This window comes from Nocardioides baekrokdamisoli, assembly GCF_003945325.1.
Classification (GTDB): Bacteria; Actinomycetota; Actinomycetes; order Propionibacteriales; family Nocardioidaceae; genus Nocardioides; species Nocardioides baekrokdamisoli.
Window position 1 is genome coordinate 57,672 of the sequence record NZ_AP019307.1, and the last position, 115,343, is coordinate 173,014.

At 66.2% G+C, this 115,343-nt stretch carries 87 protein-coding genes and 1 pseudogene (1 of these 88 only partly in view); 49 read left to right on the forward strand and 39 right to left on the reverse strand.

Features of this window, described 5'->3' with window-relative positions; all coding sequences use genetic code 11:
• The first annotated feature begins 170 nt into the window (after positions 1–170).
• Both KCTC_RS00265 and KCTC_RS00270 read left to right on the forward strand, forming a co-directional pair.
• On the forward strand, positions 171–491 hold the full coding sequence (locus tag KCTC_RS00265; protein ID WP_125565660.1) for a hypothetical protein: 321 nt from the start codon (positions 171–173) through the stop codon (positions 489–491).
• Between the two features lie 280 nt (positions 492–771).
• Entirely contained in the window at positions 772–1,290 is a 519-nt protein-coding gene (locus tag KCTC_RS00270; protein ID WP_125565662.1) for a hypothetical protein, read from the forward strand.
• A gap of 616 nt (positions 1,291–1,906) precedes the next feature.
• Here the strand turns inward: KCTC_RS00270 and KCTC_RS00275 are convergent.
• A complete protein-coding gene (locus KCTC_RS00275) occupies positions 1,907–8,047 on the reverse strand; it encodes a DNRLRE domain-containing protein (protein WP_164512415.1) in 6,141 nt (2,046 codons plus the stop codon).
• 732 nt (positions 8,048–8,779) lie between these two features.
• Between KCTC_RS00275 and KCTC_RS00280 the strand changes: the two are divergent.
• From KCTC_RS00280 to KCTC_RS00305, 6 genes and pseudogenes are all read left to right on the forward strand, one after another.
• Positions 8,780–9,013: pseudogene (locus tag KCTC_RS00280) on the forward strand (IS3 family transposase); the annotation flags it as partial.
• A 452-nt stretch (positions 9,014–9,465) separates the two neighbouring features.
• On the forward strand, positions 9,466–10,248 hold the full coding sequence (gene thyX / locus KCTC_RS00285) for an FAD-dependent thymidylate synthase (RefSeq protein WP_125565666.1): 783 nt from the start codon (positions 9,466–9,468) through the stop codon (positions 10,246–10,248).
• A 147-nt stretch (positions 10,249–10,395) separates the two neighbouring features.
• A complete protein-coding gene (locus KCTC_RS00290; RefSeq protein WP_164512416.1) occupies positions 10,396–11,607 on the forward strand; it encodes a site-specific DNA-methyltransferase in 1,212 nt (403 codons plus the stop codon).
• An 8-nt stretch (positions 11,608–11,615) separates the two neighbouring features.
• Positions 11,616–12,557: a phosphoribosyltransferase-like protein gene (locus KCTC_RS00295; protein WP_125565670.1), complete on the forward strand. Its 942-nt coding sequence runs from the start codon at positions 11,616–11,618 to the stop codon at positions 12,555–12,557.
• Positions 12,558–12,559: 2 nt separating this feature from the next.
• Complete coding sequence (locus KCTC_RS00300) at positions 12,560–14,587, forward strand: ORC-CDC6 family AAA ATPase (RefSeq protein WP_125565672.1); 2,028 nt, start codon at positions 12,560–12,562, stop codon at positions 14,585–14,587.
• Positions 14,580–15,566, forward strand: a complete 987-nt coding sequence (locus tag KCTC_RS00305; protein WP_125565674.1) for a hypothetical protein — start codon at positions 14,580–14,582, stop codon at positions 15,564–15,566. Before KCTC_RS00300 ends, KCTC_RS00305 begins: the two co-directional genes overlap by 8 nt.
• Here KCTC_RS00305 and KCTC_RS00310 read toward each other — a convergent pair.
• Together KCTC_RS00310 and KCTC_RS00315 are read right to left on the reverse strand one after the other, a co-directional pair.
• The gene (locus KCTC_RS00310; protein ID WP_125565676.1) at positions 15,556–15,954 is read right to left on the reverse strand and encodes a hypothetical protein; all 399 of its coding nucleotides are present in this window, start codon (positions 15,952–15,954) and stop codon (positions 15,556–15,558) included. The genes KCTC_RS00305 and KCTC_RS00310 overlap by 11 nt on opposite strands.
• 740 nt (positions 15,955–16,694) lie before the next feature.
• Complete coding sequence (locus tag KCTC_RS00315; protein WP_125565678.1) at positions 16,695–18,371, reverse strand: hypothetical protein; 1,677 nt, start codon at positions 18,369–18,371, stop codon at positions 16,695–16,697.
• 605 nt (positions 18,372–18,976) lie between these two features.
• Between KCTC_RS00315 and KCTC_RS00320 the strand changes: the two genes are divergently transcribed.
• Positions 18,977–19,648 carry a hypothetical protein gene (locus tag KCTC_RS00320; protein WP_125565680.1) on the forward strand — a complete coding sequence of 224 codons (672 nt, stop codon included), beginning with the start codon at positions 18,977–18,979 and terminating at the stop codon, positions 19,646–19,648.
• 3,008 nt (positions 19,649–22,656) lie between these two features.
• Here KCTC_RS00320 and glnA read toward each other — a convergent pair.
• Positions 22,657–24,078 carry a type I glutamate--ammonia ligase gene (glnA, locus tag KCTC_RS00330; protein ID WP_125565682.1) on the reverse strand — a complete coding sequence of 474 codons (1,422 nt, stop codon included), beginning with the start codon at positions 24,076–24,078 and terminating at the stop codon, positions 22,657–22,659.
• Positions 24,079–24,232: 154 nt separating this feature from the next.
• On the opposite strand from glnA, the gene KCTC_RS00335 reads away from it, so the two are divergent.
• A complete protein-coding gene (locus KCTC_RS00335; protein WP_164512417.1) occupies positions 24,233–26,269 on the forward strand; it encodes a hypothetical protein in 2,037 nt (678 codons plus the stop codon).
• Positions 26,270–26,305: 36 nt separating this feature from the next.
• On the opposite strand, the gene fdhD is transcribed toward KCTC_RS00335, so the two are convergent.
• The 13 genes from fdhD to KCTC_RS00400 form a co-directional block, all read right to left on the reverse strand.
• Positions 26,306–27,142 (reverse strand): formate dehydrogenase accessory sulfurtransferase FdhD, encoded by an 837-nt coding sequence (fdhD, locus tag KCTC_RS00340; protein ID WP_125565686.1) that lies wholly within the window; start codon positions 27,140–27,142, stop codon positions 26,306–26,308.
• 1 nt (position 27,143) lies between these two features.
• Complete coding sequence (locus KCTC_RS00345; protein WP_125565688.1) at positions 27,144–29,435, reverse strand: FdhF/YdeP family oxidoreductase; 2,292 nt, start codon at positions 29,433–29,435, stop codon at positions 27,144–27,146.
• Between the two features lie 79 nt (positions 29,436–29,514).
• Entirely contained in the window at positions 29,515–30,345 is an 831-nt protein-coding gene (locus KCTC_RS00350) for a 5'-nucleotidase, lipoprotein e(P4) family (protein ID WP_125565690.1), read from the reverse strand.
• 85 nt (positions 30,346–30,430) lie between these two features.
• Positions 30,431–31,402, reverse strand: a complete 972-nt coding sequence (locus tag KCTC_RS00355; RefSeq protein WP_125565692.1) for an ABC transporter substrate-binding protein — start codon at positions 31,400–31,402, stop codon at positions 30,431–30,433.
• 77 nt (positions 31,403–31,479) lie between these two features.
• A complete protein-coding gene (locus KCTC_RS00360) occupies positions 31,480–33,519 on the reverse strand; it encodes an ABC transporter permease (RefSeq protein ID WP_125565694.1) in 2,040 nt (679 codons plus the stop codon).
• On the reverse strand, positions 33,519–34,592 hold the full coding sequence (locus KCTC_RS00365; protein WP_125565696.1) for a quaternary amine ABC transporter ATP-binding protein: 1,074 nt from the start codon (positions 34,590–34,592) through the stop codon (positions 33,519–33,521). The genes KCTC_RS00360 and KCTC_RS00365 overlap by 1 nt, the downstream gene beginning before the upstream one ends.
• Positions 34,589–36,352, reverse strand: a complete 1,764-nt coding sequence (betA, locus tag KCTC_RS00370) for a choline dehydrogenase (protein ID WP_125565698.1) — start codon at positions 36,350–36,352, stop codon at positions 34,589–34,591. The genes KCTC_RS00365 and betA overlap by 4 nt, the downstream gene beginning before the upstream one ends.
• An 8-nt stretch (positions 36,353–36,360) precedes the next feature.
• A complete protein-coding gene (locus KCTC_RS00375) occupies positions 36,361–37,836 on the reverse strand; it encodes an aldehyde dehydrogenase family protein (protein WP_125565700.1) in 1,476 nt (491 codons plus the stop codon).
• A 154-nt stretch (positions 37,837–37,990) separates the two neighbouring features.
• Positions 37,991–38,776: an IclR family transcriptional regulator gene (locus KCTC_RS00380; RefSeq protein WP_197715218.1), complete on the reverse strand. Its 786-nt coding sequence runs from the start codon at positions 38,774–38,776 to the stop codon at positions 37,991–37,993.
• An 83-nt stretch (positions 38,777–38,859) separates the two neighbouring features.
• Positions 38,860–39,732 (reverse strand): formyltetrahydrofolate deformylase, encoded by an 873-nt coding sequence (purU, locus tag KCTC_RS00385; protein WP_125565702.1) that lies wholly within the window; start codon positions 39,730–39,732, stop codon positions 38,860–38,862.
• On the reverse strand, positions 39,729–40,718 hold the full coding sequence (locus KCTC_RS00390; RefSeq protein WP_125565704.1) for an electron transfer flavoprotein subunit alpha/FixB family protein: 990 nt from the start codon (positions 40,716–40,718) through the stop codon (positions 39,729–39,731). Before KCTC_RS00390 ends, purU begins: the two co-directional genes overlap by 4 nt.
• Complete coding sequence (locus tag KCTC_RS00395) at positions 40,715–41,485, reverse strand: electron transfer flavoprotein subunit beta/FixA family protein (protein WP_125565706.1); 771 nt, start codon at positions 41,483–41,485, stop codon at positions 40,715–40,717. The genes KCTC_RS00390 and KCTC_RS00395 overlap by 4 nt, the downstream gene beginning before the upstream one ends.
• On the reverse strand, positions 41,482–43,992 hold the full coding sequence (locus tag KCTC_RS00400) for a GcvT family protein (RefSeq protein WP_125565708.1): 2,511 nt from the start codon (positions 43,990–43,992) through the stop codon (positions 41,482–41,484). The genes KCTC_RS00395 and KCTC_RS00400 overlap by 4 nt, the downstream gene beginning before the upstream one ends.
• Positions 43,993–44,197: 205 nt before the next feature.
• Between KCTC_RS00400 and KCTC_RS00405 the strand changes: the two genes are divergently transcribed.
• Complete coding sequence (locus KCTC_RS00405) at positions 44,198–45,421, forward strand: HNH endonuclease signature motif containing protein (RefSeq protein WP_125565710.1); 1,224 nt, start codon at positions 44,198–44,200, stop codon at positions 45,419–45,421.
• Positions 45,422–45,533: 112 nt separating this feature from the next.
• On the opposite strand, the gene KCTC_RS00410 is transcribed toward KCTC_RS00405, so the two are convergent.
• From KCTC_RS00410 to KCTC_RS00430, 5 genes are all read right to left on the reverse strand, one after another.
• The gene (locus tag KCTC_RS00410; RefSeq protein WP_164512418.1) at positions 45,534–48,791 is read right to left on the reverse strand and encodes a fibronectin type III domain-containing protein; all 3,258 of its coding nucleotides are present in this window, start codon (positions 48,789–48,791) and stop codon (positions 45,534–45,536) included.
• 456 nt (positions 48,792–49,247) lie between these two features.
• Positions 49,248–49,601 (reverse strand): hypothetical protein, encoded by a 354-nt coding sequence (locus KCTC_RS00415; RefSeq protein WP_125565714.1) that lies wholly within the window; start codon positions 49,599–49,601, stop codon positions 49,248–49,250.
• Positions 49,602–49,827: 226 nt separating this feature from the next.
• A complete protein-coding gene (locus KCTC_RS00420; protein ID WP_125565716.1) occupies positions 49,828–50,337 on the reverse strand; it encodes an META domain-containing protein in 510 nt (169 codons plus the stop codon).
• A 134-nt stretch (positions 50,338–50,471) separates the two neighbouring features.
• Entirely contained in the window at positions 50,472–51,803 is a 1,332-nt protein-coding gene (locus tag KCTC_RS00425) for a flavin reductase family protein (protein ID WP_125565718.1), read from the reverse strand.
• Positions 51,800–53,098: an aromatic ring-hydroxylating oxygenase subunit alpha gene (locus KCTC_RS00430; protein ID WP_125565720.1), complete on the reverse strand. Its 1,299-nt coding sequence runs from the start codon at positions 53,096–53,098 to the stop codon at positions 51,800–51,802. The genes KCTC_RS00425 and KCTC_RS00430 overlap by 4 nt, the downstream gene beginning before the upstream one ends.
• 67 nt (positions 53,099–53,165) lie before the next feature.
• Between KCTC_RS00430 and KCTC_RS00435 the strand changes: the two genes are divergently transcribed.
• The 4 genes from KCTC_RS00435 to KCTC_RS00450 all read left to right on the forward strand — a co-directional run bounded on the left by KCTC_RS00435 (position 53,166) and on the right by KCTC_RS00450 (position 57,185).
• Positions 53,166–54,098 (forward strand): LysR family transcriptional regulator, encoded by a 933-nt coding sequence (locus tag KCTC_RS00435; RefSeq protein ID WP_125565722.1) that lies wholly within the window; start codon positions 53,166–53,168, stop codon positions 54,096–54,098.
• A gap of 105 nt (positions 54,099–54,203) precedes the next feature.
• On the forward strand, positions 54,204–55,427 hold the full coding sequence (gene fdhA / locus KCTC_RS00440; protein ID WP_125565724.1) for a formaldehyde dehydrogenase, glutathione-independent: 1,224 nt from the start codon (positions 54,204–54,206) through the stop codon (positions 55,425–55,427).
• A 71-nt stretch (positions 55,428–55,498) separates the two neighbouring features.
• Positions 55,499–56,377, forward strand: coding sequence for a bifunctional methylenetetrahydrofolate dehydrogenase/methenyltetrahydrofolate cyclohydrolase (locus tag KCTC_RS00445; protein ID WP_125565726.1), 879 nt, complete (start codon positions 55,499–55,501; stop codon positions 56,375–56,377).
• A gap of 76 nt (positions 56,378–56,453) precedes the next feature.
• A complete protein-coding gene (locus KCTC_RS00450; protein WP_125565728.1) occupies positions 56,454–57,185 on the forward strand; it encodes a trimeric intracellular cation channel family protein in 732 nt (243 codons plus the stop codon).
• On the opposite strand, the gene KCTC_RS00455 is transcribed toward KCTC_RS00450, so the two are convergent.
• A complete protein-coding gene (locus KCTC_RS00455; RefSeq protein WP_125565730.1) occupies positions 57,182–57,871 on the reverse strand; it encodes a GntR family transcriptional regulator in 690 nt (229 codons plus the stop codon). The two genes, KCTC_RS00450 and KCTC_RS00455, sit on opposite strands and share 4 nt — an antisense overlap.
• 82 nt (positions 57,872–57,953) lie before the next feature.
• On the opposite strand from KCTC_RS00455, the gene glyA reads away from it, so the two are divergent.
• The 7 genes from glyA to KCTC_RS00490 are packed head-to-tail and all read left to right on the forward strand — an operon-like array spanning position 57,954 to position 68,999.
• A complete protein-coding gene (glyA, locus tag KCTC_RS00460) occupies positions 57,954–59,231 on the forward strand; it encodes a serine hydroxymethyltransferase (protein WP_125565733.1) in 1,278 nt (425 codons plus the stop codon).
• The gene (locus KCTC_RS00465; RefSeq protein WP_125565735.1) at positions 59,231–60,451 is read left to right on the forward strand and encodes a sarcosine oxidase subunit beta family protein; all 1,221 of its coding nucleotides are present in this window, start codon (positions 59,231–59,233) and stop codon (positions 60,449–60,451) included. The genes glyA and KCTC_RS00465 overlap by 1 nt, the downstream gene beginning before the upstream one ends.
• Positions 60,452–60,485: 34 nt before the next feature.
• Positions 60,486–60,773 carry a sarcosine oxidase subunit delta gene (locus KCTC_RS00470; RefSeq protein ID WP_125565737.1) on the forward strand — a complete coding sequence of 96 codons (288 nt, stop codon included), beginning with the start codon at positions 60,486–60,488 and terminating at the stop codon, positions 60,771–60,773.
• Positions 60,770–63,658 carry a 2Fe-2S iron-sulfur cluster-binding protein gene (locus KCTC_RS00475; RefSeq protein ID WP_125565738.1) on the forward strand — a complete coding sequence of 963 codons (2,889 nt, stop codon included), beginning with the start codon at positions 60,770–60,772 and terminating at the stop codon, positions 63,656–63,658. The genes KCTC_RS00470 and KCTC_RS00475 overlap by 4 nt, the downstream gene beginning before the upstream one ends.
• Complete coding sequence (locus tag KCTC_RS00480; RefSeq protein WP_125565740.1) at positions 63,651–64,217, forward strand: sarcosine oxidase subunit gamma; 567 nt, start codon at positions 63,651–63,653, stop codon at positions 64,215–64,217. Before KCTC_RS00475 ends, KCTC_RS00480 begins: the two co-directional genes overlap by 8 nt.
• Positions 64,217–65,587: an L-serine ammonia-lyase gene (locus KCTC_RS00485; protein WP_125565742.1), complete on the forward strand. Its 1,371-nt coding sequence runs from the start codon at positions 64,217–64,219 to the stop codon at positions 65,585–65,587. Before KCTC_RS00480 ends, KCTC_RS00485 begins: the two co-directional genes overlap by 1 nt.
• 31 nt (positions 65,588–65,618) lie before the next feature.
• A complete protein-coding gene (locus tag KCTC_RS00490; RefSeq protein ID WP_125565744.1) occupies positions 65,619–68,999 on the forward strand; it encodes a pyruvate carboxylase in 3,381 nt (1,126 codons plus the stop codon).
• A 94-nt stretch (positions 69,000–69,093) separates the two neighbouring features.
• Here KCTC_RS00490 and KCTC_RS00495 read toward each other — a convergent pair whose 3' ends face one another.
• Entirely contained in the window at positions 69,094–71,271 is a 2,178-nt protein-coding gene (locus tag KCTC_RS00495) for a glutamine synthetase III family protein (RefSeq protein WP_125565746.1), read from the reverse strand.
• 176 nt (positions 71,272–71,447) lie between these two features.
• Here KCTC_RS00495 and KCTC_RS00500 point away from each other — a divergent pair, with 176 nt between their 5' ends.
• Genes KCTC_RS00500 through KCTC_RS00510 form a run of 3 tightly spaced genes read left to right on the forward strand, consistent with a single transcriptional unit; the run spans position 71,448 to position 73,403 of the window.
• The gene (locus tag KCTC_RS00500) at positions 71,448–71,864 is read left to right on the forward strand and encodes an RDD family protein (RefSeq protein WP_231998768.1); all 417 of its coding nucleotides are present in this window, start codon (positions 71,448–71,450) and stop codon (positions 71,862–71,864) included.
• Positions 71,864–72,655: a LolA-like protein gene (locus KCTC_RS00505; RefSeq protein WP_125565748.1), complete on the forward strand. Its 792-nt coding sequence runs from the start codon at positions 71,864–71,866 to the stop codon at positions 72,653–72,655. The genes KCTC_RS00500 and KCTC_RS00505 overlap by 1 nt, the downstream gene beginning before the upstream one ends.
• A gap of 7 nt (positions 72,656–72,662) precedes the next feature.
• A complete protein-coding gene (locus KCTC_RS00510; RefSeq protein WP_125565751.1) occupies positions 72,663–73,403 on the forward strand; it encodes an LppX_LprAFG lipoprotein in 741 nt (246 codons plus the stop codon).
• 84 nt (positions 73,404–73,487) lie between these two features.
• Here the strand turns inward: KCTC_RS00510 and KCTC_RS00515 are convergent, their stop codons facing one another.
• The 5 genes from KCTC_RS00515 to KCTC_RS00535 form a co-directional block, all read right to left on the reverse strand.
• Positions 73,488–74,192, reverse strand: coding sequence for a DUF4191 domain-containing protein (locus KCTC_RS00515; RefSeq protein WP_125565753.1), 705 nt, complete (start codon positions 74,190–74,192; stop codon positions 73,488–73,490).
• A gap of 53 nt (positions 74,193–74,245) precedes the next feature.
• Positions 74,246–75,172 carry a lipoyl synthase gene (lipA, locus tag KCTC_RS00520; protein ID WP_125565755.1) on the reverse strand — a complete coding sequence of 309 codons (927 nt, stop codon included), beginning with the start codon at positions 75,170–75,172 and terminating at the stop codon, positions 74,246–74,248.
• Between the two features lie 66 nt (positions 75,173–75,238).
• Positions 75,239–75,949 carry a lipoyl(octanoyl) transferase LipB gene (gene lipB, locus KCTC_RS00525; RefSeq protein WP_231998769.1) on the reverse strand — a complete coding sequence of 237 codons (711 nt, stop codon included), beginning with the start codon at positions 75,947–75,949 and terminating at the stop codon, positions 75,239–75,241.
• Positions 75,950–75,969: 20 nt separating this feature from the next.
• Entirely contained in the window at positions 75,970–77,730 is a 1,761-nt protein-coding gene (gene sucB / locus KCTC_RS00530; protein WP_125565759.1) for a 2-oxoglutarate dehydrogenase, E2 component, dihydrolipoamide succinyltransferase, read from the reverse strand.
• Positions 77,731–77,846: 116 nt separating this feature from the next.
• Positions 77,847–79,328 (reverse strand): leucyl aminopeptidase, encoded by a 1,482-nt coding sequence (locus tag KCTC_RS00535; protein ID WP_125565761.1) that lies wholly within the window; start codon positions 79,326–79,328, stop codon positions 77,847–77,849.
• 49 nt (positions 79,329–79,377) lie between these two features.
• On the opposite strand from KCTC_RS00535, the gene gcvT reads away from it, so the two are divergent.
• Genes gcvT through KCTC_RS00550 form a run of 3 tightly spaced genes read left to right on the forward strand, consistent with a single transcriptional unit; the run spans position 79,378 to position 81,544 of the window.
• Positions 79,378–80,469 (forward strand): glycine cleavage system aminomethyltransferase GcvT, encoded by a 1,092-nt coding sequence (gcvT, locus tag KCTC_RS00540; RefSeq protein WP_125565763.1) that lies wholly within the window; start codon positions 79,378–79,380, stop codon positions 80,467–80,469.
• A complete protein-coding gene (locus KCTC_RS00545; RefSeq protein WP_125565765.1) occupies positions 80,466–80,687 on the forward strand; it encodes a hypothetical protein in 222 nt (73 codons plus the stop codon). The genes gcvT and KCTC_RS00545 overlap by 4 nt, the downstream gene beginning before the upstream one ends.
• A 17-nt stretch (positions 80,688–80,704) precedes the next feature.
• Entirely contained in the window at positions 80,705–81,544 is an 840-nt protein-coding gene (locus KCTC_RS00550; protein WP_125565767.1) for a PhzF family phenazine biosynthesis protein, read from the forward strand.
• Between the two features lie 17 nt (positions 81,545–81,561).
• Here KCTC_RS00550 and KCTC_RS00555 read toward each other — a convergent pair whose 3' ends face one another.
• Entirely contained in the window at positions 81,562–82,176 is a 615-nt protein-coding gene (locus tag KCTC_RS00555; protein ID WP_125565769.1) for a hypothetical protein, read from the reverse strand.
• A 172-nt stretch (positions 82,177–82,348) separates the two neighbouring features.
• Here KCTC_RS00555 and KCTC_RS00560 point away from each other — a divergent pair, with 172 nt between their 5' ends.
• The 5 genes from KCTC_RS00560 to KCTC_RS00580 all read left to right on the forward strand — a co-directional run bounded on the left by KCTC_RS00560 (position 82,349) and on the right by KCTC_RS00580 (position 86,999).
• A complete protein-coding gene (locus KCTC_RS00560) occupies positions 82,349–83,143 on the forward strand; it encodes a thymidylate synthase (protein ID WP_125565771.1) in 795 nt (264 codons plus the stop codon).
• Complete coding sequence (locus KCTC_RS00565) at positions 83,140–83,646, forward strand: dihydrofolate reductase (RefSeq protein WP_125565773.1); 507 nt, start codon at positions 83,140–83,142, stop codon at positions 83,644–83,646. The genes KCTC_RS00560 and KCTC_RS00565 overlap by 4 nt, the downstream gene beginning before the upstream one ends.
• Before the next feature lie 111 nt (positions 83,647–83,757).
• Entirely contained in the window at positions 83,758–84,357 is a 600-nt protein-coding gene (locus KCTC_RS00570) for a hypothetical protein (protein WP_125565775.1), read from the forward strand.
• Positions 84,358–84,424: 67 nt separating this feature from the next.
• Positions 84,425–85,318: a 4-hydroxy-tetrahydrodipicolinate synthase gene (gene dapA / locus KCTC_RS00575; RefSeq protein ID WP_231998770.1), complete on the forward strand. Its 894-nt coding sequence runs from the start codon at positions 84,425–84,427 to the stop codon at positions 85,316–85,318.
• Position 85,319: 1 nt separating this feature from the next.
• Complete coding sequence (locus KCTC_RS00580; RefSeq protein WP_125565777.1) at positions 85,320–86,999, forward strand: ribonuclease J; 1,680 nt, start codon at positions 85,320–85,322, stop codon at positions 86,997–86,999.
• A 140-nt stretch (positions 87,000–87,139) separates the two neighbouring features.
• Here the strand turns inward: KCTC_RS00580 and KCTC_RS00585 are convergent, their stop codons facing one another.
• Entirely contained in the window at positions 87,140–87,793 is a 654-nt protein-coding gene (locus tag KCTC_RS00585) for a lysoplasmalogenase (RefSeq protein ID WP_164512419.1), read from the reverse strand.
• 95 nt (positions 87,794–87,888) lie between these two features.
• On the opposite strand from KCTC_RS00585, the gene KCTC_RS00590 reads away from it, so the two are divergent.
• Positions 87,889–90,540 (forward strand): FtsK/SpoIIIE family DNA translocase, encoded by a 2,652-nt coding sequence (locus KCTC_RS00590; protein WP_125565781.1) that lies wholly within the window; start codon positions 87,889–87,891, stop codon positions 90,538–90,540.
• On the forward strand, positions 90,540–92,114 hold the full coding sequence (locus KCTC_RS00595) for a helix-turn-helix domain-containing protein (RefSeq protein ID WP_125565783.1): 1,575 nt from the start codon (positions 90,540–90,542) through the stop codon (positions 92,112–92,114). The genes KCTC_RS00590 and KCTC_RS00595 overlap by 1 nt, the downstream gene beginning before the upstream one ends.
• Before the next feature lie 4 nt (positions 92,115–92,118).
• On the opposite strand, the gene KCTC_RS00600 is transcribed toward KCTC_RS00595, so the two are convergent.
• Entirely contained in the window at positions 92,119–92,643 is a 525-nt protein-coding gene (locus tag KCTC_RS00600; protein ID WP_231998771.1) for a nitroreductase family deazaflavin-dependent oxidoreductase, read from the reverse strand.
• Positions 92,644–92,727: 84 nt separating this feature from the next.
• On the opposite strand from KCTC_RS00600, the gene rimO reads away from it, so the two are divergent.
• From rimO to KCTC_RS00620, 4 genes are read left to right on the forward strand one after another with little or no spacing between them, the layout of a single operon-like run.
• Positions 92,728–94,110: a 30S ribosomal protein S12 methylthiotransferase RimO gene (gene rimO, locus KCTC_RS00605; RefSeq protein ID WP_197715273.1), complete on the forward strand. Its 1,383-nt coding sequence runs from the start codon at positions 92,728–92,730 to the stop codon at positions 94,108–94,110.
• Positions 94,111–94,112: 2 nt separating this feature from the next.
• Positions 94,113–94,700, forward strand: a complete 588-nt coding sequence (gene pgsA, locus KCTC_RS00610) for a CDP-diacylglycerol--glycerol-3-phosphate 3-phosphatidyltransferase (protein ID WP_231998772.1) — start codon at positions 94,113–94,115, stop codon at positions 94,698–94,700.
• Complete coding sequence (locus tag KCTC_RS00615; RefSeq protein ID WP_125565789.1) at positions 94,697–95,185, forward strand: CinA family protein; 489 nt, start codon at positions 94,697–94,699, stop codon at positions 95,183–95,185. The genes pgsA and KCTC_RS00615 overlap by 4 nt, the downstream gene beginning before the upstream one ends.
• A gap of 51 nt (positions 95,186–95,236) precedes the next feature.
• A complete protein-coding gene (locus tag KCTC_RS00620) occupies positions 95,237–95,533 on the forward strand; it encodes a helix-turn-helix domain-containing protein (protein ID WP_125565791.1) in 297 nt (98 codons plus the stop codon).
• Between the two features lie 5 nt (positions 95,534–95,538).
• Here the strand turns inward: KCTC_RS00620 and KCTC_RS00625 are convergent, their stop codons facing one another.
• Entirely contained in the window at positions 95,539–99,912 is a 4,374-nt protein-coding gene (locus tag KCTC_RS00625) for an Lhr family ATP-dependent helicase (protein ID WP_125565793.1), read from the reverse strand.
• A gap of 21 nt (positions 99,913–99,933) precedes the next feature.
• Positions 99,934–100,323, reverse strand: coding sequence for a hypothetical protein (locus tag KCTC_RS00630; protein WP_125565795.1), 390 nt, complete (start codon positions 100,321–100,323; stop codon positions 99,934–99,936).
• Between the two features lie 18 nt (positions 100,324–100,341).
• Here KCTC_RS00630 and KCTC_RS00635 point away from each other — a divergent pair, with 18 nt between their 5' ends.
• From KCTC_RS00635 to KCTC_RS00665, 7 genes are all read left to right on the forward strand, one after another.
• Complete coding sequence (locus KCTC_RS00635; RefSeq protein WP_125565797.1) at positions 100,342–100,902, forward strand: DinB family protein; 561 nt, start codon at positions 100,342–100,344, stop codon at positions 100,900–100,902.
• On the forward strand, positions 100,889–101,083 hold the full coding sequence (locus KCTC_RS00640; RefSeq protein ID WP_125565800.1) for a DUF3046 domain-containing protein: 195 nt from the start codon (positions 100,889–100,891) through the stop codon (positions 101,081–101,083). Before KCTC_RS00635 ends, KCTC_RS00640 begins: the two co-directional genes overlap by 14 nt.
• A 168-nt stretch (positions 101,084–101,251) precedes the next feature.
• A complete protein-coding gene (gene recA / locus KCTC_RS00645; RefSeq protein WP_408636120.1) occupies positions 101,252–102,304 on the forward strand; it encodes a recombinase RecA in 1,053 nt (350 codons plus the stop codon).
• Between the two features lie 3 nt (positions 102,305–102,307).
• Positions 102,308–102,988 carry a regulatory protein RecX gene (locus KCTC_RS00650; protein ID WP_125565804.1) on the forward strand — a complete coding sequence of 227 codons (681 nt, stop codon included), beginning with the start codon at positions 102,308–102,310 and terminating at the stop codon, positions 102,986–102,988.
• A complete protein-coding gene (locus KCTC_RS00655; RefSeq protein WP_231998773.1) occupies positions 102,985–103,782 on the forward strand; it encodes a HipA family kinase in 798 nt (265 codons plus the stop codon). The genes KCTC_RS00650 and KCTC_RS00655 overlap by 4 nt, the downstream gene beginning before the upstream one ends.
• The gene (locus tag KCTC_RS00660; RefSeq protein ID WP_125565806.1) at positions 103,779–104,189 is read left to right on the forward strand and encodes a DUF3037 domain-containing protein; all 411 of its coding nucleotides are present in this window, start codon (positions 103,779–103,781) and stop codon (positions 104,187–104,189) included. Before KCTC_RS00655 ends, KCTC_RS00660 begins: the two co-directional genes overlap by 4 nt.
• A gap of 42 nt (positions 104,190–104,231) precedes the next feature.
• Positions 104,232–104,807 (forward strand): 1-acyl-sn-glycerol-3-phosphate acyltransferase, encoded by a 576-nt coding sequence (locus KCTC_RS00665; RefSeq protein ID WP_125565808.1) that lies wholly within the window; start codon positions 104,232–104,234, stop codon positions 104,805–104,807.
• A gap of 34 nt (positions 104,808–104,841) precedes the next feature.
• Here KCTC_RS00665 and KCTC_RS00670 read toward each other — a convergent pair whose 3' ends face one another.
• From KCTC_RS00670 to KCTC_RS00680, 3 genes are all read right to left on the reverse strand, one after another.
• Positions 104,842–105,585 (reverse strand): sirohydrochlorin chelatase, encoded by a 744-nt coding sequence (locus tag KCTC_RS00670; protein ID WP_125565809.1) that lies wholly within the window; start codon positions 105,583–105,585, stop codon positions 104,842–104,844.
• A gap of 61 nt (positions 105,586–105,646) precedes the next feature.
• Positions 105,647–106,396: a phosphoadenylyl-sulfate reductase gene (locus KCTC_RS00675; RefSeq protein ID WP_125565811.1), complete on the reverse strand. Its 750-nt coding sequence runs from the start codon at positions 106,394–106,396 to the stop codon at positions 105,647–105,649.
• On the reverse strand, positions 106,393–108,114 hold the full coding sequence (locus KCTC_RS00680) for a nitrite/sulfite reductase (protein WP_125565813.1): 1,722 nt from the start codon (positions 108,112–108,114) through the stop codon (positions 106,393–106,395). Before KCTC_RS00680 ends, KCTC_RS00675 begins: the two co-directional genes overlap by 4 nt.
• A gap of 348 nt (positions 108,115–108,462) precedes the next feature.
• Here KCTC_RS00680 and KCTC_RS00685 point away from each other — a divergent pair, with 348 nt between their 5' ends.
• Both KCTC_RS00685 and KCTC_RS00690 read left to right on the forward strand, forming a co-directional pair.
• Complete coding sequence (locus tag KCTC_RS00685; RefSeq protein ID WP_125565815.1) at positions 108,463–109,905, forward strand: glycine hydroxymethyltransferase; 1,443 nt, start codon at positions 108,463–108,465, stop codon at positions 109,903–109,905.
• 217 nt (positions 109,906–110,122) lie between these two features.
• Positions 110,123–110,992 (forward strand): HpcH/HpaI aldolase/citrate lyase family protein, encoded by an 870-nt coding sequence (locus tag KCTC_RS00690; RefSeq protein ID WP_125565817.1) that lies wholly within the window; start codon positions 110,123–110,125, stop codon positions 110,990–110,992.
• A 237-nt stretch (positions 110,993–111,229) separates the two neighbouring features.
• On the opposite strand, the gene map is transcribed toward KCTC_RS00690, so the two are convergent.
• On the reverse strand, positions 111,230–111,994 hold the full coding sequence (gene map, locus KCTC_RS00695) for a type I methionyl aminopeptidase (RefSeq protein WP_125565819.1): 765 nt from the start codon (positions 111,992–111,994) through the stop codon (positions 111,230–111,232).
• Positions 111,995–112,011: 17 nt separating this feature from the next.
• The gene (locus tag KCTC_RS00700; protein WP_125565821.1) at positions 112,012–112,671 is read right to left on the reverse strand and encodes an MBL fold metallo-hydrolase; all 660 of its coding nucleotides are present in this window, start codon (positions 112,669–112,671) and stop codon (positions 112,012–112,014) included.
• 90 nt (positions 112,672–112,761) lie between these two features.
• Between KCTC_RS00700 and uvrA the strand changes: the two genes are divergently transcribed.
• Positions 112,762–115,343, forward strand: the 5' portion of a protein-coding gene (uvrA, locus tag KCTC_RS00705) for an excinuclease ABC subunit UvrA (protein ID WP_125565823.1). It continues 262 nt past the right edge of the window; 2,582 of the gene's 2,844 nt are visible here — the first part of the coding sequence; it begins with the start codon at positions 112,762–112,764; its stop codon lies beyond the right edge, outside the window.

Consider the following 115,343-nt stretch of genomic DNA (forward strand, 5'->3'; position numbering starts at 1 on the left):
CATGGTCCGAGCCTCGCTCAGATATTTCGAACGGGGGATGAGCGCTCGGTTCGTCAACTGCGAGTGGGGGAGACCTGCGGCGAGTGAATTTGGAAGGGTTGACGCGGTGGCAGTAGTCAGTTCTGGGCATCGTTTGCCGGTCAACTTGAAGGCCATGAAGGGTTATCGAAATGACGAATCAAGAGATCACGAACGTGTCGACGTCCGAGTGCCCGGGATGGTGCAACGCGCACGCTCCGGGGCTGGACTCAAAGGAGCCCTACCTGCACATCCGCTCGTGGCCCAGCGGAGTCGTCGTCAGCGAGTACTGGGAGCAATGCGAGCTCGACCGGTGGGCCATGACCGAGCGCGGCATCCAGATTGAAGGCCTCCATCGGGATCGCGGCCCCCTCGATCGGAGCCGTGCTGCGGACGTTTCGCACGATCTGTTGGAAGCGATTGAGCTGCTCGACTCGATCGGCGGCTTCTATGCCCTGGGAGATGCAGGGTGAGGCCGTCTACCAGACTGCTGCAGCACTCCTACGAGGAGGTTCTGGCGGTCTTCACCAAGTACGGCGGCAGTGATCCACACGTCTAAGGATCGGTGGCTCGGCGCGCCGACACCGACGACAGTGACATCGACTTCTTCGCGACCTTCGAGACGAACGAGCCGTGGGGTGGTGGCAGATACGAGGTCGAATACGAACTCCAGCGACTCCTGGATGCCGTATCGGGGTCCAGGACTCCAACATCCAACACAACAATCGCAACGGCCATCGGGTGCGACGCGACATGGTCAGCCTCGCTACGCTCTACACGCCTGAATTCCACAACCTTCCGCCGTCGCACCCCGTCGAGTGGACCGATGGCCCTCGGGCCGAGCTCGAGCGGCAGTTCGGTTGGCGACTCGTCGACCATCTCGAGCTCATCGTCTACTGGTGCGACGAACTCGCCGACATCGTTGAGGACGCTCGTGAATACGACCTCGAGGGTCGGCAGGAGGTGGCCACCCTCAGCATGCGGACCGTCCTGGGGAACATTGGGTACTTCTGCCACGAACTGGGCCTCGTACCACTTCAGTTCGCGCGATGGGACGGACGTGAGCGAGCGGCGGGTAACCGCGTCCCGGGCGCCTTCGTTGCTGGCTGGAGGACCTGGGCGATGTGGGACTGGCGTGGTAGCGCCGACCCGCACTTCCAACCAACCGACGATCCTCGCCAAGTCCGTCTTTGGGCGACAGAGAAGGCGCCAAGGTTGCGCGCGCATTTGTTCGGCATCCTCGACGACCGGCCCTTCGGAGGGCTCGGATGAAGCAGGCTGAGCTGATCGAAGGACGCAAGTACGCCTACCGGTCGTGACTGGGTGACCCTCTGCTGCCAGTCACGTTCCTCGGGCCTTGTCGGCAGCGCCGATGCCGGGTGCGTTCGGCGCGTGCCACCCGCTCCATCGCGAGGCGCTCTGCGTCTGTAATGTCGCGGTCCCGCCAGATATTGCTCAACCCGGCGCGCAACTCACCAGTCGATCGCTATTCGGTAGTGCTGAACCATCTTGAGCGACTTAGCACAACGAGATCGAGTGCGGCGCCGACACCGAAGGAGAAGGACACCAACAGGAACCCTTGGCTGCCGTGCCCCACCAAGTAGCACAACGCGATGGATATGCCGGCGTACCCAAACACTGACGCAACGAATCGTGCGGTCGGTATTCGACGAAATCCTGCCGCGGTCAACAAAATTCCAAAAACGAGCCACAAAACTTCCACGCATAAACCAACAATTGGCACAGTCACCCAAGTCAGGACCATGAGCGCGTAGATCGACCCGCCGAAGTAGAACCACAACCCGATACCGTGCAAAGTAACTGCCCAGTTTGGGAGTCCCTCCCAATTACCTCCGCTCTTCACTAGCTGCTTTCCTTAGACGTCGGTTCACCATATGTCGCCATCCTGGTGGTAGTCCTCCACTGTGCCTACATACACCCACCATCCAGGACCTCCGCTCCAAAAGAGTAACCGGGCATATGTGTAGACGATGGTGTCGGCCATAATCCGGTATTGCTGTGGGCCGTGAACCTTATTGGCCCATCTCCATTGCCAGTAATAGGTCGTGTTAACCCAATTGCCATAGTAGGCGAAGGTCGCGAATGGATCCTTGGCCAACACTTTGGCGACTATTCCGTTCATCAGGTTTTCAGTCCAATGGGTGTAACCGAAATATCCTGCGATGCCGTTGGTCTGTTTGTAGTAGAAATAGTAACTCTTGTAGTAAGTGTGCCAGGAGCCCGCCGCTCCCGAGAGATCTCCTCGGTTTACCGGATCTGACGGATATGCGTAAGTGGTGTGATTGCCGCCGTACACCGGGTCAGTGGAGGTGAATCCTCCGGTCGAGGGGTTATAGATTCGTGCGCCCATCAGCATCAGCCCGCTGTCGACGGTCGCCCTCTGAGACGTACCCGCCCAACCGTATCCAATCCCGGCGGTGATCGCCGACGGTGTGTTCTCCAGCGGGTTGCCGTATTCGTCTTGGTCGGACCATCCGCTGATCCCTACAGCTGGCGTCGTGTTGGAGGTCACGTCGGCGGTCGCAACCACATCCCCGTTCGGATCAGCCAACGTGATCTGGGCACTAGTCGATCCGCTCGAGGTAATCGTCAAACCTAGGTCCCCGCCCAGGCTCGTGGCGTACCGAGTCCGGGTCGTAGCGCCACCGTTGGTGACGTCAACATAGGCCGGGTTATCGGAGGTGTCGTCGTAGGTCCGAGCTGTGGTCGTGACCACGGACCCAGCGGTCTCTGTCTGGATCGAGCGCCGCTGTGACTGGTCCAGCGTGAACGTCGTACTCGAACTTCCCTGGCTGATCGATGCTACGGCGTCAGTGTCGTAATAGCCGAGCGTGATATTGCCACCGCCTGACTGCGGGGCGTCGGCTGCCGGAAGCGTGGTCTGGCGCCCGAACGCATCGAACACGTAACCGCTGTTGGTCGTCCGGTCGCCGGCGTCCCATCCCCAGGTGCGGGTGCTGGTGCCGGAGCTAGTCTGACATGTGCCGTCGGATGCTGCGGGCGCTGTGGCCAGGCTGAGTCGGTTGCCATTCTTGTCGAACGCGTACGACCGCGTGACACAGCCTGCACCGTTGGGCTCACCCGTTGAGCTGTTCACCCCCGCGCCCGCGGCGGCGGTCCGGTCCTGGACCTGGGACAGGCGACCTGCGAGGTCGTAACTGTAGGACCGGTCGAACGGTGCTGCCGCCAAGGTCTTGGTGGGGTCGATCCCGCCGGTCACGTAACCACCGGCGGCTGGCGTGTTCTCCCGGGTGATTCGACCCAGGCTGTCGCGGGTCAGCGTCCAACCCAACCACGGGCCGTTCGGGTTCACGCTGGTGGAGTTGTCCGGGTTCACTGTGGTGACTTGACCTGAATACGTCATACCGACCACCTGTTCTGCGGGGTCAGTCTGAACCTTCTGGGTGACACCCGCAGGAAGCTTCTGGACCACCAACGCCCCGGATCGGTCATAGGCGCCCGCGAACGCGATGTTCCCGCCAGGACCACCAGTAATCGTTTCGCTGGTCGGCATGCCACGGTTCTCAGCGTTGCCGTTGGCGTCGGTTCCATACCCGAAACTCTTGGTGCCTGCAGTATCGGCGATGCTGCTGACCTGACCCGCGGAGTTGTAGGTCGTGGTCGTGGTCACAACCGACGACGGTGAGTACCCAATCGTCCGTCCCCAGCTGTCGTATCCGGTCGTGATTGGGTCGCCGATATGGCCACCGCTGCTGTTCAAAGCCCACACTCTGACAGCCAGCCCGGTTGACGGGTCGTAGTCGATTCCAGTGCCGTTGACTGGAGTCGAGCCGGTCAATCCGGATGCTGTTGTACGTGAGGTGATCGGGCGCCCTGCACTGTCGAAGCTGATGCTGCGGGTCCGGGTAGCACCGTTCGCAGTCTCTATCACAGTGCTCGGCACCAGATAGGTGTTGTAGGCGCTGTCCGTGGTTGTGACCTGGTCGTGACCATTCGCCTGCGCGGCAAAGTAGGTCTCGCAGACCGATCCGGCCCATTCGGGGTGGCCACCGCACTGTGGCACGCCGCTGTTCGCCGCGACGGTGTAGTAGACGGTGTCTCGTGTCCCGGCGTCTGACCCATTCGACATCGGCTGGGACTGGCTGATCACGCGGCCTTCGCTGTCGTAGCCGGTGCTCTTAGTGATGTCACCTGATCCGCCGTCGACGACCTGGGTGTTCGAGGTCGGGAGTCCGAGCTCCCAGGATGCCTCGGTGTTTCCATATCCGGTCTTAGTGATGTGCGCGGTGTCGGTCAGGTCACCGTTGGAGATCAGCGGGGAGGACACCGTCTGAGTAACGCTGGTCGGCAGTTCCCAGCCCTGGTTGGTGGTGGGGTTCACCCCGTTGTCGGGCGACCCTTGGTCGTAGGTGGTGTGGGTGTGCGGCCGGGCGGACACAGTGGTGCCGTTGGCCAACGCGACGGGTCGGCTGGGCAGCCACACGTCCGTGATCACGGATCCGGAAGGCGTCGACGCGGGCCCGTTCGTCGCGGTGTTGTACTGCGTGATGGTCCCGACGGTGTTGGGGTCGGCCCCGTAGGTAAGGACCTGGTCAATATCCGTCGGCGAGATGGTCTTGATGACCTGCTGGGTGGACGCGTCGTAGTCGATGGCGCTCCGCTGCCAGTCCCCTGCGCCGTAGGTGGCGGCGTTGACGGTGAACCCCTTGTCGTCGGTGGCTTGGATCTGGGCATAGACCCAATTCGAGGATCCAATCTGCGAAGGGTCGATGCTGCTGACAGGGTGGTTCTGACCGAACACCGCGTACGCATGCGTCGGGGCGGCCGCCTGGTCCCACTTCCCAACCGTGCCGGCCGACAGGTCAGGTAGACCGCTGCCGGAGGTCGGGACGTTGTAGACCACCGACGTCAGGGTCGCGGTCCCGCCACCAGCAGAAGCCGGGTTGGGGCGGGTGAGGTTCGCGAACTTAGTCGGCGACCCGGCGTAGTTGATGGTGTACGGTGCCTGGCCCGGCGGGGTCAGCATGGTTAGACGGTTGCCGGAGTCGTAGCCGTAGGAGGTCGACAGGTTCGTGCGAGGGTCGGTTTCGGTCACCAGACGCCCAGTGTTGTCGTACTTGTAGGCGGCCACCGGGATCGAGTCCATGCCGGCGCCACCAGACTTGGTCGGGTTGTAGATCCGTAGATTGATCGAGGACACCTGCCCGGCGAAGTCACCAGAAGCGGTTGACGTTGCGGTGGTTGTGGTCGCGTAGTTGATGTCCAACGCGCGGCACCCGGGTGCGAGGGTGCCGGTTGCGGGGCAGTTGCTTGCGGTCATGCCGGTCGGGATCGGCGCCAGGATCCGGGTCACTCGGCCCGAACCGTCGAGGGTGTAGGTGGTGGTTCCGCTTCCGGGCTGCGCCACCGATACCGGTGCGAACACACCCGCAACACCGGTTCCGGGGGCCGTCGTGGCGTGGAAAGTGGTTGCCGTGCCATCTGCCTCGGTCACAGCAACGACGGTGGAGGAGCCAGTTCCGGATACGGTCGCCGAGACGCCCGCAGCGATCGTGTCGGGATCCACTGCGGTCCACGATCCAGTGGTCAGATTGCCACCGGTGCGGCGAACAGGTCCGCCGGCTGGTGCGAACACCATCGGAGTGCCCTGCGCGTCAACCAAAGCCAGCGTTCCGTCGGTCTGGGTGTTGTCGACCAGCTGGTCACCAGCCAGGCCACTGCCCGCGGTCCCATCCAACGACGCGGTCCACCCAGGTCCGAAGACCGATTCGGCAGGGTCAACCGGACCGGCGAACGTCGAGTGGGTGCGAGACAGCGACAAAGTGCCGTTGTATCCGGGGACTGTGACGTCGGTGGCAGTCGTGGTGAACTCGCCGGTCCACAATGCCACCTCACCGGGGCCCGCGTGGGTGGTCGGGAAGCCGTTCCCGAATGCGTGCGGCAGCCGAATGGTTCGCACCTGCTGGTTGGTCCAAGTGCAGTAACTGGTTCCGGGATAGGTAACACACACCTGAAGTTCCAGCGTCGTCGGCACGCGTGGGTCGAGGTTGATGCCGGCGGCGGCGTCGCGGGTCGCGGTGGTGGTGTCCCAGGTTCCAGAGATAGAAACGCCACCGGTGCCCGGGTTGTTGGCAACCGTCAGAGATGTTGCGTCGTTCCACCCGGTGTTGGCATCGCCGCCGTTCGGCAGACGCCAACGCAGTTCAGCCGTGGCCTGGCCACCTGAGGGTGGGGCAGGGGCGCTGGCCTGAATCGCGACGGTGCTGGTGGTTTGGGTAACCGCGGAAGCTGACGGGCTGTTCATGGCAACGGTGCCATACCCGAACCCGTACGACGGAGACTGCGAGGATTTCACGCCCGACGGCGACTGCGCCTGCGCGAGGACCGAATGCGCACCAGCTGTGTTGGGAACGCTGATCGTTGCCTTCGCAACATTCGGGTCAGAAGACGGGCTGATCGTGGCCGTCTGCTGGCTGCCACCGTCAACCGTGTAGAGAACTGCATTCGGCGCCGATGTCCCCGACCCGGCGGCAGAGATCGTGCACGAGACCGCTGACCCCGGAGCCGTGGTGGCCCAGGTGCCGTTGGCGTATCCGGGGCAGCTGATCACTGGCACGGCTGGCTGGGTTGCTGCGACCTTGAAGGTGTAGGTACCCGTCCACGGTCCCCATTGCATCGAGTCCGATGCCTTGGACCGCACGTAGTAGGTGCCGTCCGGCAGTGCAGGCGAGGGCTGGCAGGAGGCCGAGGCTGCCGAGGCAACAAATCCGCTCTGGCACTCCGCGACCAAAGACCCGGAGTTGAACGCGGTGGAGTTGTGGACCTGGATGTCGACCTGGACGCTGTTGCTGTCGGGGTCGGTTGCCGAGGCCGCTAGTGCGGGCGTCGAGGTTGCGGTATACACGTCACCGTTGGGGTAGGACACCGACGGTGAGGCCAACGAGGCGACCGACGGGCCGTTGGGGTATCGGTCGTACTGCACGTTCAGGACGGGGTCGTTCGTCGTCTCCATCGAGTCGAACTGCTTGACGTACGTTGCGTCGGTCTCGTTGGCTGCACGGAGCCCGATCGTGTTGATGGACTGGGAGTCGTTCAACATGTTCTGAACCAGTGTTGTCGTGTCAATTGCCACCCAGTCGGCAGGACATGAGCCACTGGCCCCAAGGGTCTGAGTTGACGAAGCCTGCATCGATCCCCAGTAGTTCTGGTTGCCCCAACCCCACGAAGGACCTGCAGTGCCGGTCATGTAGTACGCGTCCCATTCACGGGCCGAGCACGTCCCCGAAAGGGAATTGCGGAGCTTCAGGTTCGCTCCGATGACGTACTTGCCCTTCAACGAGGACAGGTCGAAGTTGATGAAGGAGCGTGTGTTGGCATTGGCCGAGGCGGAACCGACCTTCAGTACGGTCGAGGAGGCGAAGTTCGTCGTGAATCCCTGCTGGATGTAGGTGTCCCACACCGGGTTCAGCGACGACATCAGATACGTGGGGTCGACCGTCACCGGGAACACCGTCGACGGGTCGTTCAACCACGAGGCGTCTGGCGTAATCACCAGCGTCGCCTGCCCGGGGTTTTTCACGACCACCTGCAGCGATACCTTGCTGTAGGAGGCTGGCGACTCCTGCGGCGTGCCGACGCGCGAATCCCATGCGAGCGCCGCAGGGATCCGCGACCGGACTACACCCTTGTTGTCCACGAACGACACCGACCCGTCGGACTCTTGCCGAACATCGAGGCCCTTAGTCTTCAGTGGCAGCGACCACGACAAACCGCTGGTGCTGACAGCCGAGCGATAGTTGATCACGAACGACTGCTCGAAGCCCGATCGAAGCGCCTGGATCTTCATGTCCACACCCGGAGCGATACCCGCGTATGTTGCCGTCGCGTCGCTCAGCGTCGGCTTCGGGAGCTTGCCGGGCATTCCGAGGGAGACCGTGCGGCCGCCGGGGTCTCCGAGCGAAATCGCGCCGCCAGCGCCGGCCCCCGGCAGCTTGAGCCCGTTCTGGGTAGTTGTAGGAGCAGCGCCACCGTCAGGCGTCGTGCCCAACGTCAGGTCGACATTTACCCAGTGCCCGTGAGAATCCCGGAAGCGCTGCTGCCGCGAGTGGATTTCGGTCTTCCAGGATCCGTCGGGCTGGGCCCACGTTTGCGACGTTTCAGTGCGCTGCGATAGATCCTCAACCGGGACCCCCTCAGACCGAGCCGACAGCATGGCTGAACGGCCATCGGGGCGTTCTGTCACCAGGGGCGCTGCAACCTTCGTCGCTGCGGAGGCGACCGCCGCAGGCATGACACCAAGCCCTGTCGACACTACGGCGACCGACACTGCGATCACACATGCACGCTGGAACGACCCAGAAGAGCGAACCACAACAACCCCCACAGTCACGGAGCCGACACGGCATCCGAACGGAATCACACAACTTCGGTGACGGACCTGCGGTCGGTCACTCAAACCCACGTTCTCGCCCGCGATGTCAATGTCGCCACAGGGTCAAAGATGGGTGCGCGATGCAACAGCAGGCGGCTGTCCACTCACGCAGACGCATTGCTATCGGAAGTACAGGCCACCGAGATACCCCACCGCGCCCCCTTGACCCATTGTTGATCCGAATGGCTCACCCGGCCTGCACCCAGAGCGGACCGCACGGCAAAGAAGGCCGGAAGTCCCCATCGGAACGGCCTCCACCCGACCTCGATGAAGTGCCGCGCAGGCCATCGCAACCGGCTACCGAAGAGCTCGTTCCGACGATTCGGCCTGCAACTGTGAGGCGACGGTTCATTGGGCAGTGTCGGGGACGGCTCGGACAGCGCGATGCTGGAATCGTTCTGGTCCTCGATGCAGATCGAGCTCGTGAACCGCAAGAAGTGGAAGACCCGGATTGAGCTATCGAACGCGATGTTTGAGTAATTCGAGATCTTTTACAACCGCCAACGGCGGCATTCCGTGCTCGGCTATCGCACCCCAGTTGAGTACGAAGTACCCTCCGAGAACAACCCCATTCGAGCCTGACACTCACCACCGAAAGTGGAAACCAAGGCGGGGGTCACGTCACGCTGTCACCTGATCGTGCAGCAGTCCCGAACGGTGGTGACGTGGGGCCCGTCTAGCCCACATGCGGATCCTGCTCCATCGTTCAGAACCCAAAGACGCGTATGCGACGTACCTTCGCCCCGTGACTTCGAAGGCGGCTGCACGTACTCCTCGCCCCGGGTCTATGTGGCTATATGCGCGCTTGCCACATGCTTCTGTTGCGACGGTCGGCGACTTGCAGCTGGCTGATGACGGTCGATGCGCACGCGCTCGGCCTCTCGGCGAAGGCGACTCTGTAATCGTTTCGTCCGCGCGAGCGTTGCCGTGTGCTGCGCCGATCGATCGCGATGTCTGCGTGATCGAGCTAGCTCGCTCGAAGCGACACGTAGAGGCGCACGACGAGGGAGAGCTGTTCCCCCTAGTGTTAACGCGTGCGCGAAGTCGAACCTGCCGTGTTCCTGATCTCCAGACCTTCAATCGATCTGGCGGAGATGGCGAGGTACTTGGAGACCGTCGGCGGTAGCAGCTGGATGGATCGCATTGACTCTGAGGGTGGTCCTGCGGGGGAGACCTTGGCCGAATTCATGGGCCGCCTCTGCTACCGGTCATGGGCTCCAGGTCTCAACGCGAACGTCACTTCTGTCAGGTCGAACAGCACGGAGTATCTAGAAAACATTCTGCGAAGTGCCCACGGCAGCGTTCTTGAGCACATGAATTACTCATTCGTTTTCCAGAACGTGAGCCGCGTATTCACCCACGAGCTAGTCAGGCATCGTGCCGGCACGGCGATCAGCCAGGAGTCGCTCCGGTACGTGCGGTTGACTGACCTGCGATTTTCGCATCCGGACTTCGTTCTGCAGGACTCGGAATTGTTGGCAGCGGCCGATGAGCTTCTCGCCTCGATGGAGCGGTTTCAGGCGTTGGCTGCGCAAGCGACGAGCCTCGATGATGGCGATTTTGGTACAAAGAAGATCGTGACGTCGGGAGCGCGGCGTTACGCCCCGGAAGGAGTGGCAACGACGATCGGATGGTCTGCGAACGTTCGGGCGCTGAGGCACATCGTCGCGCTTCGAACGGACCCCTCAGCTGAACAAGAGATTCGCGTCGTGTTCGCAATGGTCGGCGAGTTGATGAGGCGCGAGCTGCCAGCGCTATTCGCCGACTTTGAAGTGGCCGACAACGGGGCCTGGATCCCCGCATACCCCAAGGTCTAGCCGGTGTTAACTATTGCGGGCCCTGCTTCGCCGGGGATCGACGCCGGCCCGGTTCGGCCGATGCATGGCTTTGTGGATGGCGGGTCGCCGTTCGGGGCATCGCGGATCCGTGACCGTTCCTCTGGCGGACACGGTGAGCCGGAATGGGTGAGCTTCCGCGAGCTCGTAGGGTCACTGCCGGCTGAGGAGCTCACTCACGCGATCCATCCATACCCGGCCAGGCTCCTCCGACAGATTCCACGGTATCTCCTGGCTGACGATTCGATCATGGATGGCGTCGAGGCGGTCATTGACCCGTTCTGCGGTTCAGGCACTGTCCTTCTTGAGGCGCGTAGGGCCTCGGTTTCCTCGATTGGGATCGACCAGAACCCAGTCGCGGCACTCGTGTCGCGGGTGAAGACCCAAGACCTAAATCGAGCTTTGGCCGCCCGCGCCGCCGTGGACGTAGTCAGGTCGGCAAAGCAATCTCGTCAGATTTGGGAACCTCCGAAGTTCGCAACTCGCTGGTTCGATCCCGCGGCGCTCTCGGTTCTTGGCCGCTTGGTGATATCCATCGGCCGAAGTGGCACCACTGGCGCGGAACGCGACTATCTGGACTTGTGTCTAGCCCTACTCGCTCGCCAGATAGCAGCGACAGACAAACATATCCCCGTGCCCGTATCGCCCAAGGAGCGGGCTCCGGCCGTGATGACGCGCGACGTATGGGCCGCGTTTGAGCGGATTTCGGCGACCCTCGCCGGGCGCCTCGAAGCGCTCGACGGCTTGCCGGATCGTGAACCGGTGGTCGTTGAGGGTGATGTTCGGTCGGCTGAGGTGTGGTCTTCGATCCCGCAGCGAGATGAATTGATTCTGACGAGCCCACCGTATGGGGCTGCCCAGAAATACGTACGGAGCACTAGCCTGGAACTCGCGTGGCTCGGCAAGATTACGAACGCCGGTACTGCAGGACTTGAGCGGGGGAGCATCGGCCGGGAGCACCTTTCGCGGTCAACCCAGGCTGCGACCCTCGAACGGCTCGGACGGCTGAGCGTCATTCAGGATGAGATCGATCGGCTCCGCGACATCAACGTTCGTCGGGCCGCGATCTACGCCGCGTACTTCGACGACATGGCACTTGTTCTTAACAATGCCCACGACCGTCAGTCGGTCCGCCGACTCGTACTCATCTCGGGGCCCAATCATGTGTGCGGGTCCGAGCTCGACACCCCGAAGCTTCTGGCGGACCTCGCGGAGAGCAGCGGCTTCAAACCCACGCACGTCTACCGTGATCGCATTCGTGGAAGGTCGCTCCTGACGACTAGGCGGGGCCTGGCCCCGGCTGCTCGCTACGAGCAAGTCGAAGTATTTGAGCGAGGCTAGGGGCGAGCATGAGCAAGATCTATGACGACGCTTGCGAACGGATCCGCACACTCTCAGCGCATGTCTGGGAGAACCGTGTGAGGAAGCCCGACATCGACAGGTGGCTAGACAACTTCAACGGTGGGAGTCAGATCTCCGAGGAGGAGCACGACCACGCTATACACCTTCTATCGCATTTCAACCATTTTGGTTTGCAGGAGATTAGGGTGCTACTTGTCGCGCTATATCGAGATCTGTTCCGGTATCCGATCGTTGAAGAGATACGAACTAGCAATGGTGGCACTGTTGAATCGAGTCTCATTGAACCTGCATTCGCGGCTCAGCTGCGCGCAACGCGGTTCATAGGCATGGGCAACCCGTCTGAGAGCGGCTCTCATCTCCTCTACTACTTCCGGCAGGTAAACAAGCTTGAGAAGTCACAATTCTGCCACCACCGAGAGCTGTTTGAAGGAGCGCCCGGGCCAACCGCGACACTGGCGTCCGGAGTCCGGCGCATCGTGTTCATTGACGACGTACTCGGCTCGGGGGAGCAAGCTAGCATCTACGGAAGAAAGATGCTCCCCGAGTTGAAGAGGGCTGCTGCCAACTCCGGCGTCGACCTCGAATTGATCTATTGCGTATTGTTCGCCAAGCCCGATGGTCTCCGTGTAGCGAATGGCACCCTTTTCGACCATGTCCGTGCCGTCCATATCGTCGACGATTCTGAGCTGGCATTCACTCCGGAGTCGCGTGTCTACGCAGCGTGCGTGCCGGGTCTTTCCAGAGAAAGCGGCGAACGGATGGCGCGCTGGTACGGTAACTCACTCTTTTCGCCGGGTCCTGTCGGATACGGCGACGGGCAGATGTTGCTCGGCCTCCACCACAACGTTCCCGACAACACCCTACCAATCATTTGGAGTAACACGGACGGGTGGTTCCCAATCTTCGAGCGCTATGCTAAGGAACTTTAGGAATGTTGCTGAACCCATTTGAAGTTACCAAGGCCGTCGACTTTTCTGACGATGAGATTCTCGATAAGTTCGTTGATTTCCCGAAATTGACGTTCAACGCCATTGTCAACCCGGCGAGTCCGATGCCGCAGTTTCTTGTGAGCGGCAAGGGCGGGGGCCGCACTCATCTGATGCGGTATTACTCGTACCCGATCCAGAAGCGCCGGGCGACCAGGCAGGGAAGTAAGCTCCTGGACTCCATCAACTCGGATGGATACCTCGGCGTCTACATGCGATGCAGCGGGCTAAATGGATTGAGGTTCACCGGCAAAGGCATCGATGACGAGGCGTGGCAGACCGTATTCGCGGCGTACATGGATATCTGGATCACCGAGAATCTGTTGAATGTTCTATGCGATATGCAACATAACGGTGCGGGCTGGTCCATTGAGCAGATATCCAACTTCTGTGCAGCGATGAACGTCCTGCTTCCGCCGGCCACAGATCCAGACGAGGTGCGCAGCACCACCCTCGACTTCGTTATCGAGTCTGTTCGCGGTGCAAGACGCGATATGGATCGTGCTGTCAACGACGCGGCTTTCACGCGTGAGCTACACGTCGAGGTCTACGGATCGCCGGGAGATTTGGTCTTCGGTGCAGCAGCGTCTGCGTCCCGCCACCTACACGGCTTGGGCTCAGTCCGGTTCACATACCTTGTGGACGAGTTTGAGAATCTTTCCGAGGCTCAGCAGATGTACCTCAATACTCTTATCCGTGAGAAGCAACTCCCCTGTTCATTCATGATCGGATCGCGAACTCCGGGCGTTCGAACGCACAAGACGTTAAGTGCTGGAGAAGAAAACCGGAAGGGTTCCGAATACGAACTGATCGAACTCGACAACCGATACCGGGAGGACGCCGGAAGCTACGGCGAATTCTGCGCACGGCTTGCGCTCAACCGTCTGAACCGCCTCGACCGCAGCGGTGGGATCGATTACGTCGCGAGCGAGGCCGAGCTGAGGGCGGTGCTGGGAGGCGCGTCGGGAGATGTTGACCACGTCCAGGCGTTGGTGTCGCTCTTGGCCAAGAAGTCGGCGCCCCACGAGCGACCGCATCTGAAACGACTGTGGGACGTTGTGTATGAACAAAGCGATAACGAGTCACTAGCCTCGCAGATAGTGACTGCAGTTGCCGTCGAGGAGAACCCGGTAATTGAGCGCCTCCGGATCCACAGGTTCTATCAGTCGTTACGGTCGACCTCCGGCCAACCAACGTTGGAAGGGGCCAGAGAGGCTGCAGCGTTTCTGCCATCGGTCGGGCGACTGAGTCGAGAATCAAAGAACTACGTCGGCCTGTGGCGGGTCGACATGACTGCACATGTCTACAACTCGATTCAGGAACGGATGCCTCAGCAGGGCCTCGACAAGCTGATAGAAACCTCCGGCTTCTTGCCAAGAAACTTCCTGATCATCCTGAAGTCGATCGCTCGCTATGTAGATTTCGCGGGCGGTGAGCCGTTTGTCAAGGGCAGTACCGTCGACGCCAAGGCGCAGCTAGCCGGTGTCGCCGACGCATCGTCCTGGTTCGTTAGTGATGCTCTACCTTCCGGCCCGCTTGGCAACGCATGTGATATTGCGATTCGGCGGTTGGGCAACTTGCTTCAACGCGCCAGGTACTCGGACAAGCCCAATGAGGTCGGGTATGCGGCGTTCTCGATCGGATCTGGCGCGTTAACTGAAGACGCTCAGCGAGTCTTGGACGCATGTGTCTCTCACGAGCTTCTAGTTGAGATTCCGAATGGTCGGTCGGCTCGGAATTACGGCCCTCGGCTACGGAAGTATCAGTTGCATCCCATGGTGGCTCCATCGTATTCGCTTCCTACGAGCCGGCGCGGCGAGATGAGGTTGGTGCCTGCCGCGGCCTCCGCGGTCTTCGATGCCGAAGTTCCGGAGTCGGAATACCTTGTGGTTCTTAACGCACAGCTTGCGACTATGAAGGCGCCCTTCTCTCGCAAGCGTTCATCCAAAGAAGAGCCTCTGTTCGATGCGTGACCACACCTACTTGAACAAGCGCACCGTTCGCTTCGCCGACCTTGGTGGGCTGGACTTCGACATCTTCGTCTCCTCGGACGATCAGTCCGACCGGGTTCGTAAGGTCGCGGAGGCCGTCAATGTGCCGGAGGGGTATTGGATCCTGCATCCTGAGTACGACCTCGACGCCGCGGGGAGATCGACAGCGTTTGCCGAGATCGCCGTCGACTCAGGGGTCGCGGAAGTTGATGCCTGGCGCACGATTTGGCAGCAGGTGCTAAACGGTCGCCCACCTCAAGGGCTGCGGGTATGCATCGACATTTCTGGAATGATGCGGCCATTCATTGCCGTGTTGCCTGTGATCCTGGCCAAGCTTGGGTTCGGCACGGTTTCTGTGCTGTATACGGATCCGACCAACTACGTTTCCGGGCCGACAACCACCTTCTCCAAGGGTCGCGTTGACGAAGTACGACAAGTGCCCGGGTTGGAGGGCGTTCACACAACGTCGACCGACCCTGCCGATGTGCTGATTATCGGCGCGGGCTACGACGACTCGTTGATTCGTGCCGTGGCTGACTACAAACGTTCAGCGTCGTCCCACTACATCATGCTTGGCCTCCCAAGCCTCCAACCGCATATGTATCAGGAGAGTCAGATCCGGCTCGCCCTTGCAGAGGAGTCAATTACGGACTTCGCCTCGAAGTCGTTCTTGCACGCGCCTGCGAATGATCCGTTCGTGACGGCTAGCGTCTTGAGTGCTCATGTCGCGGAGCTACGGCAAACGCGTCCGGACTTGAACGTCTACCTGTCGCCTGTCGGACCGAAGGCACATGTCCTAGGCTTCGGGTGGTACTTCGCATGCGAGGAGCTTCAGAAGCCGACCAGCATCCTGTTCCCGTATGCACCGTCATACTCCACGGGCTCAGCCGCAGGCTTATCGAGGTCCCACCTCTACGAGCTTGATCTGACGTGGATCGATCTGCCAGCAATTACGCGCTAGCGTACGCGCTGAACTTCGACCGGTGGTTCGGGATGAAGGCTCGAAACTCCGCCTCGACGATCTTGTCTGAGTCGATGAGATCGATGAGGATCCGTCCATATTCCTTTGCGAGTCGCAGAGTGGGACTTGAACTATCGAGAATCGAAAAGCCGATCAGCACCGATTCGTCAGAAGCGATGACGATGGGGTTCCTGCCGCGAAGGCCGGTTTCGGCGATGTGCTCGATGTTTACGATCTCGTCGGCGGCCAGCGGCACGGACAAGGAGACATTGATATGCGCGCGCACCAAGGCTTCATGCGGAGCGGGCGTGCTCCCGCTGAACTCATCTTGTGTGTCTGACGGCTCGTCGGCGACGTCACGGAGCCACCACGCTTCGCCGTCAACCATGTAACCGCCGCCAAATGTTTAGAACGAACACCCGCAACACGAAAGTTGGGGAGCTCGTCAAGTCTACTGAGCCTTCGGGCGTGTCGCCACCCCTTGGTTTGGGAGCTGCGTCACCGTCGACGCGTATGCACCAGGGTCCCCACGCGATGTTCCGCGAGCTTCCATTTCACCCGCAGTAGATGCGAGCAGGCGCGCGGATTGATCAATGACGGATGTCCGCACAGCCATGTTCGATCCTCCTCGCGCACTCTAAGATTCTGTGCCACGAGCGTCTTCGCATGCCGCAACGATCGACCCGGCCTGAGCTCGGGGCCAGGGCTGGCGCCGTCGCGGTAGCTGGATGGCTCACCGTCGATGCTCCGCGCTTGGCGTGGCGAACTTCTAACAAATTTCTAACGGCGGAGAGCAAAGACCCTCAGACGGCCCAAGACAACCGGAGGTGTTTCAGGCTCCGGTGACCCACGTTTATGCAGGTCAGAAGCGCTTACCGGCACGTTTGCCCAGGGCAGAGGCAGGATCCCGAAAGAGTCGGTTCTATACGTCGGCGGGAGTCTGCGACGGCGCTTCGACGTCCTCATGAGCTGGATTCTCGGCAAGCGAGTCGCTGGGATCTCGGCTCGGAAGCGGTAGGCGTCGCCTCTGGTAGTCAGCGGCTGGGGCGGGTGCAAAGTTCGTCACGCAAGGAGGTCGCGTGTTCCGTTCCAGTTCCAGGGATGAGAACGCCGACTACATCCAGTGCGTCAGGGGCATCGGGGCGAGTTCGGGTCGACGATCAAATATCTGACCGTGTTGGCCGGCAAATAGCTGACGATCGACGATGGATTAGTGCCGCCCCGTCCCCTCTGCCGTGCTCGAGCCGCTACTGGATCTAACACGACAAGATCACCGCCGCGATCACCCAACTTCCAGAGTGGGTGGTCCCAGGCGTTGGGCCGTGTCAGCGTGGGCGACGTCGGATATAGGCAAACACCCGTCACGGCGTAGCCATCGACGTGGTCGCCCGTGCCGGTCCAGATCGTCGATGATCTGGACGCGAGGTCGGCCATGCTTGCCAGGACGACGGCAATGCAGGCCAGCGATGTTATCGCCCCCATTAGCCAGCTCATTGGCGGGGCGTAACGTCCGCGATACGTGACGAACCATACGCCCAACAGAACGGCCACACCGCCACTAGCAATCATCAAGGGCACAGCCGTCAGGGCGCCGATAGTGGTCACGTTCAAATCGATGCCGTCGACTGGCACCCCCATCTCCGCGAAGAAGAGCGTGGCCATCACTCGAGCCAAGACCCCAACCCCGGCCAAGATTGTCGTCGCGCCGATCAGTCCTGAAGCAAGGCGTGGTGGAGTCCACATCCGACGCAGCGGGACCCAAAACAGGGCCACCACCGAAATCGCTAGTCCGACGCCTGCTGTCGCGATCGTGGCCGTCAGGGACTGTGGCGGCCACATGAACCCGGCTGCCCAGCCAACGCAGGCCCCAACAAGCAGTGCCGCTGCTAAGCCCCAGCGCTTCAACCTTGGCACAGCGCCGTCGGCGAATGAATTGATCCGCAGGGCCGCCGCGACGTGAGGGAAGAATTTGCGAGGGGACGAGCCGGTAGCTGGTCTCTGGTCGTCACGGCCTGTAACGAGCGTCCACTTCAACACGTACTCCACCGCAGCCGCGGCCAGCGTGACCAGCAGAAGGGCGCTCGGTGGAAGCCAGCGCCAGATCCAGCCGTGGAACACGCGGTGTGCCAGATAGCCGTCTGCAATGGCGGCGGCGAACACGGTCAGGGCGATAGCAAGCAGCGTCCAACTCTGAAGCGTTCGCGTACTTTTGCTTTCTCGCGCGACGGGATCAATCGGCTCATTTCGACCAGTGGCCCGGCGATCTCCCAACGCGCTGCGTGCGTCTTTGGGCCGGTCGGACGTCGTGTAAATCCCGTCAGGGCCAACTGGTCCTGCGAGTTGGCTGGCGTCTTCGTGTGCAACGGCCCACAGATGGAGGCGGGCTAGGTCCGGCGCACGGGCATAGACCGACACGGAGTGCGGATTCACCCGATACATCGCCAAAATGGTCTGAACTTCCGCTGCGATGGCGTTATGGAGGCTCGTCGGCTGCTGACCGAACCGGCTGGCAACGGCGGTGATTAGCGCAAATTGGTCGTCGGCCTCGTCGACACGATCCAGCGCTTGCCAACCGCGGGATTGCAGAGCGTGGACTGTCAGATCTCGGTCAGGGATCGAGACGAGGATGTCTACCCGGCAGACCCGGCTGGGCGCGTACCGAGCGACCCATTTCGCTTGAACCGAATCCGCTGTGCCGATTCGAACAGGTGACGCTGTCACTCGATGACCGGCCCCGGCGGATCCAGCGCCAGATGATGTCTGGACCTCCTCTGCACCTACAGTCTTTGTGTCGGGCTTCTTCAAGGCTCCTCCTCCGAGAGGTGGACGTCGACTTTGGCGGGCGACGTTGACCTGGGTCAGTGGGCAGAGATCTTGGCTGCAGGGGCTGATAGAAGCCGATGCAGTTAGGTCCCGTAGCGGCTGATCTTCGCTGACCAGCGGCTGGCGTGTGGGTGCGCTCTCCAGGCGCTAGCCGAAGGTGACCCGATCGATGTAAGCGATGTACATCCACGTTAGACGCGTTGGCCATTCAAACACCCGTGGTTCCCCACGGTCGTCATGAGGATCTTTGTGTCTGCGCCCCCAAACGAGGCGGTGGCGACGGGGTCTGCCGTCCATCACTGCAGTGTGTCTGAGCGCCGATGTTCAACAAGTTGGAACGGTGGGCATGTCCTCGGAATCTGGGCTACGTGCTGCAGGGCCTGTTCGGAGGGCTGCGTCTTCCCGAACGAGGAAGTAGCGAGGTCAGAGGCCGCTAGGTGTAGCCGACGTAACCCGTTCGGTCCAACATCGGCGCATTTGTGGCGCGACGGCGCAAGAGCACCTCGCGGCAGGCTCGAACCGCAGTACTGTCCCGTCATCAGTCATGAAGTGCGTTCTGAACGAGCCCAGTGGGCACAGGGGGATCAGTGAAGAAACTCATCTACGCCTTGATTGCGGTCGTCAGCTTCAGTACCGCGTTCGGGGTCAGTGTTGCGTTTGGGGAATCGCTAGGAAATACCCAACAGGCGTACGTGAACTCAAACTTCTTTTATGACGCAGATGTGAATATCGACGCGAGGTCACTGAACCCGGGCGACCACCAATGCATCCTCTACAGCACGCTTGTAACGGACCCGGGGGCACACAAGCAGGTCGAAGCTGGCCTTGCGGGGTGCACCGCGTGGACGATCGACGGCACGTGCCATGACGGCCACATGTTTGTCGAGGTGTCGCCCGATCCGAACACCTACAACTGCACCCAGGGTGCTGCGTTCAGTACGTGGACCAACTACAACACGTGGGTGGGGCACGTCGTAAGCACTCAACAGATTCAAGCGGGTACGGCCGACGGAACCTGGCTACAAACGGGCGTAAGTTCTTCCGACTATCTACAAGATCTGACATGGGTTGAAGATGAAGGCGTTGCCGCATGCCCCGGCGCCGGCAACAACGCCAACTTCAACTCTTGGGAATACCTCGGCCAAGACAAGCAAGAACACTGGGCCACGAACCTCGGGAACCCGGTCCACGCCGGTTACGGTCCGTGCTGGCAGATCAGTGCACTTTCTGGAACAGGAGCGTTCAATGCGACGCGATAGGACTACAAGGCAGTTGGCCCCGAAGACTCGCGTCGGCGCACGTATCGCCGTCGCCGGAACCGGGACGGGCTTGATCATTGGCGGCATCGCGGTCGCTGCAGGTGCCGGCACCAATGTTGTGCCGCCGCGGATTCAAGTCCCACCGGGCGTTTACGCAGCCCAGACCGCAACAGGTCCAGGAACGCAGGCTGCCGGGGCAGCGTCGAGCGCCCTTGCGGGGCTCGCCCAGGAGCGGATCGTGCGAGGCATCAGCTTCGTGCCATCGTCAAGTGGGACTTCGTCGTTGCCGATGGTCCAAACGACGTTGAGCTCGAACGCCGGTCCGGATAGTCAGGGCGGCGAAGTCAGGGCGACGTGGCTTGGCGCGATCGCCGAGGGTGCGGTTTCGGATCGGCAACATACGAACCAGGCATCGCTGTTGCAGGTCATCGGCGGGGGACAGGTAGTCGAACCGAACGCGAATGGGACAGGAACGACGACGTACTCGCTCGGCGCCGCGAACGTAGCAGCCGGGCAAGTCCTCCCTTCCCCCTCGGATTCTGCCCTCACGACTCGTGCGTCTGACGTGGCGGCGAAGTTTGGCCTGACCGTTCAGAGTGTGACGCTCACGCACCCACTCGGGACAGCATTGGACGTGACTTTCACCGTGCCAGACGGCCTAAGCCCCACGTGGACGATGGACGATCTGCGGACTGCCCTGGCAGGCGCACCCATCCAGCTTGACGGTGTTCTGATCACGTTGGTCTCGCCGACTGGAACGCCCTTGCTTGTGTCTGGTGCCACCTACCGTGCTGGATTCGGCGGGCTGTGGTTCGCGACAGGACAAGACGTTCGCTTTGGCGCCGGCCACGGCTCTCAGTACAACCCTGGTACGGGCCCGCAGGCGAGCCCGTCCAACTAAGGATCGGATCCGGCCGTTCGCCCAACGGCCCCGACAGGTCGCGTGCCGCCGGCTCCCATAGACCCTTCCGGTATGTGGGAGCCGTCTGCATCGTCATAGTGGGGCTGGAGCCGACGGTCGATTGGGGCTCAGGCAGTCGCGACGCCTGGTACTAATGCGGTTGGGGCGTCGTTCAACACCACTAGAGTCACCTTGACTCGGAGCCGCGGGGCAGTACACCTCCCGCTGCTGCGGCAGTCCCGACCTCGCACCTTGGTGTCTCTCCGAGCGCGGACATGGCGCTGGGTTCGTCCTTGCCTGTCTCGGCGAGTCGACCGACCGCTGACTGACGTGGGTCAAGCCATTCGCACTGCCGGTTCTGGGCGGCCAACTCGCGACTCTGTGTTTGCACCCACGCCGAGGTCGAGGGTGCATCGGTCTGAGACGAAGGACGGGTTAAGTTCTGATGATTCGCATTACGGCCATCCGAATTGCGGGCGGTAGCCAGCGTCAGCACATCACGCGATTGTGGTGGATCAACCCGGAGAACTTCGAAGACCGGCGGGAGCGCACGCGCCAACGTTGTTGAGAGGATCGAAGACGACGGCGGAAGTGCTTACATCCAAGACGCGTCTGGTAACCGAGTTGGAATCAGGGTTGTCGCCCCTCAGACAGGGACGGGTATCTCCAGACGTACGCGGATGCCGTGAAGACAGACAACTTGCTTCATCTGCCTCAGAAATCGGCCGACCACCTCTGCTCGCCGGTGACCGTCCTCATGACGGGTCAACCGCGAGCTGAGGGACCTGGGCAGTACTTGGACGAGCACGTGACGAAATTTCGCCTGTTGCTGCTGGGCGCAGAGCCCCGGGGTGTAACAAGTTGAGGGCTGGCATCGGCTCTCCTGTCTGAGCGTGCGATCGGTAGAGAGCGCAGCTAGGAAATTGAGTTGGGGGACTAGTGGACTGGATGTCGGTTGATTGGTCCGTTGCGGCACCCGGGGTAAGCGCCGCGGCGACGGCTGTTTCGTCGGTAGCGGCATTGGCATCGTGGCGGCAGGCACGCAGAAGCCAGCGCTCCGCAGATGTTTCTGCGCGTAAAGCCGACATTGACTTCGGCCTCTCACTACTCGGCGTTAGGCCCGCCGTCTACCTCGAAATCGATCGCGTCGAATATCGCTGGGTAGCGCCGATGGGACGTGGCATGGCGGAGAGAAGGGTACCGACGGAGGCGATGACGCTGGACGAACTGATCGAGGCCGAAATCTTTGGCGAAGTCGAGATGCGTGGCCACCTTCGTAACGGTGATGTCCCGCTTCTCCTCACTGTTCGCGATCACCCGCACTCACTGAGAGACTCGTGGAGGCCGTCGGAGAACGAGTCGGTCTTCCGTCTCGGCGGGCCAAGGCACGAGCCCCAGCACCGAGCGTTGCTGGATGCTGGAGCGACGGTGAAGTTTGTCTGGACGGACCGCAGATCTGCCGTTGAGTGGATCGGGCTTCGCTCGCTGCACGGGCGAAATCTGTACGGCGACCCAGAGTTGGTTCTGCCGCGACTGCGTCTAGGTGACTGCCTCCGCCAACCACACAAGATGCTGGACCCGGCTTGGAGGATGCACATGCGGTGCGTGCAGATCGCCCGATCGGGATTCGAGCTGGTTGCGGAGTCTCGCGGGGCAGACCGCCTCATCACCGTTTGGAGAGCCGAAGTCGTACGGACACCGATGTCGTCTGCGGGCCGTGTCGGTGACACGCTTGCGTGGACGTGCCAGAAGCCGGATACGGGACCGGTCGATGACGACCAAGTGATCTACCGATATCGATTCGACAACACTCTTGCTCGTCTCCAGCCGGCCTCGGCGCGGTTCCTTCCAGGCCGCGCATGATCGTGTAGCAGGTAATCGCCGAACGTCAGGCAAGAGGCTCGGCCCGGCTAGTGATGGACTGTTCTTTGCCGCTGGACAGATCGTCAACTTCTAACAAATGTCTAACAACGGAAACGCGGAGACCCTCAAACGACCTAAGGAAACTAAAGGTGTTCGAGGGTCTCGCGCGTCACGTATGCACAGGTCAGAAGCCCTTTTCGTCACGTTTGTGCAGGTCAGAGGCTTGCGACACGGACATCCGGTTCTAGATGTCGTAGTAGAGCTCGAACTCGTGCGGGTGCGGGCGCAACTGCACCGGCAGGATCTCGTTGTTGCGCTTGTAGTCGATCCAGGTCTCGATCAGGTCCTCTGTGAAGACATCACCGACGGTGAGGAAGTCGTGGTCGGCCTCGAGAGCGTCCAGCACGGCCTCGAGCGACGTCGGGACCTGAGCGATCTCAGCCTTCTCGTCGGCGGGGAGCTCGTAGATGTCCTTGTCGATCGGAGCCGCCGGCTCGATCTTGTTCTTGATGCCGTCGATGCCGGCCAGCAGCAGCGCCGCGAACGCCAGGTACGGGTTCGAGGACGGGTCCGGGAACCGGGTCTCGATGCGCTTGGCCTTCGGGTTCGAACCCGTGATCGGGATGCGCACGGCCGCCGAACGGTTGCGCGAGGAGTACACCAGCGAGATCGGGGCCTCGAAGCCGGGCACCAGGCGGCGGTACGAGTTGACCGTCGGGTTGGTGAACGCGAGCACCGCCGGCGCGTGCTTCAGGATGCCGCCGATGTACCAGCGAGCCAGGTCCGAGAGGCCGCCGTAGTTCTTCTCGTCGTAGAACAGCGGCTCGCCGTTGTTCCAGATCGACTGGTGCACGTGCATTCCCGAGCCGTTGTCGCCGAAGAGCGGCTTCGGCATGAAGGTGACCGTCTTGCCGGCCTCCCAGGCCACGTTCCGGATGATGTACTTGAACTTCATGATGTCGTCGGCAGCCTTGAGCAGCGTGTCGAACCGGTAGTTGATCTCCGCCTGGGCTGCCGTGCCGACCTCGTGGTGGGCGCGCTCGACGAGCAGGCCCGCACCCTCAAGGGCCTTGACCATATCGTCACGCAGGTCCTGCGTGCCGTCGGTCGGCGTGACCGGGAAGTAGCCGCCCTTCGTACGCACCTGGTAGCCCCGGTTCGGGGTGCCGTCCGGGTTCGTCTCGGCACCCGTGTTCCAGACACCTTCGGCAGAGTCGATGTGCACGAACGAGTGGTTCATGCCGGTCGCGAAGCGCACCGAGTCGAAGATGAAGAACTCCGCCTCGGGAGCGAAGAACGCGGTGTCGCCGATGCCGGTCGTGGCCAGGTACGCCAGCGCCTTGCGGGCGATGTTGCGCGGGTCGCGCGAGTACGCCTCGCCGGTGATCGGGTCGTGGACGAAGTACATCATCGCCAACGTCTTGGACTTGCGGAACGGGTCCACGTACGCCGTGGTGACATCCGGGTAGAGCGCCATGTCCGACTCGTTGATGGTCTGGAAACCACGGATCGAGGAGCCGTCGAAGGCCATCGGGTCCAGGTTGAACGAGGACACCGGCACGGTCAGGTGCTGCTGGATGCCCGGGAGGTCGACGAAGCGTACGTCGACGAACTCGACGCCTTCGTTCTTGATGAATGCGAGGAGCTCTTCGCCAGTGGTGAACATGTGACGCACCCTACAAAGAAATGAGGGCCTGCGGGAGTGGCTCCAGCCACTGCACAGCGGACGTTCAGGGCGGCCCGTCCCATGCCGCAGAGGTCGGCGTGTCCCTATTGTTCATTGAGGGGGCGAGCGAAGGGCCGGAAGATCTGTGCCACTGGTGATGCGTCGTGCTGCCCGCCTGCTCGGGTTGGCGCTTCTGGCCGGCTGTTGGGTCGCGTTCGCCGTTGCGCCTGCGTACGCGGGGGCCCCGCCCGCGCCCGTCGTGACGACTCCGTCGGGCTCCACGGTCACTGTGCTGGTCGGCGCCCAGCCGATCCACTTCGCGGGGACGGTCACCGGACCGATCGTCGCGGGCACCGACCGGGTGTTCGTCGTGCACAACGACGGCTCCCTCGACCCGCCGCAGATCTGCAACATCGTGCTGTCGTCGACGGACTGGGCTTGCGACTCCTCCGCGACGTTCGTGGTGGGGACTTATCAGATCGACGTGTCCTGGTTCGCGAATGACCCGAGTTTCAGTGGCACACCGCAGAAGACGACGCTCACCGTCCACGTCCTACCGTACTCCACTCCGACGCCCACGCCGACCCCTACGCCGACGCACACGCACTCCGCCTCGCCGTCTCCGGCACCTACCCACGCTCCGCCGCCTCCGACGCATTCCGTACCGGCTCCGTTGCCCGTGCCGACTACCAGCGCAACACCCACGCCCACTCATACGCCCAGCCCCACTCCAACGCCGACCGTGACGCCGGCGGCGCCGACCGTCACCCCGGCTCCGCCCATCCCGGTGGGCTATCCGCGTTGGCTGCCGACTGACCACCCGAAAACGGTGCTCGGTATCGGGGTGGCCGTCTTCACCGTCCTCGCGCTGATCGGCCCTGCAGGTCTGGCCCTGAGTGCCGGGGCAAGTGCGGGATCGGCGGCCCTCACCATGACGGGTGCTGTGGTCGGTGGGGCCGCGGTGGCTGGCTCCGCCACCAGTCACAGACGCGGCAAGGGGTCAGTCGCGTCGGCGAGTACGAAGAGTGCCGCCTTCAGCGGGGCCGGCGCAGGTATTGGCGATCAGTCGAGGACGTGGCGATGGCCCGGCTGGCACGCGATCGATGCCCTGAGCCTGGTGGTTCCACGCTGGTTGGCTCCGCGCTCGCCGCTGACCGCGCGAGTGCTCGCCGACGGCTCGTACCTGCGCGCGATCTTCGGGTCCGCATGGCTCCTCGGCTGCCCGGCAGGTCTGGTCCTGGGGATCGTCGCTGGTCGACACAACGACGGACTGCCGATCCCGCCGAGTGTGACGATCACCGCAGTCCTGCTGGTGCTGGCGATCATCGACGCCGGCTGGGGCGCTGCCGGGCTTGTCGGGTTCGTGCTCGCGATGCTGGTGGCACCGTCACACCTTGTCGGATTCGCGCCGCAGGTCCGTTCCTTCCTCGGCCTTGCCGCATTGTGGTTCGCGATCCCGCTCATCGCCGCGGCCGCGCGGCCCTTCCGGCGCGTCGTGGGCGACGGACGTCGGTACACCTGGGACCGATGGGCCGACACGGTGATCGCCGCGTTGTTTGCTGGCTGGGCGGTGCAGAAGGTCGTACGCGGTCTGCCCGGCCTCTCCGGACTGGACCTTCCCATCGGGCGCCACAGCAGTGAGCTCGCGCTGCTCGCGATGGCAACGGTCGTCGTACGCGTCGCCCTGGAGGAATGGGCTGCACACGCGTACCCGCTGCGACTCGCGGTGGTCTCGATCGGAAAGCTGCCGTCTCCCGGAGCCGGTCAGAAATACTTCGCGACGCTCGTCCGGACCGTGCTGTTCGTGTTCCTGGCTGTTGCGTTCATCGGGAACTGCTGGCAGTTGTGGGTCGGGGCCGCACTGTTCCTCCTGCCCCAGGTTCTCGGCATCCACGAGAAGTCGTTCCCCAACTCGGAACGTCTCCATCGGTTGCTCCCCGTGGGGGTGCTGAAGACGCTGGTGATGCTCCTGATCGGGACCTTCTTCGTCCGCTGGGTGTTCTCCTGGCTGCACGACCCGAGTCGGATGCTCCGTGACGGGTTCGTGCTGCTGGCTCTGCCGGGACTGGCTCTCTCGCTGATCGGCCTCTTCGGCCATGACGGCCCCGATCAGCGCTGGACGTGGCGGCGGCAGCTCCTCGGTGTGCTGATCGTGGCCGTGACCGCGGGTCTGGTGCTCACCGGTTGGTGACATCCCGGCCGACGCCTCGCTGTGAATGCGGCGCACTCAGTCGCGAAGCGTCCCCAGGACGCGATGGTGTCCCGCGTACACATTCATCGAGGATCCGCGGACGAATCCCAGCAACGTCAGGCCCGCTTCCTCAGCAAGGTCGACCGCGAGGGAGGACGGAGCGGACACCGCCGCGAGGATCGGGATGCCCGCCATCACAGCCTTCTGGACGAGTTCGAAGGACGCGCGGCTGCTGACCATCAGGATCGTGCCGCGCGCGGGGAGCCCTTCGGTGCGTACGCAGGCGCCGATCACCTTGTCGACGGCGTTGTGTCGTCCCACGTCCTCCCGCGCCGCGATCAGGTCGCCGCTGATCGTGAACAGGCCCGCCGCATGGACGCCGCCGGTGCGGTCGAACACCTGCTGGGCGCTGCGGAGTCGGTCCGGGAGGGTTGCGAGCACGTCGGGTGACACCCGAGCCGGGTCGTCGCTGACCGACCAGGCCGAGGCGGTGCGTACGGCGTCCAGCGAGGCCTTGCCGCACAGGCCGCACGACGAGGTCGTGTAGAAGTTGCGTTGCACGGACGTGTCAGGCTCCGGCACCCCGGCCGCGAGGCGTACGTCCACGACGTTGTAGCTGTTCGAGCCGTCGACCTGCGCCCCGGCGCAGTAGCGGACGGTGACGACGTCGCCCGCCGAGCGGATCACGCCTTCGCTCAACAGGAACCCGAGCGCGAGGTCGAAATCATTGCCCGGGGTACGCATCGTCACCGTGAGCGGATGCCCGTTGACGCGGATCTCCATCGGCTCCTCGACGGCGAGGACGTCCGCGCGTTGGTCGACGGCACCATCGCGTACGCGGACCACCGGACGCCGCATCGTGACGCGGCCCATCTCAGCCGTTCTCCGATCCGGCGACGTGCCGCTCGAAGCGGACGATGACGCCCTTCGAAGCGGGCGTGTTGCTGATCTCCGCAACGCTGTCGAGGGGGACCAGGACGTTGGCCTCGGGGTAGTACGCGGCGGCGGACCCCCGGGCCGCCGGGTAGGCGACCAGACGGAACTCCGGTGCGCGCCGTTCGACCTGATCAGTCCACTGGCTGACGATGTCCACCAGGTCACCGTCGGCGAATCCGAGTTCGGCGATGTCGTCGGGGTTCACCAGGACCACCCGCCGTGCGTTGTGGATGCCCCGGTAACGGTCATTCATGGCGTACGGGATGGTGTTCCACTGGTCGTGGGAGCGCAGGCTCTGGAGCACCAGGTGCCCGGGCGGTGGCGTGAGCACGGTGAAGGCATTCGTGGTGAACTCGGCCTTGCCGCTGGCGGTGTTGTAGACGCGGCTGTTGACGGGATTGGGGAGGTTGAATCCGCCCGGTTGCGCCACCCGCGCGTTGAAGTCGGTGAACCCGGGCACGACGCGGGAGATCCGGTCCCGGATCAGTCCGTAGTCGCCGATGAAATCGGTCCAGGGGATCGAGCCGGCGGGGAGCGTACGCGCCGCGAGACGCGAGATGATCGCCACCTCGCTCAGCAGGTCGGGAGAAGCCGGGTGCAGCTTGCCGCGACTCGCATGCACGTCGCTCATCGAGTCCTCGACCGTCACGAACTGCTCGCCGGTGCCCTGCACGTCGCGATCGCTGCGGCCGAGCGTCGGCAGGATCAGTGCCGTCTCACCGCAGACGGTGTGGGACCGGTTGAGCTTGGTGGAGATCTGCACTGTCAGCCGGCAGCGACGCAACGCCTGTTCGGTGACATCGCTGTCGGACATCGCGCGGACGAAGTTCCCGGCGACGCCGACGAAGACCTTGGCCTCGCCGTCGCGCATCGCGCGTACGCCGGCCACCGAGTCGTACCCGTGCGTACGCGGGGAGGTGATCTGGAACTCGTCGTCGAGTGCGGCGAGGAAGCTCTCCGGCATCCGTTCCCAGATGCCCATCGTGCGGTCGCCCTGGACGTTGCTGTGTCCGCGTACGGGGCACACGCCGGCACCCGGTCGCCCGAGGTTGCCGCGCAGGAGCAGGAAGTTGACGATCTCCCGGATGGTCGGCACACCGTGCCGATGCTGGGTGATGCCCATCGCCCAACAGACGATGACCGACTTGCTGGCGAGCACCCGGCCGACGAGCTCCTCGATCTCGGAGCGGTCGAGGCCCGTGGCCTCCAGGACCGCGTCCCACTCGACGGCGCGTACGTGCTCGGCGAACGCGTCGAAGCCGACGGTGTCGGAGGCGATGAACGAGTGGTCCATGACCGTGCCGGGGGAGGCGTCCTCGGCTTCGAGCAGGAGCCGGTTGAGCAGTTGGAAGAGCGCGAGATCCCCGCCCGGACGGATCTTGAGGAACTGGTCCGCGATGACGCTGCCGCGACCGATGACACCGCGGGCCACCTGAGGATTCTTGAAGCGTTTCAGGCCGGCCTCGGGCAGCGGATTGATCGCCACCACTGACCCGCCGTTGCGCTTGGTCTGCTCCAATGCGGTGAGCATCCGTGGGTGGTTGGTGCCCGGGTTCTGCCCGACCACCAGGATCAGGTCCGAGGTGTGGATGTCGCCGAGGGAGACGCTGCCCTTGCCGATGCCCAGGGTCTGGTTCAGTGCCGACCCGGAGGATTCGTGGCACATGTTGGAGCAGTCCGGCAGGTTGTTGGTGCCGTACGCCCGGGCGAACAGTTGCAGCAGGAAGGCCGCCTCGTTGCTCACCCTGCCGGACGTGTAGAACATCGCCTCGTCCGGCGAGGCCAGGTCGTTGAGTTCGTCGGCGATCAGGCCGAACGCGTCGTCCCACCCGATCGGCTCGTAGTGGCTGCTGCCCGGCCGCTTGACCATCGGTTCGGTCAGGCGGCCTTGTTGGTTGAGCCAGTAGTCCGACTTCGAGTCGAGGTCGGCGACTGGATTTGCGGCGAAGAACTCGCGGGTGACCCGTCGAGTGGTCGCCTCATCGGCAATGTGCTTCGCGCCGTTCTCGCAGTACTCGTTCGCGTGCCGGTGGTCGCCCTCGGGCCAGGCGCAGCCCGGGCAGTCGATGCCGGACTTCTGGTTGATGGTGAGGAGGGTGAGAGCGGTACGCCGCGGAGACGTCTGGGAGAGCGCGTACTCCAACGCGTGCGCAACCGCGGGAACTCCCGCGGCCCACTCCTTCGGCGGCGTCACCGTGAGGTCGTCGGTCGGATCCACCCGCTGGTCCACGTCAACTCTTCTCGTCAGATCTTGAAGTCAGCGTATGCCGCGTCCGCTCCCCGTGTGCAGGGGAGCGGACGCGGTTGGATCACTGCGGGTAGCCGACGACCACCGGGGCGTTCCAGGCGTTCAGCGTGGCCGAACCCCACTTGCCGTACGCAGCGTTCGGGAACATGATCCAGTCCCGACCCCAGTGCGATGCGAGCTGGGTGGCGCGGACGTGCTGCTGGTCCGAGGTCAGCCCCTTGAACGAGCCGTCAAAGTCGACCAACTGGTCACCGAACTGCATCAGCAGGGTGTGGTTCTTCTCGATCGACGCCCGACGGACTGCCTTGGTGTTGGCATCCGTCGTGTAGAGCAACGTGTGGCTCGCGACGGCCTGCGGCAGTCCCAACGTGTTGAGGGTGGCGAGCGTTGCGCTGATGTTCTGCTGGTAGCGGTCGGAGACGTAGTAGATCGCGACGTGCTTGCTGTTGGCGTAGGCGAAGAACCACCGCGCGCCTGCGGTCAGCGTCGGGTTGCCGTGCAACTCCCAGTCGTTCCAGGTGTCCCAGCTGGTGTAGGTGTGGCACTGCTCGAGGTCTCGAGCCAGGAGTGCCGAGTTGTCCAGCACGGTCTCATCGAGGTCCGTCATGATGGCCAACGGCTTGTGCGACGTCCGGGCGACCTTGCTGGCCAGGATGCGGTCGAGCTGGTCCGCGGCGCGGCGCCAGGTCTGGATCTGGAGGGCGGCGTTGTTCGCCGACTGCTGGTACTGCAGGGCGCGGTAGTACTGCGTCACCGGGTCGCTGCACGGGCTGGCAGAAGCCGCACTACCGCTCGACGAAACGCCGAGCACGAAGGCTCCGGCAGCAGCTGCGGTGACGAGGGCGGAGGTCGCCGCGACGCGCGACTTCCGCTGGAACCACTTGGTGTTCATCCTGAGTTCTCCTTGTGTTCATCTGGGACGGACTGAGGCCCGCCGACCGGGTGCGCGCCGGTCGGCGGGCCTCAGGTGGTGCGTGCTACTTCAGCCAGGCTGCGACCTTGTCCGGGTTGGCAGCGATCCACTTCTGGGCCGCGGCGTCCGGGGACATGCCGTTGGAGGAGATGTACGTCGAGACCAGGTTCTGGTCGTCGTTCGTCCAGGTGAAGTTCTTGATGACATTGACCGCCGGCGAACCGGAGTTGGCGAACTTGGTCGACATCAACTTGTTGAGGTTGTACGGCGGGTAGTCGCAGGCGACCTTGGCCGCGTCGGCGTCGCAACCCGTGGTGTAGGCGGGCAGGTTCACCTTGACCAGCTTCATCTCCGAGAAGAACCACTGCGGCTCGTAGAAGTACGCGAGCAGCGGGGTCTTGTTGGCCTCAGCGGTCTTGAAGCTCTGGATGAGCGCCGCTTCGGAGCCGCCGACGACGACCTTGAAGTTCAGCTTCAAGTTGGTGACCAGAGCCTGGTCATTGGTGACGTACGACGGGTCGCCGTCGAGGAGCTGGCCCTGGCTGCCGGACTCGCTGGTCTTGAACATGGAGGCGTACTTGTTCAGGTTCTGCCAGTTGGTGATGTCCGGGTACTTGGCCGCCATCCACGGTGGTACGTACCAGCCGATGACGCCTTTGTTGCCGGTCTGGCCGGCGTCGACGACCACCTTCTGCTGGGTGATGTACTTCGCAACCAGGTCGTCGTGACCCCAGTTCTCCAGGATGGTGTCGACGGTGCCGCTGGCCATGCCGGCCCAGCTCGGCTGCTCGGAGAGCTTCACATAGTTGACCGTGCACCCGAGCTTGCTCGTGAGCACGTTGCCCACGACGTACGCGTCGGATTCGTAGCCGACCCATCCGTTGAGGGCGATGTTGACGTTGCCGCAGGCCTTGCCGCCGGTGCCGGCGTTGTTGGAGATGCCTCCACCTCCGCAGGCAGCGAGCGACAGGGCCAGGACCGCGGCGACGCCGACGGCACCGACACGGGCTGAGCCGCGTTTGATTCCACCGATCATGCGATGTTCCTTTCTAGATGGCTGTTGCCACATGGTTTGTGCAAACTCTGTGCGTGTGCGCCGGGGTGCCGAGTGCCTCACGACTTCTGTCGATCCACCGCCGACTTCGCGATCCGATCGAGCATGATTCCGAGGGCGATGATCGCGATACCCGCGGCCACCCCCTTGCCGAAGATGTCTCCTTGGACGGAGCCCGAGACGACGATGTAGCCGAGGCTGCCGGCGCCGACCATGCCGCCGATGACGACCATCGACAGGACATAGAGCAGGCCCTGGTTGGCGGCGAGTACGAGGGAGGGCCGAGCCATCGGCAGTTGCACCTTGCGGATCATCTGCCACGAGGTGACACCGTTGGACCGGGCCGCCTCGATGATCGTCTCCGGGACGCCGAGGATGCCGTCGGTGACCAACTTGATCGCGATAGGGGCCGCGTAAGCGATGCCGGCCACGATGGCGGTGAAGCGGGTAGGCCCGAACAGCGCCAGCGCCGGTACCAGATAGACGAACGGCGGAATGGTCTGGAAGGCGTCCAGGATAGGCCGGACGAGCACCTCGGCTCGTCGGTTCCGACCCATCCAGACTCCGACGATGATCGCCAGGATCATGGTGAGGGCGGTCGCGACGAGCACCGAGGTCAAGGTCACCATCGCGTCGTTCCACAGGCCGACCCCGAAGATCACGCCTTCGCAGACGGCCGAGATCACCAGCGGACGGAGTCCGCCGATCACGAATGACAGCGCCAAGATGATCGGGGCCACCAGCCACCAGGGAGAGTTCGCCAGGACGTTCTGCAGCGGGTTGAGGGCGCCGTAGCTGACCGCGTTCTTGAACTCGAGGGTCACCTTGTCGATGTGGCTGACCACGTTGTTGGTCACGTCGTTGATCCAGGTGGACAGGTGCCCGCCGACCGTCCAGGAATCCTGGAACTTCGCATAGTCCAGCTGACTGCGTGACAGGTAGATCATCATGGCCACCACGAGCACGCCGCCGCACAGTGCGATCCGACGACGCAGGACCGGGTTGATCGACAGGACGCGACCGAGCAAGCCTGGGCGGGCGACGGTTCGGCCGATCTGGACGATTCGCCGACCGGTACGTTCGCTGACGGCGGTGGTGGTGCGGTCCAGCATGATCGCCATCACGACGATGAGCAGGCCGGGGACTGCGGCCTGACCGACGTTCAAGGCGTTGAGCGCGCTGAGGACGTCGATGCCGAGACCGGGGCCGTTGACGTACGCCGCGATGACGGCCATGGAGAGCGCAGCCAGCGTGCACTGGTTGATGCCGAGCACGATCGTGCGGCGCGCCATCGGGAGTTGCACCTGGCGCAGCAACTGCGATCGGGTGACTCCGAGGGAGCGGGCGGCCTCGATGGTGGTGGGCGACACCGAGCGGATCCCGTGCTCGGTGATCCGGACCAGTGGGGGCAAGGAGTAGATGACGGTCAGTACGACGGCGCAGGTCGCGCCGGGACCGAAGAGCATGAAGATCGGGAGCAGGTAGCAGAACGACGGCATCGTCTGCATCGCGTCCAGGATCGGTGTGATGATCCCTGACACGGTCCGGCTGCGGGCCATCACGATGCCGGTGGGGATTCCGACCAGGAGACTGGCGACGACCGCGATGGCGGTGACGATCAGCAGGTCCATGCTGCTGGCCCAGAAGCCCAACCAGGCGAACAGGAAGAACGACACAGCCACCAGGACGGTCGAGCGGACGCCAGCCACCAGGTAGGTCACCCAGGTGGCGATGCCCAGCACCCCGAGCCAGCCGATCTGCGGGACCGGACGTACGCCGGCCGGGTGCGAGATCCACTGGCCGGCCTGCGTGACCAGCCAGTTCACGAAGGTGGAGACCTGGCCGAGTACGCCGTGGAAGAACCAGTTGGTGAGCGAAGCGGCCTGGATGTTGTCCCGGATGTGGTTGAGCCAGGTGTCGAACCCATTCAGCTGCGCGAAGGGTTGGCTGAGGGTGCCTGTCCCGCGGAAGATCAGCCAACCGACCAGCCAGACCGCGAGGATGACCGCGAGCTTGAGGCCGGTGCGGCGCTTCTTCTCGGGTACGACGAGCGGCTGTTCCTCCTTGCTCGCCGGATCGAGGGTCCCAAGCGCGGACATCAGTCGCCCTCTTCGGCGACGATCACGCGCAGGATGTCCTGGTCGTCGACCACACCCACCACGCGGTCGCCGTCGACGACCCGACACGGACCGCCGTGATTGAGCACGACACGGGCGGCGTCGCGGACGATGGTGTTGCACTGCAGCACCGGACCGTCCAGGCCAACCGCCTCGGTCGGCGGCCGCATGACCCACTTCAGGGTCAGCACGTGCGACTTCGGGACCTCGCTGGTGAAATCGCGTACGTAGTCGTCGGCCGGTGCGCCGACGACCTCGTCGGGCGTACCGATCTGGACGATCTCACCATCACGCATGATCAGGATCCGGTCACCCAACTTGAGTGCTTCGGAGAGGTCGTGGGTGATGAACACCATCGTCTTGCCGACCTCGCGATGTAGCCGGATGACCTCGTTCTGCATGTCGCGACGAATGAGCGGGTCGAGCGCCGAGAACGGCTCGTCGAACATCAGGATGTCCGGGTCGGCTGCAAGCGCCCGCGCCAGACCGACGCGCTGCTGCATGCCGCCCGACAGTTGGTCGGGGTAGTTGTTCTCGTAGCCCGTCAGGCCGACGAGGTCGACCATCTCCTGTGCACGCGTACGGCGGGCGGCCTTGCTCTCGCCGCGCACCTCCAGCCCGAAGGCGACGTTGTCGATCACCTTGCGGTGGGGGAGCAGCCCGAAGTGCTGGAAGACCATGGACACCTTGCGGCGCCGGGTGTCCAGGAGTGCCTTGTCGGCCATCGCCGTGATGTCCTCGCCGTACAACGTCACGGTGCCGGCGGTGGGCTCGATCAGTCGGGTGAGGAGGCGTACGAGCGTGGACTTGCCGGAGCCGGACAGGCCCATGATCACGAAGACCTCGCCGGGCGCGACGTCGAAGGAGACGTCGCGGATCCCGACCACGTGCCCGGTCTTGGCCTGCAGATCCTTGCGGGAGAGGTGGGCGTCCGGGGTGTTGATGATCTTGTCGGCCTTGGGTCCGAAGATCTTCCAGAGTCCGTCGACGTGCAGCGCGACCTCGCTGTCGGATGCGACGTTCTCGCGGTGTGAGGGCGATTCGGTGACGGTCATGCCTGAGCCTCCTGGCGCGGGTGCTGCTGGTTGCGGCGGTCGCCCGTGGGGTACAGCGGGCTGCCCGCCCGGTAGCTGTACCAGGGCGCCTTGTCGGCGGCGAGCGGCGTCTGACCCAGGATCAGGTCCGCGGCCTTCTCGGCGACCATCATCACCGGGGCGTAGATGTTGCCGTTCGTGACGTACGGGAAGACGCTGGCGTCGGCGACGCGCAGCCCGTCAACTCCCCACACCTTCATCGAGGACGGGTCGACGACCGCCATCTCACCTGTTCCCATGGCTGCGGTGCAGGAGGGGTGCAGGGCCGTCTCGGCGTCCTTGCGTACCCATTCAAGGATCTCCTCGTCGGTCTCCACCGATGGTCCGGGTGAGATCTCGCCGGCGTTGAACGGGGCGAAGGCCGGTTGGTTGAGGATGTCGCGCGCGACCCGGATCGCCTCGACCCATTCCTTGCGGTCCGTGGCCGTCGAGAGGTAGTTGAACAGCATGGACGGGTGGACCTTCGGGTCGGTCGACCTGATCCGCACCCAGCCGCGGGTGTCGGCGTACATCGGACCGATGTGGACCTGGTAGCCGTGCCCCTTGATCGGGCTGGTGCCGTCGTACCGGATCGCGATCGGGAGGAAGTGGAACATCAGGTTGGGGTAGTCCACGTCGTCGTTGGAGCGACAGAAGCCGCCGCCCTCGAAGTGGTTCGTGGCGCCCAGCCCCTTGCGTTGGAAGAGCCACTGCCAGGCGATCTTCGGACGCTGGTGCCACGCGAGGCCCGGGGCGATCGAGACCGGGAGCTTCGACTGGTACTGGATGTAGACCTCGAGGTGGTCCTGGAGGTTCTCGCCGACTCCGGGGAGGTGGTGCACGACCGGGACGCCCACGGACTCGAGGTGCTCACGATCGCCGATGCCGGAGAGTTGGAGCAGCTGCGGAGTGTTGATGGCGCCGCCGCACAGGATGACCTCTCCGGCGTGCACGGTGCGGTGGCGTACGGCCTTGCCCTTGCCGTAGACCCCAGGGCCCTGGTCGAACTCGACGCCGGTCGCGCGAGCCGTCTCTGACGACGTGTCGAACAGGATCTTCGTGGCGTACGCGAACGTCTCCACGTCGAGGTTCTTGCGGTCCATCACCGGGTGCAGGTACGCCCGGGCGGCCGACCACCGGCGGCCGTTCTTGACGTTGCGATCGAAGGGCGCGAAGCCCTCCTGGCGGTAGCCGTTGACGTCGTCGGTCAACGGGTAGCCGGCCTCCTGGGTGGCCTGGAAGAACGCTCCGAACAGAGGGTTGTCGGCCTTGCCGCGCTCGAGGTGCAGTGGGCCGCTGCCGCCGCGCCACTCGTCCGCACCCCGGGAACCGTCGGCCAGGAACCGGCTCTCCATCCGCTTGAAGTACGGCAGACAGTGCGCGTAGTCCCAGGACTCCATGCCCGGGTCCTTGGCCCAGCGCTCGTAGTCCATCGGGTTGCCGCGCTGGAAGATCATCCCGTTGATCGAGCTCGAGCCGCCGAGGACCTTGCCGCGCGCGTGATAGATCTTGCGCCCGCCCATCGCCGGCTCGGGATCGGTCTCGTACTTCCAGTCGTAGAGCTTGCTGCCGATCGGGAAGGGAAGCGCCGCCGGCATGTGGACGAACGGGTCGATCTTGTAGTCGCTATGACCGGCCTCGAGGACGAGCACGGTCGTGCCCGGGTCCGCGCTCAGCCGGTTGGCGATCGCGCAGCCGGCGCTGCCGCCGCCGACGATGACGTAGTCGTAACGCTCGAGCATGATGTCCTTCAGTTCTCGGGGTTGAACCAGTGCGTTGCCGCAGGTTCGAGGTTGGTCCAGATGTGTTTGGTCTCGCGGTACTCCTCGAGACCGGCGAGGCCGAGCTCGCGCCCGGTGCCGGACTGCTTGAAGCCGCCCCACTCGGCCTGCGGCACGTACGGGTGGTAGTCGTTGATCCAGACGGTGCCGAGCCGCAGGCGGCTGGCCATCCGCTGACCCTTGCCGGTGTCGCGGGTCCAGACGGCCCCGGCCAGGCCGTAGATCGTGTCGTTGGCCAGGGCTGCTGCCTCGTCCTCGGTCCGGAAGGTCTCGACGGTCAGGACGGGTCCGAAGGACTCCTCCTGGACCACCGACATCTCGCTGGTGCAGCCATCGAGGATGGTCGGCAGGTAGTAGAAGCCGTCCGCCAGGTCAGGGTCGCTCGGCGCGGCTCCGCCGCAGCGCAGCGTGGCGCCCTCGGCCAGTCCGGCCGCGACGTACGCCGTCACCTTGGCCAGGTGGGCCGCACTGGTGAGTGGCCCCGTCTCGGCCCGTGGGTCCTGGGGGCCGCCGAGCCGAATCTGTTGCGCGCGAGCGACGAGTTCGTTGACGAAGTCGTCCTTGATGCTCTCCTCGACGAGCAGCCGGGCTCCGGCCGAGCACACCTGGCCGGAGTGCAGGAAGACGGCGGTCAGCGCGTTGTCGAGGGCGGCGTCCAGGTCGGCGTCGGCAAAGACGATGTTGGGGTTCTTGCCGCCGAGTTCGAGGGCGACCTTCTTGACCGTGCCGGACGCTGCGGCCATCAGGTGTTTGCCGACGGCCAGGCTGCCGGTGAAGGAGATCAGGTCGACTCGCGGGTCCTCGGCAAGCGGCGCACCCGCAGTCGGACCGGCACCCAGGATCAGATTGCCGACACCGGCCGGAAGACCGGCCTCCTCGAGGATCCGCATCAGGTGGATGGCGGTGTGCGGCGTGATCTCACTCGGCTTGAGGACGAACGTGTTGCCGGCGGCGAGGCAAGGGGCGACCTTCCAGGAGGCCTGCAGGAGCGGGTAGTTCCAGGGAGCGATCAAGCCGCAGACACCGACCGGTTCGTGCACGACCCGGCTCAGGACGTCAGCCCGGCCGGTGTCGACGATGCGGCCGGCTTCCTCAGCCGCGATGGTGCCGTAATGACGGAAGACGCCGATCACGTCCGCGACGTCGTACGCGGCCTCGACCAGACGCTTGCCGGTGTCCATCGCCTCGGCCAGCGCAACCTTGTCGGCATCGCGCTCGAGCAGATCGGCAACGCGGTGCAGCAGGGCCGCGCGGTCCCGAGTCGGGGTGGTGGCCCAGGTGCCGTGGTGGAACGCGCGGTGAGCGGCTGCGATCGCGTCCTCGGTGTCGATGGAGGTTGCCTCGTCGACCACGGCGACCAGATGGCCGTCTGCAGGACAGTGGATCGCGCGCGTCTGCCCCTCTCGGGCTGACACCCACGCTCCGTCCACGTACAGATCAGACATCTCTCGGTCCTCCTTGTTGCGAAATATGCAACACGATGCTTATTTCGCAACGCCTTGTTAGGAGAATGGACGAGACACAGGTCACACGTCAAGGGTTCTCGAGCAACTTTGCGGTTCCGTTTGTGTTACCACCGAGGTCGCCTTGCGGCAGCGATCAGTCGTGATGCCACCAGCCGAGGCGGTGGGACACCTCGGTCGCAGCCGCGAGGAGATCCGGGATGACGCCCGCGATGCGCTCATCGGTCAGGCGGAAGGACGGGCCGGACACGCTGAGCGAGGCGATGACGTCGCCGCGTACGTTCCGGATCGGCGCTGCGACGGCGCTCAGGCCGATCTCCAGTTCGTTGTTCGCCAGGGCGTACCCGACCTGGCGTACGTGCGCCAGCTCCTCTGTGAGCCGTTCGTGCGACGTGATCGTCTTCTCGGTCAGTTGCGGGAGTTCCCGCACGGCGAGTCGTACGGCGTCCTCGCTCATCTCCGACAACAGCACCTTGCCGTTGCTGGTCGCGTGCAGCGGGATCCGTTGGCCCACCCAGTTGTGGGACTGCAGCGCCGAGGTGCCCGCCACCTGGTCGACATACAGCGCGGCGGTGTCGGCGAAGACGGCGAGGTTGACCGTCTCGCCGGTGGTGGTGGCCAATTGGCGACAGACGTCACGGGCCTCGGTCACGACATCGAGACGCGCCGTCGTTGCGCCGGCGAGCCGCAGATTGCCGGCACCGAGTCGGTACAGCCCACGTTCGCCGACCTGTTCGACCATCCGGTGAGTCTCGAGCGTGGCCAACAGTCGGAACGCCGTGGACTTGTGCACGCCCAGTTCGGCGGCGACCTCCGTCACGCCGCTGTCGCCGTTGCGCGCCAGGATCGCCAGGATGGTCATCGCCCGGTCGACCGACTGCACCGATGTGGTGGCGCCGGTCATCTCTGCTGCCTCACTCATAGTCGGCAGGCTAGACCTGCTGTTGCGCATAGTGCGACAGGCCGGCCGTGGAAGAAACGGCTGCGGCTTCGGTGTCGTGTGCCCTAGCGGAACACGACCGTACGACTGCCGTTCGGCAGCACGCGGGTCTGGGAGTGCCAGCGGACGGCGCGGGAGAGTACGAGTGCTTCGACGTCGGCTCCGGCCGCGACCAGCTGCTCGGGCATGAACGTGTGGTCCACCCGGGCAACTTCCTGCTCGATGATCGGGCCCTCATCGAGGTCGCCGGTCACGTAGTGAGCCGTCGCGCCGGTGAGCTTCACGCCGCGTTCCCACGCCTGGTGGTACGGCTTCGCGCCCTTGAAACTGGGCAGGAATGAATGGTGGATGTTGATCGCCTTGCCGCTGAGCTTGCGGCACATGTCGTCGGAGAGGATCTGCATGTAGCGCGCCAGTACCGTCAGATGGATGCCGTGTTCCTCGATCCGCCGAAGGATCGTGGCCTCCGCGGCGGCCTTGGTGTCTGGCGTCACCGGGACGTGTTCGAAGTCGATCCCATACGAGCGGACCATCTCCTCTGCGTCACGGTGGTTGGAGATCACCAGCGGCACCTCGATCTGCAGGTTGCCGGTGCTCGCCCGGAACAGCAGGTCGTTGAGGCAGTGCAGTTGCTTCGAAACCAGGATCAGGGTGCGGTACGGGGCCGCGGCCGACCAGAGTTCGTACGTCATCCCGAATCGCTCGGCGACCGGTCGGAACTGCTCGCGCAGCGCGTCGGCTGAGGTTGCTCCGGACGTCTCGAAGTCGATGCGCATGAAGAACTTGTTGTTCTCGAGGTCGCCGAACTGCTGGCTCTCGCGGATGTTCCCGCCGATGTCGACCAGGAAGCCCGTGACCGCGTGGACGATGCCGGTGCCCTCGGGGCAGGAGAGCGTGAGGACGTAGTCGCCCAGCGCCTCGTTCGTCGTGGTCGTCATGACTTCCTCTTTCGGATCTCTTCGTTGATCGCCGGCAGGATCTCGTGCATGTCGCCGATCACCGCATAGTGCGCCTTCGCCACCATCGGTGCTTCCTCGTCGGTGTTGATCGCGACGATCGTCTTCGATGACGCCATACCTGCCCAGTGCTGGATCGCTCCGGAGATGCCGCAGGCGAGGTAGAGGTCGGGGGAGACCCGACTGCCGGTCTGGCCGACCTGTTCGTGGTGGGGGCGCCAGCCGAGGCTGGTGACCACCCGGGAGACGCCGAGACTGGCGCCGTCGAGCATCCCGACCAGGTCGAGGAGCTCGCCGAACCCGTCGGCGCTGCCCGCGCCGCGGCCTGCTCCGACGACCACCCGGGCGCCCTTGAGGCTGCCCGACAGGTCAGGCTCCGGCTCGGCGGTCGAGGTGACGCGCGCGACCAGATCGGCTGCCTCCACCTCGGGCTGGAACTCGACGAGGTGACCGGCGCCGGCGCTCGGTGCCTCCTCGGCGGCCACTGCGTGACCCGCGACCGTGAAGATCGCTGGCCGCTCGTCGAGGACCATCTCCTCCCATGCCGATCCGCCGACGACCTGCCGCGTGACGGTGAAGGGTGCGAGCCCGCCGAAGGCGATCACGTTCGCGGCCATGGCGACACCGGTACGCGCAGCAACGTGCGCAAGGACCTCGCCGCCGCGGGGCGTACCGGCGGCCGTGACGACGACTGCGCCGGTCGTGTCGCGTACCGACTGCACCGCGGCAGCCCAGGCGGCGCCGCCGTACGCGCTGAAGGCGTCACCCGAGGCGTGGTGCACGTCGCGGACGCCGTACGCGGCCAGTTGCTCGGCCAAGGCAGTCGGGTCGCAGGGCAGGTCGCCGATGACGACGGCGTCGATCGGCACGCCTCCGCCGGATGCGGACAGGCCGCGGGCGAAGGTGATGGTCTCCCGGGAGACCTCGACGGCGCCGGTGACGTCCGTCTCGACGAGGACGACGATCATCGCAGGACTCCCAACTTCTCGAAGAGGTCGACGACCGCCGCGGCGGCCTCGGGGCCTGTGCCCAAGATCTGCACCTGGCTGGGCTGAGGAGGCGGCAGCGTGAGGCGTACACGCTTCGTGCCGGTCGGTGCTCCGGCGGGCTCACGGACCTCGATCTCGACCTTCTTGGCCTTCATCCGGCCCGGAACGCTCGGATAGCGCGGTTCGACACCGCCCTCGAGCACGGTGACCACGGCCGGGAGTGGCACCCGGTAGATCTCGTGACCCTCCGGCCCCTTGACCCCGGCGACGGCGTGACCGTCCTTGATCGTGACCGTCGAGGCACCGTTGACGACGGGGCGTCCCAGTTCGTACGCCAACCGGATGCCAACCTGGAAGTCGCCGCTGTCGGCGGCGTCGTTGCCCAGGAGGATCAGGTCGTGGCTGCTGCCGTTCGCTTCGTGGTCGCGTACGACGGCGGCGATCTCGCGGGCGACATCGCTCGGACCGTACGCCGAGGAGTCGGCCCGGACCTGGGTCGCCGCGGTGCAGCCCATCGCGAGGGCCCCGCGCAACTGCTCCTCCGCGGATTCGTCGCCGAGGGTGAACAGTGCGCCCGTCCCGCCGGTGGCCGCACTGATCTGGACGGCCAGCTCGACGGCTGCCTCCTCGTGCGCGCTCACCGTGAAGCCGGCGTACCGGCCGTCGACGTTCTGACCGTCATCGGTGATGACGACCTCGCCGGTGGAGTCGACGACGCGTTTGATGCAGACCAGCACGTTGTTCATCGCATGCGCTCGTTCTCTGGGTCGAAGAGGGACGTGGCGTCGATCGAGCCGACGACCACCGGGTAGAGCTCCTCCATGTAGGAGACAGCGAGCTCGGTGCCGATGACGGCCTGCTCGGGCGGCAGGTACGCGAGCAACACGTGCTTGCCCAGCGACGGGGCAGAGCCCGCACTCGTCACATACGGGTGCCGTCCGTGTCCGTCGGTGAGCGTGCCGCCGTCGCGGGTGAGGATCGGCTCGCCGCCGAGCATGTAGCGCTTCATGCCGGACTTCGAGGTGTGGTCCTCAACCGTCAGCGTGCAGAGCACGGTCCTGAGCGGCTCCTCGCGCTGGGCGAGGTACGCCTCGCGGCCGACGAAGTCCGCGGCCTTCACCTTCGGTCGCTGCATGCCCGCCTCGACGATCGATCGCTCGGCGTCGAGTTCGGCACCGTACGCGCGGTAGCCCTTCTCGATGCGGCCAGTCGTGCCGTACACGCCGATGCCGACCGGGATCGCGCCGTGCGGCTCGCCTGCCTCGAGGAGCCGGCTCCACAGCGCGGCCGCGTCGCTCATCTTCACGTAGAGCTCCCAGCCGAGCTCGCCGACATAGGAGATCCTGGAGGCCAGGACGGTGATGTCGCCGACCTGGATCTCGCGGCAGTTGAGCATCCCGAAGGCCTCGCCCGACACGTCGTCGGAGGTGACCGAGGCGAGGATGTCGCGTGCCTTCGGGCCCCAGAGGCCGATGGTGTCGATCTCGCTGGTGAGGTCGGTCAGGGTCGTCGAGCCTCCGGCCGGGATCTGGTCGCCGAAGGTCTTGCGGTCGACGGTGCCGTGGGCGCCGCCGGTGACGACGCGGAAGTGGTCGTCGCCCAGGCGCATCACGGTGAGGTCGGAGATGAAACCGCCCTTGCCGTCGAGGACCGGGGTGTAGATGACCTTGCCCGGGGTGACATCGCACTGGGCCACGCAGGTGCGCTGGACGGTCTCGAGTGCCTCGGGGCCGACGATGTCGAAGACCTGGAAAGCACTGAGGTCGATCACGCCGGCCGCCTCGCGCATCCGCAGGTGCTCGGCGTTGATGATCGGGCTCCACCAGCGGGAGTCCCACTCGTGCTCGCGCGGCATGACGGCGTCGCCGTACGTCGCCAGCAGGCCGGCGTTCGACTCGTACCAGTGCGGACGCTCCCAGCCTGCGGTCTCGAAGAACACGGCACCGAGGTCCTTCTGGGACTCGTGCATCGGCGCGAGGCGCTGGTTGCGGTCGGAGGCGTACTGCTCGGCCGGGTGGACGATGCCGTACGTCTTGATGAACGCCTCGGTGGTGCGCAGACGCGCGTGCTCGCGGCGCTGGTGATGGTCGTGGAAGCGGGCGATGTCGCTCATCGCGACGTCGATCTCGGAGTGGCCGTGGGTCATCCACTCGGCGACCGCGCGGCCGACGCCCGGTGCCTCCTTGATCCACACCGCAGCCGCGGTCCACAGACCCTTGACCTGGCTCTCGCCGAGGATCGGCATCCCGTCGGCGGTGAGCGAGAGGAGACCGTTGATGGCGTAGCGGATCTCCGCGCCGTCGGCGCCGAGCAGGTCCGGCATGAGTTCGTACGCGGTCTCCAACTGCGGGTCGAAGTCGTCGGAGGTGAACGGAAGTTCGGTGGGGGAGAGCTTGGACTGCTCGATCGTCGGGATGTCCTCGGGCTCGTGCAGGATCGCGCGGTGGGCGTACGAGCCGACCTCCATGTCGGCACCGTGCTGGCGCTCGTAGCAGAGCGCGTCCATGTCGCGGATGATCGGGAAGTTGATCTCGCCCGGGAGACCGGAGAGCTGCGGGCAGGGGCCGACGCTGATCATCTGGTGAACGGTCGGATAGAGCGGGATCGAGACGCCGGCCATGTCGCCGATCTTCGGGCTCCACACGCCGCAGGCGATCACGACGTGCTCGGCGTCGATGTCGCCGCCATCGGTGCGAACCCGGCGGATCCGGCCGTCCTCGACGTCCAGGCCGGTGACCTCGACGTTCGGGACTGTGGTGAGGGCGCCGGCCGCAATCGCGCGGTCGCGCATGATCGTGCCCGCACGGAGCGAGTCGACGACACCGACGGTCGGGGACCAGAAGGCGCCGAGGATGGCGTCAGTCTCGATGAACGGGACCTTCTCCTTCACGAACTCCGGGCCGACGAGTTCTGCGGGGATGCCCCAGGCCTTGGCGCTGGACATGCGTCGCCGCAGTTCCTCCATTCGCTCCTCGGTGCGCGCGATCTCGAAGCCGCCGGACTGGGTGAAGACACCCATCTCCTCGTACTGCTTGACCGAGTCAAGCGTGAGGTCGGTCATCTCGCGGGAATGGTCGACCGGGAAGATGAAGTTCGAGGCGTGACCGGTCGAGCCGCCCGGGTTGGGCAGCGGGCCCTGGTCGATCTGGACGATGTCACGCCAGCCGAGTTCGGCGAGGTGGTGGACCAGACTGTTGCCGACGATGCCGGCGCCGATGACGACGACCTTCGCAGAACTGGGTACCGCGGCCATGTGCTCTCCTGAGTTGCAAATAACGCAACACGATGCGTTATACGAGACAACCGTAGTTTTCTCTGTGGGGAGGCGCGTGTCAATGGTTGGTGGGCAGGAAATGTGATCCGGATCTCGCCCTGGTGCCTTCTGGTACGCCCGGTCGCATCTGCCACGGTTTCTGTCGGTGGTCGCCAGTAAAATTGTGGCAACACCAGGAGATGCCATGACCGCTTCGCACGACACCCATCCGGTGTTGGCATGCGTACGCGGCATCCAGACGGCCCTGACCGACATCGCGGACCTGGACCCGACGTTCATGCCAACGAAGGACAAGGCCTCGGCGCTGATCGTCCTGAGCAAGGCCCTGGCTGCAGCTTCGGCACTTCATGCTCGGCTGCTGGCCAGCGCTGGTGATGTGGCCATGGACCATGGCGCTCGGGATGCCGCGGGTTGGCTCGCTGCCGAGGAGTACGGGGACTATCGGACGGTGCGCCGCTCGCTGGATTTGGGCAGGTCGTTGGAGTCGGCCCCGGTGGTGCTGTCGGCGTTGGCCGAGGGCCGGATCGATGTCGACAAGGCACAGATCATCCTTCGTGCCCTTGATGGACTGCCGGCCGATGTGCCCGGCGAGCTTCGGGACCGTGCCGAGGTGGCGCTGGTGGAGCAGGCGGCGGAGCTTCCTCCGAAGGCGTTGGCTCGGGTGGCGCGTCACCTTGAGGCGGTAGTGCATCCGGAGGCGGCTGATGCGGCCGAAGCCAAGGCGCTCTTGCGGGAGGAACGGTCGGCGTGGGAGAAGACGAGCCTGCGGATTCTTGATCGGTTTGACGGCACCGCCCGGATCACTGGTGTTCTGCCCGCGGTGTCGGCGCAGCGGTTGCGGACCTATCTCGAGGCGCACGCCCAACCCCGCAAGCACGACGGGGAACATGCTCGGTCCGATCAACTGGCGGGCCAGGCGTTCTGTGACCTCTTGGAGCGCATCAACCCGGACACGGTGCCGAGGCACGGTGGTGACGCCACTGTTGTCATGGTGACCATCCCGCTGGCCGACCTCCGCGCCGAGCTGGGTGCTGCCTCGATCGGTGGCGCGGATTCGGACCATCGGATCAGCGCAGCCGAGGCACGCCGATTGGCCTGCACTGCCGAGGTCATCCCCGCCGTCCTGGGCGGCCGGTCTCAAGTCCTCGACCTCGGTCGTGCCCAACGGTTGTTCACGCCAGGCCAGCGCAAGGCGCTGCGCACCCGACACTCCACCTGCCAGGTCCAAGGCTGCGACGTGCCCTCGACCTGGTGCGACGCCCACCACGAAGACCCCTGGTCCCGCGGTGGCCGCACCGACCTCAACAACGCCCTGTTGGTCTGCGGCCACCATCACCGAAGACTTCACGACACGCGATATCTCGCGGTCAAAGTTGGCAGTCAGGTCCAGCTGCACCGGCGGACATAGGCCGATCGCGTGAGCCTCCTGGGTTTGAGCCCAAGCCCGTTTGGCCGAGGCTTCCTCAGTTCCTACTCGAGGACGGAAGCGCACTGATCTGCCGAGATCAGGACGGACTGAGCTAGGCAATGATCCTGGGATTGAACGAATAGGGCGGCGCGGCTGCGAACCCTGGTGATCCGCTGTGGGACGCGGAGATGCTCAATATCCCGCTCTTGCCGGTGAGTGCGATGCTGACCACCACACCGGTGGTGCTATTCGCCGGCACCTTGTATGTCTTCGTCACCCCCGGCGTGCCGGAGACATACAAATAGACGTACCCGCTTGGCGTGCCAGAAGTCTTCACGTACACACGGATTGGGTAATAACGGCGCGCTCCAGAAGCGTACGGATGGGCGCCGCTGATCGCGACCCGTGTTGTCGCGCTGGGCGCAGCGGGAGTGACCCAACCGGACCGGGTTGACGGCACGGAGGTCCCAACGCTGTTGGTTGCGGTGACTGTGAAGCTGTAGGTCGCGCCGTTGACTAGACCTCCAACGGTCGCGCTCATCCACTGTCCTTGAGGGACCGTGCCGTTGATGGTAGTCGTCGCACCGCCTGGGCTGACCGTGACGGTGTAGTGAGTGATCGTCGAACCCTCGTTGGCTGGTGCGGTCCACCCGACTACTGCCGATCTGTTGCCGGCAACCGCGGTCACATTCTGCGGCCCATCTGGAGGCCCGGCGGGGGTTGAGGAGATCGATGTCGCCGAGCCCGGGCCGGCCCAGTTTCGGGCTGCAACGGTGAAGGTATAGGAGTGTCCGTTGTACAGGTTCGCCACCGTGCAGGAGGTCGCTGTGGACTGTTGCGCCGACGTGCAGCTCGGGGCCACGCCCTGGTTTCCGGTGACGTCTTGGGAGGTGATGTCGTAGCCGCTGATCAGGGATCCGCCATCGGTCGCGGGCGCGGTCCAGGAAAGTTGCACCTGGCCGTTCCCCGCTGTCGCGGTGAGCCCGGTCGGTGCGGAGGGCACGGTGAACGGGGTGACCGAGTTGGATGGTGCCGAGGACCCTGATGTTCCGACGGCGTTGGTTGCCGTGACAGTGAAGGTGACTGGGGCCTGTGGAGTGAGGCCCGTGACCCAGCACGACAGGCTGTGTCGGGTGTACAGGTCGAGGTACCCGAGTCTCATGTCGAGGGTCGGGGAGCACGTGTGTCCCGCACCGTCCGAGACGACGTAATTGGTGACCGGGATGCCGCCGGTGTCCAGTGATGGCGCAAAGGTGACATCTGCGGATGCGGCCCCGGCTGAAGCGGTGACGTTGGTGGGAGCCGACGGGGCGGTCGCCGAGGTCGGCGTGAGTGCGAGCACGTAGCCGCCCGCCTGGTTGCGGACAGTGTTCGCGATGTATACGGTCCCTTGTGGGCTGACAGCGATCGCGGCTGGCGTGAGGCCTGTCTGCTGGGCCCAGCCGAGCGTGGCGGCTTCGTACCAATAGCTGTTGCGGTCGCCTTCTCCGTCTCCGTCTCCACCGATGATGGACAAGGTGCCGTCGGGGGTGACCTTGATGACGTAGGTGTAGTCGATGAAGTACATGTTGCCAGCGGCGTCACCCGCCATACCCAGAGCCGAGAGATCAGAATCGATCGCTGGCCCCGGGACCAACGACGTCTGGTTGGTGCCGCCCGCGAGTACTGTCGCCGAGCCATTCGGAGTGATCTTGTAAACCCCGGTCGCCCCATCCGTGGCGTAGACGTTGCCGCTCGCGTCGACCCCGATCGGCCCCTGGCTCACTCCGATCGACGTGGCTGGCGCCGGCCAAGAGCTTGGGGTTGAGGTACCGCCGCCGGCGAACAGCGATAGCGTCCCGTCTAGCCCAACCCTGTAGATATTGCCTGACTCAATGTAGAGGTCACCGGCGGGGTCGGCTGCGATTGCAGTCGGTGACATCGGGCTCGACACGGCCGGGCCTGCCACCGGCGTGCCATTCTGGCCGTTGCCCGCGATGATGCTCAGGACCCCACCGGGGGTGATCTTGACCACGGACCCCGTCTGTGCGAGGTACAGGTTGTTGGCCGAGTCAACCGCCATCGCTCCGCTTGCGCGCAGGGGGCTCGATAGTGCTGGCCCAGGAATGGGCGCTCCTGTAGTGCCGTTGCCAGCGAACATGCTCAGTGTTCCGGAACCGTCCACTTTGGCGATACCTGTGCCGGTGGAGACGTAGAGGTTTCCCTGCGAATCAGCCGCTACCGCCTCGGGCGTCATCGGACTCATCGTCGCTGGCCCCAGGGTGAGAACTCCCTGGCTGTCACCGGCGAGCAGAGAGAGGGTGCCGCTCGGCGTGACCGACTCTAGGTAGCCGCTGGGCGAGGTCCAACCCGGAGCGTGCACGCCGGAGTCGCTGATAACGAGGTTGCCAGCTGAGTCGAAAGCGACATCCTGCGACAGCATCGGACTCGAGGTTGCAGGGCCGGGTTTCGGAGGATAGGTGGTCTGGCCGGGTGTATATCCAGGTCCGGCATATCCAGCGAAGGTCGAGACCGTCCCATCCGCGATCCGATAGACCCGGTCGCCGCTCGCCAAATACAGGGCGCCTGATGAAGAAACCGCAACGCTGCTGGCCTTCATCTCGAACGGCACGGCAGGCATCGGCCCCATCCCGCCGTGCATGCTCGGGTCCGGACCTGCGGCGATCGAGAGCGTGCCGCCCGAGATCTCCTCGACGTACGCACCACCAGCCAAGTAGATGTTTCCACTCTGGTCGAGCGCGATCGAACCAGTCTCAACGGGGCTGTTCATCGCGGGCCCCGGAACAGGGTCGCCGTTGGCGGCGTTGCCAGCAACGTAGGACAGATGCCCGTCGGAGGAGATCTCGACCACGTAACCCCGGTCATCTGTGAGGTACAGATTGCCCGTCCGATCGATCGCGATCGCCCGCGGGTAAATCGTGCTATCGAGCGCCGGCCCAACCGTGGGCCACCATTGTCCGTTGGGGTGGCCAACGCCGGCAATGATCGAAAGCACCCCAGACGGGTTCACCTTCTCGACGTAACCGAGCGCATCGGCGATGTAGACATTCCCCACGCCATCGACTGCGACGCCAACCGGGGACATGGCACTCGCAATAGCCAGCCCTGGTTGAGGAGTTTGGTGGGGTATCGCCGGATTAAAAGCGCCAGCCCCGGCGATGATTGAGATCATCCCGTTCGGGGTCAACTTTTCGACGTCGCCTGCGTCGACAAAGTAGATGTTTCCAGCAGAGTCGCTGGTGGTGGGGCCCGGATAGATCTGACTGGCCATCGCAGCCCCGTTCGAAGCCACACCCATGCGGCCAGCGGCAAGCGCCACTCGGTAAGCACTTGGCGATGGCGTCGATGCTCTTGCCCGACTGATCGGCACAGTGAAGGCGACAGCGATGAGCGCTGCGACCGTCAAGAGTCGTCCACCGCTGCTCCGCATGCTGAACCTCCCGAGAATTAGACGGATCGTACGACTACGCATGACGCGCTTCGGTCGCGCCGTGCGCTCAGTGCCTGCGCTGCCGACCACCACGATCGGGCCGGCGCGTGGGTTCACTCGTCGTCGCAACTGCAATCGTCGACTCGCGGCACACGCGCCTACCACAGAGAGTCTGGCGACGTACCCACAGAGCGCACATCGGTACTGACACGCAAACGACTACCTAACTCACAGAAGGCCTGCTGGCGCGTCCAAGAAGTCGTATGAGCCTTACCGCTGTCTCAATACGAATTGGGCGACCAAATCGCACCCATCTGCCGCAGCCGGTGGACCTTCGATTGACCGCTGAGGAGTCAGCCGCGAGGTGTCCAACGCGAGCGTGCCGGGACGACCGGACTAAGCAGCGACCCGAAATCGGTCGTTCTGCTGCTTGATGCACAACAGAACCTCCATCGATCCGTCCATTCGGGCGGCAACGCGAATCGTCTCTCCCGCGACCGTGACAAAACGAGCGACGCCGAGTCGATTGAAGTCGCCACGGGCGACTGCATACTCAGCGAGATCTTCGACCCGAACTTCCCGACAACGCCGTTTCCCGACGAACGAGACCGAGCCCTCGTTGATCGAGACACTCGTCACCACGTTCCGCATCTGAAGCCAGGACGCAACGCCGATCATCGTCCACGCAGTACCCAGAATCAGAAGCGGAATCGAACTGCTGCTGTGCACCGCTGCTGCGATGGCAAGCATCAGACAACCGCCCCCGAGAGCAACGCTTCGCCCCACCGCGATGTACCGGAGCCACCACCTCGACGCCCGCGCACTCACCACACGCACAAGTATGCGCGCCCAAACACAGCCGTCCCCGGATGGTCATCTGTCTGGCGGACAGCCCAAGCCTTACGGAGGAGGTCGGCCCGACGATCCAACGTGTCGCACCCTGTTCTGCCGCAACCCCGGGCAGCGAGGTGACCCGCTAGCACCGGCCACGCGTATTGATGACGAACTCTCCGACCTGCAGTGCCAGCGCAGGAGGGGTGGAGGGAGAGTCGTCCGACCACATGAACGTGACCGGCTTCCCGGCCTCCAACTCGCTGAACGCTTGATGCCACGGAGCGGTCGAAAGGCTTCCCACCGCTGTCGCGCCGAGTAGGTGAACGCGGAGCACGTTGCCCTGCTCGGTGTACGTGCCAGTCCAATCGTTCACGCCATCGTTCCCCGAAACGTGGCCTCTGGTGTCGAACGTGATCCAGGAGCCGGGTGGTGCCGGGCGGGGATCCGGCGCTGGAGACTGATCCGCACCGGTTCCCACGCACGGAATCAGAAACCGCCCGTGGAGCCCGAGGCCGACGCCAATGCCTGTCATCGCTGGGCGGGCAGGCGGCGGCGTGGCCGGACGCGGGATCGCCTCACGCAGGCTCCCGCAGGCGACAAGTGCGATGGTCGCAAGGAGCAACGCAGCGGCAGAGGCAAGGCGTTGAGTCATGAGGCTGTCATCCCGACGAGATTGGTCACATGAGTGTGACGCTCTACCTCGTCCTACGGGTTCCCAGCCTCGCTAGAAGCCCCGCACCACCCGTCCGGATTTGCCGCGATCACCGCCAGAGTGTCACCACCGGCTCAGGCGTCGATCAGCAGATCCGTCTTGGCCGTCGAGCAGCAGGGCAGGAACTTGCCAGCGGCGATCTCGCGCGCGCGGATGCCGCCCTGGTGGTTCATCTCGACCTCGCCGGACAGTTTGAGTGACTTGCAGGAGCCGCACATGCCTTCCTGGCAGTTCGCGCTGATGCGTACGCCGTTGCGCTGGGCCACGCCGAGGATCGCTTCGTCCGGGTCGATTCGCACGTTGAGTTTGCTGCGTACGAACGACAGCGTGAGGCTGCCGGTCCCGACTGTGGCGAAGTCGCTGGGATCGACCGATACGGCAGGCGCGGCGTCCGGTTCGGTCTCAAGTTGATCGACGTCAGCAGCGCCGAGGTCTGTCTCAAATGTCGACGTCGGACCGTACAGATCGGCCGCGTCCGTCGCCGGGCCGTCGGCCGCGATCTGGCTCGCGTACGCAATCTCCTCGTCGTACTCCAGAAGGGTCTGCCGGTCGCCGGTGAAGTACTCCATGTTGAACGAGGTGTCGTCCACCCCGACGTCGCGCACCAACCGCTGCACCGCCTCGAGGTATCCGGCGGGGCCGCAGGCGTACACCTGTCGGCCATTCGCGTCGGGTGCGACCTCGTTGAGCATCTGGGTGCTCGGCCGGCCGGCGAGCCATGCCCACGTGTCCGGGACATTGCGATCGCCCAAGGACCAGAAGACCTTGATCCGGGAGTCGGCGGCGGCCAACTGCTCGAGTTCCTGGGCGAAGGTGAACGTGCCCGCCTGCGCTGCGTGATAGAGCAGGACGACATCGACCCGACCAGGCAGGTCGTGGATCGTCCGGATCATCGACATCAGCGGCGTGATGCCGGACCCGGCTGCGAGGAGCAGATAGCGCGCGCGGCGATCGCTGTCGGGCAGATGGAAGGCGCCCACGGGCCCGAGCATCTCGAGCAGCATGCCGGGCACGAGATGGTCGTGAGCCCATCGCGAGACCTGGCCCTCGGGGTCACGCTTGACGCTGATGGAGAACGTCCACGGGCGGGTCGGGGGACTGGAGATCGAGTAGCTGCGGTCCACCGGTTCGGCATCGGGGCCGTCGACCGGGAACGCGATGTTCAGATACTGGCCGGCGCGGAACGACAGCGGCGCCCCGTCGGTCCGGCGGAACACGAAGGTCTTCATGTCGCCGACCTCGGGGATCACCTCGACGCACTCGGCAGTGAACTCCTGCGGCCGCCCGGGGGCAAGCACTCGTGTGAGCTCCGTGGAGGAACTCCCGAGCGCCCGGTTCCACGGCATCTCCAGCCCACGGATCCGCTCCGGCTTCGCAGGTGCGTACGGCGACGTGCTGAGCGTCATGCCGCGGGCACTACGCCGAGGTGCTCACGCATCCGCTGCGTGTACCAGTTGATGAAGGCCTCCACCTGATACTCGCTCTTCATGTACGGGCCCTGTTCATAGACCGGGCTCTCTGCGCCCAACTGGCACAGCTCGACGAAGGCCTTGTCCTGGAGGTTGGTCTGCTTCCAGACATTGGTGAGTTCATCGATGTCGTAGTCCGTGCCCTCGACGGCGTCATCGGCGACGAGCCACGTCGTGCGCACCATCGTGCGCCCCTCGTCGAGCGGGTAGACCGCGAAGGTGACGATGTGGTCGGACAGGAAGTGGAACCACGAGTTCGGCTGGAGGTGCAGGGAGCATCGGCCGAGTCGGAAGTCCCGAAGGTCGCCCAGGAGCTTCTTGGACAGTCGACGGCCGGTCTCGGAGAAGGACTCACCGGCGCCGTCGAGCGATTCCCGTGAGATCCGGAAACCTGCGATGCGGGTGTCGAGCTCTTCGAGCACCTCCCAGTGCAGGCCGTACCGGTCGCAGCGCTCCTGCAGGGCGCGCTCGGCGGCCTGATTGCGTTCCCACACCTCTTCGAGGTGCGGCGGGATCATCCCCTCGGTGAGCCCCCAGGTCGGGAACAGCGAACACGCCAACTCGGGGTGTCCTACGCAGTGGTAGCACTCGCGGTTGTTCTCCATGACGAGCTTCCAGTTGCCCTCTTCGACGATGGTCTGCTGGTAGGCGACCTTCGTACGCGCGATGTCGTGCGGCGCGAGGTAGGGCTCGATCAGCGGGATGACATCGTCGAAGTCGGTGGGCGGCTCGGGCGCCAGGCACACGAAGATCAGGCCCGCCACGACGCGGGTGTGGGCCTTCTTGAGGCTGAAGCACTTCGGGTCGAACTTCTCGTCCGGTGCCGTCGCCGCGTGCAGCAGCTCGCCGTCGGCGGCGTACGTCCAGGAGTGGTAGCCACAGACGATGTTGCCGACGGTGCCCTGGGTCTCGGGCAGCAGCCGCGCGCCGCGGTGCCGACACACGTTGTGGAGCACGCTGACCCCGCCCTCATCGGTGCGGAGCACGATCAGGGAGTACGGGCCGTAGTCGACCGTCACGTAGTCGCCCGGCTCGGGGATCTCGGCGATGCTGGCCGCGAACAGCCAGTACGTCCCGAAGATGCCGGTCATGTCGGCCCTGAACACGTCGCGATCGGTGTAGAACGGTGCCTCGAGCGAGAAGCCGGCGCGGCGCCGTTCCAGGAGCTCCGGAAGGTTGCTGGTGGCCTCGTGGGCTGTGGCAGGCGACATGGCGGGCGACGGGGTCGACATGGCAGCGAGCGTACGGCCGCCGCCGAGTGGGTGCAATGTTTTGCCATCGATCATGCACAATATCCGCATGATTGATCACCGGCTCGCCACTTTGCGTACGTTCGCGTCCTGCGGCACGGTCACGGCAACGGCCGAGTTGACCGGGCTGTCGCCTTCAGCGGTCTCGGCCCAACTGCGGGAACTGCAGCGTTCCCTCGACATCACCTTGTTCGTCCGGTCCGGCCGCGGTCTGAAGCTCACTGCGGCCGGGCAGTTCCTGGTACGTCGTTCCGACGTTCTCGTCGAGGAGTGGGAGCGGATGCGCGCCGGGGCGCTCCATGCGGGGGAGGAGGCGCCCGCGACGTTCGCGATCGGCGGCTTCTCGACGGCTGCCTCCAATCTGCTCGCTCCGCTCGGGGCTCATCTGCGTGCCACCCGCCCCGGCCTCCAGGTGCGGGTGACCGAGGCGGACCCGGTCCGCTGCCTGGACCTGCTGACCGCGGGGCGCCTTGACCTGGCCGTGATCGTGGCGACGCAGGCCGGTGCGGCGGCCGTCGGCGACTCGCGATTCGAGCAGGTCGAGCTGCTCGACGACCCGCTGGACGTCATGGTCCCGGCGAACCATCGAGTGGCTCGGCGCGAGTCGGTGTCGTTGGAGGAGCTTGCCGAGGAGGACTGGATCACCGAGGCCGCCGGGGGGCCGTACCGGGCGCTCTTCACAGCTGCCTTCGTGGCCGCCGGTCTGACTCCGAAGGTGACGCACGAGGTGATCGAGTGGGAGACGGCGATGGCGCTGGTCGGCGCCGGCCTCGGACTGGGTCTGCTGCCCCGACTGGTCAGCCTCGCCGGAGCGGACAACGTGGTCCGCGTACGCCTGGGCGGGTCGACGAAGCCCGTACGGAAAATTGTCGCCGTGACCCGTCCGGGAGGTCGCGCCTCGGTGCTGGTCCGGGACTCGCTGGCAACGCTGCATGCCCTCGCCCAGGAGACGTTGAAGGCGCGCATCGCTGAAGAGTTCTGATGTGACCCAGGACACGCTCAGCCCTTGACAGCGCCTCCTCCGGGCGTCACGATCCTGAAAGTCAGAAGAAAACCAACTGATATTTCAAGAACGAAGGGCTCGACGATGAGCGCAGGGACAGCTACCAACAGGGCAGTGGCGTACAAGGGTGCGGGCGTGGTCGAGGTCATCGACACCGAGTACCCCTCGTTCGAACTCAAGGACGGTCCGGGCGTCAACCCGATCAACGTCGGCCGCAAGGTCCCGCACGGTGCCATCCTGCGCACGGTCACGACCAACATCTGCGGATCGGACCAGCACATGGTCCGTGGTCGGACCACTGCTCCGGAGGGTCTCGTGCTCGGCCACGAGATCACCGGCGAGGTCGTCGAGGTCGGCCCGGATGTGGAGTTCATCAAGGTCGGCGACATCGTCTCGGTGCCGTTCAACATCGCCTGCGGCCGCTGCCGCAACTGCAAGGAGGGGCTGACCGGCATCTGCCTCAACGTGAACCCGGACCGTCCGGGGAGTGCGTACGGCTATGTCGACATGGGCGGCTGGGTCGGCGGTCAGGCCGAGTACGTCCTGGTCCCGTACGCGGACTGGAACCTGCTGCGATTCCCCGACCGTGATCAGGCGCTGGAGAAGATCCTCGACCTCACGATGCTCTCCGACATCTTCCCGACCGGCTTCCACGGTGCTGTCACCGCAGGCGTCGGCGTCGGGTCGACCGTGTACGTCGCCGGGGCCGGCCCGGTCGGGCTCGCCGCAGCGACCGGTGCGCAACTCCTCGGAGCGGCGTGCGTCATCGTCGCGGACCTGAACGAGGAGCGTCTGGCTCAGGCCCGAAGCTTCGGCTGCGAGACGGTCGACCTCACCAAGGGCGGTCCGCAGGAACAGATCGAGCAGATCCTGGGCGTACCCGAAGTGGACTGCGGGATCGACGCGGTGGGCTTCGAGGCCCGCGGTCACGGCACTGGAGCGGGCGAGGCGCCCGCCACGGTGCTCAACGACCTGATGGACATCACCCGCGCCGGCGGCGCATTGGGCATCCCCGGGTTGTACGTCACCGGCGACCCCGGGGGCATCGACGACGCCGCCAAGAAGGGCGCGTTGTCGCTCAGCCTCGGCACCGGCTGGGCCAAGTCGTTGTCCTTCGCCACCGGTCAGTGCCCGGTGATGAAGTACAACCGCCCGCTGATGATGGCGATCCTGCACGGCCGCGTCTCGATCGCGAAGAACGTCAATGCCCAGGCGATCCCGCTCGAGGACGCTCCGCGCGGCTACGCGGAGTTCGACGCCGGTGCGGCGACGAAGTACGTGCTGAACCCGAACGGATACATCAAATAATCAGCCCTCGCCGGCGCCTCCTGATCTGTCGATCGGGAGGCGCCGTCGGACGTCAGCGGCAGGAACCAGTCATGGCAGTACGGATCGACGGCAACCGCGTCGCCCGGGAGATCAAGCAGGAACTCATCCCACGGGTTGCGGCGCTGAAGGCTGAGGGCGTACGCCCCGGGCTCGGCACGATCCTCGTCGGCGACGATCCCGGCAGCCACTCGTACGTCGCCGGGAAGCATCGCGACTGCGCGGAAGTGGGGATCGACTCGATCCGGATCGAGTTGCCCGGGACGGCCTCCCAGGCAGAGGTCGAGTTCGCGGTTCGTACGCTCAATGCGGACCCGAACTGCACCGGATTCATTGTGCAACTACCGCTGCCCGGGCATCTGGACACGCATCGGGTGCTCCAGCTGATCGATCCCGACAAGGACGCCGACGGCCTGCATCCGGCCAACCTCGGCAAGTTGGTGCTCGGCATCCCGGGACCGCTGCCGTGCACGCCGCGCGGGATCATCGAACTCCTTCGCCACCATGACGTCCCGATCACTGGCGCGACGGTGTGCATCGTGGGGTGCGGCGTGACGGTCGGCAAGCCCCTCGGGCTGATGCTCACCCGTCCCAGCGAGCACGCCACCGTCACCCTCTGCCACGAGAACACCCTGGATGTCGCCGCACACGCCCGTGCCGCCGATGTGATCGTTGCTGCCGCAGGCGTGGCCCACCTGGTGCGTCCGACCTGGGTACGCCCGGGGGCCACCGTCCTCTCAGTGGGCATCACCCGGACCATCGAGGGCATTCTCGGTGACGTGCATCCCGAGGTGGAGGGCATTGCCGGCAAACTCAGCCCGGCCACCGGGGGAGTCGGACCGATGACCCGGGCGATGCTGCTGACCAACATCGTCGAGATCGCGGAGCGTACGCTCGCCGCCAGGCCGGCGGGGATCCTCACCCGGGCCTGAAGTCGGTTCGCGCCGTGGCCCCAGTCTGTCTGCGGTGGGTGGTCGCGGATCCTCCGGACGAGGATGATCAGCGTCCATGGTCGCCCTTGAACTCGTCGCCATCTTCGTCTTCGGGGTGTCCGGCGCGCTGACCGCCGTCCGGCTGCGTCTCGACATCGTCGGTGTGATCGTGCTGGCCACCGTCACGGGCATCGGTGGCGGCATCATCCGAGACATCCTCATCGGTGCCGTCCCGCCCGAGACCGTACGCGACTGGCGCTACATCCTGGCCCCGGCCCTCGGCGGGCTGGCGACGTTCTTCCTGCACCCCGGTCTGGATCGCGTACGCCGTCCGATGCTCGTGTTCGACGCGGTCGGCCTGGGCCTCTACAGCGTGGTGGGTGCGCTCAAGGCCTCTCAGCACGGCCTCGGGCCGATGCCCTCGGCGATCATGGGGCTGATCACAGGTGTCGGCGGCGGCGTACTGCGCGACGTGCTCGCCGGTCAGCCGCCGTTGCTCTTCCGGACGGGGGAGTTGTACGCGATCCCGGCCCTGCTCGGGTCGAGCCTGGCGATGGTGGGCCACTACCTCGACCTGCCTCGCCTGCTGGTGATCGTGGTGGCCGCGGGGACGACGATCACCGTCCGGCTGATGGCGGTCAGGCGAGGCTGGGTCGCACCGGTGAGTTCGGAGACTCCGCCGCTGTACGGCCAGGCGCTGGAGGTACGAGCGCGCCGCGGGTCGCACCCGGATCGACGGGCCAGACCGGGAAGTCGGCGCCTGCGACGACGATCCGGCGCGGACGGTGGCTCGCCTCCGGACGCCTAGATGAGCGCCCGGATCTCGCTCTCGAAGTGGATCACGTGCTTGCCGGCCAACTCGGCCGCGCGGTCGCCGTCACCGGAGATCACGGCCTCGAGCAGCGGTCCGTGCTCCTCGATGTGCGCGGCGAGGTCCGGCAGCCGGTCGATGAACAGGCACCAGATCCGGTTGGCGAGGTTGTCGTACCGCATCAGCGTGTCCTCGAGGTACGCGTTGTGCACCGCGGCATAGACCGACCGGTGGATCCGCAGGTCCAGCAGCATCAGGTCGCGGGCCGTACGCGTGCTTCCCCGGGGTCTGCCGAGTTCGGCCAGGATCGCCCGGAGTTCGGCACGTTCCTGGTCGGTCGCCCGCTCCGCAGCGCTGCGGGCGGCGATGGGCTCCAGGTGAGCGCGTACCTCCGAGATGTGCGCCAGGTCGGTGATGTTCACGTCGGTCGCGAACGTCCCGCGGCGCGCGTACGCCACGACCAGGCGCTCGTGGGCGAGTCGCTTGAGAGCCTCCCTGATCGGGGTGCGGCCGATGCCCAGTGCGCTGCCGAGTTGGTCTTCGTTGATCGGGCTTCCGGGCGCGATGTCGAGCATCACGATCCGGTCCCGGATCTCCCGGTACGCACGGTCGGCCAGTGATTCGGAGGTCTCCGCACTCGATTCCGGAACTCCCGCGAGTGGGCTGTTGACGCCATTCCCCATGTGGCGTACGTTACACGAAAGACTGATATATCAGTTTGATTCCACTTCTCGAACCCGCTGCCACCGCCCCTGGAGAACCCTGATGACCGGACTGCTGGACCAGAACCTGGCCGACCTCGACCCCGACGTCGCTGCTGCGATCGGTGCCGAGCTGCACCGTCAGCAGTCCACGCTCGAGATGATCGCGAGCGAGAACTTCGCGCCGGTGGCTGTCATGCAGGCGCAGGGCTCGGTGCTGACCAACAAGTACGCCGAGGGGTACCCCGGGAAGCGTTACTACGGCGGCTGCGAGAACGTCGACGTGATCGAGCAGATCGCGATCGACCGGGTCACCGCGCTGTTCGGCGCCGAGGCCGCGAACGTCCAGCCGCACTCGGGTGCCCAGGCCAACGCCGCCGCGATGTTCGCGTTGATCGAGCCCGGCGACACCATCCTCGGTCTCGACCTGGCGCACGGCGGTCACCTCACCCACGGCATGCGGATCAACTTCTCCGGCAAGCTCTACAACGTCGTGGCGTACCACGTCCGCGAGTCGGACTTCCTGGTCGACATGGAGGAAGTGGAACGGCTCGCCAAGCAGCACCACCCGAAGCTGATCGTGGCCGGCTGGTCGGCGCACACCCGACAGCTCGACTTCGCCGAGTTCCGTCGGATCGCGGACGAGGTCGGCGCGTACCTGATGGTCGACATGGCTCACTTCGCCGGCTTGGTCGCCGCCGACCTGCACCCCAGCCCGGTGCCGTACGCGGACGTCGTCACGACCACCACCCACAAGACTCTCGGCGGCCCTCGGGGCGGCGTCATCCTGTGCAAGGAGGGGCTGCTCAAGAAGATCAACAGCGCTGTCTTCCCCGGCCAGCAGGGAGGCCCGCTGGAGCACGTCATCGCCGCCAAGGCCGTGGCCTTCAAGGTGGCTGCGACCCAGGAGTTCCGCGACCGTCAGCAGCGGACCCTCGACGGGGCCCGGATCCTGGCCGCGCGGCTCAGCGAGGCGGATGTCGCCGCCGGAGGCGTCTCGGTCCTGACCGGTGGCACGGATGTGCACCTGGTCCTCGTCGACCTGCGGAACTCCGAGTTGGACGGCCAGCAGGCCGAGGATCGACTGCACGCGATCGGCATCACCGTGAACCGGAACGCGGTCCCGTTCGACCCGCGCCCGCCGATGGTGTCCTCTGGTCTCCGGATCGGTACGCCGGCGCTCGCCACGCGCGGCCTGGATGTGGCCGCCTTCACCGAGGTGGCCGATGTCATCGCGATCGCGCTGCGCGGACCGATTGACGACGCCGATCTGGCCGAGCTGCGGACCCGGGTCGAGAAGGTCGCCGCGGCCTTCCCGCTCTACCCCGACCTGGAGGCGTGATGGCCGGCGGAGACTTCGGTGCGCAGAAGGAATGGCTCTGGCGCAGCGCCGAGCCGAAGGCCTCGTACGACGCGATCGTCGTGGGTGGTGGCGGGCACGGCCTGACGACGGCGTACTACCTGGCCAAGTACCACGGCATCACCAACCTCGCTGTCGTCGAGAAGGGCTGGCTCGCCGGCGGCAACATGGCCCGCAACACCACCATCATCCGTTCCAACTACCTGTGGGACGAGAGCGCCGCGATCTACGAGTTCTCCCTCAAGCAGTGGGAGCAGTGGCCCGACGAGCTCGACTACGACTTCCTGTTCAAGCAGTGCGGGGTGCTCAACCTCGCGCACACGCTCCAGGACGTACGCGACTCCCAACGGCGGATCAACGCCAACACCCTCAACGGGGTCGACGCGGAATGGCTGGACCCCCAGGACGTCGCCGACTTCTGCCCCATCGTCAACGTGTCCGACGACGTCCGGTACCCGGTGCTCGGCGGTACGTTGCAACCACGCGGTGGCATCGCCAAGCACGACCATGTCGCCTGGGCGCTGGCACGGGCCCTGGACTCGATGGGGGTCGACCTCATCGAGAACTGCGAGGTCACCGACTTCATCAAGGACGGCAACCGCGTCACCGGCGTGGTCACCTCACGCGGTCGGATCAACGCCGGCGTGGTCGGCCTCGCCTCGGCAGGTCACAGCAGCGTGCTCGCCGCCAAGGCAGGCTTCCGCCTCCCGGTGCAGTCGCACCCGCTCCAGGCTCTGGTGTCCGAGTTGTACGAGCCGGTGCACCCGACGGTCGTGATGTCGAACCATGTCCACGTGTACGTCTCGCAGGCTCACAAGGGCGAGTTGGTCATGGGAGCCGGCGTCGACTCCTACAACGGGTACGGCCAGCGCGGTTCCTTCCACGTGATCGAGCACCAGATGGCGGCGGCGCTCGAACTCTTCCCGATCTTCTCCAGCGCCCGGCTCCTGCGTACGTGGGGCGGCATCGTCGATGTGTCTCCGGACGCGTCGCCGATCATCGGGTCGACCCCGGTCGAGAACCTGTACGTGAACTGCGGGTGGGGGACCGGCGGCTTCAAGGCGACGCCGGGCGCCGGTTTCACCTTGGCCCACACCATGGCGACCGGCGAGGCGCACGACCTGAACAAGCCGTTCGGGCTGGAGCGCTTCGTCACCGGTGCCCTCATCGACGAGCACGGCGCCGCCGCCGTCGCCCACTGACTGTGTCCATCACAAGCTTCGAGAAGGACAAGCAATGCTGCTGCTGACATGTCCCTGGTGCGGTCCGCGGGACGAGACCGAGTACCACTACGGCGGGCAGGCCCACGTGCCGTACCCGGAGGACCCTGCCGCGCTCTCCGACGAGGAGTGGGCCCAGTACCTGTTCTACCGGGACAACCCGAGCGGACCGTACGCCGAGCGCTGGTCGCACAGCGGCGGCTGCCGCAAGTGGTTCAACGTCGTGCGTGACACCCGGACGTACGACTTCCTGGCCGTCTACAAGCCCACTGACCCACGCCCCGAGATCGAGGTGACCCGATGACCTCGCAGTCGCACCGTTTGCCGGCTGGTGGCCGGATCGACCGCTCTGCCGACCTGACCTTCACGGTCGACGGCGAGACGTACGTCGGCCACCCGGGCGACACGGTGGCTTCAGCGCTGCTAGCCAACGGCCGGATCCGTGTCGGCGACTCGATCTACCTCGGTCGCCCGCGCGGCATCATGGCCGCGGGTGCGGAGGAGCCGAACGCGCTGTTGCAGATCGGCGGCGCTGTGCCCGAGCCGATGGTCCCGGCCACCACCCGCGAGCTCGTCGAGGGCTTCACCGCGACCACGCTGTCCGGCCTCGGTGTCCTCGACCCGGCCGGCGACCAAGCGACGTACGACAAGGCCTTCATCCACGCGGACGTGCTGGTGATCGGCGCCGGTCCGGCCGGGATCGCGGCGGCTCTGTCGGCTGCGAAGTCGAATGCGCGAGTCGTCCTCATTGATGACCAGCCCGAGATCGGTGGCTCGTTGCTGTCGAGCCGTCGCGAGCAGGTCAACGGCCGCCCCGCTGTCGAATGGGTTGCCGACGCCGCTGCGCGTCTCGCGGCTTCCGCCGAGGTCACCGTCCTCACCCGGACCACCGCGTTCGGGTCGTACGACGACAACTACGTCCTGGCCGTCGAGCGGCGTACGGGCCACCCGGGGGCTCACGAGGGGAACGGCAGCTCACGGGCCCGCGTGTGGCACATCCGCGCCCAGCAGGTCGTGCTCGCCACGGGGGCGCACGAACGCCCGATCGTCTTCCAGGGCAACGATCGGCCAGGCGTCATGCTCGCCGGTGCGGTGCGTACCTATGTGAACCGCTACGCGGTCACGCCTGGCGACGCCGTCGTGGTGGCGACCACCAACGACAGTGCGTACGACACGGTCGAGGACCTGCTGGCCGCAGGCGTCAGTGTGGTCGCGGTCGTGGAGGCTCGGGACACGCTGTCCCAGCGCGCTGCGCAGGTCGCTGCGCGGGGCGTACACATCCTGGTCAGCTCGGCCGTGGTTGACACGTCAGCCGACGCGATCACAGGCCGGCTCAACGGCGTATCCGTCGCGCCGCTGGACGACAGCAACTCCGCAGGAGCGGCGTGGGATGAGTTCGCATGCGACGTCCTGGCCGTCTCCGGAGGCTGGAACCCGCTGCTCCACCTGTTCACGCAGCGCAGCGGCAAGACCAGGTGGCACGAGGAGCTGAGGTCCTTCGTGCCTGAGGGCAGCGTGAAGAACCAGCGGGTCGCCGGATCGGCGACCGGTGCGATCACTCTCGCGGACTGCCTGCGTGGGGGATCCATCGCTGGCGCCCGTGCGGCTGTCGCAGCCGGGTTCGAGGCCGAGGCGCTCGAGTTCGTCGGGAGTGCTCCCGTCCTCGATCGCCGTCAGGCCCGGGACGTCTGGCTGATCCCCGGTCCGAGCGGTACGCCGGCGGAGTGGGATCAGCATTTCATCGACCTCGGTCGTGACCAGACGGTCGCGGACGTGTGGCTGGCGACGAGTGCCGGCATGAGCAGCGTCGAGCACGTCAAGCGTTACACCTCGATCGGGACCGGTGCCGACCAGGGCAAGACGGCCGGGGTCAACGCCGCGGCCGTGATTGCGGAGGCGCTCGGTGGCGAGGGCATCGCCAAGGTGGGTACGTCGAGCAACCGCGCGCCGTACTCGCCGGTCGCCTTCGCAGCGCTGGCCGGTCGTGAGCGCGGTGCGCTGTTCGACCCGGTACGGACCACGCCTGTCCATCCGTGGCACGTCGCCCACGGCGCGGAGTTCGAGATCGTCGGCCAGTGGCTGCGGCCCTGGTACTACCCGCAGGCTGGGGAGGACATTCACGCCGCCGTCGAGCGGGAGACCGGTGCGGCGCGTACCGGTGTCGGCATGATGGACGCCTCCACCCTCGGCAAGATCGAGATCGCCGGCCCTGACGCGGGTGAGTTCCTCAACCGGATCTACACGAACGCGTACAAGAAGCTGCCGGTCGGCTCGGCGCGCTACGGGGTGATGTGTCGGCCCGACGGGATGATGTTCGACGACGGCGTGACCCTGCGGCTGTCCGAGGACGTCTACTACATGCACACCACCACCGGCGGTGCGGCCGGCGTACTCGACTGGCTCGAGGAGTGGCTGCAGACCGAGTGGCCCGACCTGAAGGTGCACTGCACCTCGGTCACCGAGCAGTGGTCCACCATCGCCGTGGTCGGGCCGAAGTCCCGCGAGGTCATCGCCAAGGTGGCGCCGGATCTCGACGTCAGCAACGAGGCCTTCGGATTCATGACCTTCACGGAGACGACACTCGCCTCGGGCATCCAGGCCCGGGTCTGCCGGATCTCCTTCTCCGGCGAGCTCGCCTTCGAGATCAATGTCTCGGGTTGGTACGGCAAGGCCGTCTGGGAGGACGTGTACGCCGCCGGCGCCGAGTGGGGGATCACCCCGTACGGCACCGAGACCATGCACGTCCTGCGCGCGGAGAAGGGCTACCCGATCGTCGGGCAGGACACCGATGGCACGGTGACGCCGCAGGACGCCGGGATGGACTGGATCGTGTCGAAGGCGAAGGACTTCATCGGGAACCGGTCATACACCCGGGACGACACGGCGCGTACCGATCGCAAACACCTGGTCGGTGTCCTGCCGGTGGACCGCACCACCGTTCTCCCGGAGGGGGCGCAGCTGGTCGCCGTCGGCACACCGCTGGACCAGAAGCCGGTCCGCATGGAGGGGCATGTCACCTCCAGCTACCGCAGCGTCGCGCTGGAGCGGCCGTTCGGGCTGGCGCTGATCAAGGGTGGCCGCGACCGCATCGGCGAGATCCTGCTGGCCACCGTCGGTGACCAGATGATCGAGGTCGAAGTGGCACCAACCGTTCTCTATGACCCCGAAGGGACGAAGCGCGATGGCTGACCCGAGGACGTTGCGGCGTAGCCCGCTGACCGACGTCGACATGCCGACGAGCGAGCGCGTACGCCTGCGCGAGCTGCCGTTCCTCGCGATGGTCGGGGTGCGGCTGGACCCCGACGGCGAGGCCGCGATGGTTGCTGCCCGCGCCGTAGGTGTGCCCCTGCCGACGAGCTGCGGCGACGTGGCCTCGACCGACGTGCGCCACGTCCTCTGGCTGGGCCCGGACGAATGGTTGGTGATCAGCGACGAGCCGCCGGCCGCCTTGTTGGCCGCCCTCGCCAATCCGCTGGTCGGTCACCATGCGGCCGTGGTCGACCTGTCCTCGAACCGGACGACTCTGGAGCTGACCGGTCCGGCTGCGCGCTCGGTCCTGGAGAAGGGCTGCCCGACCGATCTGCACCCACGGGTCTTCAGCCCTGGCTGTGCGATCGTTACGACGATCGCACGGACCCCCGTTCTGCTCTGGCAGATCGGGCCCGAGAGCTACCGGATCCTGCCGCGCTCGTCGCTGGCCGCGTACGTCTCGGCCTGGCTCGCGGACGCGATCGTCGAGTTCAGCTGATGGCGCTGTCGGCGTTCGACCTGTACTCGATCGGCATCGGTCCCTCGTCCTCGCACACGGTCGGTCCCATGCGGGCCGCGAAGCGATTTGTGGACGGTTTGGCCTCGGCTGGTCAGCTCGCGGACGTACGACGGGTGCGTGCCGAGCTGTTCGGCTCCCTCGGCGCGACCGGGCACGGTCACGGGTCGCCGAAAGCCGTCGTCCTCGGGTTGGAGGGCGAGGACCCGGCCACCGTCGACACCGAGCTCGCAGACGCCCGCCTGGACGGCATTCGGGCCGCGCACTCGTTGCACCTGGCCGGCGAACACCGCATCGACTTCGACTTCGATGAGGACCTGATCATGCACCGGCGGCGTACGCTCCCGGCCCACCCGAACGGGATGACCTTCGCGGCGTACGACGCCGACGGGGTGGAGCTGCGTCACCGCACCTACTACTCGGTCGGTGGGGGATTCGTCGTCGACGAGAATGCGGCCGGGGCCGACCGGATCGTGGTCGACGAGACGCCGCTGCGCTACCCCTTCACTACGGGTGCCGAACTGCTCGCGATCTGCGCCCGGGAGAACCTCTCGGTCAGCGACGTGATGCTGGCCAACGAGCTGGCCTGGCGTACCGAGGAGGAGATCCGCGCCGGCATGCTCAACCTCTGGGCCGTGATGACAGCGTGTGTCGAGCGGGGATTCCACCGCGAGGGCGTCCTGCCGGGCGGCCTGCAGGTCCCGCGGCGGGCGCCGGGGATGTACCGCGACCTCTCCGCGCGGTGGACGACCGATCCGCTGCACGTCATGGACTGGGTCAACGCCTTCGCGCTGGCGGTCAACGAGGAGAACGCCTCGGGTGGCCGCATCGTGACAGCACCGACCAACGGAGCCGCCGGCATCATCCCGGCGGTGTTGCACTACTACGTACGCTTCGTGCCCGGCGCGAACGAGGACGGCATCGTTCGCTACCTGCTGACTGCGGCCGCGGTCGGCATCCTGTTCAAGATCAACGCCTCCATCTCGGGGGCCGAGGTCGGCTGCCAGGGTGAGGTCGGCTCGGCCTGCTCGATGGCCGCCGGAGGCCTGGCGGAAATCCTGGGGGGCACGCCGGCGCAGGTCGAGAACGCCGCGGAGGTCGGCATCGAACACAACCTCGGCCTGACCTGCGATCCCGTCGGTGGTCTCGTACAGATCCCGTGCATCGAGCGCAACGCGATGGCCTCGATGAAGGCGATCAACGCCGCCCGGATGGCGATCAACGGCGACGGCAGCCACAAGGTCAGCCTCGACAAGGCGATCAAGACCATGCGCGAGACCGGCGCCGACATGAAGACGAAGTACAAGGAGACCGCCCGTGGCGGACTCGCCGTGAATGTGATCGAGTGCTGAGCAGTCCCACCCACTGAGGACGGTCCCACGAATGTTCAACAAGGTATTGGTCGCCAACCGCGGCGAGATCGCGATCCGTGCGTTCCGGGCAACTCGCGAGATCGGTGCCAGCACGGTAGCCGTCTTCCCGCACGAGGATCGCCGGTCCGAGCACCGGCTCCGGGCCGACGAGGCGTACGTCATCGGGGAGATCGGACACCCGGTCAAGGCATATCTCGATCCGCAGGGGATCGTCGACGTGGCCGTCCGCTGCGGGGCTGACGCGGTCTACCCGGGGTACGGCTTCCTCTCGGAGAACCCCGCGCTCGCCGAGGCCTGTGTGGCCGCGGGAGTGACGTTCGTCGGACCGCCGGCCGAGGTCCTGACCCTGACGGGCAACAAGGCCCGGGCGATCGCGGCGGCGAGGGCTGCGGGCGTACCCACGCTGGCGAGTGTGGAGCCGTCGACGGATGTCGAGGCGCTGATCGCGGCGGCGGAGGCGATTCCGGCACCGCTGTTCGTGAAGGCCGTGGCCGGTGGTGGCGGGCGCGGCATGCGACGTGTCGATGACCGTGCCGACCTGCGCGAGGCGATCGAGGTCTGCATGCGCGAGGCGGAGGGCGCGTTCGGCGACCCCACGGTGTTCATCGAGCAGGCGGTGATCGACCCGCGGCACATCGAGGTCCAGATCCTGGCCGATGGTGCAGGCAACGTCATCCACCTCTTCGAGCGCGACTGCTCGGTCCAGCGCCGACACCAGAAGGTCATCGAGATCGCGCCGGCGCCGAACCTGGATCCGGAGCTGCGGGACCGGATGTGTGCCGACGCCGTCCGGTTCGCGCGCGAGATCGGGTACGTCAACGCGGGCACTGTCGAGTTCCTCCTCGACCCCGCGGGTGCGTACGTCTTCATCGAGATGAACCCACGCATCCAGGTCGAGCACACGGTGACGGAGGACGTGACCGATGTCGACCTGGTGCAGTCCCAGTTGCGGATCGCGGCCGGGGAGACGTTGGCGGACCTGGGTCTGTCCCAGGAGTCCGTACGCCTGCGTGGTGCAGCCTTGCAGTGCCGGATCACGACCGAGGACCCGGCGAACGGCTTCCGGCCGGACACCGGTCGGATCACCGACTACCGCTCGCCCGGGGGTGCGGGCGTACGCCTCGACGGCGGCACCACGTACACGGGCGCCGAGGTGTCCGCACACTTCGACTCGATGCTCGCGAAGCTGACCTGTCGAGGCCTGACCTTCGAGAAGGCCGTGCAGAAGGCGCGCCGGGCAGTGGCGGAGTTCCGCATCGGCGGCGTGTCGACGAACATCCCGTTCCTCCAGGGCGTGCTGGCCGACCCCGACTTCGCAGCCGGTCGGGTGACCACAGCGTTCATCGAGACGCATCCCTGGTTGCTTGCCGCGCAGGCCACCACAGACGCGCCGACCCGGCTGCTCAACTACCTGGCGGACGTCACGGTCAACCAGCCGTACGGTCCGCCGCCGACGTCCGTCGATGCAGTCAGCAAGTTGCCGATGATCGATCTGACTGCGCCACCTCCGAGCGGAAGCCGCCAGAGGTTGTTGGAGCTCGGTCCTGTCGGATTCGCACGCGCCCTGCGGGAGCAGACGGCGGTCGCCGTGACGGACACCACGTTCCGGGATGCACACCAGTCCTTGCTCGCGACCCGGGTCCGCAGCATCGATCTGCTCAATGTCGCCGGACACGTGGCGAGGCTCACGCCGGAGTTGTGGTCCGTCGAATGTTGGGGCGGTGCGACGTACGACGTGGCCCTGCGGTTCCTCTCCGAGGACCCCTGGGAACGCCTGGCCGGCTTGCGCGAGGCGATGCCCAACATCAATCTGCAGATGCTCCTCCGGGGTCGGAACACGGTCGGCTACACGCCGTACCCGACGGCGGTGACCCGCGCGTTCGTGGAGGAAGCTGCTGCGACCGGCGTCGACGTCTTCCGGATCTTCGACGCCCTCAACGATGTGGACCAGATGCGGCCGGCGATCGAGGCCGTCCGCGAGACCGGGACCACGGTGGCCGAGGTCGCGCTCTGCTACACCGGCGATCTGTCGAACCCCGGCGAGCGGCTGTACACCCTCGCCTACTACCTGCGACTGGCTGAGCAGATCGTCGACGCCGGAGCGCATGTCCTCGCGATCAAGGACATGGCGGGACTGCTGCGTGCCCCAGCCGCGCGGATCTTGGTGACCGCACTGCGACGGGAGTTCGACCTGCCGGTCCATCTGCACACCCATGACACCCCGGGTGGACAACTGGCGACCCTGGTGGCGGCCATCGAGGCCGGTGTCGACGCGGTGGATGCCGCCTGCGCCGCAGTGTCCGGGACGACCTCGCAGCCGTCCCTCTCCTCCCTGGTCGCTGCCACCGACCACTCTGAGCGCGAGACCGGGCTGTCCCTGGAGAACGTGTGTGCCCTCGAGCCGTACTGGGAGGCCACCCGGCGGCTGTACGCGCCGTTCGAGTCGGGCCTGCCCGCTCCGACGGGTCGGGTGTACACCCACGAGATCCCCGGCGGACAACTCTCCAACCTGCGCCAGCAGGCGATGGCGTTGGGTCTGGGGGAGAAGTTCGAGGCGATCGAGCAGATGTACGCCGCCGCCGATCGGATTCTCGGCCATCTGGTCAAGGTGACACCGTCCTCGAAGGTCGTGGGCGACCTCGCGCTGCACCTCGTGGCCGTGGGCGCCGATCCGGCGGCGTTCGAGGCCGACCCCGGCACGTTCGACATCCCCGATTCGGTCATCGGCTTCCTCAACGGCGAGCTGGGTGATCCGCCCGGCGGTTGGCCCGAACCGTTCCGTACGAAAGCCCTCGCCGGGAGGACATGGTCACGGCCCGAGCCGAAGCTCACTGCCGAGCAGGAACGGGCATTGTCGACGGATCGACGCCGCGCCCTCAATCAACTGCTGTTCCCGCGGCCGACGCGGGACTTCGAGGCTGCGCGGGGCGCGTACGGCGACCTCTCCGTGCTGTGTACGCGCGACTACCTCTACGGGATCCAGCAGGGCGAGGAGCACGCGGTACGTCTGGCCGAAGGTGTCTCGCTCCTCCTGGGGCTGCAGGCGATCTCCGAGGCCGACGACCGGGGCCACCGCACGGTGATGTGCACGGTGAACGGCCAGTGGCGCCCGATCAGCGTCCGCGACCGGTCCATCGCGAGCGCGGTTCCGGCGGCGGAGAAGGCCGATGCCGGGAACCCGAACCACGTCGCGGCTCCGTTCGCCGGGGCAGTGACACCGACCGTGACGGTCGGAGACGCCGTGGCGGCCGGCGACAAGATCGCCACCATCGAGGCGATGAAGATGGAGGCCACCATCACCGCTTCCTGTGCCGGCGTCGTGCAGCGGATCGCGATCGCCGGGACCCAGATCGTCGAGGGAGGCGACCTCATCGCCGTCCTGGCTGGGTGAACGACGAGGGCCCCCGGCTGACGCCGGGGGCCCTCGCGGGATCGATCTCGATCAGGTGCGCATCACTTGATGCGGTGCCTACTTGTTGCTGTGCCTACTTGATGAACAGCATCTCCTGGTACGTCGGCAGGTCCCACAGGTCGTCGGCGACGACGGCCTCGAGGGAGTCAGCCGCACCACGAACGGCGAGCATCGCCGGGAGGATCGCGTCGCGGTAGTACGCCGCCTCCTTGATGCCCTCGTGGTGATGCGCGTCGGCCTTGGCAACCTTCAGGTCGGCGATGCCCTTACGGAGCGCACTGACGAGCTCCGACACGGCGAGCAGGTCCGACTTGTCGGCCTCGACACCGGCAGCGATGAGCGAGGACACGTTGTCGGCCAGCTCGGTCTGGTACCGGATCGCGGTCGGGAGGATGACCGTCTGGGCGATCTCCTCGGTCAGGTTCGCCTCGACGTTGATCGCCATCAGGTACTGCTCGAGGGCGACCTCGTAGCGAGCCTCGAGCTCGGCCTCGTTGAAGACGCCGTACTTCGAGAAGAGCGCCTTGGCCTCCGGGGTCTGGTACTCCGGGAGCGAGTCGACCGTGGTGTCGAGCTTCTTCAGACCACGCTCGACGGCCTCTTCGTGCCACTCGGTGGAGTAGCCGTTGCCGTTGAAGACCGCGGCACCGTGGTTGGCGATGACCGTGGCCAGGACCGACTGGACGGCGGCGTTGAACTCGGCGCCGCCGTTGATGGCGGCCTCGATCTCGGTGGCGAGGTAGTCGAGCGCCTCGGCCATGATCGTGTTGATCGTGATCAGCGGGGCCGCGACGGTCTGAGCCGAGCCGACCGCGCGGAACTCGAAACGGTTCCCGGTGAAGGCCATCGGCGAGGTGCGGTTGCGGTCGCCGGCGTCCTGGGTGAGGACCGGCAGGCTGTCGACACCCACGGAGAGGGCGCCCTTCTGCTTCGACGAGGTCGCACCACCCTTCGCGATCTGCTCGAAGACGTCCTGCAGTTGGTCGCCGAGGAAGATCGAGATGATCGCAGGCGGGGCCTCGTTGGCGCCCAGACGGTGGTCGTTGCCAGCGGACGCGATCGAGACGCGCAGCAGGCCGCCGTACAGGTGCACCGCGCGGATGACGGCGGCGCAGAACACGAGGAACTGGGCGTTGTCGTGCGGGTTGTCGCCCGGGTTCAGGAAGTTGCCCTGGTTGCCGTTGCCGAACGAGAAGTTCACGTGCTTGCCGGAGCCGTTCACGCCGGCGAACGGCTTCTCGTGGAAGAGGGCTTCCATGCCGTGACGCTTCGCGACCGACTTGAACGTCGTCATGATCAGCTGCTGGTGGTCGGCGGCCAGGTTGGCCTTCTCGAAGACCGGAGCGATCTCGAACTGGCCCGGGGCCACCTCGTTGTGGCGGGTCTTCGCCGGCACGCCGAGCTTGAACAGGGCGCGCTCGGTGTCGTGCATGAACGCCAGCACCCGCTCCGGGATGGCGCCGAAGTAGTGGTCGTCGAACTCCTGGCCCTTCGGCGGCTTGGCGCCGAAGAGCGTACGGCCCGCGTTGAGCAGGTCAGGACGGCTGTTGACGAACGACGTGTCGACCAGGAAGTACTCCTGCTCCGGACCGCAGTAGGACACGACGTTGTCGATGTCCTTGTGACCGAACAGTGCCAGGACGCGGGTGGCCTGGTCCGACATCGCGTTCTGCGAGCGCAGCAGCGGGGTCTTGTAGTCGAGCGCCTCGCCGGTCATCGAGACGAAGATCGTCGGGATGCAGAGGGTCGAGCCGTTCGGGTTCTCGAGGATGTACGCGGGGGACTGCACGTCCCAGCCGGTGTAACCACGGGCCTCGAACGTGGCGCGGATGCCACCGTTGGGGAACGAGGAGGCGTCCGGCTCGCCCTGGACGAGGATCTTGCCCTGGAACTCCCAGATCGCGGTGCCGTCGCCGACCGGCTCCATGAAGGAGTCGTGCTTCTCAGCGGTCAGGCCGGTGAGCGGGTAGAAGACGTGCGCGTAGTGCGTGACGCCCTTCTCCATGGCCCAGTCCTTCATCGCGGCGGCGACGACATCGGCGATGGCGGGGTCGAGCTTGTCGCCCTTCTCGATGGTCGCGGCGACGGACTTGTAGACCGACTTCGGGAGGCGCTTGGCCATCACCGGAAGCGAGAAGACGTTCTCACCGAAGATCTCCGGCGAGTCGCTCGTACCGGTGAAGAAGGTGGCCGGGGCCTCGTTGGCCTCGATCTCGCGGATCGCACCCTGACGGGTCGGGTTCGCAGTCACGTATTGCTCCTAGAACTGAGGACTGTGCTCGTCACACGAGCGGTGTTCGCGGCTACCGTAGGCGCGTCGTATGACATGGGATCGCCCAGATGTTACGGGCGTGTTACAGGTTCACATCGTGGGCCCCGGCGTACGCGCTCCGATGGCTGTTGCGGGGCGGTGGGTAGGTTGTCCGGGTGGTTGCCGAACTTGGCTTTGATAACGCTTCCTGGGCGCACCGGATGCTCGCGTTGGCTGTCGACTGGCTGGCGTGCATCGCCATCGTGGTGGCGGTCGTCGGCAGTTACAAGACGTCTCAGTCCTTCTCGCTCGGAATCCTTGGCGCCTTCGTCGTGGAGTCCGCGATCCTCACTGCCACGGTCGGCGGATCATTCGGCCAGATCGCGACCCGGCTCCGGGTCGTACGCGTCGACGGCGACCGGCGTCCGCTCGATCTGGTCCGGGCGTTCGCGCGACAGATCCTGGTCGCCTTGTTCGTGCCGCCGCTCGTGTTCCGCCCCGACGGACGGGGCCTGCACGACCTCGCCGTCGGTACGGCCACCGTTACTCTGGCCACCTATCGTGACCTGGTTCACACTGAAGGAGAGCGATGATGTTCGCCCCCAAGCGCGTTCTGGCGGTTGCCGCCGTTGCCGTGATCGCGCCGCTGACGGCCTGCGGTTCGCCGTCGACGAGTACGCCCGGCCTGTCGATGTCGATCGCACCCGCCCCGGCGGCGGGGACCATCCTGACCGCGGCTCAGGTCAAGGACATCGTGAAGGCGGCGGGAGCCAACCTGACGTCGGTCCACGAGACGATCAAGATCGCCACCCGGGCCGCGGACATCACCGGCGAGGGCGACATGACCCGAGCCAATGGCACGATCGCCATCCAGATGACGATGACTGTGCCTCAGCTCGGTGAGATGCAGGCCCGGCTGGTCGGGCAGGCGTTCTACATCAAGATGAATCTTCCGCAGCTCGGTGGCAAGTGGATCAAGATCGACCTCACCGACAAGAACAGCCCCCTGGGCCAGATGCTCGGCTCGGTCACCGCGATGTCGCCGTCGCAGATGTTCGATCAGTACTCGGGCGGCCTCATCGGTGGGACGTTCCTCGGCACCGACACGATCGGCGACCACTACGTGATCAACGTCGACACCGCATCCGCTGCGAAGCACCTGCCCGCCGGGATGGCGACGAACTCGCTGATCCAGAAGGGCATGAAAGCGCTTCCGAAGTCGATCAAGCTGAATGTCTGGGTCAAGGGCGGACTGCTTCAGCAGACGGTGGTCGACATGGGCCCCGCCGGAACGGTCACCGTCACCCTCAGCGACTTCGGCAAGACCGTGGACGTCGTCGCGCCGCCGACCGCCGAGGTCACCTCCATCCCCGGTCTCGGATGATCGGCAGATGAGGCCTCCGCGCGGTCCTCGGGGCGTTGGTGTCGTTGTCGGTGCTGCTCTGGCCGTCGTGGCGGTGGTCGTCGGGGTGATCCTGCTGGTCACCGGTGGGTCGAAGTCGATCGACAACACCAAGGTGGGCGGCACTCTCTCGGGCGACCGGCTCCACCAGGTGTTCGGTCACCTCTTCGACGGGGTCCGGACCGTGCACGTGGAGTACGTCCCGAGCGGGGGCCCGGCCGTTGGCTCCGCCGATGCCGTGATCGGGCCGCCGGTGCAGGCGAAGATCACGCTCTCCAACCCGTCCGCGCCCGGCCAGGCCGGGACCGTGATCATCACCGGCGACAAGGCGTACCTCCACGCCGCCAGCCTCGGCTCGAAGTGGATCCTGACCTCGAGTGCCGACGACGGCATCAGCAGTGCGCCCGCCTTCGGCCAGACGAACTTCGAGCTGCTCTACCTCGGGCCGCACACCGTCGGGACCTACAAGGGCTCAGCGACGATCGCGGGCATCAGCACGCGCGAGTACGTCCTCACGGCTTCGACATCGACGGCGACGCCATCCGCGACCAGTGCCTCACAGACGATCGCGACAGTCTGGATCGACAACACCGGCCGCCTGATCCAGTACACCTACAGCCCCACCGGGGATGGCTCCTGGGTGACGGCGACGTATTCGAAGTGGGGCGAGCCCGTCACCGTTCAGGCTCCGCCGGCGAAGGACGTGACCGTCCTCAGCGGCACCATGTGACCGACAACGTCGCGACGCTCACAGACAAACCCGGCCGCCGGCGAACACCTTTCGACGGGTCGAGGGAAATAATGACGCCGTCAGTTACTTCCCTCGAAGGTTGCCTCGTTGGCCTTTCATCGAGGTCGGCATCGGCCCCTTCGGGATGGGCGCCGCGCCGCGCTGGGCGTCAAGCGCCTTGAGCCGCTGGAAGATCTCGGTCAGATCGCCACCGGTGACCTGACGTCCGAGCTTCATGACCTTGCCAGAGAGTTTCGGGAGCGGAATCTCGCCCTCGCCGTTGCCGGCGACCAGTTCGTGGATCGGGGTCTCGGGCAGGACGCGACGGGTCTTCTTCTTCTCGGTGTCCAGCAGCGCGCGTACGCCCTTGGGGTCACCCTCGCCGATCAGGACGACGCCCGGAGGGCCGACGACGCGGTGGACGATGTCCTGGTTGCGGTTGAAGGCGACAGCAGGGGTGGTGGTCCATCCGCGGCGGAGCATGCCGAGCGCGGCGACGGCCGCGCCGGGCTGACCCTCGATGCGGGCGTACGCGGCGCGCTGCGAGCGGCGCGAGAAGTAGAGCAAGCCGAGGATGAAGGCGCCGAGCAAGCCGCCGATGACCTCGAAGATCACCTGGAAGACGCCGTGCGCCGGCAGGATCATCATGAGGCCGACGCCGATCGCGGCACCGATGACGACGGCAAGCAGCAGCTTCAGACCGAAGAGCCGGTCGGCTTCGCGGGTGATTCGGTACATCTCCCGAATCTGCTGCGAGCGCTTCATCTGGGACGGGTCGGTCTGCGACATGGAATATCTCTCTTCGTTCTACCGTGTCGTGTTCACACGGGTGGCGCTGTGAGCTACAGGGTCCGGGCTTCGAGTGCCTGACGGTACAACCGGCCGGCACGGTAGGACGAACGGACGAGGGGACCGGACATGACTCCGGTGAACCCGAGTTCGGTGGCCTCGTCACGCAGTTCGATGAACTCCTCCGGCTTCACCCAGCGCTCGACCGGGTGGTGGCGCAGACTCGGCCGTAGATATTGGGTGATCGTGATCAGTTCGCACCCGGCGTCCACGAGGTCGCTGAGTGCCTCGGAGATCTCCTCGCGGGTCTCGCCCATGCCGAGGATCAGGTTCGACTTGGTGACCAGGCCGTACGCGCGGGCCTGGGTGATCACGTCGAGCGAGCGCTCGTAGCGGAAGGCCGGACGGATCCGCTTGAAGATCCGGGGGACCGTTTCGAGGTTGTGCGCGAGCACCTCGGGACGGGCGCTGAAGACCTCTTCGAGGAGGTCCGGCTGGCCGTTGAAGTCCGGGACCAGGTTTTCCACGCCGGTGTCCGGGTTGAGTGCGTGGATGGCTCGTACGGTCTCGGCGTAGAGCCAGGCGCCACCGTCGGGGAGGTCGTCGCGCGCGACACCGGTGATGGTGGCGTACTTCAGGCCCATGGTCTGGACCGACTCGGCCACGCGTCGCGGCTCGTCGCGGTCCAGCGGCTCCGGCTTGCCGGTGTCGATCTGGCAGAAGTCGCAGCGCCGGGTGCACTGGTCGCCGCCGATGAGGAACGTCGCCTCGCGGTCCTCCCAGCACTCGAAGATGTTGGGGCAGCCGGCCTCCTGGCAGACGGTGTGGAGGTTCTCCTCCTTCACCAACTGCCGCAGATGCGTGTACTCCGGACCCATCTTCGCGCGGGTCTTGATCCACTCCGGCTTGCGCTCGATCGGGGTCTCGCTGTTACGAACTTCGAGGCGCAGAAGTTTGCGGCCTTCGGGGGCGAGAGTCACTCGGTCAGCCTACCTGCGCTCGGGAGGGAAACATGTGTTGCCGGGGTCACGTGAGAATGGCTCTGATCACAGGGTGGGCGTGAGCAGGTGTACGCCACGCTTTGGTTCTGGCTTCGCTTCGTAGTCCGGCGTCGACACGTACGGCTCCCAGGCGAGGTACGCGCGGAACTCGCGCTCCAGGACCGGAGCGATCTCGGCGACGGTGACATCGCGTCCGAGCTCGCGGGACAGCGAGGTCACCCCGGCGTCGGCGATGCCGCAGGGCACGAAGCGGTCGTACCAACTCATGTCGACATCACCGTTGATGGCGATCCCGTGCATCGTGACGCCACGGCTGACGCGGAGCCCGATGGCAGCGATCTTCCGCTCGCCGGCCTCATCCTTGACCCACACACCGGACCGGCCGGGGATCCGCGCAGTCACCACGCCGAACCCGGTGCAGGTGGAGATCAGGGCCTCCTCGAGGCGGCGTACGAAGTCCACGACCAGGACGTGCGAGGGGAGTCGGACGATCGGGTATGCCACCAGCTGGCCGGGGCCGTGGAAGGTGATCTTGCCGCCGCGGTCGACGTCGATCACCGGAGCGCCACCCGAATCCGACGGCCGCTCCCAGGGGTCGGTCCGCTTCCCGGCGGTGTACGTGGGCGGGTGCTCCAGAAGCAGCACCGTGTCCGGGCGTACGCCCTCGACGACCTCGCTGTGGATGGCGCGCTGGAGGTCCCAGGCCGCCAGGTAGTCCAGCGTGCCCAGGGCCTCGAATCGCAGCTCAGACGTCACGGCACCGATGCTTCGACATCTCAGACGTCGAAGTTCCCGCTCTCGAGCCGGTCCTGTACGTCCACCAGGAAGCGACCGGCATCGGCGCCGTCGATCAGGCGGTGGTCGTAGGTGAGGGCCAGGTAGACCATGTGGCGGATCCCGACGGTGTCGCCGAGGACCGGGTCGGTGAGGACGACTGGACGCTTCACCACGACGCCGGCGCCGAGGATGGCAGCCTGCGGGGTGTTGATGATCGGCGTCTCGAACAGGGCACCGGTCGACCCGGTGTTCGTGAGGGTGAAGGTGCCGCCGGACAGTTCGTCCGGGCTGATCGTGAGCGAGCGGCTGCGAGCAGCCACGTCGGCGATCTTCTTCGCCAGACCACTGACCGAGAGGTCTCCGGCGTCCTTGATCACCGGGCTGATCTGGCCGGCCTCGGTGTCGACCGTGATCGAGAGGTTCTCGCGGTCGTAGTAGTTGATCTCGCCCTTGGCCAGGTCGATCCCAGCGTTGAGTTTCGGGTGCACTCGAAGCGAGTCCACGACGGCCTTGGCGAAGAACGCCGTGTAGGTGAGCTTGACGCCTTCGCGAGCCTCGAAGTCGGCGTGACGAGCCTCGCGGATCTTCGCGATCGACGTGACGTCTACCTCGACGACCTGGGTGACCTGGGCCGCGGTCTGCAGCGAGGTGACCATCTGGTTGGCGATGATCGTACGCAGGCGGCTCATCGGCTCCGTCTTGCCGCGCAGCGGCGACGGCGCCTCAACGGCCGCCGGTGCCGGGTCTGCGGCCGGCGTGCCGGCTGGGGCGCTCTTGGCGGCAGCCGCGGCCAGCACGTCTTCCTTCCGGATACGTCCACCAACGCCTGAGCCGGTCACGGTCGCCAGGTCGACACCGTTGTCGGCGGCCACCTTGCGTACCAGCGGAGTGACGTACGAGCTGGCGCCGGTGCTCGGGGCGATCGGCGCAGCAGGTGCCACCGGAGCTGCAGCCGCGGGGGCGGCTGGCGCCTCGACAACCGGAGCGGGCGCGACCGGGGCTGGCGCAACAGGAGAAGCGATGGTCGCGTCGGTCGCGGCAGCGGCGATGGCAGCAGGCTCGGGGTCAGGGGTCACGACGGGTGCGGCAGACGCACCGGCAGCGCCGATGACTGCCAGAACCGCACCGACCTCGACCGTCTCGTCCTCGGCGACCTTCTGGGCCAGCAGCGTGCCGGCCATGGGCGAAGGGATCTCGGTGTCGACCTTGTCGGTGGAGATCTCCAGCAGACCCTCGTCGACCGCGACGGTGTCGCCGACGGCCTTGAGCCAGCGCATGACGGTGCCTTCGGTCACGGACTCGCCCAGCGCCGGGAGTACGACCTCGGTGCCGCCTGCCGTCGGGGTGTTGTCGGCGGTGGCCTCCGGCTGAGCCGGAGCAGCAACCGGGGTCGGCGCCGCCGCGACAGGGACCGGGGTTGGGACCGGGGTTGGGGCAGGGGCAACAGGAGCGGGGGGCGCCGCAGCCGGGGCAGGCGCAGCCGGCGCCTCGGCCACCGAAGCAGCGGCGACAGGAGCGTCACCGGCGGCACCGATCACCACCAGGGGCGCACCGATCTCGATGGTGTCGTCCTCCTGAGCCTTGATCTCCAGGATGATGCCGGCCACCGGCGACGGGATCTCGGTGTCGACCTTGTCGGTGGAGATCTCGACCAGCGGCTCGTCCACAGCGACGGTGTCGCCCACGTTCTTCAGCCAGCGGGTGATGGTGCCTTCGGTGACGGACTCGCCCAGTGCCGGAAGGGTGACTTCGGTGGCCATGAAGAACCTTTCAAATACGTTCGTCGCTGCACCTGTTGTAGCGGAATTCGTGATGCTCCAAAAGGCGATGTGCTCATCCTTGCACCACAGGTGACACAGCGGCGCAGGACTCCCACCTATTCCGCGGCGGCAAGCCCGCGGGCGTACGCGATCAGGGTGGCGACGGCCGCACCGGTGCCGCCGGCACTGACGGCGCCGTACGCTCCGCCGGCATTCCAGGAGGAGCCGGCAATGTCGAGGTGGGCCCATGTGTGGCCGCCGACGAACTCGCGCAGGAAGGCCGCGGCATACAGTCCGCCACCCCAGCCGATGCCGTCGACCTGGAGCAGGTCGGCGACGGTCGACTTGTGGACTCGATCGACGATCGCGTCGGGGATCGGCATCGGCCACAGTGCCTCACCGGCGCCCGCCCCCGCCTCGACGAGCGCGTCCACGAGTTCGGCGGATCCCATCGCACCGGTGATCCGGTCGCCGAGGGCGCTCACCATCGCGCCGGTCAGTGTCGCGACATCGATGACGACGTCCGGTCCACTCTCGACCGCCCGGCCGAGCGCGTCGGCCAGCAGCAGTCGACCCTCCGCGTCGGTGTCCAGGATCTCGACGGTGGTGCCGTCGTACTGGGTGATGACGTCACCCGGTCGCATCGAGGTGGCGGAGATCGCGTTCTCGGCGATCGGGACGAAGGTGCTGATCGTCAGGGGCAGGCCCCGGGCGGCGATCGCCAGGGTGGCCTGGACCACGGCTGCCGCACCAGCCATGTCGGACTTCATCGTCTTCATGCTGCTCCCGGGCTTCAGGTTCAGACCGCCCGAGTCAAAGGTGATGCCCTTGCCCACCAGAGCGAGGTGCGTCGTGGCTCCCTCCGGTGCGTACCGGAGCTCCACCAGCCGCGGCGCGGCCGGCGAGCTGAGTCCGACGCCGAGGATCCCGCCGGCGCCGATCTTCTCCAGCGCCTTCTCCGCGTACACGTGGGCCGTGACTGACGGCACTGATGCCACGGCGGCAACGATGGCATCGGCGAAGGCCGGGGGAGTCAGATCGTTGGGCGGTTGGTTCACCCAGTCGCGGGTCGCGGCCACAGCCGCGGCGACAGTTTCGGCCCACGCGAGGGCCGCCTGGTTCGCCTCGTCCTTGGGGTGCTCTGTCAGCACGGAGATCTGCCCGGGCTTCTCCGGCGCCGGAGCCGATTTGTACGGCGTGTACGTGTAGCCGCCGAGGATGTGACCTTCCACGATGGCGTTGATCAACGCCGGTGAATCTGCGGGCAGGGCGAGTGCCACTGAGGTCGCATTGGGAACCGCGCGCGCGGCGACTCCGGCGGCGGCTCGTACGGCGTCCGCGGTGACGGCCGGACCGAGCCCGACGAACACGACCAACGAGGCTGAGACCTCGTCGTTGACCGGCACCCGCAGGACCTCCCCGGCCTTGCCGGTGGCTCCGAGTGTGGCCAGAAGTCCACGGAGCCTGCGCCCGTACGCGGTGGCGAGATCCTCTCCGCCGGGTGCGATCGAGGCGGCGTTGTCGCCTTGGAGCAACCCGATCACCACGGCCTCGGCGCGCGTACGTGCGGGGGAGGCGGAGCGCAACGTGTAACCCATGCCCGGTGAGTCTAGGTGTGGCCCGGTGAGCCGCCGATAGGGTCGGGGTATGGCTGATCTGCTCACGTCCCCGCTCCATGATCGTCACGTCGCGCTCGGCGCGAAGTTCGGCGAATTCGGTGGATGGTCGATGCCGCTGGAATACAGCGGTGTCGTCGCCGAGCACACCGCTGTACGCACCGCGGTCGGGCTGTTCGACGTGAGCCACCTGGGCAAGGCGACCGTGATCGGTCCGGGTGCAGCCGCGTACGTGAACTCGGTGCTCACCAACGACCTCGCCCGCATCGGTCCCGGCCAGGCTCAGTACACGCTGATCTGCGATGACGCGACGGGCGGTGTGGTCGACGACCTGATCCAGTACTACCGCGCCGACGACGACATCTTCCTGATCCCCAACGCCGGCAACACCACGGAGGTCGTACGCCGCCTCGCCGAGGCCGCTCCCGAGGGCATCGCGGTCACCAACCGTCACCGCGACTACGTCGTACTCGCCGTCCAGGGCCCGAAGTCGTCCGAGGTTGTGGAGGCGCTCGGTTTCCCGACCGACCACGAGTACATGAGCTTCGCCGTAGCGGCGTACGAGGGCGCTGAGGTGATCATCTGTCGCACCGGCTACAGCGGCGAGCGGGGCTTTGAACTGGTGGCGCCCAACGACGTGGCCCAGCAGTTGTGGGATGCGATCCTCGACGCGGGTGCCGACCACGGCATCCTGCCGATCGGGCTCGGCGCCCGCGACACCCTGCGTACGGAAATGGGCTACCCCCTCCACGGTCAGGACATCTCGCCGACCATCAACCCGCTCGAGGGCGGCGCCGGGTGGGCCGTGTCCTTCAAGAAGCCTGCCTTCTGGGGGCGGGACGTGCTGCTCGCGGTGAAGGAGGCTGGCCCGAAGCGGACACTGCGCGCGATCAAGCAGATCGACCGGGCGATCCCGCGCGGACACATGTCCGTGCTCCACAACGGTGAGGTTGTCGGCGAGGTCACCTCGGGCACCTTCAGCCCGAGCCTGAAGCAGGGCATCGGTCTCGCGCTGATCTCGACCGAGGTACCGGCCGACGCCACGGTCACCCTCGACGTACGCGGCAAACAGGCGGCGTTCGAGCAGGTCAAGGCCCCCTTCGTCGAATCGCACGTCCGATGAGCCTGCCGACCGACGGTTTCGGCGCCTGGCGCTGGGTACTGCACGCCGAGGACGGATCGGACGTACGCGTTGACGGATACGACGACACGTTCGCCAGCCAGTCTGACGCCGAGTCGTGGATCGGTGAGGTCTACCCGGACCTGCTCGATCACGGCGTCGTGGCCGGCACGCTGGTCGAGGGTGACCGTGAGGCCTACCGAATGAGTCTCGAGGCCTGATGAGTGAGGGGTGAGGAGTGAGGTCGAGCGCCTCGCGGGCGTTTCGTCAGGTCGACGTTTTCAGCGCCGAGCCGCTGCTGGGCAATCCCGTCGCCGTCGTGCACGACGCTGATGACCTGACAGATGAACAGATGGGCGCGTTCGCGCGCTGGACGAACCTGTCCGAAACGACCTTCCTGCTCCGCCCCAGCGACCCGGCGGCTGACTACCGGCTCCGGATCTTTACTCCCGGCGGCGAGTTGCCGTTCGCCGGTCATCCCACGCTCGGCAGCGCGCACGCCTGGCTCGAGGCCGGGGGAGTCGCGCGCGGCGAGGCTCTGGTGCAGGAATGCGCCGTCGGTCTGGTGACCTTGCGGCGTGCGCCGCGGTTGGCATTCCAGGCGCCCCCTCTGCAGCGGTTCGGGCCTCCCACGCCCGCTGAACGGGCTCAGGTCGCCGCCGCCCTGGGCATCCATGACTCCGCGATCCTCGACATCTCCTGGATCGTCAACGGACCCCGATGGATCGCCGCCGAGCTGGCGACGGTTGATGAGGTCCTGGCGCTCACGCCGGACGCGTCGAAATTCGTCGACATGGAGATCGCCGCATTTGCCCGGTATCCGGTAGGAGGCGATTGCGCGATCGAGGTCCGAGCCTTCCCGGTGCCTCTCGGGATTTCCGAGGATCCGGTCACCGGGTCGCTGAACGCCGGCCTCGGACAGTGGCTCGCTGGGTCCGGCCTCCCGAGTCAGTACGTGGCGAGCCAGGGGACGGTGCTTCAGCGCCGCGGGCGCGTACACATCGCCAAGGAGTCTGACGGGACCGTCTGGGTCGGCGGGGACACGGGTACGACCTTGGTCGGCACGGCGACCTTCTGAGACGGTACGCCTCTGGATCAGAGCAGACCGGAGACCGAACGCCGGGAGGCGGCCATCCGGCGCGAGATCCCGAAGGCGATGCCTGCCATCGGGAGGAGGGCCAGCAGGTTCCACCCGAACAGCGAGACGACCTTCTCAGCGGCGTGGGCGACCTGCTCGACGACCTGGATCACCGGGTTCGTGGACGGAGTGGGCGCTTGCGGGATCACTGTCGGCTTGGCCGGGGTGGGCGTCGTAATCCTGGCGGCGGCCTTCGTCGGCGCCGGCGTGACGTGTGTCGCCGAAGTCGTCGGGGGCTTGTGGTGCTGCGGCTTCACCGTCGGCTTGCCGTGGTTGGGCGGTGGGGGCGGCGTCGTGGTGCCCTGCGTCGGAGTGGTGGGCTTGCCGCCGAGCAGTGTCGAGAGGGTCTTGGGGACGGATCCGACGACCGTCGGGACTGCATGCACCAAGGTCGGCACGCTGGTGATCAGGCCACCGGTCACTCCGGTGACGATCGGGACGACACAGGTCAGCAGGGTCTGGCACTGGGGCTGCGTAGGTGTCGTGGAGGCAGCCTCAGCGGGGGAGGCAACGCCCGCAAGGGGCAGGCCGAAGCCGACAACTGCGACGACGATTGCGTGTCGACGTGCCACGTTTCCACCGCCTTCCGGGGCGCTCGAAGAGCGAGCGTAATCGTTGGGGTCCGGCTCCGGCCCCACCGAGTGGGCCTAAGGCAGTAGGCACAAGGGACTAGGGAGTCGGTGTTGGACAACACTCCTCAGACCGTCGTCGGAACTGTCCGTGGTGAGGCATAGGGTCATGGATGTGAAGCAGTATCTGGATCTCGTGCAGCGCATTCTCGATGAGGGTGTGGAGAAGACCGACCGGACGGGCACCGGGACGAAGTCGGTCTTCGGCCATCAGATGCGCTTCGATCTGCGTGAGGGCTTCCCGCTGGTGACCACGAAGAAGGTGCACACGCGGTCGATCTTCGGTGAGTTGTTGTGGTTCCTCCGTGGTGACACCAATGTGAAGTGGCTCCAGGAGCGCGGCATCACGATCTGGGACGAATGGGCTGACGCGAACGGCGACCTCGGGCCCGTCTACGGCTACCAGTGGCGCTCCTGGCCGACCCCGGACGGTCGCCACGTCGACCAGATCGCCGGTGTGATCGACCAGATAAAGGGCAACCCGGACTCCCGACGCCACATCGTGTCGGCGTGGAACGTCTCGGACATCCCCGACATGGCACTCGCCCCGTGCCACAGCCTGTTCCAGTTCTACGTGGCCGATGGCCGACTGTCCTGCCAGCTGTATCAACGCTCGGCCGACGTCTTCCTCGGAGTGCCGTTCAACATCGCGTCGTACGCGCTGCTCACCCACATGGTCGCCCAGATCTGCGGCCTGGAGGTCGGAGACTTCGTGCACACGTTCGGCGACGCGCACCTCTACCTCAACCACCTCGATCAGGCTCGTGAGCAGCTGACGCGGGATCCGCGTCCGCTCCCGACGCTCATCCTCGACAAGTCCGTCAAGGCGATCGACCAGTTCGAGCTCGAGCACCTCCAGATCGTCGGGTATGACCCGCATCCGGCGATCAAGGCGCCGATCTCCGTATGACCCGCTTCTCGAAGCGCTGCGTGCTCGTCGCGGCTGTGGCCGAGAACGGCGTCATCGGGAACGGCCCGGACATCCCGTGGAAGATCGCCGGGGAGCAGGCCGAGTTCAAGGCGCTCACGCTGGGACACATCTTGCTCATGGGTCGCACGACCTTTGAGTCGATCGGGCGGCCTCTGCCCGGGCGTACCACCATCGTGCTCACCCGCGATCCCGCCTGGTCCCACGAGGGCGTACTCACGGCGGCGAGCGTCGAGGACGCCCTGGCGATGGCCGACGACCTCCCGGGCGATCTGATGGTGGCGGGCGGCGCTCAGGTGTACGCCGCAGCGATGCCGTACGCCACAGCGCAGGTGATCTCGCGGGTCCGTCTGAGTCCGGAAGGCGATGTTCATTACCCGGCGTACGACGAGGGCGAGTGGACCGTCACCGCGACCGAGTCGCACGAGTTCTACGAGCGGGTGTTCCTGACTCGTGCGCATCTGGCGACGGATGTGTCCGACTAGTTCTTTGGACTGCGTCCGCGGGACCGAATGGTCAATTGACCCCATTGGTCACTGTCACCACACTGTTCACACGCCGCCCGCCCGGACGGTGAACACAATGGGGGAACATCTGTGGCGAATCGAATCGTTCGTGCGGCAGGCGCCACGGCGCTGGTCACGAGCCTCGCGATGGGCATCATGCCGTCGGCGAGCGCAGGTACGCCCTTCACCTACGCCGCCGGGGCGTCCGCAGGACGAGCCCCGACCGCATCGACGGTCGCGTCGCACCTCCAGGGCGCGGCGCCCGGACACGCCCGGATCACGGGAGTGAGGATTCGCCGGGACTCGACGTACGTCTACATCCAGATCGCCGTCGTCAAGGTCATCCGTGCGCGCAGCGACGGGACGTGGGTCGCGGAATCCGACGCCGGACTGCAGTTCTCGACGCCGAGGACCATGAACCTGGCGTCAGCCCAGGTCGGGACCGAGGGTCCGTCAGGGACGATCGCATGTGGGACACGGGTCGCGAAGGTGGCGACGGTCAACTACGCGGCCAACACCTACGACTTCAAGATCCCGTCCGTCTTGTTCGGCAAGTGTGGAGCTGCCCGAGGGACGCCCATCACGGTGGTCGCGGACTCCGAGCTGTGGGGCTACCAGTCGTCCTCGCCGTACCAGTACGGCGTGTGGACCTCGACGGCCAGCAGCGGGAACTACGTCTTCCGTTACTGAGCGCTCGGCGTCCGGACGGTCGCGCATCCTTTCGACCGTCGCGCACGGCAACCGATAGCCTGAACCGGTGACTTCACCCACTGCTCCGTTCGGCCAGCTCCTGACCGCGATGGTGACCGTCTTCGAGAAGGACGGCTCCATCGACTTCGAGCAGACGCAGAAGGTTGCGAAGCACCTGGTGGCCCACGGCCACGACGGACTGGTCGTCTCCGGGACGACCGGAGAGTCGCCTACGACGACCGTCGCGGAGGACGGTGACCTCATCCAGGCCGTACGCGACGCCGTCGGGTCGTCGATCAAGCTCGTCGCCGGGATCGGTACGAACGACACCCGGACCACGCTCGAACTCGCCGTGCAGGCGGAGAAGGCGGGCGCCGACGCGCTGTTGCTCGTGACGCCGTACTACAACAAGCCCGGCCAGGCCGGCATCGAGCACCACTTCCGCCAGGTCGCCGAGGCCACGAAGACGCCGATCATGCTGTACGACGTCCCCGGACGCACCGGGACCAAGATCTCGCCCGAGGTGTACGCCAACCTCGCCTCGATCGAGAACTTCGTGGCGGTCAAGGATGCGGCCGGTGACGCCGCGCAGGCCGATTTCCTGCGTGACCACGGCTACATCGTGTACTCCGGTGATGACTCGCTCACCCTCGACTTCATCCGCCACGGTGCCGTCGGCGCCGTCTCGGTGGTCGCCCATGCTGCCGGCCTGCAGATTCGCGCGCTGATCGAGGCCGCAGTCGCAGGTGACTTCGCCGTCGCCGAGGCGATCGACGCGCAGTTGCAGCCTGCGTACGCGGCGATCATGGGTGTGGCCAACTACGGCGCCACCACCGCCAAGTCCGCACTGCAGCATCTGGGCGTGATCGACAACCGGTCGGTCCGATCTCCCTTGATCGAACTGGACGCGGCCGAGCATGCCGCCGTCCGGTTGGGCCTCGCGTCGGCTGGACTCCTCTGACATGCATCTGACGAACCTGCTGCCGCCGCCCGACCTCGAGTCGGGCACCCTGCGTGTGATCCCGCTGGGAGGGCTCGGAGAAGTCGGCCGCAACATGACCGTGTTCGAGTACGAGGGCCGGGTCCTGGTCGTCGACTGCGGCGTGCTCTTCCCCGAGGAGCAGCAGCCGGGCGTCGACCTGATCCTTCCTGACTTCGGTCCGATCCGGGACAAGCTCGACGCCATCGAGGCGGTCGTGCTGACGCACGGCCACGAGGACCACATCGGCGCCCTGCCGTACCTGCTCCGCGAACGCAACGACATCCCGATCGTCGGGTCCCGCCTGACCCTGGCACTGGTCGACCCGAAGCTGCGCGAGCACCGGCTGCGTGAACCCGTCCACCACGTGGTGCGCGAGGGCGACCGGATGTCCTTCGGACCGTTCGATCTTGAGTTCGTCGCGGTTAACCACTCCATCCCGGACGCGCTCGCCGTCGCGATTCGTACGCCTGCTGGCATGGCCCTGGTCACCGGTGACTTCAAGATGGACCAGCTGCCGCTCGACGGCCGGATCACCGACCTGCGTGCGTTTGCCCGTCTCGGCGAGGAGGGAGTCGACCTCTTCCTCACGGACTCGACCAACGCCGAGGTCCCGGGATTCACCACTTCCGAACGCAACATCACGCCCGCGATCGAGCAGGTCTTCCGTACCTCCGAGCAGCGGATCATCGTCGCCTGCTTCGCCTCCCACATGCACCGCGTCCAGCAGATCCTCGACGCAGCAGCCAAACACGGCCGCAAGGTCGGGTACGTCGGACGATCGATGGTCCGCAACATGGCCATCGCAGCTGATCTCGGCTACCTGACCGTCCCGGACGGTGTCGTACGCGATGCCAAGGAAATCGCGGAGCTGCCGCCGTCGAAGCAGGTGCTGCTCTCCACCGGCTCGCAGGGCGAGCCGATGTCGGCGCTGTCCCGGATCGCCAACGGCACCCACAACTTCGTGCACCTCGCCCCCGGCGACACCGTGCTGCTCGCGTCCTCGTTGATCCCCGGCAACGAGAACTCGGTCTCCCGGGTCATCAACGGCCTGACCCGCCTCGGCGCGAACGTGGTCCACAAGGGCAACGCACTCGTGCACGTCTCCGGCCACGCATCCGCAGGCGAACTTCTCTACACGTACAACATCGTGCGGCCCAAGAACGTGATGCCGGTGCACGGCGAGGTCCGTCACCTCGTCGCCAACGCCGACCTCGCGCGCGCCGTCGGGATCGAGAATGTCGTGCTCGCCGAGGACGGTTACGTCGTTGACCTGCGCGACGGTGTGGCGTCCATCGTCGGCAAGGTCGATGTCGGGCTCGTCTTCGTCGACGGCAACACCGTCGGCGACGTCACCGAGATCGAACTCAAGGACCGCCTCATCCTCGCGGAGGAGGGGTTCATCTCCGTGATCGTCGTCGTCGACTCCGTCTCCGGAAAGGTCTCCGCCGGCCCCGAGATCCACGCGCGCGGCCACGTCTGGGAGGACTCGGACTTCGACCCCATCCGGCAACCGATCATCGACGCCGTCAACGCGGTCATCGCCGAAGGCGCGACCGACACCTACGCGATGCAACAGGCCGTACGCCGCACGATCGGACGGTGGGTCGGGACGAAGATGCGGCGACGCCCCATGATCATCCCTGTCGTCATAGAAGCCTGACGGCGCGTTCGCTGCGTTGCTCTTCGGTCGCGAGCCCTCAAGGCTCGCTTCCCTCCGGCGCCTTGCGACCGCGCGCGTCAACTTCTATGACGCTCGATTGGGTTACGCCAGGTGGCGTTCGATGGCGACAGCGTCTCCGTTCAGAGGGCGTGCACGACTCCTGCGATCAGCAGCGCCTGGCCTGCGTAGTACGTGACCATGACCGCGAGCAGCGGGCCGCCGGTGGGCTGGCGGAATCGGCGCCAGGTGAGTTGACGTCCCAGGTGAGTGTCACTCAGGGCGAAGATCGTGGCGCCTGCGGCGATGAGTGCGCTCCCCGTGAGCCATCCGGTGACGAGCATCGCGCCGATCATCAGCGAGTACGCCCCCAGCGGTACGGCCAGGCCGAGCCCGTCGACCTTGAGCGCAGTCGGGAGCAGGTTCCGCGTCGCCCACAGCAGCAGGAGCAGGATGCCGACCGACACCCCTGACCAGCCGGGGGAGGGGAGTCCGAGGCTCACGAAGGCCGCGACGTAGGCGGCGTGGCCGATGAAGAACGCGATCACGCCCAGGCGGAATCGGCCCAGGGGGGCATCGCCGAGCAGCCCGATGTCGCCGAGGGCGCCGAACACGACTGCCGCCAGCAGCCACACGCCGGCCTGGTGATGCAGAACGCCCGCCGAGACGGCGGCGAGACCCATCAGCGGGACGGTCAACGGCTTCGCCCACCGTTCGATGTCGCCGCGCTCGCGTATGACCGCATAGAAGTCGGTCAGAGCGAGAACACCGGCGAGAACCGAGAAGAGGACGACCACGTCGCCACTATTCCAACTCCGGGCCCGACAACCTCCGGGCGACACGCACCGGTGTGGTGCGTGGGACTGGAGTGAAAATCGCATAGTTTTGTGACATGGCGACCCGTACGTCTTCCCCGACGGGTACGCGGAGCACGAGCAAGTCATCCAGCTCGGGCACGCGGACTCGTAGTACGACCAGTAAGGCCACTCCCAAGTCGGCCCAGCGCAAGCCTGCCCAGCGTCGCCCCGCGACGCGCGGCAAGAAGCCAGTGCCCGGCCGGAATCCGATGGCCGTGGTGGCGGCGGCCGTGATGACCGCCCTCAAGGCCATCTGGATGTCCTTCGCCCGACTGACCGGCGGCATCGTCCGCAGTTTCGGGCACCAGCACGAACTCGACCCGGAGATGCGCCGCGACGGCATCGGCCTCCTCCTGCTTGCCTGTGCGGTACTCAGTGCCTCGGCCGTCTGGTTCGAGATCGGCGGCCCGGTCTTCCACATCGTCCAGATCACCCTCACGGGCGTCGTCGGCAAGGTTGCCTGGGTTGCTCCTCTGGCCTTCGGTGCCGCCGCCCTGCGTACGATCCGGCACCCGCTGCCGCACGGTCCGACCGGCCGCGCCCTCGTGGGCTGGTCCGCCATCGCGATGGGCACGCTCGGTGTCGTCCACCTCGCCAACGGCAACCCCCACCCGGTCGCCGGCGACGCGTCGAACCTCCGCAGCGCGGGCGGTGCCGTGGGATATGTCGTGTCCAGCCTCCTGCTGGATCTGATGCGCAGCGCGTACCTGGTCGTGCCGACGCTCGTGCTCCTGGCCTTCATCGGTCTGCTGATCGTGACGGCCACACCGCTCTACGAGATCCCTGCCCGCGTCCAGGAGGCGATCGACAAGATCACCGGACGTGTCGTCCACGAGGGCGAGTACGACGAGTTCGCACCGCGTGAACGCCGCAGTCGGCGTCGCGGCCTGTACGCCGACGACGACAGCCTCATCGACAGCTTGATCGGCAAGGAGGCGTACGAGACTCCACTGCTGCAGGACCCGTTCGCGCTGCCGGAGGACGACGACGCGTACGACCCCGAGCACTGGGAGAAGTCGTCGATCGATCTGGATGACGCCGACGCGTACGAGCCGGAGCCGCTCGAACTCGAGGACATCAAGACGCAGATCATCCACCAGGGCGACGCGACGAACCCGCGGATGGCCGTGGTCCCGGCCGATGCGCCGATCACCAAGGCCGCGCTCGCTCCGCCGCACAGCCCGGTGCCGGCGCGCGCCGAGCAGCTCAAGCTGGGCGGCGACATCACCTACACGCTGCCGGACGTGAAGCTCCTCAAGGAGGGCTCGCCCCACAAGGCCCGCTCCAAGGCCAGCGACGACGTCGTGGGCCGCCTGCGCAACACCTTGGCCGAGTTCGGCATCGACGCGCGCGTCACCGGCTACACCCGCGGCCCGACCGTCACCCGGTACGAGATTGAACTCGGCGTCGGCGTGAAGGTCGAGAAGATCCTCAACGTCCAGAAGAACATCGCGTACGCGGTGGCCAGCGAGAACGTTCGGATCCTCTCGCCGATCCCGGGCAAGTCCGCCGTCGGCATCGAGATCCCGAACACGGACAAGGAGATCGTCTCGCTCGGTGACGTACTCCGCTCGGCCGTGGCCACTGGGGACCACAACCCGATGGTCGCCGGCCTCGGCAAGGACGTCGAGGGTGGCTTCGTCGTCGCCAACATGGCGAAGATGCCGCACCTGCTCGTCGCCGGCGCCACCGGCTCGGGCAAGTCGTCCTTCATCAACTCGCTGATCACCTCGATCCTCACCCGGTCCACGCCTGATGAGGTCCGGATGATCATGGTCGACCCGAAGCGCGTCGAACTGACGGCGTACGAGGGTGTCCCGCACCTGATCACGCCGATCATCACGAACCCGAAGAAGGCCGCCGAGGCGCTCGCTTGGGTCTGCCGCGAGATGGACCTGCGGTACGACGACCTCGCCAACTTCGGTTTCAAGCACATCGATGACTTCAACAAAGCCGTACGCACCGGCAAGGTGCAGGTGCCGCTCGGCTCGGAGCGGGTGCTGCAGCCGTACCCGTACCTGCTCGTGATCGTCGATGAGCTCGCCGACCTGATGATGGTCGCGCCGCGTGACGTCGAGGACTCCGTCGTACGCATCACCCAGCTCGCCCGCGCCGCCGGTATCCACCTCGTGCTGGCCACGCAGCGGCCGTCGGTCGACGTCGTCACCGGTCTGATCAAGGCCAACGTGCCGTCGCGACTGGCTTTCACCACGTCGAGCCTGGCCGACAGCCGCGTCATCCTGGACCAGCCGGGCGCCGAGAAGCTGGTCGGTCAGGGTGACGGGCTCTTCCTGCCGATGGGCTCCTCGAAGCCGATCCGTATCCAGGGTGCGTGGATCAGCGAGGCCGAGATCAAGGCCATCGTCAAGGCGTGCAAGGCGCAGGCCGAGCCGGACTACCGCGAGGACGTCACCGTTCCGGCGGCGGCGAAGCGTGACCTGGACGACGAGATCGGCGATGACCTCGACCTGGTGATCCAGGCCGTGGAGTTGGTCGTCTCGACGCAGTTCGGTTCGACCTCGATGCTGCAGCGCAAGCTGCGCGTCGGGTTCGCGAAGGCGGGCCGGCTGATGGACATCATGGAGAGCAGGGGCGTGGTCGGTCCGTCCGAGGGCTCGAAGGCTCGTGACGTCCTGGTCAAGCCCGATGAGATCGACAGTGTGCTGGCAACCCTGGGAGCGATGTGATGACTGACCACGCGATGATCGAAATCCGCCGCAACACCCGCCTCGCGACCGTCATCGCCACCGGCGCTGGCGCGGTCGCTCTGGCCTTCCTGATCAGGGGCGGCGCTGTCAGCGCCGCCGTCGGAGCAGCGTTCCTCGCCCTCGCACTGGCTGCCGGGTGGACCCTGATCGACGGCCGGACGCCTTTGATGGTCGTCGACGAGCAGGGCGTACGCATGCGCCTCGGTCGTGACTGGCGTGGCATGCCCTGGGCCCGCATCGACGAGATCGAGCACATGCCGCGTCCCGCGGGTGCCGCGGGCATGTGGCGTGACGGTCGGCTGGCGATCCTCCCGACGGACGAGTCTTCGGAAGTGATGGCTCTCAGCGACTCCGGTGCACGTCAGGCTGCCTGGACCCAACGGCTCTTCGGCGTACCGTTCGCGGTGCCGCTCGGCATGACCACCACCGTCGTCGGCAACGGCAAGCCGCTGACGATCGCCCTGGCCGAACTGGCCGGCACCACGACCCGGGTCGTCGAGATCGACCCGAGCGCGGAGGACGTCGAGGACCATCACGTCCCGATGGTGGAGGACACCGGCGCCTTCACTGCCGTCGGACCTTCGTGGAGCGTCGAACCGACGACCGACCGGGTCGGACCGATCAGTTTTGAGTCACCGCTGGTGGCCGCGCGGTCCCACGAGGCCGGCTCGCCGTCTCCGGAGCCGCCAGTGGCGCTCACCGCTGTGCCGGCGATGCGGGACACCGCTCGTCCGATGCGCGTCGAAGCGACCTTCGAGCCGATCGTGTCCGGTGCCAACGCGCTGGCTGTCGACTTCGAGCCCCACACCGTGATCGAGATCGTTGAGCTGGATGTCGAGCCCGAACCGGCGATCGTGCCGGTCATCGGCCCCCGGATCGCCGCTGCCCGCAGCCATGTCGGCCTCTCGGTCGAGGACCTCGCGGAGCGTACGCGGATCCGCGCACATGTCATTGAGGCGATCGAGGTCGATGACTTCGCCGCCTGCGGAGGCGACTTCTACGCGCGGGGCCACCTGCGTACGCTCGCCCGCACCCTCGGTCTCGACGCCGACGCGCTGCTGGAGACCTACGGCGAGTTGTACGGCTCGGCTCCGATCGATCCGCGCGAGGTCTTCGCGGCCGAGTTCGGCCACGACACCCCGACGAAACCGCTGGCCGGCGGACCGCAGTGGTCGGTCCTGATCGCCTCAGCCATGGGTGTGGTGTTGCTCTGGTCCGTGGTGCGCCTGTTCACCGCCGGCGCAGCTCCCGAGGCCGTGCCGGGCATCTCGCTCGAGGGCAACGTCACCAGCCCGTACGCGAAGATCGCCCCACCCGTGCCGGTGGTCATCAACGCAGTCGGGTCGGGTGCGCACGTCGTGATCACGGATGCCTCGGGCAACATCGTGTTCAGCGGTGATCTCGCGTTCGGTGGGACCAAGACCATTCAGGCTGTGCCGCCGCTCAAGGTGCAGAGCTCGGACGGGTCGGTGACGGTCGGTCTCAGCGGTGGCCAGCCGACGCCGGTCGGCACCAGCGGAGCTCCCGCATTGCGTACCTACAGCGGCAACTGAGCTGTCATTCCACCGGTTGCAGCCGGAACACCGGGATCGTGCGGTCGGTGCGTGCTGCGTACTTGGCGTAGTTCGGCCACAGGGCGACCATCACGGTCCAGGCTTCGTCCCGCTCGGCACCGGCCAGTTCCTTGGCAGTGATCGCGGTCGGTCGTCCGCCGAGCAGCATCGTCGGATCGGCTGCCGCCCGGAGATTGTTGACCCATACCGGCAGGGTCGGCCCGCCGAAGTTGGATCCGGCGACGAAGACGCTGTCGCCGTGCGGGACGCAGAGCAGCGGAGTCGTACGCGGGACTCCGCTCTTGCGGCCGGGCACGGTCAGCAGGACGCCTGGCAGGCAGGCCACGCGCAGGATGGACCAGCGCCCGGAGGTCCTGCGCTGGATGAACTTGTCGATCGCCGTGATCTGCGGGAGCAGGCGCGGCAGCCAGGCAAGCGAACCGATCCGGATGGCAATGCCTCGCAGGAGGCGACCGATCCAGTCCTGTCGTGGTGTCGTGGGGAGCGATGGGCGTAGGTCGTCGATCACGACCTGACTCTAGTCGCGTACGCGGCAAGGAGTCGTCGCAGCGGCACGTCCCACGGGATACTGCTGTGGATGAGTACGAAGCCGCTGTCCGTCGCGCTGGTCACCCTCGGGTGCACCCGGAACGAAGTCGACTCCGAGGAACTTGCCGGACGCCTGCAGGCGGGCGGGTTCACGCTGGTCGCCGACCCGCAGGACGCGGACACCGTCCTCGTCAACACCTGCGGGTTCGTGGAGCAGGCGAAGAAGGATTCCGTCGACACGTTGCTGGAGGCTGCTGACCTCAAGGAGCATGGCAAGGCGAAGGCGGTCGTCGCGATCGGCTGCATGGCCGAGCGGTACGGCAAGGAACTCGCTGAGTCGCTGCCGGAGGCCGACGCCGTCCTCGGCTTCGACGACTACCCGGACATCGCCGCGAAGTTGCAGGCCATCGTCGCCGGTGGGCACCACGAGGCGCACACGCCGACCGACCGTCGCTTGCTGCTCCCGATCTCGCCGGCGGAACGGTCAGCGGGATCCATTTCCGTCCCCGGTGTGTCCGCGGATCTGGCCGCCGGTTTCGAACGCTCCCGTCTGTCGGACGCGCCGTGGGCGCCGCTCAAGCTGGCTTCGGGCTGCGACCGCCGGTGCACCTTCTGCGCCATCCCCACCTTCCGTGGTTCCTTCGTCTCACGTCGGCCCTCAGATGTCCTCGCCGAAGCCCGCTGGCTCGGGGAGCAGGGCGTGAAGGAGTTGTTCCTCGTCTCGGAGAACTCGACCTCGTACGGCAAGGACCTCGGCGACATCGGCTTGCTGGAGACGTTGCTGCCTGAGTTGGCTGCCGTCGACGGCATCGAGCGCGTACGCGTGTCCTACCTGCAGCCGGCCGAGACCCGGCCGGGTCTGATCAAGGCCATCGGCGCGACGCCAGGTGTGGTGCCGTACTTCGACCTGTCCTTCCAGCACGCCTCCAACCCGGTGCTGCGCCGGATGAAGCGGTTCGGTGACCCGGAGAGCTTCCTCACCCTCCTCGAGCAGGTGCGTGCGTACGCGCCCGAGGCGGGGGTGCGTTCCAACGTGATCGTCGGCTTCCCCGGTGAGACCGACGAGGACCTGCAGACGCTGACCCAGTTCCTCACCGACGCGCGGCTGGACGTGGTCGGCGTGTTCGGCTACAGCGACGAGGACGGCACCGAGGCCATGGGCTTCGACGGCAAGATCGACGCGGACGAGGTCGAGGAACGCGCCGCGTACGTCCGCGACCTGGTCGAGGAACTGACTGCCCAGCGGGCAGAGGAGCGGATCGGGCAGACCGTACGCGTCCTCGTCGAGGAGACCGGCGAGGAGGTCATCGGCCGTGCAGCGCACCAGGGGCCCGATGTGGACGGAGTGACCAGCCTTGTCGGGGACGTTGACCACATCCGGGTGGGTGACCTCCTGGACGCGGTCGTGAACGCGAGCGCCGGGGTCGACCTGATCGCTAAGGTCTGAGCGTGCGCCAGAACCTGAACGTCCCCAACGTCCTGACCACGCTCAGGATCGTGTTGGTGCCGTTCTTCGGGTACGCGCTGCTGCACGACCACGGCAACGACGGCTGGTGGCGATTCTGGGCATGGGCGATCTTCGCGGTCGCGATGTTCACCGACCGCATCGACGGTGAGATCGCGCGCAAGCACAACCTGATCACCAACTTCGGGAAGATTGCCGACCCGATCGCGGACAAGGCGATCACCGGCATGGCGTTCATCGGGCTCTCGATCACCGGCGACATCTGGTGGTCGGTGACGATCGTCGTCCTCGTCCGCGAGTGGGCGGTGACGATCCTGCGCCTGAGCATCCTCAAGAAGGTGGTGCTGCCCGCTGACCGACTCGGGAAGCTCAAGACGCTCCTGCAGGTCTTCGCGCTCGGTCTTTTGGTGCTGCCGTTCCAGTTCGCGGCTCCGGGTCATTTCTGGCACACGCCGGGTCACGTGCTGCACCTCGTCTGGGAGGTCCTGCTGGGGGCTGCCGTGGCCATGACGCTCTGGTCCGGCGCCGCGATCTTCCGCAGCGCCTGGCAGCAGCGCCACCTGTTGCGATGAGTTCCGTTGCGACTGAGGTCGTACGCCTCGCTGGTGAGCGCGGGATCTCGCTCGCGACCGCTGAGTCCCTGACCGGTGGCTTGGTGGCCGCCGCATTGACCGACGTCCCCGGGGCATCGACAGTGGTGCGCGGCGGCATCGTCGCGTACGCCTCTGACGTGAAGGTGTCGCTACTCGGCGTACCGGAGGATCTGGTTGCCACGTCCGGCGTCGTGTCTGCCGAGTGCGCCCGCGCGATGGCCATCGGCGTACGCGGCGTACTGGCCGCGACCTGGGGTGTCGCCACCACGGGCGTCGCCGGACCCGGTTCGCAGGAGGGCAAGCCGGTCGGCACGGTGTACGTGGCCGTCGCAGGTCCTGATGATGTCGATGTCGAGGAGTTGGCCCTTGCCGGGTCGCGCGACGACATCCGCTCCGCCACGGTGGAAGCGACGCTGCAACTCATACTTCGCGTCCTGCGTCGGGAAGAACCAGCCGTCAGGTAGCGTTGAGCGAACTAACCGGCGCACGCTGGGGCAGACCAACGAGGAGGAAGCATGGTGGTGTTCCGGCGCCTCCTCGGTGACGTCCTGCGTGCCCGCCGCCTCGAGCAGGGCCTCACGCTTCGTGAGTTGTCCAGCGAGGCTCGCGTGTCGCTCGGCTACATCTCGGAGATCGAGCGCGGCCACAAGGAAGCCTCATCCGAACTGCTTGCCTCACTCTGCACTGCTCTCGACATGCAGTTGTCGGAGGTCCTCTCGGCGACCTCGGCTGCGGCGGCGATCGAAGAGGCTGCCACGGCTCCGACCCCGTTGGTGCGCAAGCCTGCGGCTGCTGTCGCCTCCGCTGCCTGACCGGTTCAGGATCTCAGTCGCAATCCTCGCGGTGTCACCACGAACCCTGCCGCCTCCAGGGCGGCTCTGATCGGGGTCTCGCCGCCTCCGAGGACGGCTGAGCCATCTGCCTTCTGGATCGTGAGTCTCCCCAGTGCACCGGCTCGTGCCGCTGCGGCGAGCGACCCCGCGGCGGCACCCAGATCATCGACCGCGAAGGTGAGCAGGGTCTTGCCCCCGCGCTCCACGTACAGGGCCAACTCGCCGTCGACGAGGACGACCACAGCGCCGGCTTTGCGTCCGGGCCGATGCCCATCGGCGGTCGCGGGCCAGGGGAGTGCGGCACCGTAGGGGTTCGCGGGGTCGGTCGCGGCGAGCGTGACGGCTGCCGAGGAATGCTGATCGGTGTACGTACGGAGTCGGTCAACGGCGCCGGGTGTTCCGAACTGAGCCGCGCCGAGTCCTTCGACGAAATATCCGCGCCGGCAGCGTCCAACGTCCTCGTACGCCGACAGGACCTTGTAGACACCGGAGAAGCCACCCGGAAGGTCGGCCGCGATCCCGCGCGTGACGATCCCGTAGCCACCCAGGAGTCGTTCGGCGGTGGCTTGCGCCCGCAGGGTGACGTCGACCGACGCGGCCGGAAGCAAGGACCAGCGTCCCGATGTCTGAGGGGGCCCGGTACGGACGACAGCGCGGGCCCGGCTCCCCACGCGCGGCCGGGCAGCGGTCTTGTGTGCTCCGCGGCCGCTGATCAGCGCCCGGATCGGCGCCAGTGTGTCGTTGCTGATGTGACCGGTCCAGACGAGTTCCCACAGGGCGTCGGCGATCGAGGCATCGGGGATCTGCGCGCCCTGCTCCTCGCGTACGGCACCCGCCAACTGGTGGAAGAACCAGGCTCCGCCGCCGGCCAGGGCCTTGAGGATCGACCAACCGATCGCCCCGTCGTCCGTCGGGTGGGGGATCGGAAGGCTGAGGCCGGCGCTGTCGGCCAGATGCAGCGAGATCCAGCCGTCGTTGCCGGGAAGGCTGCCATGACCGGCCCACAGCACCTCGCCGCTGGCGGTGAGCTCATCCAGGAACGCCGGTTGATAGTCGCTCACGCGGGCGGGGAGGACCAGACCCTCGACCGCGCTCGCCGGGAGCACCAGGCCGGCGATCTGGTCCAGCGCCGTGAGGACTCCGTCGATCCCGCGCAGACGTCGACCGGTGACGTTCTGCCACGCGGGGAGGAACCGTCCGAGCACCGCCGGCTCGACCGGCTCGATCTCACGGCGGAGCTTCGCGAGCGAGCGTCGACGGATCTGTCGCAGGACCTCTGCGTCGCACCACTCGATCCCGCTACCCGCAGGTCGGAACTCACCCTCGAGGATGCGTGGGCGCAGCCGTTCCAGGCTGTGGCGCACCACGGCGGCGCCCAGCCCGAACCGTGACGCGACGTCCTCGATGGTGAACGGCCCGTGCGTCCGCGCGTATCGGGAAACCAGATCGCCCAGCGGATCGGCGACGGGCTCGGCGAAGGCACTTGGTACGCCGGGCGGGACATTGACGCCCAGGGCGTCGCGGAGCCGGCCGATGTCCTCGATGGCCGCCCAGCGCTCCTCGCCGGCGATGCGTACGGGCACCACCCGGCCCGTGAGCGTTTTGAGGGCGGACGCCGGATCGCAGATGGCGCGAAGCCCGACCTCGGGCACCGAGAGCGGACCGAGTACGCGCAGAAGGTCGGCCACCCCCTCCTCATCGCGGGCGCGCCGATCCGGTGCCGTGCGCTGCAACTCCGATTCGAGTTCGTCCAGGACGTCGGGGTCGAGCAGCTCGCGCAGTTCGGCCCGGCCGAGCAGTTCGGCCAGCAGGCCCTGGTCGAGGCTGAGCGCGGCAGCCCTGCGCTCGGCGAGTGGGCTGTCCCCGTCGTACAGGAATTCGGCGACGTAGGAGAACAGCAGGCTCCTCGCGTACGGCGACGGCTGGTCGGTCTCCACCTCGGTCACTCGAATTTCGCGCGTGCGGATCCGATCGAGCACGCCGACGAGCGCGGGCAGGTCGTAGACGTCCAGCAGACATTCGCGCACGGCCTCGAGAACGATCGGGAAGCTGGGGTACTGCGATGCCACCTGCAGCAGAGCAGAGGACCGTTGCCGCTGCTGCCACAGCGGACTGCGACGCCCCGGGTCGCGGCGGGGGAGCAGCAGCGCCCTGGCGGCGCACTCGCGGAACCGGGCAGCGAACAGTGCGGAGCCACCGACCTCGGTGGTCACCAGGGCCTCGATCTCGTCAGGCTCGAACAGGACCAGGTCGGCTCCCGGCGGCTCCTGATCGGTGTCGGGGATCCGGATCACGATCCCGTCGTCGGTGGCCTGCGCAGGTGCGTCCACCGCGTATCTGTCTCGCAGTCGGGCGGTGATCGCCAGCGCCCACGGTGCATGCACGGCACGGCCGTAGGGCGAGTGCAGAACCAGACGCCAATCGCCCAGTTCGTCGCGGAACCGCTCGAGCACCAGCGTGTGGTCGCTCGGCAACTGTCCGGTCGCCGCCTGTTGCTCATGGAGGTAGGTGACCAGGTTCTCCCGGGCGTACGCATCCAGCCCCGCTGACTCCGCCCGCGCGAGCGCCTTGGGCCGCGACAACGCGGCGACCTCGCGAGCGAATCGACCGATCGCTTCGCCGAACTCGGCGGGGCGTCCCATCGTGTCGCCCTTCCAGAAGGGCAGTCGTCCCGGTTGGCCCGGGGCAGGGGAGACGAGGACGCGGTCGTGGGTGATGTCCTCAATACGCCAACTGGTGGTGCCGAGGGTGAAAACGTCGCCGACCCGGGATTCGTACACCATCTCCTCGTCGAGTTCACCGACTCGGCGACCGACCCCGTCGCCGGCGAGGAACACACCGAACAGCCCGCGATCAGGGATCGTGCCGCCGCTGGTGACTGCCAGCCGCTGAGCCCCGGGCCTGCCAGTGAGGGTCTGCGAGACGCGATCCCAGACGATGCGTGGCCGGAGCTCGGCGAACTCCTCCGACGGGTAGAGGCCCGCGAGGAGGTCGAGCGTCGCTTCGTACGCGGACCGGGGGAGTTGGTGGAACGGCGCTGCCCGTCTGACCAGGGCGAACAGTTCGTCCACGTCCCATGGCTCCAGCGCGACGGTGGCGACGATCTGCTGGGCCAACACGTCCAGCGGATTCGCCGGGATGGTGAGCGCCTCAATGGCACCCGATCGCATCCGTTCGACCGCGACCGCGGTCGGCACCAGATCTCCACGGTGCTTCGGAAACAGCACGCCCTTGGACACCTCGCCCACCTGGTGACCCGCGCGCCCCACACGCTGGAGGGCGCTGGCGATGCTGGGTGGCGACTCGATCTGGATGACCTGGTCGACGGCGCCCATGTCGATGCCGAGTTCCAGGCTGCTGGTCGCGATCACCGCGGGCAGTCGTCCGGCCTTGAGGTCGTCCTCGATGGCTGCACGCTGCTCCTTGGCGACCGAGCCGTGGTGCGCTTTCGCCACGACCGAGTCGCTCATGTCGTTGAGTCGGGACGTCAGACGCTCGGCGAGCCGGCGTGAGTTGGCGAAAACGATGGTGGAGGTGTGCGAGGCAATCAGTTCGGCCACACGCTCTTCGACATGGGGCCAGATGGAGTTGGTAGTGCCGTCCTCCTCGGTACGCGACAGGTCGGTCATGTCCTCGACCGGCACCTCGATGCGCAGGTCCCATTCCTTGTGGCTCGGAGGAGCCACGACGCTGACCGGAGCGGCGCCTCCGAGGAACGTGGCCACGTCCTCAATCGGCCGCACCGTGGCCGACAGTCCGATCCGCTGAGCAGGTGCCGGGAGCAGGGCGTCCAGCCGCTCGAGCGACAGCGCGAGATGAGTCCCGCGCTTCGAGCCTGCGACCGCGTGCACCTCGTCGAGGATCACCGTCTCGATCCCGCGCAGCGACTCGCGAGCACGTGAGGTGAGCATCAGGAACAGCGACTCGGGTGTCGTGATCAGGATGTCCGGAGGGCTGGTCTGCAGCCTCCTGCGGTCCGCCGCCGTCGTGTCCCCACTGCGTACGCCGACTCGAATCGGGGGCACAGTCGATCCGAGGCGCGCCGCGGCGTGCTCGATCCCGACCAGGGGAGCTCGGAGGTTGCGCTCCACATCGACGCCGAGTGCCTTCAACGGGCTGATGTAGAGCACGCGCGTGCGCACGGACTTCTCCGGAGGCGCGGTCGTCAGCAGACGATCCAGCGACCACAGGAACGCACTGAGGGTCTTGCCTGAACCGGTCGGTGCCACGACGAGCGCGTGCTGCCCCGCGGAGATCGCGTCCCAGGCCGCCAACTGGACAGGCGTCGGGGCGACGAACGACGCATCGAACCAGGCCCGGGTCGCGGGGCTGAAGCGGTGCAGGGACATGGAGATCATCCAAGCACCGCGCACCGACAGTTACCGTTCCGTGCCCCGCAGTCGGTCGAAGCACGGGACGCAGACGTTGCCGTCGACGGTGGCGGCATAGCGACCTGCGGGCTTCGGGTACTGCTCGCCGCATCGTGCGCACCATGCCAACGGGACATCGTGCGGGAGGACGACCGCGTTGCCCTGCGCAAGGGCTGCAGTGGCCGGGTCGTTGCCGTACGCCGCGCGCACCAGCCATCCGGGCGACTCGTCGCGAAGCCGTACGCACACCTTGCAGGTCACCGGATCGACCGTCGGCAGGAAACGCCCTGCGTTCGTGAAGTTCTTGCGTCGGCACGCGCGTCGGGTGATGGCAGTCCCGTCGCGGTCCCACAGGCCCAGATGAACAGTGGTGCCCTTCTTCCCAACGCGGATGTTCATCGACATAGGGTGGCACCGATGAGCGAGCCGTACGACGAGATCGAGCCGGACACCAAGGACTGGACCTGGGTGGTCACGGAGCCCTGCGCCGAGTGCGGTTTCGTCGCCGCCGCGGTGGACGTCGCCCATCTGGGCGCACACCTGCGGGAGACGACTGCCGCATTCCTCCCCTATCTGGCCGTCGACGATGCAGTCGCTCGTCCTGACGCCCGGACCTGGTCGGTCCTCGAGTACGGCTGCCACCTGCGCGACGTCCATCGGATCTTCTCGATGCGCGTGACCCGGATGGTCACTGAGGACGAGCCGCATTTCGCGAACTGGGACCAGGACGAGACCGCCCGCGAGGAGCGGTACGACCTCCAGACCCCCGGTGTCGTTGCGCTCGAGCTCGCTGAGAGCGCCGACGACGTTGCGTGGATCTATGAGTCGGTCCCGGTCGGCGCGTGGGATCGGCGCGGGATCAGGTCGAACGGAAGCGTGTTCACCGTCGACTCCATCGGTCGGTATCACCTGCACGACGTCGTCCACCACCTCTGGGATGTCAGTGGCGTCCGGTGGGGCAGCGATGAGGGTCACTGAGTTCTGGTCCCGCATGGAGGAGGCTCTCGGTGGCGCGTACGCCGGTGTCTGGGCGTCGCAGCACGTGATCGCCGAGCTCGGCGGACTCACGGTCCAGCAGGCGCTGGCGTCGGGCGAGCAGCCGAAGTACGTCTGGCGCGCGGTCCACGAGACCCTCGGTCTCCCCGCGAACCAGCGCTGAACTGACCCCACGACACGCCGATTCTTCGGCGTGATTCGAACAAACGTTCGGGTACGTTATCCACAGGAGACGGATCGACGCTCGAAATTGTCGGTGGCCACACCTAGCGTCCTTCCAGCGATGACAACGAGAAAAAACACCCGACCGAACAGTACGAAGGCAGGACACATCATGGCTGGTGGAGACCGCGAGAAGGCGCTCGACGTAGCGCTCGCAAACATTGAGAAGCAGTTCGGCAAGGGCTCGGTCATGCGGCTGGGCGATGACACCCGTGCTCCGCTGGAGGTCATCCCGACCGGATCGGTCGCCCTCGACATCGCGCTCGGCATCGGCGGCCTTCCGCGCGGCCGTGTCGTCGAGATCTACGGTCCCGAGTCCTCCGGCAAGACGACCGTTGCGCTGCACGCGGTCGCCAACGCCCAGCGAGCCGGCGGCGTGGTCGCCTTCATCGACGCAGAGCACGCGCTCGACCCCGACTATGCGAAGGCGCTGGGCGTCGACACCGACGCCCTCCTGGTCAGCCAGCCGGACAGCGGTGAGCAGGCGCTCGAGATCGCCGACATGCTGATCCGCTCCGGCGCCCTCGACCTGATCGTCATCGACTCCGTTGCGGCGCTCGTGCCGCGCGCCGAGATCGAGGGTGAGATGGGTGACAGTCACGTCGGTCTGCAGGCGCGACTCATGTCGCAGGCGCTGCGCAAGATGACCGGTGCGCTCAACAACTCGAACACCACCATGATCTTCATCAACCAGCTTCGCGAGAAGATCGGTGTCATGTTCGGGTCGCCGGAGACGACGACCGGTGGTCGTGCGCTGAAGTTCTACTCCTCGGTCCGTCTCGATGTGCGTCGCATCGAGACGCTGAAGGACGGCACCGACATGGTCGGCAACCGCACCCGCGTCAAGGTCGTGAAGAACAAGGTCGCGCCGCCGTTCAAGCAGGCCGAGTTCGACATCATGTACGGCAAGGGCATCAGCCGCGAAGGCGGCCTGATCGACGTCGGTGTCGACGCAGGGCTGGTCCGCAAGGCCGGCGCGTGGTTCACGTACGAAGGGGACCAGCTCGGTCAGGGCAAGGAGAACGCCCGCAACTTCCTGCGCGACAACCCGGACCTGGCCAACGAACTCGAGAAGAAGATCCTCGAGAAGCTCGGCATCGGTGCGACGTTGGACGCGCCTGCCGAGGTTGCCGCCCAGCCGGCAGGCGTCGAGGACTTCTGAGCCGTGGCTGACTCGTCAGCGGCGTCGTCCGGACCTGAGTGGTTCGGCGACGCCGCCGCGGGCGTTGACGCCTGGCTGGCGTCAGCCCGCAACGCCGACCTCACTCATGCCCGGCCAGCCGTGATCGGCAGGTCGCGGGCAGCGGAGGAGAAACTTCCCGAGGACCCGGCGCGAGTGCTGCCGGAAGCAGACGCGGAAGCCGTCGCCCGCAAGATCCTTCTCGACCAACTGACCGGTCAGGCTCGGTCACGCCACGAATTGGCCGGCAAGTTGGCGAAGAAGAACGTGCCGACCGAGATTGCCACGGCCTTGCTGGACCGGTTCGAAGAGGTGGGGCTGATCGATGATGCGGCCTTCGCCCGCTTGTGGATCGAGAGTCGTGGCAGTCAGGGCAGAGGTCTGGCGAGTCGTGCGCTGGCGCAGGAGCTGCGCAGGAAGGGCATCGACGACGAGGTCGCCCGTCATGCACTCGAAGAGGTCGACAGGGACGCCGAACGTGACGCCGCGAACGACCTGGTACGTCGGAAGTTGCGATCGATGACGGCCCTGGACGACCAGGTGAAGACCCGTCGCCTCGTCGGGATGCTGGCCCGGAAGGGGTACTCGCCCGGTCTTGCGTTCGCAGTCGTACGCGAGGAACTCGGTGCCGCCGCCGTCGGCGACCTGCCAGACTCTGGCCTGTGAACTCTGCGGCATCCCCAGGCACCGCCACCGGGCTGGAGCGCGTACGCGTGACTCGGTATGTGACGCCGCTTCGCGAGGGCGGCAGCCTCCCCGGCATCGTCGAGGGCGCTGACCTCGGGACCTACGTCTGCAAGTTCCGGGGAGCAGGCCAAGGTGTTCGGGTGCTGGTCGCTGAGGTCATCGCGAGCGGCATCGCGCGGGCACTCCGCATCGCCACACCGCGGTTGGTGGAGTTGGATCTGGATCCCGCGATCGCGCGCTATGAAGCTGACGAAGAGGTCCAGGACCTCCTGCGTGCGTCGGTAGGCAGCAACCTGGGCATCGACTTCCTTCCAGGTGCGTTCGGCTTCGACGGGGCCGGACAGGTGGACGCGCAGGACGCGGCCGCCATCCTGTGGCTCGATGCGTTCATCGCCAATGTCGATCGCAGCTTCCGCAACCCGAATCTGCTGGTGTGGGGCGGTCGGCTGTGGGCGATCGACCACGGCGCAAGTCTCTACTTCCATCACGGCTGGTCCGGCGGCGTGACCGATCCGCAGCGATTTGCTGACCTCGCGTGGTCGGCGGACGACCACGTCCTCCGTGAGTACCTGCCACAACTGGCCGAGACCGATGCGCGGCTCCGGCCGATGCTCGACGAGCAGATGCTGATCGACATCGTGGGAGAGATCCCGGAGGAATGGCTCGAGCCGGTGCCTGGGGCCGAGACGACGGAGGACGTGCGGAGTGCGTACGTGTACTTCCTGACCGCTCGGCTGGCGAGCCGGGCGTGGCTCCCTGAGGTCACCGCATGAGTCCGTACCAGTACGTGACCCTGAGGTGCGTACCGCGGCCGGATCGCGAGGAGTTCCTCAACGTGGGAGTCGTGCTGTTCTGCGAGGACGAGCAGTTCCTCGGGGTTGCCTCGGAACTGGACGAGGAGCGGGTCCGAGCGTTCGCTCCCGACCTGGACATCGCCCGGCTTCGTGATTCGCTGCAGGCGATCCGTCGGGTATGCGCCGGCTCGGCACACCATGGCTACGAGATCGGCGTGCGGGCGACCGCGTACGGCACCCGGCAACTGGCGGATACTCCGTCGGCTCGCTTCGGCCTGCTCAAGGCGCCCCGCAGCACGGTTCTGCAGCCTGGTCCCGTGCACGGCGGCATGACCGACGATGCCCAGGCCGAGTTGCAACACCTGCTCGGTCGCCTCGTCGGCTGACACCGCGTCCGCGGGCAGGCCCGCCATCGCTAGGCTCGAGAGATGAGGATCCGACCCGCCATCGCCCGCTTCCTACTCAGGGTGACGGGGTGGAAGTTGGTCGGCACCCTCCCGCCACGAGGCATCTTCGTGGGCGCGCCACACACCTCCAACTGGGACTGGGTGGTGATGCTGCTGATCGTGTGGAGCAATCGCACCCAACCGCAGGCGCTGATCAAGCAGGAGTTCTTCTCCGGGCCGTTCGGACCGATCCTGCGCGCCACGGGCGGCGTTCCGTTGGACCGCGCGAACCCGGGCGAGACCGTACGGGCGCTCCTGAAGGCAGCGGAGGGCGCAGACGAGTTCCAGTTGACCCTCGCGGCTGAAGGCACCCGCAGCAAGGGCGAGTACTGGAAGTCGGGCTTCTACCGGATCGCACAGCAGACCGGCCTGCCGATCGTCCTGGGATTCGTCGACGGTCCGACGCGTACGCTCGGAGTCGGGCCGAGCATCGTCCCGTCGGGCGACGTCGTGGCCGACATGGACCGCATCCGCGCCTTCTATGCCGACAAGCGGGGGATACGCCCGGAGAACCGGACGGAGCCCCGCCTCCGCGAGGAAGCCGACCGTTCGCTCTGATCGGTCCGGGCTCGCCGGACCAGCCAGCGGTGGCTCAGACAGGGACCAGTTCGACTGCGCCGACGGCGAAGCGCGCCAGGATGGTCCGGGCCACCTCGGGGTGAGCGCCGAGCGGCTCCGACACGGCCACCGCACCGGCCTCGAGGGCGAGCTCTGCCGCGACATCGGCGAGCTTGCCCGGCGCGAGGAAGAGGGAGGCGACCGCGATGTGGCGACGTCCCTCGCCGCGGAACGCGCGTACCGCCTCACCCGTCGCCGGCGGCGTCGTGGCTGCGTACGCGGCTACGACGGGCAGCTTGTGGTGCGTTCCCCAGATGCGTGCCAGTCGGGCGACGGCCTGGGTGACGAGCGGATCGGCCGATCCCGCTGACGCGAGCACCAGTGCGTCGAGTTCGCGTACGCGGGCCGCTGACAGGGCGGCACGGAGTCGCTCGTCGAGAACTTCGAGGAAGCGCGGCTCGAGACCGAGCACGTCGGTGACCCGGATCTGCAGGTGCGGGTGCGCGGCGAGCGCCGTCTCGATGACCGTGGGAACGTCGACGGTGGCGTGGAACGCCTCCGTGAGCAGCAGCGGGACGACCACGATCTCCTCGTGACCCTTCTTCGCCAGCCGGTCGATGACCGTGGCGAAGGAAGGCTTGGCGAGGTCGAGGTACGCGCCCTCGATGGTCAGATCCGGTCGCTGCGAACGAAGTTCGGCGATGAGCGCCTGGATCGTCTGGGCAGCGCGAGGGTCACGCGAGCCGTGAGCCAGTGCTACGAGAGCCGGTGCTGTCATGACGCGTCGTTCCTTCCTGTGCGAGTGCAGTCTCAGGCGTGTCTGCGGTGGGAGCCGAGGCTCAGGTGTGGATGCCGCATTCGGTCTTGTTGGAGCCAGCCCAGCGGCCGCTGCGCGGGTCCTCACCCGGAGCGACACGGCGGGTGCACGGCTCGCAACCGATCGACGGGTAGCCGTCGTAGGCCAGCGGGTTGACGAGGATTCCGTTCTCGGCGATGTAACGCTCGATGTCGTCGTCGCTCCAGCGTGCGATGGGGGACACCTTCACCTTCTGGCGCTTGGCATCCCAGTCCAGCACCGGAGCGATGACACGGTTGCGGGTCTCCGCACGACGCAGGCCCGTGGCCCAGGCGTCGTAGTTGCCGAGGGCGGCATTGAGCGGGTCGACCTTCCGCAGCTTGCAGCACAGGTCCGTGTCACGGTTGAACAGGTCCTTGCCGTACTCGGCGTCCTGCTCGGCGACCGTCTGGCGCGGGGTGATGTTGATCAGCGTCACCGGCATCGTGGCCGCCACTGCATCGCGGGTGCCGATCGTCTCGATGAAGTGATAGCCGGTGTCCAGGAACAGCAGATCGATCCCGGGGACCGCCTTGGAGGCAAGATCGGCCACCACGGCATCGCCCATCGATGACGCCACCGCGAACCTGTCGCCGAACGTCCCGGCGGCCCATTCGATGATGGCCGATGCCGGTGCCGCCTCGAGCTCTGCGGCCCAGATGGACACCAGTTCGCGCAGTTCCTCAGGGGTACGCCCGGAAGCCTCCGTGCCACGGGCAGCGCGAGCCAGTTCGGTGGCGGCAGTGGTTGTCATGATGTCGTCTCCAACACCACATCGCCCCGCACAAATTCCTCATCGGCGCGCAGCACCCACGTGGTGAAGGTCTCGCCGGCTTCGCGCTGGGCGAGGTAATTGGTGACCAGAGCCGTCACGTAGTCGTCCAGGCCCTTGCTGGTCACCTTGTGCGCACGGAGCTTGCGACCGAAGTTCGCCTGGGCACCCAGCGCACCGCCGAGGTGCACCTGGAAGCCCTCGACCTGGTTGCCTTCGTCATCGAGAACGAGCTGGCCCTTGAGGCCGATGTCCGCGGACTGCGTACGTGCGCAGGCGTTCGGGCAGCCGTTCACGTTGACAGTGATCGGGGTGTCGAGGCCCGGGAAGCGCTTCTCGAGCTCGTTGATCAGGTCGAACGAGCGCTGCTTGGTGTCGACGATCGCCAGCTTGCAGAACTCGATGCCGGTGCAGGCCATCGTGTTGCGGCGCCAGTTGGACGGGCGTGCCGACAGGCCGACGACGTCGAGATCGTCGAGCAGGGCGTCGACCACCGTCGCCTCGACCCCGATCAGGACGATCTTCTGGTACGGCGTGAGCCGGGCTCCGGCGACGCCGTGCTTGTCCATGACGTCGGCGAGGGCCAGCAGCAGCGTCCCCGAGACGCGGCCGACCGTCGGCGCGATGCCGACGTACTTCTTGCCGTCCTTCTGGTCGTGCACGCCGATGTGATCGCGGTGACCCAGCGGCGAGGCCGGCGACTCGAGCGAGACCAGTTCCTTGCCGAGGTACTCCTTCTCGAGCACCTCGCGGAACTTCTCCACGCCCCAGTCGGCGACCAGGAACTTCAGACGCGCCTTGGAGCGCAGACGGCGGTAGCCGTAGTCGCGGAAGATGCCGGCGACACCAGCCCAGACGTCCGCAACCTCATCGAGCGGGATCCAGACGCCCAACTTGCCGGCGAAGTGCGGGTTGACCGAGAGTCCTCCGCCGACCCAGACGTCGAAGCCGGGGCCGTGCTCAGGGTGCACGGTGCCGACGAACGCCACGTCGTTGATCTCCGGGGCGGTGTCGTGCGACGGGTGGCCCGTCAGCGAGGTCTTGAACTTGCGGGGGAAGTTCGAGAACGCCGGGTCGCCGAGGTAGCGCCGCTTGATCTCCTCGAGCGCCGAGGTGCCGTCGATGATCTCGTCGGCAGCGATGCCAGCGACAGGGGAGCCCAGGAACGGACGCGGCGAGTCACCGCAGGCTTCGAGCGACTGGAGGCCCACGGAGTCGAGCTTGTCCCAGATCGTCGGGACGTCCTCGATCTCGATCCAGTGGTACTGGATGTTCTCGCGGTCGGTGACGTCTGCGGTGTCACGGGCATGATCGCGACCGATCTCACCCAGCGCGCGGACAGCAGCGGGCGACAGCAGCGCGCCGTCGGTGCGTACGCGCATCATGAAGTAGCGGTCGTCCAGCTCCTCCTCTTCGAGGATGGCCGTCTTGCCGCCGTCGATCCCGGGCTTGCGCTGGGTGTAGAGACCCATCCACCGGAAGCGGCCTCGCAGGTCGGCGGGGTCGATCGAGTCGAACCCCTTCTTCGAGTACGTGGCGATGATGCGGCCACGTACGTTCAGCGGGTCGTCGTCCTTCTTGGACTGCTCGTTCTTGTTGAGCGGCTCTGTGTAGCCGAGAGCCCACTGACCCTCACCGCGCTTGGGGCGGGGGATCTGCGTGAACTTCGCAAAGTCGGGCTTGTAGCGGCGATCAGCCATGCGGAGGCGGGTTCCTTCAGGGAGTGGACGCGGGGACGAACGTCTGCGGCTGCCGGGGCGAGTGCCCGTGGTGGCGTTGTGGCCGCTCAGGAGAGCCAACAGATCGCGCTGCGTACGCGCCCGTAGTCCACGTGGCGACGAGCCACGAGGTGTACGTGGGTTGCAGGCGAGACCATGTCAAGCAGTCTCACGCCTCGGACGGGTGTTCTCCAAATCGTGATCCCATGTGGTGAGACCCGCGTCCGCCATATGGACGGTCTGGTTTCGACAGGCTCAACCGACGGCTCCGCTGGCTCAAGCAACGACACCGTTGGTCGAGCCCGTCGAGACCTCACTAAGATCTGCTCCATGGCTGACGTCTCCGCACTGACCAGTTCCGCGTACTCCCAGGCACTCGAGGTCATCGCCTCGGTCGAGCCGCGCATCGCCGAGGCGACGCGCCAGGAGCTCGCCGACCAGCGCGGCTCGCTCAAGCTCATCGCGTCGGAGAACTACGCCTCGCCGGCCGTGCTGATGACCATGGGCACCTGGTTCTCCGACAAGTACGCCGAGGGCACCGTCGGTCACCGCTTCTACGCCGGCTGCCAGAACGTCGACACCGTCGAGACGATCGCATCGGAGCACGCCAAGGAGCTGTTCGGCGCCGAGTACGCCTACGTGCAGCCCCATTCGGGCATCGACGCGAACCTGACGGCCTACTGGGCGATCCTGGCGCACCGCGTCGAGGGCCCGTGGTTGCAGAACGCCGGCGTCAAGAACATGAACGACCTCAGTGAGGCCGACTGGGAGAAGCTCCGCAACGAGCTCGGCAACCAGCGCCTGCTCGGCATGAGCCTCGACGCGGGTGGGCACCTCACCCACGGCTTCCGCCCCAACATCAGCGGCAAGATGTTCCACCAGAACCAGTACGGCACCGACCCCGTGACGGGCCTGCTCGACTACGACGCCGTCGCCAAGAAGGTCAAGGAGTTCAAGCCGCTCATCCTCGTTGCCGGTTACTCCGCGTACCCGCGCCGCGTGAACTTCGCCAAGATGCGCGAGATCGCCGACTCGGTCGGGGCGACCCTGATGGTCGACATGGCGCACTTCGCCGGGCTCGTCGCCGGCAAGGTCTTCACCGGTGAGGAGAACCCGGTCCCGTACGCGCACGTCGTCACCTCGACCTCGCACAAGTCGCTCCGTGGTCCGCGCGGCGGCTTCATCCTCGCCACCGAGGAGTACGCCCCGTCCGTCGACCGTGGCTGCCCGATGGTGCTCGGCGGTCCGCTCTCGCACGTGATGGCTGCCAAGGCGGTTGCCTTCGCCGAGGCGAAGACCGAGTCGTTCCAGACGTACGCGCAGAACGTCGCCGACAACGCCCAGTCGCTGGCCGGCGGCTTCCTGTCGCGCGGCGCGAAGCTCGTGACCGGCGGCACCGACAACCACATCGTGCTGCTCGACGTCACCTCCTTCGGCCTCACCGGTCGTCAAGCCGAGTCGGCGCTGCTCGACGCCGGCGTCGTCACCAACCGCAACTCGGTCCCGTCCGACCCGAATGGTGCCTGGTACACCTCCGGCATCCGCTTCGGCACGCCCGCGCTCACCACCCGCGGCTTCGGCCACGACGAGTTCGACAAGGTCGCCGAGCTCGTCGTCGACGTCCTGAAGAACACCACCCCGAACGCCACCAAGGACGGGGCCGCGTCCAAGGCCACCTACACGCTGGCGGACGGAGTCGCAGCGCGTACAAAGGGTGCCTCGGCGGAGATGCTGGACAAGAACCCCCTCTACCCGGGCCTCGAGCTCAGCTGACGGAGCGTGGAACTGGCCTGACGGAGCGCCTGCGGCGTTGCTCTTCGGTCGCGGGCCCGCGAGGCCCGCTTCCCTCCGGCGCCTTGCATTCGCACGCGTCAGGCCAGTTCCACTTGCACGCGGGCCAGCCGGCCTTGACAGAAGGGGTTCGCGCACGCGCGAGTAACCGGTGCTCGGGCCTAGCCTCGAGATTCACCCTCTTGAGAGCGAATCCGCGATGAACCACAGCGCCGACCTGACCGACCGCCGAGCCGTACGGGAGAAGGATCGGGTCGACGCTGCGCACGCACGCAGTTGGCAACTCGTGAACGCGCTGTGGGCCGACCAGTACGACGCGGCGCAGTTGGGTCGGGCGGACGCGGTGATCCTCGACATCGAGGACGCGGTCGACGACTCGAAGAAGGACCTGGCTCGCGAGTACGTCGTGGAATGGTTGGGCGGGGGAGGCACTGCCTGGGTCCGGATCAATGACGTCACGACCGATGCCTGGCGCGCCGATGTCGAGGCGTTGGCCGGCCTGACTGGGTTGGCGGGCGTCGTACTGGCCAAGGCCGAGTCCGCCGCGAGCGTCACGGAGACGTTCCGAGCCTTGGGCGGAACCACGCCGGTGACCGCACTCGTCGAGTCTGCGCTCGGTGTGGAGGAAGCGGTCGGGATCGCCCGGGCGGAGGGAGCCTTCCGGCTCGCTTTCGGGGGCGGCGACTACCGCAAGGACACCGGGGCCGAGAACACGCCGCTCGCGATGGCGTACCCGCGCAGCCGCCTGGTGGTGGCCTCGAAGATCGGCGGTCTGACGGGCCCGATCGACACTCCCACGGTGTCCTCGACCCACGGCGTCATTCGCGAACAGTGCGCGGACGGGGTCTCCATGGGCATGACCGGCAAGTTGTGCCTGGACGGTGAGCAGCCCGTCGTGATCAATGAGTCGATGAGCCCGACCTCGGCGGACGTCGCCTGGGCAGTCGGTTTCGTGGAGTCGTTCGAGGCCGGCGGGCGTGTCATCCGGGACGGGTCCGACAAGCCCCGTCTTGCTCGTGCCGAGATGATCCTGCTGCGGGCCGACTACTTCCGCATCTCTCTCGGCTGAGCACCGGCCGGGACGTGCACTGGCGTCGCCGGGACGTGAAAGAACCGCTGGCGTCTCGGGTCGCCAGCGGTTCTGGAGGAACGATACTCCCGCGGATCGACGTTTGGAAAGCGAGCTTGCTGTCCTACGCCTGTGTTACGCACCACTGGTATGCCATCTCCGCCAGCACACCTACTCTGACCTGCGGAAACTCGATCGGGCTACCCCTTTCGGGGGATGAGATTCGAGCCGTTCGGATCAGCGCTGAGTGAGGATCAGCGGCCCGTCTGCGGTGATCGCGACCGTGTGCTCCATGTGCGCGCCACGGGACTTGTCGGCGCTGCGCAGCGTCCAGCCGTCCGGGTCCGTGTAGATCTCATCGGTGGTGTGCAGGAACCACGGCTCGATCGCGATCACCAGACCGGGCTGCAGCGGGAACCCGCGCCGAGCCTTGCCGTCGTTCGGGACGTGCGGTTCTCCGTGCATGGTCCGCCCGACACCGTGGCCGCCGAACTGAAGGTTGATGCCGAGACCGGCGCCATGTGCGACCTCGCCGATGGCGGCAGAGATGTCACCGATCCGATTGCCTGCCTGTGCTGCGGCGATGCCTGCCTCGAGCGCCCTCGTCGTCGTTTCGATCAGGCGTACGTCCTCCTCGCGGGGCGTACCGACGATCACGCTCAGCGCGCTGTCGCTCACCCAGCCGTCCACGCTGGCTGCGAAATCGACACTCAACAGGTCGCCGTCCTGCAGTACATAGTCATGCGGGAGGCCGTGCAGGACGGCGTCGTTGACGCTAGTGCACAGCACCTTGCCGAACGGGCTCGCGCCAAAGCTCGGGTGGTAGTCGATGTAGCAGCTCTCGGCGCCGCGGTCCTTGATCATCTGGTGGGCGAGGGCGTCCAGTTCCAGGAGGTTGACGCCGACTGTGGCCTTCTCCTGAAGCGCCGTGAGGACGCTCGCGACGAACGCCCCGGCAGGCTTCATCTGCTCGATCTGGGCAGGCGTACGCAGTTCGATCACGGTCGAAAGCCTAGGGCTCACCAGCCGCGTTCACGCCATTCGCCCAGATGGGGACGCTCGGTGCCCAGTGTCGAGTCATTGCCGTGCCCCGGGTAGAACCACGTGTCATCGGGAAGCCGCTGGAAGATCCGTTCCTCGACATCGGTGATCAGTTCCTGGAATGCGGCCTCGTCACCGAAGGTGGCGCCGACGCCGCCGGGGAACAGTGAGTCGCCGGTCCACAGATGGGGGCTTCCATCGGGGTCCTGGTAGAGCAGCGCGATCGAACCGGGGGTGTGGCCGCGGACGGCGATCACCTCCAGCGCGCACTCGCCTACGTGGACCCGGTCACCCTGGCTGAGCCGGCGGGTCACGGGGACATCGGTGGCAGCCGTGATTGCGTCGGCGTCAGGCTCGCCGGCGAGGATCTCGCGGCCGTCGGCCAACGCCGGCAGCGCACGGTGGTGGTCCCAGTGCTGGTGCGTGGTGATGATCGCGGTGACTCCGTCGAGGAGCGGCGCAAGAGTTGTGGGCTCGTCGGCCGCGTCGATCAGCAACGCCTCGCCGGTACGTCGACAGCGCAGGACATAGCAGTTGTTGGACATCGTCGGGTCGACAGCGACCTTCGTGATCTCGAGCTGCGCAAGCGTGCGTACGTCTGCCGGTCCGCCCGGCTTCACCTCACCCGTGTAGCTCACGTGTCCATCATGCCCGGCGGCACGACAGAATTGTCGGGGCCGCCTGTTAGGGTGGCGAACATACGTTCGAACAGGTCGAGGGGGAGACGCGTGGCGGATCAGTTGGTCATCCGGGGTGCGCGGGAGCACAACCTCAAGGATGTCTCACTCGAGTTGCCCCGTGACTCGCTCATCGTCTTCACCGGCCTGTCCGGGAGCGGCAAGTCGAGCCTTGCCTTCGACACGATCTTCGCGGAGGGTCAGCGGCGCTATGTCGAGTCGCTGAGTGCGTACGCGCGGCAGTTCCTCGGCCAGATGGACAAGCCGGATGTCGACTTCATCGAGGGCCTGAGCCCGGCGGTGTCGATCGACCAGAAGTCGACGTCGAAGAACCCGCGATCGACGGTCGGGACGATCACCGAGGTGTACGACTACCTCCGGCTGCTCTACGCGCGCGCCGGTCGCCCGCACTGCCCGACCTGCGGTGCGCCGATCGAACGTCAGACGCCCCAGCAGATCGTCGACCGCATCCTCACGATGGAGCAGGGAGCCCGTTTCCAGGTCCTCGCGCCGGTGGTCCGCGGTCGGAAGGGTGAGTACGTCGACCTCTTCCCGCAGCTGCAGGCGCAGGGCTTCAGCCGCGCGCGGGTCAATGGCGAGACCTACACGTTGGACAGCCCGCCGACGCTGGAGAAGCAGAAGAAGCACACCGTCGAGGTCGTCATCGACCGACTGCAGGTCAAGGAGTCGAGCAAGCGCCGACTCACCGACTCGGTGGAGACCGCGCTGGAGTTGGCCGGCGGCCTCGTCGTCATCGACTTCGTCGACTCTGGTGAGCAGCACAAGTTCAGCGAGCGGATGTCGTGCCCGAACGAGCATGCGATCGACACCGATGAGCTCGAGCCTCGTTCGTTCTCGTTCAACAGCCCGTTCGGGGCCTGTCCGGCGTGCACTGGCCTGGGCACCCGGATGGAGGTCGACCCGGAGCTCGTGATCCCGAACCCGGACGCGACCCTCGGCGAGGGCGCCGTCCAGCCGTGGAGTCAGGCCCACGTCCAGGACTACTTCCTGCGTCTGCTGGGCGCTCTCGGCGAGGAGTTGGGGTTCGACCTCAACACCCCGTGGCGGAAGCTGTCGAAGGGTGCCCAAGAGTCGATCCTCAACGGCCACCGCACCAAGGTCCACGTGGTCACGACCAACCGTTACGGCCGCCAGCGGGCGTACGACGCCGAGTTCGAGGGCGTACGTACCTACATCGAGCGCCGTCACAAGGATGCGGAGTCCGACGTCAGCCGCGAGCGGTTCGAAGGGTTCATGCGGGAGGTGCCGTGCCCGGCGTGTGGCGGGTCGCGACTCAAGCCGGTGTCCGTCGCCGTCACGTTGGGTGCCAAGGAGTCCGGAGGCAAGGGCATCGCGGAGGTCTGCGCCATGCCGATCGCGGACGCGGCGGCGTACCTCAACGCCGTCGTTCTCACCGATCGCGAGAAGCAGATCGCGGAGCGAGTCCTGAAGGAGATCCAGGAACGGCTGCGCTTCTTGCTCGACGTCGGACTGGACTACCTGTCCCTCAATCGTCCGTCCGGCTCGCTCAGTGGTGGTGAAGCCCAGCGGATCCGACTGGCGACCCAGATCGGGGCAGGTCTGGTCGGCGTCCTGTACGTCCTGGACGAGCCGTCGATCGGTCTGCACCAGCGTGACAACCAGAAGCTGATCGAGACGCTCGTCCGCCTCAAGGAGCTCGGCAACACACTGATCGTCGTCGAGCACGACGAGGACACCATTCGGGTGGCGGACTGGATCGTCGACATCGGCCCCGGCGCGGGTGAGCACGGCGGCCACGTGGTGCACAGCGGCACCGTCAAGGCCCTGTATGAGAACGAGGCGTCGCTGACCGGTCAGTATCTGTCGGGCAAGCGCTCAATCCCGGTGCCGGAGATCCGTCGACCGCGACAGAAGGGCCGCGAGCTCAAGGTCATCGGTGCCCGGGAGCACAACCTGCGCGACATCGACGTCTCATTCCCGCTCGGGCTGTTCGTCGCGGTGACCGGCGTCTCCGGATCCGGCAAGTCGACCCTGGTCAACGACATTCTCTACACGAGCCTCGCCAAGGAGATCTACGGCGCTCGCGCGATCCCGGGCAAACACAAGACGGTCAAGGGGCTCGAGCACGTCGACAAGGTCATTCACGTCGATCAGAGCCCGATCGGGCGTACGCCCCGGAGCAACCCGGCGACCTACACAGGTGTGTTCGACCACATCCGCAAATTGTTCGCCTCCACGCCGGAGGCGAAGGTCCGCGGCTATCAGCAGGGGCGCTTCTCCTTCAATGTGAAGGGCGGCCGCTGCGAGGCCTGCGCCGGCGACGGGACGATCAAGATCGAGATGAACTTCCTGCCGGACGTGTACGTCCCGTGCGAGGTCTGTCACGGCCAGCGCTACAACCGCGAGACGCTCGAGGTGCACTACAAGGGCAAGTCGATCGGTGAGGTTCTTGACATGCCGATCGAGGAGGCGGTCGAGTTCTTCGCGGCTGTCCCGACGATCGCGCGTCACATGAAGACACTCGTCGAGGTCGGACTGGGTTACGTACGCCTCGGCCAGCCGGCGACCACGCTGTCGGGCGGTGAGGCACAGCGCGTCAAGCTCAGTTCCGAACTGCAGAAGCGCTCCACCGGACGCACCATGTACGTCCT

Excerpts from the sequence above, each read along its gene's own strand:
- KCTC_RS00265 (WP_125565660.1), top strand. The coding sequence starts at position 171 with ATGACGAATCAAGAGATCACGAACGTGTCGACGTCCGAGTGCCCGGGA.
- KCTC_RS00270 (WP_125565662.1), top strand. The coding sequence starts at position 772 with ATGGTCAGCCTCGCTACGCTCTACACGCCTGAATTCCACAACCTTCCG.
- KCTC_RS00295 (WP_125565670.1), top strand. The coding sequence starts at position 11,616 with ATGAGCAAGATCTATGACGACGCTTGCGAACGGATCCGCACACTCTCA.
- KCTC_RS00300 (WP_125565672.1), top strand. The coding sequence starts at position 12,560 with ATGTTGCTGAACCCATTTGAAGTTACCAAGGCCGTCGACTTTTCTGAC.
- KCTC_RS00305 (WP_125565674.1), top strand. The coding sequence starts at position 14,580 with ATGCGTGACCACACCTACTTGAACAAGCGCACCGTTCGCTTCGCCGAC.
- KCTC_RS00310 (WP_125565676.1), bottom strand. The coding sequence starts at position 15,954 with ATGGTTGACGGCGAAGCGTGGTGGCTCCGTGACGTCGCCGACGAGCCG.
- glnA (WP_125565682.1), bottom strand. The coding sequence starts at position 24,078 with ATGTTCACCACTGGCGAAGAGCTCCTCGCATTCATCAAGAACGAAGGC.
- fdhD (WP_125565686.1), bottom strand. The coding sequence starts at position 27,142 with ATGGGCCGCGTCACGATGCGGCGTCCGGTGGTCCGCGTACGCGATGGT.
- KCTC_RS00350 (WP_125565690.1), bottom strand. The coding sequence starts at position 30,345 with ATGAACACCAAGTGGTTCCAGCGGAAGTCGCGCGTCGCGGCGACCTCC.
- KCTC_RS00355 (WP_125565692.1), bottom strand. The coding sequence starts at position 31,402 with ATGATCGGTGGAATCAAACGCGGCTCAGCCCGTGTCGGTGCCGTCGGC.
- KCTC_RS00360 (WP_125565694.1), bottom strand. The coding sequence starts at position 33,519 with ATGTCCGCGCTTGGGACCCTCGATCCGGCGAGCAAGGAGGAACAGCCG.
- KCTC_RS00365 (WP_125565696.1), bottom strand. The coding sequence starts at position 34,592 with ATGACCGTCACCGAATCGCCCTCACACCGCGAGAACGTCGCATCCGAC.
- betA (WP_125565698.1), bottom strand. The coding sequence starts at position 36,352 with ATGCTCGAGCGTTACGACTACGTCATCGTCGGCGGCGGCAGCGCCGGC.
- KCTC_RS00375 (WP_125565700.1), bottom strand. The coding sequence starts at position 37,836 with ATGTCTGATCTGTACGTGGACGGAGCGTGGGTGTCAGCCCGAGAGGGG.
- KCTC_RS00380 (WP_197715218.1), bottom strand. The coding sequence starts at position 38,776 with ATGAGTGAGGCAGCAGAGATGACCGGCGCCACCACATCGGTGCAGTCG.
- purU (WP_125565702.1), bottom strand. The coding sequence starts at position 39,732 with ATGACGACCACGACGAACGAGGCGCTGGGCGACTACGTCCTCACGCTC.
- KCTC_RS00390 (WP_125565704.1), bottom strand. The coding sequence starts at position 40,718 with ATGATCGTCGTCCTCGTCGAGACGGACGTCACCGGCGCCGTCGAGGTC.
- KCTC_RS00395 (WP_125565706.1), bottom strand. The coding sequence starts at position 41,485 with ATGAACAACGTGCTGGTCTGCATCAAACGCGTCGTCGACTCCACCGGC.
- KCTC_RS00400 (WP_125565708.1), bottom strand. The coding sequence starts at position 43,992 with ATGGCCGCGGTACCCAGTTCTGCGAAGGTCGTCGTCATCGGCGCCGGC.
- KCTC_RS00405 (WP_125565710.1), top strand. The coding sequence starts at position 44,198 with ATGACCGCTTCGCACGACACCCATCCGGTGTTGGCATGCGTACGCGGC.
- KCTC_RS00415 (WP_125565714.1), bottom strand. The coding sequence starts at position 49,601 with ATGCTTGCCATCGCAGCAGCGGTGCACAGCAGCAGTTCGATTCCGCTT.
- KCTC_RS00420 (WP_125565716.1), bottom strand. The coding sequence starts at position 50,337 with ATGACTCAACGCCTTGCCTCTGCCGCTGCGTTGCTCCTTGCGACCATC.
- KCTC_RS00425 (WP_125565718.1), bottom strand. The coding sequence starts at position 51,803 with ATGACGCTCAGCACGTCGCCGTACGCACCTGCGAAGCCGGAGCGGATC.
- KCTC_RS00430 (WP_125565720.1), bottom strand. The coding sequence starts at position 53,098 with ATGTCGACCCCGTCGCCCGCCATGTCGCCTGCCACAGCCCACGAGGCC.
- KCTC_RS00435 (WP_125565722.1), top strand. The coding sequence starts at position 53,166 with ATGATTGATCACCGGCTCGCCACTTTGCGTACGTTCGCGTCCTGCGGC.
- fdhA (WP_125565724.1), top strand. The coding sequence starts at position 54,204 with ATGAGCGCAGGGACAGCTACCAACAGGGCAGTGGCGTACAAGGGTGCG.
- KCTC_RS00445 (WP_125565726.1), top strand. The coding sequence starts at position 55,499 with ATGGCAGTACGGATCGACGGCAACCGCGTCGCCCGGGAGATCAAGCAG.
- KCTC_RS00450 (WP_125565728.1), top strand. The coding sequence starts at position 56,454 with ATGGTCGCCCTTGAACTCGTCGCCATCTTCGTCTTCGGGGTGTCCGGC.
- KCTC_RS00455 (WP_125565730.1), bottom strand. The coding sequence starts at position 57,871 with ATGGGGAATGGCGTCAACAGCCCACTCGCGGGAGTTCCGGAATCGAGT.
- glyA (WP_125565733.1), top strand. The coding sequence starts at position 57,954 with ATGACCGGACTGCTGGACCAGAACCTGGCCGACCTCGACCCCGACGTC.
- KCTC_RS00465 (WP_125565735.1), top strand. The coding sequence starts at position 59,231 with ATGGCCGGCGGAGACTTCGGTGCGCAGAAGGAATGGCTCTGGCGCAGC.
- KCTC_RS00470 (WP_125565737.1), top strand. The coding sequence starts at position 60,486 with ATGCTGCTGCTGACATGTCCCTGGTGCGGTCCGCGGGACGAGACCGAG.
- KCTC_RS00475 (WP_125565738.1), top strand. The coding sequence starts at position 60,770 with ATGACCTCGCAGTCGCACCGTTTGCCGGCTGGTGGCCGGATCGACCGC.
- KCTC_RS00480 (WP_125565740.1), top strand. The coding sequence starts at position 63,651 with ATGGCTGACCCGAGGACGTTGCGGCGTAGCCCGCTGACCGACGTCGAC.
- KCTC_RS00485 (WP_125565742.1), top strand. The coding sequence starts at position 64,217 with ATGGCGCTGTCGGCGTTCGACCTGTACTCGATCGGCATCGGTCCCTCG.
- KCTC_RS00490 (WP_125565744.1), top strand. The coding sequence starts at position 65,619 with ATGTTCAACAAGGTATTGGTCGCCAACCGCGGCGAGATCGCGATCCGT.
- KCTC_RS00505 (WP_125565748.1), top strand. The coding sequence starts at position 71,864 with ATGTTCGCCCCCAAGCGCGTTCTGGCGGTTGCCGCCGTTGCCGTGATC.
- KCTC_RS00510 (WP_125565751.1), top strand. The coding sequence starts at position 72,663 with ATGAGGCCTCCGCGCGGTCCTCGGGGCGTTGGTGTCGTTGTCGGTGCT.
- KCTC_RS00515 (WP_125565753.1), bottom strand. The coding sequence starts at position 74,192 with ATGTCGCAGACCGACCCGTCCCAGATGAAGCGCTCGCAGCAGATTCGG.
- sucB (WP_125565759.1), bottom strand. The coding sequence starts at position 77,730 with ATGGCCACCGAAGTCACCCTTCCGGCACTGGGCGAGTCCGTCACCGAA.
- KCTC_RS00535 (WP_125565761.1), bottom strand. The coding sequence starts at position 79,328 with ATGGGTTACACGTTGCGCTCCGCCTCCCCCGCACGTACGCGCGCCGAG.
- gcvT (WP_125565763.1), top strand. The coding sequence starts at position 79,378 with ATGGCTGATCTGCTCACGTCCCCGCTCCATGATCGTCACGTCGCGCTC.
- KCTC_RS00545 (WP_125565765.1), top strand. The coding sequence starts at position 80,466 with ATGAGCCTGCCGACCGACGGTTTCGGCGCCTGGCGCTGGGTACTGCAC.
- KCTC_RS00565 (WP_125565773.1), top strand. The coding sequence starts at position 83,140 with ATGACCCGCTTCTCGAAGCGCTGCGTGCTCGTCGCGGCTGTGGCCGAG.
- KCTC_RS00580 (WP_125565777.1), top strand. The coding sequence starts at position 85,320 with ATGCATCTGACGAACCTGCTGCCGCCGCCCGACCTCGAGTCGGGCACC.
- KCTC_RS00590 (WP_125565781.1), top strand. The coding sequence starts at position 87,889 with ATGGCGACCCGTACGTCTTCCCCGACGGGTACGCGGAGCACGAGCAAG.
- KCTC_RS00595 (WP_125565783.1), top strand. The coding sequence starts at position 90,540 with ATGACTGACCACGCGATGATCGAAATCCGCCGCAACACCCGCCTCGCG.
- KCTC_RS00615 (WP_125565789.1), top strand. The coding sequence starts at position 94,697 with ATGAGTTCCGTTGCGACTGAGGTCGTACGCCTCGCTGGTGAGCGCGGG.
- KCTC_RS00620 (WP_125565791.1), top strand. The coding sequence starts at position 95,237 with ATGGTGGTGTTCCGGCGCCTCCTCGGTGACGTCCTGCGTGCCCGCCGC.
- KCTC_RS00625 (WP_125565793.1), bottom strand. The coding sequence starts at position 99,912 with ATGATCTCCATGTCCCTGCACCGCTTCAGCCCCGCGACCCGGGCCTGG.
- KCTC_RS00630 (WP_125565795.1), bottom strand. The coding sequence starts at position 100,323 with ATGAACATCCGCGTTGGGAAGAAGGGCACCACTGTTCATCTGGGCCTG.
- KCTC_RS00635 (WP_125565797.1), top strand. The coding sequence starts at position 100,342 with ATGAGCGAGCCGTACGACGAGATCGAGCCGGACACCAAGGACTGGACC.
- KCTC_RS00640 (WP_125565800.1), top strand. The coding sequence starts at position 100,889 with ATGAGGGTCACTGAGTTCTGGTCCCGCATGGAGGAGGCTCTCGGTGGC.
- KCTC_RS00660 (WP_125565806.1), top strand. The coding sequence starts at position 103,779 with ATGAGTCCGTACCAGTACGTGACCCTGAGGTGCGTACCGCGGCCGGAT.
- KCTC_RS00665 (WP_125565808.1), top strand. The coding sequence starts at position 104,232 with ATGAGGATCCGACCCGCCATCGCCCGCTTCCTACTCAGGGTGACGGGG.
- KCTC_RS00670 (WP_125565809.1), bottom strand. The coding sequence starts at position 105,585 with ATGACAGCACCGGCTCTCGTAGCACTGGCTCACGGCTCGCGTGACCCT.
- KCTC_RS00675 (WP_125565811.1), bottom strand. The coding sequence starts at position 106,396 with ATGACAACCACTGCCGCCACCGAACTGGCTCGCGCTGCCCGTGGCACG.
- KCTC_RS00680 (WP_125565813.1), bottom strand. The coding sequence starts at position 108,114 with ATGGCTGATCGCCGCTACAAGCCCGACTTTGCGAAGTTCACGCAGATC.
- KCTC_RS00685 (WP_125565815.1), top strand. The coding sequence starts at position 108,463 with ATGGCTGACGTCTCCGCACTGACCAGTTCCGCGTACTCCCAGGCACTC.
- KCTC_RS00690 (WP_125565817.1), top strand. The coding sequence starts at position 110,123 with ATGAACCACAGCGCCGACCTGACCGACCGCCGAGCCGTACGGGAGAAG.